Here is a 115,343-nt window from a genome sequence, read left to right as displayed (position 1 = left end):
TAACCGGGAAAATAATCACGAAAAAGAGAGGGGAGAACGAAAGAAGTGGGTAAAACGATGCAGTAGCGTCTCGTCTGGCAACGAGACGCTGCTTCGGAATCAGTAAGTCGTCTGCTGAGACTTCTCTGCCTGAATGCGCTGATAGATTTCTTCACGGTGAACCGAAACCTCTTTGGGGGCGTTCACACCAATACGCACCTGGTTGCCTTTTACCCCTAGCACAGTGACCGTAACCTCATCGCCAATCATGAGGGTTTCACCAACTCGACGAGTCAGAATTAACATTCTTTGCTCCTTGAAAGATTAAAAGAGTCGGGTCTCTCAGTTTCCCCGTCATTATCCATCATATGTGGTGAAAACGTAAGCCGCGCAACCCACAATAAGTGTAAGCAGACTTGGTCCCACCTCAGATAATGGTAAGTTTAGCCGACCTGAAAAACTTTGTTCCCGCAATTGTAACTAAATTGTGTTAGCACAGTATGAAAACGCCATAATCAACAAAGTATTATGGCGTTTGTGCGTGCTATTTATTTATGTTCACAGCTTCGAGGCCACCCAGGCTTCTACGCTGTTTAACGCCGCTGGCAGGGCGTTGATATCCGTCCCCCCCGCCATCGCCATATCAGGGCGACCACCGCCCTTGCCGCCTACCTGCTGCGCCACGTTGCCGATCAACTCGCCGGCTTTCACGCGGTCAGTCAGATCCTTGGTCACGCCTGCAACCAGGCTGACTTTGTCATCAGCCGTCGTTGCCAGCACGATGATGGCCGAACCCAATTGATTTTTCAGGTCATCCACCATGGTGCGCAGCATTTTGGCTTCGACATTGTCCAACTGGCTGACCAACAGCTTCACGCCGTTAACCACTTTTGCCTGGCTGGACAGCGACGCGCTTTCCTGCGCCGCCTGCTGATCTTTCAGCTGCTGCAGTTCTTTTTCCAGCGCGCGGGTGCGATCGAGCACCGAGCGCACTTTATCGGTCAGGGTGTTGCTGTCGCCCTTAACCAACTGCGCAACGTCTTGCAACAAATCGCTTTGCTGGTGCAGCGTGGCGATAGCGCCTGCGCCGGTCACCGCTTCAATACGACGAATGCCCGCCGCGGTGCCCGACTCGCTCAGAATGCGGAACAGGCCAATATCGCCGGTGCGGCTGGCATGAGTACCGCCACACAGCTCGGTGGAGAAGTCGCCCATGGTCAGTACGCGCACGTTGTCATCGTACTTCTCGCCGAACAGCGCCATCGCGCCCTTCTCTTTGGCATCTTCCAACGCCATCAGCTCGGTCTGTACCGGCAGGTTACGACGCACCTGCTGGTTCACCAGATCTTCCACCGCGCGGATTTGCTCCGGCTTCATCGCTTCGAAGTGCGAGAAGTCGAAACGCAGATATTTGTCGTTAACCAGCGAGCCTTTCTGCGCGACGTGGTCGCCCAGCGTTTGGCGCAGCGCGGCGTGCAGCAAGTGAGTCGCGGAGTGGTTCAGACGGATGCTGTTGCGGCGCTCAGCGTCTATCTGCGCATCCACGCGATCGTTCAGCTTCAGCGAGCCCTGCGCCAGTTTGCCCTGGTGGCCGATAGCCTGGCCGTATTTCTGGGTGTCGTTGACCACAAACTCTACGCCGGCGGCTTTCAGCACGCCTTTATCGCCGACCTGGCCGCCGGATTCACCGTAGAACGGCGTCTCATCCAGCACCACCACCGCCTCTTCGCCGGCGTTGATCCGATCGACCGGCTGGCCGTCGCGGAACAGCGCGATGACAGTTGCCTGCTGCTCGTCGTGATCGTAACCGCTGAACTGGCTGCTGCCGTCCACGCGGATCAGGCTGTTGTAATCGGCGCCGAAACCGCTGGATTCGCGCGCACGGCGGCGCTGCGCTTCCATCGCTTCTTCAAAGCCCGCTTCATCGACTTTCAGACCGCGCTCGCGGCAGACGTCAGCGGTCAGATCGACCGGGAAGCCGTAGGTATCGTACAAACGGAAAGCGGTTTCGCCGTCCAGGGTATCGCCCTGCAGCTTGGCCAGCTCTTCGTCCAACAGCGCCAGGCCACGCTCCAGCGTGCGGGCAAACTGCTCCTCTTCGGTTTTCAGCACCTGCTCCACCAACGATTGCTGGCGTTTCAGTTCGTCGGCCGCCGGGCCCATCACTTCGATCAGTGGCGCCACCAGCTTGTAGAAGAAGGTGTCTTTCGCGCCCAGCATGTTGCCATGGCGGATCGCGCGACGAATGATGCGGCGCAGCACGTAGCCGCGGTTTTCGTTAGACGGGATCACGCCATCCGACACCAGGAAGGCGCAGGAACGGATGTGGTCAGCGATAACGCGCAGGGATTTGTTGTCCAGATCGGTCGCGCCGGTCACTTTCGCTACGGCGGCGATCAGGGTACGGAACAGGTCGATCTCATAGTTGGAGTTCACATGCTGCAACACCGCCGCGATGCGCTCCAGACCCATGCCGGTATCCACCGAAGGTTTCGGCAACGGCAGCATGGTGCCGTCGGACTGACGGTTGAACTGCATGAAAACGATGTTCCAGATCTCGATGTAACGGTCGCCGTCTTCTTCCGGGCTGCCTGGAGGGCCGCCCCAGATGTGATCGCCGTGATCGTAGAAAATCTCGGTGCACGGGCCGCATGGGCCGGTGTCGCCCATCTGCCAGAAGTTATCGGAAGCGAAAGGCGCGCCCTTGTTGTCGCCGATGCGAATAATGCGCTCGGCCGGTACGCCGATTTGCTTCTGCCAGATGTCGAACGCTTCGTCATCGGTTTCATACACGGTGACCCACAGTCGCTCTTTCGGCAGGTTGAACCAGTTTTCACCGGTCAGCAGTTCCCACGCGTAGCTGATCGCGTCATGCTTGAAGTAATCGCCGAAGCTGAAGTTGCCCAGCATTTCAAAGAAGGTGTGGTGACGGGCGGTATAGCCGACGTTTTCCAGGTCATTGTGCTTGCCGCCTGCGCGCACGCAGCGCTGCGAGGTGGTGGCACGGGAATAGGCGCGTTTGTCCAGCCCCAGGAAAACATCCTTAAATTGGTTCATGCCGGCATTGGTAAACAGCAATGTCGGATCATTGTTAGGCACCAGGGAGCTGCTCGCTACAACCTGGTGACCCTTACTATGAAAGAAATCGAGAAACGCTTGACGGATCTCAGCGGTGCTCTTGCTCATAATTTTCCTGGAAAGGCTAGAATAACGACACGTGAGCCGGTGACGCGTCATCCCGACGATGACAACCAGCTCACGAACAAAAAGTGGGGATAAGATAAATTTTCTTCAGAGGGAAGTAAAACCCCGTGTGCGCTCATTGCGCAAAATCACGGTAAATTGACTGAATTTCTTCCTGGAAGAAGCCGCGATAGAGCAGATAGCGCTGCACTTTGGCTTTCTCTTTCCAGTCGGTTGGCAACGCATCGCCAAATTTTCGCTGCGCTACCTGTTTCGCCTGTTCGCACCAGTCGATGTCGCATTCCGCCAGCGCGTCCTGCACCAGCGCTTTGTCGACACCCTTTTGCATCAGTTCACTGCGGATACGCTGCGCACCGTAACCTTTGCGGCTGCGGCTGCCGATGTAGCTGTGAGCGAAACGCTTATCGTCTAGCCAATTATGCTGGTAACAGTAGGCAATAACCTGCTCGATCAGCGCAGGATCCACCGGCTCTTCAGCCCCCGGCGATGATGCCGGCGCATGTGGCCCCCTGCCGCCAAAACGGGCTTTCGCCACAAACGGCTGCGCCGCAAGTTTGCGGCGCAGTTCAGCTTCACTATGATCGCGTTGCGACAGCAGGCGCATGGCGCGGCTTAGCAAGTCATTCATCATTCAAGCCTGAATTTATGGGATATGCGCCACACGAACGGCGGCGCATATCTTCAGCGATTAGAACTGCTCGCTGGTTTCCGCTTCGTCGTCTTCGAAGTCGTCACCGGAAGCGGCCACCAGTTCACCGCCGCTGTGCAGCAGCAGGTCACGCAGCTTCTTATCCAGCTCAGCGGCGATAGCCGGGTTTTCTTTCAGGAAGTTACAGGCATTCGCCTTGCCCTGACCGATCTTCTCGCCATTATAGCTGTACCAGGCGCCGGCTTTTTCGATCATCTTGTGCTTCACGCCCAGATCGACCAGCTCGCCACGGCTGTTGATGCCTTCGCCGTACATGATTTGGAACTCAGCCTGCTTGAACGGCGCAGCGATTTTGTTCTTCACCACTTTCACGCGGGTTTCGCTGCCCACCACTTCGTCGCCCTCTTTAATGGCGCCGATGCGGCGGATATCCAGACGCACCGAAGCGTAGAACTTCAGGGCGTTACCGCCGGTCGTGGTTTCCGGGTTGCCGAACATCACACCAATTTTCATACGGATCTGGTTGATGAAGATCAGCAGGGTATTGGCGTTTTTCAGGTTGCCGGCCAGCTTACGCATCGCCTGGCTCATCATGCGTGCCGCCAGGCCCATGTGCGAATCGCCGATTTCACCTTCGATTTCCGCCTTCGGCGTCAGCGCCGCCACGGAGTCGACGATGATGACGTCAACCGCGCCGGAGCGGGTCAGCGCATCACAGATCTCCAGCGCCTGCTCGCCGGTGTCCGGCTGGGAGCACAGCAGGTTGTCGATATCGACGCCCAGCTTTTTCGCATAGACAGGATCCAGCGCGTGCTCGGCATCGATGAACGCACAGGTTTTGCCTTCGCGCTGCGCAGCGGCGATCACCTGCAGCGTCAGGGTAGTTTTACCAGAGGATTCCGGGCCGTAGATTTCAACGATGCGGCCCATCGGCAGGCCGCCGGCGCCCAGAGCGATATCGAGTGACAGTGAGCCGGTGGAGATCGTTTCCACGTCCATGGAGCGGTCTTCACCCAGGCGCATGATGGAGCCTTTGCCGAACTGTTTCTCAATCTGGCCCAGTGCCGCAGCTAACGCCTTTTGCTTGTTCTCATCAATAGCCATTTTTGCTCCTTCGTTTCGCAATGCCGGTGTTACCCCACACTGCCACTGAATGTATGTTGTGCAGGAAATGTCACTAATTATACTGTATGGTCATACAGTATCAAGCCTAATTTACAAAAATTCGTCGATGGCGGTTTGCAGCGCGAAAATCGTCGCCTGCAGCCGCACCGCGTCGCGGTCGCCCTCGAATTGCATCATGCGCGACAGCCCCCGGCCATCGCTGCCGGCGAAGCCGAACCACACGGTACCGACCGGCTTTTCCGCGCTGCCGCCGTCCGGGCCGGCGATGCCGCTCACCGATAGCGCCAGATCGGCCTGCGCCGCCCGCAGCGCCCCTATCGCCATCTCGCGCACCACCTCTTCGCTGACCGCGCCGTGCGCCGCCAACGTGGCTTCGCGCACCCCTAGCAGGTCATGCTTCGCCGCATTGCTGTAGGTGACGAAACCGCGATCGAAATAGGCGGAGCTGCCGGCGATATCGGTAATGGCCTTGGCAATACCGCCGCCGGTGCAGGATTCCGCACAGGTGATCCAGCGGCCCTGTGCCTTCAGTTTTTCCCCCACCAGCACGCTGAGCCGACGCAGTTGGTTTTCACTCATAACCTCTCCCTCGCGAATTCAGGTATATGCGCCCGATAGTAGCATTTATCAAGGCGATGCGGCGGCCGACGCGTGGAAATGCGCAGCGCCTCGCAGGAGGTGCGGTTTTAAGCGCCCAGCCAAGCTGCTAGTATCAAAAGAAGCGCCCCAGCGAGCGGCGGCGCACCAGCACAAGGAACATCACGGAGGCGGCACGCTGCGGCGGCGGCCTCAGGGCGCACCAGAAGAGATTAGGATGATAGCGTGAAAAAAACGTTGGGCGTATTCTTGCCGTTGTACACCACCACCCTGCTGCTGCTGTTGGGCTCGGGCCTGCTCACCACCTACGTCTCGCTGCGGCTGGCCTCCATCCACGTCAGCAGCGCGCTGATCGGCGCCATCATCGCCGCCAACTACATCGGGTTGGTGATCGGTGGCAAGGTCGGCCACTTTCTCATCGCCCGCGTCGGGCATATCCGCGCCTACGTGGCCTGCGCCGGCATCATTACCGCTGCGGTGCTGGGGCACGGCCTAACGGAGTTCATTCCCGCCTGGGTCGCCCTGCGCCTGGTGATCGGGCTGTGCATGATGTGTCAGTACATGGTGCTGGAAAGCTGGCTGAACGACCAGGCGGAATCCAACCAGCGCGGCATGGTGTTCGGCTTCTATATGGCAGCGACCTATCTCGGCATGTCGCTGGGCCAGATCGTGCTGATGCTGCAAAGCAACCTGGGCATCACCACGCTGCTGGTGATCGCGCTGTGCTTCGCGCTCTGTCTGGTGCCCATCGCCCTCACCACCCGCACCAATGCGCGCCACATGTCGCCGGCGCCGATGGAGCTGCGCTACTTTGTCGGCGCCATTCCCAAGGTGCTGGCCACCACGTTGGTGATCGGCATGGTGGTGGGCTCGTTTTACGGGCTGGCGCCGGTCTATGCCAGCCTGCAGTCCTTAACCACTCAACAAACCGGCCTGTTCATGGCACTGGCCATCTTCGCCGGACTGGTGGCGCAGTTCCCACTCAGCTGGCTGTCAGATCGCTATAGCCGCCCGTTGCTGATGCGACTCAACGCTATTTTGCTGATCGTGGCGGCGCTGCCGCTGGCGCTGCTGCCGCACATCGACTTCCCGCTGCTGCTGGCGGTGGGCTTTGTCGTCAGCATGCTGCAGTTTACGCTTTACCCGTTGGTAGTGGCGCTGGCCAACGATCTGATTGAGCCGGAGCGCCGCGTCTCACTGGCCGCCTGCCTGCTGATGGCGTTCGGCGTCGGCGCCAGCATCGGGCCCTTGGCGGTCGGCGCGCTGATCGAACCGCTTGGCGGTAATATCCTGTACGCCTTCTTCGCCCTGTGCGGCGTGCTGCTGGCGGCCCTCAGCCGCACGGCGAAAGCGGAGGAACCTCAGCTGGCGCAGGACGCACCGGTGCCGCATATTCCGCTGCCGGACAGCCTCGCCAGTTCGCCGCTGTCGCCGGCGCTCAATCCGACCTTCGATGAGCAGATCATTCACGACACCATGCCACCACCGGAAGCGGCGCCCGATGTCGACGAGCCGCAGCCCGAGGAACAGGAGGCTGAGCCCCTGCCTCAGGGGGCCGATCCGCAAGAGGATACCGGCCTGAAAAAGGCGCACGCCATGCTGTAAACGGCGGCGGCGCTAAAGATCCTGGAAGGAGCCCAGCATAAAACCGCGTTCGGCGATCGCCGCTTTCAGCGTCGGCGCGGTCAACACATCCAGCTCGACGAGGCGCGGATGACAGTATTTGCTCTGCAGGATCGTCGCGTCGAGGAACGCCGGGTGGCACATCATTTCCAATGACTCGGCGCCCTGCTCGTCGGCGCGCGTCAACCGCTGCAGGAACAAGGCTTCGGAAATCATTTCACCGTAGAATCCCGCGTCAAACGCGTCGGTGCTGCAGGGCGTCTGCAACGTAATATCGCGCCGCTTCGCCTCTTCGCGATCGAGACGCAGCGGCAGACCCTGCGCCTGCGCAAACGCCTCCACCAGCGGGTAAATCTGCGGCTGCATATGCACATGGTGGTGGCTGTCGATGTGCGTCGGCGGCCTGCCGAACAGCGTCACAAACCGCGCGAACTGGCGCTGCAGCTCCTCCTGAACCTCGTCCAACTGCAGCTCGCCGGCCTCGGCGCGGCACCACAGCCATTTACCCAGTTCGCCATGCTCGTTGACCAGCGAAGGCATGGCGCCCAGCGGCCTGCCATGGGTCAAAACGAAATGCAGCCCGATCGGCAGCCCCGGATATTGCCGGCTGAGCGCCGCCGCGTGCTGGGCGCCGCCGCCGTTCACCATCGCCGTGGTAGAAGAAACCACGCCATGCTGATACGCCTCGATGACGCCGTAGTTTTGCCCCTTGCTCAGGCCGAAGTCGTCGGCATTCACGATCAGTAGTTTTTCCATAATGGCTCCCGCGAGATGGATTTTTGGCAAGGGAAGCCCGACCGACCGACCCGGCATTCCCCTTCGCTAAGGTAAAAATCGAATGATTAACCGGCCGGCGGCCTGAAGCTCATCGGCATATCGGCGTTGATACTGATCGGGAGCGGCCCTAAAGAGGGCCGTAGCACTTTTTTCGGTAGTTGCCTGGGGTCACGTCGGTGAGCCGCTTGAAGTTCTTAATGAACAGGCTGACATCGCCATAGCCGGAATCAAAGGCGATATCGGAAACCGAAGAGTTGGTGACCTCCAGCTGCGTCTTGGCGAAATTGATGCGGATCTCATTGATCACCTGCATCGGCGTCTTATGGTAGTAACGCCGCATCGCCCGGGTCAGATACTCCTGAGTCTTCCCCGACAGCGCCACCATGTTCGCCAACGCCCTTTCGCCGAACATCGCCTTGTCATGCATGCCAGCCAGGGTGTTCTTCAGCCACTGCGGGATATCATCGCCGCCGTCGTTTTCTTCCTTATAGTGACGAATGCGGCTGATCACATAGAAAGTCAGCGTTTCGAGAAATTCGGCGAAATCATCCTCGCGAAACTGCGGCGAACTCACCACCGATTCGATATAGGCCAAAAACTCGCTCCTCAGGCTGTAGGCCTGCGAGGCGACGAAGCAGCGCGGCAGCTGCTGCAAATAGTGCTCTTCAAAGAACGCTTTGCTGACCGCCACGTTGAAGATTTTCGTCGCGCCGAACTCGTAAAAGCTCTGGTGGTAGGAGCCGATAGGGATAAAGACGAAATCCCCGCGTTCCAGCAGCACCCGCTTGCCGTTGATCTCCTGGTAGCACTTGCCGCTCAGCACGATGGTGAACTCGTAATAGTCGTGCTGATGCAGCCCGGTGGCGCTTTCCACCTTGTTGTAGATAAACAGGTGAAAATCTTTGCAGTTAAAAAAATCCTGCTCGCGAATCAGCTTCACGTCGTTCGCACTCAGCGAAATTCGGTTGTCGGACACGGCGCCGGCCTCCCGTTAGTCAAATCCGTTGCGTCTGGCCGCCTCGGCAAACCAGTAGCCGCTTTTCTTGATGGTGCGGCGCTGATCCGCCCGATCCAGCCGCACCAGCCCATAACGATTCTTGTAGGCGTTCAGCCAGGACCAGCAGTCGATAAAGGTCCACAGATGATAGCCTTTGCACTGCGAGCCTTCCGCCAGCGCGCGGTGCAGCCATTTCAGGTGCTCGCGAATAAAGTCGATGCGGTAATCGTCCTCCACCCGCCCATCGGCACCGATAAACGCCTCTTCGCCTTCAACGCCCATGCCGTTTTCCGAAATATAACAAGGCAGATTGCCGTAGTTCTCTTTCAGATCCATCAGGATGTCGTACAGCCCCTTTTCGTAGATCTCCCAGCCGCGGTGCGGATTGATTTTGCGGCCCGGCATTGCATAGTAACTGAACAAATCCTCCGGCGATGCGATCGGCCCCTCGGCACGGCGCCCCTCTTTCGCCTGCACCCTGCGCGGTTGGTAATAGTTGACGCCGAGGATGTCCACCACGCCGTCTTCAATCAGCTGCGCATCCTGCGGCTCGCAGTGGGGCATCAGCCCATGCCGCTCCAGCAGCTGCAGCAACGCCGCCGGATAACGCCCTTTGGCGACCGGATCGAGGAAACTGCGGTTGAGCAGCAGATCGGCGTCGTGTGCGGCCTGCCGATCCTCCGACGCATCGGAACGCGGATAGGTCGGGCTCAGGTTCAAAATAATGCCGATATTCCCCGGCAGCTCCCGCGCTCTGAAACGCTGCACCGCCATGGCATGCGCCAGTACGCTGTGATACGCCACGGTGACCGCCCGTTTGAAGTCCACTACGCAAGGATAGTGCAGGTCATTCAGGTAACCGGCCTCCACCGGCACGATCGGCTCGTTGAAGGTGAACCAGTGGGTGACCCGATCGCCAAACAGACCGAAACAGGTATCGGCGTAACGCGCATAGGCTTCGACCACCGCCCTGCTTTCCCAGCCGCCGCGCTGCTGCATGCACAGCGGCATATCGAAGTGGTAGAGATTGATAAACGGGGTGATGCCCTGCGCCAGCAGCTCGTCGATCATCGCGTTATAGAACGCCACCGCCTGCGGGTTCACCTCGCCGTCGCCGTCCGGGATCAGCCGCGACCACGAGATCGACGTTCTGAAGGTATTGTGGCCCAGCGTTTTGAGCAGCCCGATATCGGTGCGGAAATGGTCATAAAAGGTCGAGGCCTCAGCCGGCCCCACCCGATCGTGAAAACGCTCAGGCGCGATCTCGTACCAATAGTCGAAGATGTTGCGGCTCTTGCGGTCCCGCGCGGCCGCCCCTTCAGACTGCGGCGCGGAGGTGGCGCTGCCCCACCAGAACCCGTCGGCAAATTGATATTCCATACTCGCGTCCCTCGCGGGGCGGCCACGCCGCCCCGTTCCACAGTTAGAATTTCAGCGCGTTGGCGATGTCTTCTTCGCTTTCTGTCGCCGCATCGATCTGGCTCTGCGCCTTGTTGGAGATCGCCACGAACGGCAGGTAAATCACGGTGGCGACCGCCAGGTTGAACAGGCTCAGCAACAGGGCCATGATGCTGCCGTTGGTGTTGAAGAACGCCCCCAGGCCGACCGGCATGGTCCAGGGCGCGATGTTGGTGATCGGCGGGATCAGCCCGGAGTAATAAGCCAGCGAGGTGATGATGGTCAGTACCGGCTGCACCAGGATGAACGGAATGAACATCACCGGGTTCATGATCACCGGCAGGCCGAACAGAATCGGTTCGTTGATCTGGAAGATGCCGGACGGCGTCGCCAGCTTGGCGACCTGGCGGTAATCCTCGCGGCGCGAGGCGATGAAGATGGCGATGATCAGGCCCAGCGTCGAGCCGGTGCCGCCGAGGTAGATATAGGAGTCGACGAACGGTTTCGCCCACATGTGGAACTCTTTCCCGGCGGCCACCGCCGCTTCGACAGAACCGTATTTGTTGTACAGCTCCACGTTTTCCAGCGCGAACGGTGTCATGATGCCGCTGTCCAGCGCCGCCAGCGCCATGGAGCCGTGCACCCCAAAGAACCACAGCAGCGAGGAGAACAGCACGTACACCCAGCCCACCACGCTGCCCATCTTGGCCAGCGGCGCCGAAATGCCGTCCATGATGATCTGGTGGAAGTTGGTGCCCCAGTGCGCCAGCGCGAACGCCACCAGCCCCATGATGGAGAGGATGATGAAACCGGGGATCAGCGCCGAGAAGGAGCGCGACACCGAAGCCGGCACGCTGTCCGGCAGGCTGATCACCCAGTTGCGCCGCACGATGAAGGCAAACATCTCGGCCACCACCAGCCCAATCACCATACCGGAAATGATGTTGGCGCCGCCCAACCAGTTGGCTCCCACCGCATAGGCCTCGCCGACATTGAACGGTGTGACGGTCATAAAGGCCGCCACCGCCAGCAGCGCCGAAGCGAGCGGATCGACCTTTCGCTCTTCCGCCAACGCCATGCTGATAAAGAACGGCGTCATCAGGGACATGATCCCCAGCGTGCCGTTATAAACGCTGCCGCCGATGCTCTTCAGACTATTCAGCGTCTCGATGGTAGAGGCATCTAACCTTACGCCCAGCGAATAGAAGAACGATCCTTCGCCGAAGCTCAGGAACACGTTGTTGATCAACACGAACATCGCCCCGGTCAAGGTCAGCGGCATCAGGCGGATAAAGCCGTTTTTGATGGCGTTGACGTGGGGCTGCTTACCGATTTTTACGGCGAAAGGCAGGATAACCTTCTCGAGCGAGGCAATGAGGGTATTCACGGCGGCCTCCTGTTATTGATTGGCTTTCTTGATGGCGGCCACCGCGGCCTTCAGCACGCCCAGCCCATCGACCTTGCCGTACAGCAGCGGGTCGATGACTTCAACAGGTTTGTTGGGCAGCTGTTTTTGCACTTCCGGCAAGGTGTAGGCGATCTGCGGCCCCAGCAGGATCAGATCCGCTTCAATGCCTTTCTCCGCGGCCAGCGCCTCCGGATAGGCGGCGATGATCACCGGTACTTCGTATTTCTCGGCCTGCGCCTTCATTTTTGATACCAACAGGGAAGTGGACATACCGGCAGAACAAAACAGATAGATTTTTTTCTTTTCCATACCAAGCACCTCAGATAATCAAAAAAACCCCGTGTTATTTGTATGCCAGATGCAATCACGATTGCTTCACGCACATTCCTTATGAAAATTTCCGTCACGTTGCCCTGGTTGCAGACAGTATACGGAGCATGAAAAACGGATCGGTAAGCCAGCTAGGATAATAACCGTCTCTCCTTGACCTGCTGGCTTGACCCCCTTCACATTTCACATAAAAAAATAGTGTGACCGGGCTCTCAAATAACCGATAAAAACTCGGAATATTCGCAATAAATACTCAAATAACAATTATAAACAGCCAGTTATAAACTCACCGGGAATTTAAGGGATTATTTGCGCCCGAACAAACGAAGAGGGAATAAAAATAGTTCAAGCTTGATTCACTTACTTGCCATCCGAACGCGATGGCCGGTAAAGAAGATTAGGTGGGCAGACGCAGCAACTCGATCACCGTGGTCAGCGCCACGGAATGATTCCTGCGGTTGGGATAATAGAGGTAAAAACCGGGAAACGGCGCGCACCAGTCGGCCAACACCCGCCGCAGCCGCCCGCTCGCGAGGTGTTCTTCCACTTCCTGTTCGATGGCGAAAGCGATACCGACGTGCGCCAACGCCGCCTGCAGCATCATTCTGCCGTCATCGAGTATCAACGGGCTGTTAACCGCCACGGAAAACCGCTGCTGGCCCTGCTGAAATGCCCATTTGTAGCGCTCGCCCGAAGAGGCCTTGCGCCAACCGATGCAGCGGTGCTGCAGCAAATCCTGTGGATGCGTCGGTTCGCCGTGCCGTTGAAAATAGTCCGGCGTGGCGACGATGGCGAAACGCAGATCCGGCGTCAGACGCACCGCGCGCATATCGTTGTGCAGATCCTCGCCGAGCCTAATACCGGCGTCAAAGCCCTGTTCGACAATGTTGGCAAACCCCTCGTCCGCCACCACTTCCAGCGTAATGCCGGGGTACTCGCAGGCCAACCGCTCCAGATGCGGCACGATGGCAAGATCGATGGCCGAACGCGGCGCGTTGATGCGCACCAGGCCGCGCGGCCCTTCGCGAAACACATTCAGGCTCTCCAGCGCGGCGTCGATGCCGGTAAAAGCGGGCACCAGCTGTGCCAGCAGATGCTCACCGGCCTCCGTCGGCGAGACGTTGCGGGTGGTGCGGTTTAGCAGGCGAATGCCCACCTGCGCTTCCAGTTCGCGCAGGGTGTGGGTCAACGTCGGCGGCGTCACGCCCAGTCGGGCGGCGGCGCGGCGGAAGCTGCGTTCACTGGCGATAGCCACGAAGGCCGCCAGGCCGGACAGTTCGGGTTTCTTCATGCTATTAATATAAATTATCTAATAGTGAGATGAATTTTTAGCGGATAGTTATCCGTCATCTAACAACATAGCATTGCGATCGAACCCATTACCAGGTATCGATGCGATGATTAATACTACAGCCCCAACTCATGAAACGCCGCGCCGTCTGGCTGACAAAGTCGTGCTGGTAAGCGGCGGCGGCACCGGTATCGGCCGCGCAGCCGCGCTGGCCTATGCCCGCGAAGGCGCAAAAGTGGCGCTGGCCGGCCGGCGCGCGGCGGAAATCGAAGCCACGGCGCGCGACATCGCGCTCGCCGGCGGCGACGCCCTGCCCATCGTGGCCGACGTCTCCCAGGAAAACGACATCCGCAGGCTGCTCGCCACGGTGACCGCCCACTACGGCCGGCTCGACGTCGCCTTCAACAACGCCGGCATCATCGGCAACTTCGCCCCCATCACCGAACAGAGCAGCGAGGATTTTGACCGCGTGATCGCCATTAACCTCCGTGGCGTCTGGCTGGCGATGAAATACGAGATTGAAACCTTCCTGGCGCAACATTCAGGCGGCGTGATCGTTAACACCTCCTCCTGGCTGACCCACGGCGCGCTCGCCGGCTCATCCAGCTATTCCGCCAGCAAAGGCGCGCTCGATGCGATGATCCGCGCGGTGGCGCTCGAATACAGCGGCCAGGGCATCCGCGTCAACAACATCAACCCCGGCATCATCGACACGCCGATGGCGCGCGGCAGCGTGGCCGACAGCGCGGCGTTCGCGCCCTTTATCGCCCACACGCCCGCCGGCCGCCTGGGCGAATCGGAAGACATCGGCGATGTGGCGCTGTGGCTGGCGACGGACGAAGCCCGCTTCATCACCGGCCAAAGCCTGCTGGTGGACGGCGGTTACACCATCGCCGGCATGCGCTGAGGGGGCGACGCCATGAATTACGTTCGGCTTGGCGACAGCGGCCTGCAGGTGTCCCGCCTTTGTCTGGGCGGCATGACCTACGGCGATCCGGCCTGGCGGCCCTGGGTGCTGAAAGAAGAGCAAGCGCGCCCCTTTATCCGTGAGGCACTGGAGGCGGGCATCAATTTTTTCGATACCGCCAACATTTACTCCGGCGGAGAAAGCGAGCGCATTCTCGGCCGCGCGCTGAAGGCGTTCGCCCGTCGTGAAGACGTGGTGATCGCCACCAAAGCCTACTTTCCGATGGACGCGCAGCCGAACAGCCGCGGGCTGTCGCGCAAGCACCTGCTGCACAGCGTCGACGCCTCCTTGCAGCGGCTGGGAACGGATTACCTCGATTTGTTCGTCCTGCACCGCTTCGACACCGAAACGCCGATCGAAGAAACTGCCGACACCCTCGACGGCCTGGTGCGGGCGGGCAAGATCCGCTATCTCGGCGCGTCTTCACTGCACGCCTGGCGCCTGATGAAAATGCTGGCCTTTCAACGTCAGCACCGCCTGGCGCCGTTTATTTCGCTGCAGAGCCAATACAACCTGGTGACGCGCGAAGACGAAGAGGAGCTGATCCCGCTGTGTCTGGAAGAGGGGCTCGGCCTGACGCCCTGGTCGCCGCTGGCCCGCGGCGTGCTGGCCGGTTCAGGTACGGCCGGCACGCTGCGCGCCGCCACCGACGAACAGGCGCCCCGTTGGTACGGCGGCAGAAACGAGGTGGAATGCACCGTCGCTGCCGTAGCGGAAGTGGCGGCCGCGCGCGGCGTTCCACCGGCGCAGATCGCGCTGGCCTGGCTGTTGGCCAAACCCGGCGTAGCGTCGCCGCTGGTGGGCATGTCCAAGCCACACCATCTGCAGGATGCGCTGGCGGCGCTCGACCTCAGGCTATCGCCGGAAGACGTGGCCGCGCTGGAGGCGCCAATGGCACACGCTGCCCGCCCCGAGCGCTGGTAGCCCCCTTTCCCTCATTCCCGGAGAGAAACATGTCATACGCTGTTACCGCGCGAGCGGCGTTGTTCACCCTCGCTGCCGCATTCACCCTTAGCGCGCCGGCGCAGGCCGCCGTCAGCGCAGACTGCACAGAAAGCAGCATAACGCTGCCGCCCGGCGCACTTTACCCCAACGGCATCGCCCGCGCGGCGGACGGTACGCTGTATGTCGGGCTGATCACCAGCGGCAACGTGCTGCGCAAACGGCCGGGTCAGGCGTGGGAAACCTTCTTCCCCGGCGCTGACACGGTGTTCGCCTCAAACGCGCTGCGGCTGGACGAACGGCGCGGGCTGCTGTGGGGGAACTCGCCGGACTTTCTCTCCGGCGGCAAAACGCGCGCCAACCGCATCTATGCGCTGAACGTCGTGGATGGCACCCTCAACCGCAGCCTGGCGCTGCCGGCGGGGGAAATGGGCAACGATATCGTGCTCGGCGCAGACGGCACGGTGTACGTGACGGAAACCCGCAGCGGCGGCATCCTGCGCCTGCGGCCGGGCGAAACGGCCTTCAGTACGCTGTATCGGGATCCGCAATTGGCGGCTCCCAGCGGGTTGGGGGCCGCCGGGATCGTGCTGCTCGACGACCGGCTGATGGCAGTCGCCAATTTCGGCACCGGTAAGCTCTACGCCCTCAGCTATAACGATCCAAAGCCGCAGCTGACGGAAATGCAGCTGCCGCGCCTCATCGAAAACCCGGACGGGATGGGATTGGCACCGGACGGCGCGCTGATCGTGCTGGAAAACGGGATCCAGAGCGGCCAGGGGCGGATCCTGCGGATCCCTTCCCCCAAGGCGGCAGGCATGCACCGCATTGAGATCTTGCGCGAAGGCATGGAGTCGCCGGTCAACCTGACTATCACGCCACAAGGCTGCGCCTTCGTCAGCGAATCGCGCATCCGCCACCGCCTGCTGCCCGGCCATGAAACCGAAGTGCCCGACAGCTTCCGCCTCTATCAACTGCCTTTGCCTCTCACCGCCGCGCAATAACCTTTCCACCACCACTGCGGGCGGCGACACTTGCGTTGTTGCCCGCAGGCAAACGACAATCTCGCTGCGTTACAAACCGGCCTTGCGCAGCGCTTCCCATTTTTACCTGTGACAGCCGATTGCCCGCTGGGCTAGTATAAGCGTCTGTGCAAACCTCGGGTTTGAGCGCGCCGTCTGGCGTTTTGATGATTTGATTTGCGCCGCCCGGCAAGCGCTGAATGGGGCGGCGCCTGCTGAAACAATGTGATAGCGAATGACGACAATGAAAATCACAGTTCCCTTTACATTCAATGGATTGGAAAAATAATCGCATGAATAGCACCGATAAACTCGATTCGCACACGCCAATGATGCAGCAGTACCTGCGCCTCAAGGCCCAGCATCCTGAAATCCTGCTGTTCTACCGCATGGGCGACTTCTACGAGCTGTTTTACGACGACGCCAAGCGCGCTTCCCAACTGCTGGATATCTCGCTGACCAAACGCGGCGCCTCGGCGGGTGAACCGATCCCGATGGCCGGCGTGCCGCACCACGCGGTGGAGAACTACCTGGCCAAGCTGGTGCAGCTCGGCGAGTCCGTCGCCATCTGCGAGCAGATCGGCGATCCGGCCACCAGCAAAGGGCCGGTCGAACGCAAAGTGGTGCGTATCGTCACCCCCGGCACCATCACCGACGAAGCGCTGCTGCAAGAGCGTCAGGACAACCTGCTGGCGGCGATCTGGCAGGACGCGCGCGGTTTCGGCTACGCCACGCTGGACGTCAGCTCCGGCCGCTTCCGCGTCGCCGAGCCGCAGGATCTGGAAACCATGGCCGCCGAGCTGCAGCGCACCAATCCGGCCGAGCTGCTCTACCCGGAAACCTTCGAACAAATGGCGCTCATAGAACAGCGCCACGGCCTGCGCCGCCGCCCACTGTGGGAATTCGAGCTTGAGACCGCGCGTCAGCAGCTCAACCTGCAGTTCGGCACCCGCGATCTGACCGGCTTTGGCGTCGAGCAGGCGCACCAGGCGCTGCGCGCCGCCGGCTGCCTGCTGCAGTACGTCAAAGATACCCAGCGCACTTCACTGCCGCACATTCGCGGCCTCACCATGGAGCGCCAGCAGGACGGCATCATCATGGACGCCGCGACCCGCCGCAATCTGGAGCTGACGCAAAGCCTGTCCGGCGGCAGCGACAACACGCTGGCGGCGATCCTCGATCGCACGGTCACGCCGATGGGCAGCCGCATGCTGAAACGCTGGCTGCACATGCCGACCCGCGATATCAAGGTTCTCACCGCCCGCCAACAGGCGATCGGCGCATTGCAGGACCTGTTCACCGATCTGCAGCCTTCTCTGCGTCAGGTGGGCGATCAGGAGCGAATTTTGGCGCGTCTGGCGCTGCGCACCGCGCGGCCGCGCGATCTGGCGCGCATGCGCCATGCTTTCCAGCAACTGCCGGACATCCGCGCGCTGCTGCAAGACGTGGACACCCCGCACGTGCAGCAGCTGCTGTCACAGGTGGGCCAGTTCGACGAGCTGCGTGAGCTGCTGGAACGCGCGGTCATTGAATCGCCGCCGGTGCTGGTGCGCGACGGCGGCGTGATCGCCCCCGGGTACAACAGCGAACTGGACGAGTGGCGCGCACTGGCCGACGGCGCCAGCGACTACCTCGATCGGCTGGAGATCCGCGAGCGTGAAAAACTGGGGCTGGATACGCTCAAGGTCGGTTTTAACGGCGTACACGGCTACTACATTCAGGTCAGTCGTGGCCAAAGCCACCTGGTGCCGATCCACTATGTGCGCCGCCAGACGCTGAAAAACGCCGAGCGCTACATCATCCCGGAATTGAAAGAGTACGAAGACAAAGTGCTCACCTCCAAGGGTAAGGCGCTGGCGATCGAGAAAAGCCTGTACGACGAGCTGTTTGATCTGCTGCTGCCGCACCTGGCGGAACTGCAGCAAAGCGCCGCCGCACTGGCCGAGCTGGACGTGCTGGCCAACCTGGCCGAGCGCGCCGATACCCTGAACTACGCTTGCCCAACCATGAGTGAACAGCCGGGGATCCGCATTACCGAAGGCCGCCACCCGGTGGTAGAGCAGGTGCTGAGTGAGCCGTTTATCTCCAACCCGCTCACCCTGTCGCCACAGCGCCGCATGCTGATCATCACCGGCCCGAACATGGGCGGTAAAAGCACTTATATGCGGCAAACGGCGCTGATCGTGCTGATGGCGCACATCGGCAGTTACGTGCCGGCCACCAAGGCCACCATCGGCCCGGTGGATCGCATCTTCACCCGCGTCGGCGCGGCGGACGATCTGGCTTCCGGCCGCTCTACCTTCATGGTGGAGATGACCGAAACCGCCAACATCCTGCACAACGCCACCGAGCACAGCCTGGTGTTGATGGATGAAATCGGCCGCGGCACCTCCACTTACGACGGCCTGTCGCTGGCCTGGGCCTGCGCCGAGAACCTGGCCAACCGCATCAAGGCGATGACGCTGTTCGCCACCCACTACTTCGAGCTGACGACGCTACCGGAGAAAATGGAAGGCGTGGTCAACGTGCATCTGGACGCGCTCGAACATGGCGATACCATCGCCTTCATGCACAGCGTGCAGGACGGGGCTGCCAGCAAAAGCTATGGCCTGGCGGTCGCCGCGCTGGCCGGCGTGCCGCGCGACGTCATCAAGCGCGCCCGTCAGAAGCTGCGCGAGCTGGAGTCTATCTCCAGCCACACCGCCTCGGGCAGCGTCGATGCCACCCAGATGACGCTGCTGCAGGAAGAGACCTCGCCGGCGGTAGAAGCCCTGGAAGCGCTGGATCCGGATTCCCTGTCGCCACGCCAGGCGCTGGAATGGATCTACCGGCTGAAAAATATGGTGTAGTCTGGTGCCAAACGCGGGCATAAAAAAACGGTGAGCATCATGCTCACCGTTTTTATTTGATGCGGTTCAACAACCGGCGTTATTCGCGGAACAGCGCCTCAATGCTCAGGCCCTGCATCTGCAGAATCTCACGCAGACGACGCAGGCCTTCAACCTGAATCTGACGGACGCGCTCACGCGTCAGGCCAATCTCCCGGCCTACGTCTTCCAGCGTCGCCGCTTCATAGCCCAGCAGGCCGAAACGACGCGCCAACACTTCACGCTGTTTGGCGTTCAGTTCGAACAACCATTTGACGATGCTTTGCTTCATATCGTCGTCTTGCGTGGTGTCTTCAGGCCCGTTGTCCTTCTCGTCGGCCAGAATGTCCAGCAGCGCTTTCTCCGAATCCCCGCCCAGCGGCGTATCCACCGAGGTGATGCGCTCATTCAGACGCAGCATGCGGCTGACGTCATCCACCGGCTTGTCGAGTTGCTCGGCAATCTCTTCAGCGCTCGGTTCATGATCCAGCTTGTGGGAAAGCTCGCGCGCGGTGCGCAGATAGACATTCAGTTCTTTGACGATATGGATAGGCAAACGAATGGTACGGGTTTGGTTCATGATCGCCCGTTCAATCGTCTGACGAATCCACCAGGTTGCGTAAGTGGAGAAGCGGAAACCGCGTTCCGGATCGAATTTTTCCACTGCGCGAATCAGACCGAGGTTACCCTCTTCGATCAGATCCAGCAGCGCCAGACCGCGGTTGCTGTAGCGGCGGGCGATTTTCACCACCAGCCGCAGGTTGCTTTCAATCATGCGGCGGCGGGACGGCACGTCACCGCGCAGAGCACGCCGCGCAAAATAGACTTCTTCCTCTGCGGTCAGCAGAGGTGAATAACCGATCTCACCCAGATAGAGCTGCGTCGCATCCAATACGCGTTGCGTAACGCCTTGAGACAACAGCTCTTCTTCCGCTAAATCGTTCTCGCTGGTCTCTTCTTCTACCAGCGCTTTTTCATCAAACGACTCAGCCTCAGCTCCATTCTCGTCGAAATCCGCATCATCATGTAACTCGTTAACTTTCAGCGTATTTTGGCTCATATGCTGCTCCTACCCGTGATACCGCGAGCAGAATCTCAGCGTATTCTGCCCAATCTATCGCTGCGGAAGATAACGCAGCGGGTTTACGGATTTCCCCTTGTAACGAATTTCAAAATGCAAACGTACTGAACTGGTACCGGTGCTACCCATGGTGGCTATTTTTTGACCCGCCTTCACTTCTTGTTGTTCCCGGACCAGCATTGTGTCGTTATGAGCGTAGGCGCTCAGGTAATCATCATTGTGTTTGATGATGATTAGATTACCGTAACCCCGTAAAGCGTTGCCGGCATACACTACGCGGCCATCGGCGGTAGCGAAGATAGGCTGCCCACGGGAACCGGCGATATCGACGCCCTTATTCCCACCTTCTGATGAGGAAAAGTTATCAATAATCTTACCGTCAGTCGGCCATCTCCAGGTACTGACCGGAGAACTGTTGCTGACGGTGCTGCTCACGGGTGGAGCGGCTTCCGGTGCGGTAACAGGCGCAGTCGCGGTCCCAACCGCTGCGGCACCTGCTGCAGGTAACATCTTACCTACATTCTGTTTACCCGAGTTTTCAGAATACGCGTTAGTTGATTGAGAATCAACCGTTGCCGTCTGGATCTGGGAGCTGGAAGGTGGCTTCGGAACGCCGCCTTTGGTCGCGTCTGTCGTCGCCAGCATGCCGCCGCCGCCGTTGGCAGAACCATTACCAAGCTGAATGGTTTGGCCAACATTCAGGCTGTATGGCTCGGGAATATTGTTGCGCTGCGCCAGGTCGCGGAAATCGTTGCCGGTGATCCAGGCGATATAAAACAGCGTGTCGCCGCGCTTGACCGTGTAGGTTTCACCGCCGCTGTAGCTCCCTTTAGGGATAGCGTTATAACTGCGGTTATAGACAATGCGGCCCTCGGGGCTGACCTGCTGCGCCCCGCCATTATTATTGCCGGATGGAACGGCACCGCCGCCACCCACGCTGCTGATAGGGGCCGACGTCGAGGCATTGTTCGTACAACCCGCCAACCACAAACTTACCATCGTACACACCGCTACCCGGCGTAACGTAATCATTGGGCTTCCCGTGCTCATGCTTCCCCCATGACAGCAATATCAGTGATATATCCAAAATACCCTTTACATCGTAGCCGAGCTTTTGCCACTTCCCAGTCCCTGCGATGTAAAGGCGCCGCCGGCCGATCCCTGAACGCCAGGTCATCTCCCGCCGGAGCATCAAAACGCGCGCCAATGCTAACCACATTGGCGTTGCCGCACCATAAGACAACTACGTAGAAAGGCCAATTCTAGTGAAAATTAGCCTGATTGGAACGAGAAAACCTTATCCGGACGTGATGAAAGTGCAACAGATTTTGCAGACGGTCGAAAAATCAGACAATCGCTAGGCCAATTCGCCTTTCACCAGCGGGACAAAGCGCACCGCTTCCACCGCATCGACAACGAACTCGTTGCCATGGCGTTGAATGCGTTTGAGGGTTTGGGCCTGCTCGCCCACCGGCAGCACCAAAATGCCGCCGTCGTCCAATTGTTCCACCAGCGCCTGCGGGATCTCCGGCGGCGCGGCGGTGACGATGATCGCATCGAACGGACCGCGCGATGCCCAGCCCTGCCAGCCGTCGCCGTGGCGGGTGGATACATTATGAAGATCGAGCTGCTTCAGGCGGCGCTTGGCCTGCCACTGCAGCCCCTTGATGCGCTCGACGGAACAAACGTGTTGCACCAGATGTGCCAGGATAGCGGTCTGATAACCGGAACCGGTGCCGATCTCCAGCACCCGTGAAGTGGGCTTCAAATTCAGCAGCTCGGTCATCCGCGCCACCATATAAGGCTGGGAAATGGTCTGGCCGGAGCCGATCGGCAGCGCGGTGTTTTCGTAGGCCTTATGATCCAGCGCTTCGTCGACAAAACGCTCGCGCGGCACCGCTTCGATCGCCCGCAGCAGCTTTTCGTCCCGGATCCCCTGCTGCCGCAGCTGCGTCAGCAATGTTTGCATACGCTTGTTCACCATTCCCCGCTAACCTCTGCCTTGGTTAACCATGTTTTCACGACTTCCTGCGCCGCGTAGGCGGTCAAATCCACCTGCAGCGGCGTGATCGCCACATAGCCTTGTTCCACCGCCGCAAAGTCGGTATCCGGCCCGACATCAAATTTATCACCAGGCGGCCCGATCCAGTAGAGATTTTGTCCGCGCGGATCCTGCTGGCAGAACACCTTGTCGGCGGGATGGCGGCTGCCACAGCGGGTAACGCGCAGGCCTTTAATCTCCGCCAGGGGCAGATCCGGTACGTTGATATTCAGGATTTTTCCGGTACGCAACGGCTCACGCTGCAACGCGCGCAGGATACGGCAGGTAATGACGGCGGCGGTCGCATAGTGCTGGTGGCCGTTCAACGACACCGCCAACGCGGGCAGCCCCAGATGCCGGCCCTCCATCGCCGCCGCGACGGTGCCGGAATAGATGACGTCGTCGCCCAAATTCGGCCCGGCGTTAATGCCGGAGACCACGATATCCGGTGCCGGGTGCATCAGCGCGTTGACGCCAAGATAGACGCAGTCGGTCGGCGTCCCCTGCAGCACCGCAATATCGCCGTTGGCCAGCGTCTGCGTGCGCAGCGGCGATTCCAGCGTCAGCGCATTGGAAGAGCCGCTGCGGTTACGATCCGGCGCCACGACCTGCACCTCGGCGAATTCCCGCAGCGCCGCCGCCAGCACCTGAATGCCCGGAGCGCTGACGCCGTCATCGTTACTCAACAATATCCGCATTGTAGACTCAACCCCTAGTTGTCATAACAAGCAAACTTAAAACCGCACTCTTGTTATCCGGTTATTGTCCGGTTGCGGATTCATTGGATCACCCTGGTTCACTTTGCCCCGAATTATAACCGAACTTGCTTGTGTTACTAGCGCGTCGAACTCATGCCGACGGCATCCGAACTCGTTGCAGAAACGGCGTCTGTAGCACTGCGGCGATAAAACGCGTCTACATTCGCCAACACCTGCACAACATGAGGGAACCCTGTCGCGCCCAATACAGTCCATAAAGAATAAATAAAATTTAAATAATAACCAAACAAAACAAGGCCCAAAGAACTTTCTTAGCTAGTTTGCTGTTTGCCATCTATATTTTATTGGCTTGAAATTTAATTACTCAAGCCCATTCTTCACTGAGGAAAAAGCCATTATGACCACCTTATCAATGACGGATTATCCGGTTGAACTGACACCGGAAACAGAAAACCTTTCGTTCACCAACATCAACAACACCAATGTAATTATCTCTCCAACATCAGACTTAACCATTTCCAAAGCTCATATAAAGATAGGCAGCGGTTTTAATATGCTGAGCTGGGCCGGTAATTCGACCAACGGCGGACCAAACATTATCAGCGCCAATTTCCGCGCCAATGGCAGCGCTGAGTTCGGCACAAATAACACGACGATTCTATCCGCCAACTTCATCACCAAAGATATCCTGATCGCGACCGCCGCCAATGGCACGAAATCCGCAATCATCAACAGTAACATTGGCAACTTCGACCAATTCAGCTACATCGATCTCGCAGGCTATGTCGGCACCGGCAGCATACATCTTGACGGACAAACCGTAGCGACCGAGGGCGCCCACACCTTTGACGCCGGCATTATCTTCGGCAACGTCATCATCAACAACACCGCTTATGCTGATGTCAGCAACATCGCGCAATCTCCCTACTTCCCCAGCGCGCCACTCGCTTTTTCCCTTAGCGGATTTGCAGACAACGTCCATTTAATTAACGCTAACGCCTCTTACTCGGCCGGGCAATATATTCCCACAACCATTCGTATATTTGATGACGCAACGGCCGCCAGTAAGTTACATGTCGAGCTGGCGAAAGTTCAGGGAAAAAATGTCACGACAGATTTAAATATTGATATTGGTAAAGAGTTTAACCCTTATACCGATACGCCCCCCGCCTATAGCAACCAGAAAATCAACGGTGGCACCTTCGCCGTCACCAGCCATTACACGAACACCCCGGCAAAGGAAATATTAAATATCACCGCAAACTTTACCCATTCTGAATTAACGTTATCCGGTGGAAGCAATCACATCACGGATATCAGCCTCAACGGATTCGCCCTGGGCGGTGCGAATAATTATGTGCTGAAGCTCAATGTCAAAGCGGGCTTTACCGATTCGCTGGCCCGCATCGCCGTGGGCGAACTGAGCAACCCGAACGGCAATCTCGCGCCAATCAGCGTGGACATTCACAGCGAGATCGGCGGCACCGGCGGCGGCGACTTTTATAATACGCTGGGTAGCCTGCAAAATAGCGGGCAGTTCAGCGCCATCATCAACACGTTGGCCGGCAAGCAATTGGAGGTAGAAGGCGCTTCGCAAGACGACAGCTTCAGCGTCATCGGCAACACAACCATCACCGGACACGGTTCGGGTTTCCACGGCGACACGATCAACTTCGCGCACAGCTCCATTTCCAGCCAGGTCAAGATCACCGACTATCATGCGGCCCACGACCGGATCAATGCAGGCGACACCACACAACAATGGACGTTCTCAGCGGCCGGCGGCAAATCACTGGTTTCCTATGGCGACTACGGCAATACGAGCAATTTGAATGCCTTGTTCTCCACATTGGGTGGCGCTGCAGATGCGCAATCCCTGTTCAGCGCAGCGCTCAGTACAGCCACCGGTGGCGCCAGCGAACATGCGCTGGCAGAAGTCGGTGCCATAAAGTTGGGCAATGCGCTGTATATCATCATCGACAGTAATGGCAACCACGGCTTTGACAGCCAGGATATCGTCTTCTCGTTAGGTAACCGCGATCTGCAACAAACGGTGGCGGACATGCACTACAACTCGCCGTCTATCGAGCTGAGCGGCGTGACGCCACCGCAGTTGGAAGCGCTGGCATAAAACGCAAAAGCCCCAGCCTGATTGGCCGGGGCTTTTCGGGCTCCGTCAAAACCCGAACGGCTATTCTCCGTTACTCGCTGATATCCGCATCACTGTCATCCTGCTGCATGATCTCGCGAACTACGCTGGTGGCGAAGCTGCCTGCCGGCAGCCAGAAGCGCAGTTCCACGGTAACGTCATCCCACCAGTTCCACAGCATATTTTGCGGCTGCAGCAGCAGGGCCCGACGAGCGGGTTCGACACGCTCACGCTTTAAAAGCGTAAGCAATTCCGGCTGCTCCGCCAAGCATTGTTGTTCAAATGCCAACGCATCGCCGGCAGTACCCGGCTCGCCGTCGCCCGGCAACGTCGCGGTGACAACCAGCTCGCCGGCATCCAAGCGCTGTTGCAGCGTCTCCAGTTCATCAGCTTTGGCGACAAACCAGCTGCCGCGGCCGCTCAGCTGCAGGGCGTCACCTTCCAGCACGGTGCGCTGCAGGCCGTCGGCCAGGCGCCTGCTCGCGACCTGATTAAACAGCGCGCTGCGGCTGGCGGACAGGTAGAAACTACGCTTGCTGCGCTCTTTGACGCGAATTTCGTCATTCGCCCAGCGGCGCGCCATCACCAGATTGTTGCCGCCACGGCCGAAACGCTGGCTGCCGAAGTAGTTCGGCACGCCCTGCGCGGCGATGGCCTGCAGGCGGCGTTCCACGTCCTGCCGGTCGGAAATCTGGCGCAGCACCAACGTAAAGTGGTTGCCCTTCAGGTTGCCAATGCGCATTTTACGCAGGTGGCGGGCGTACGAGAGCACCTCGCAGCCTTCCAGCGTAAACCGGGAGAAATCCGGCGTGTCCTTACCCGGCATATGCAGGCAGAACCACTGCTCGGTCACCGCGTGGCGATCCTTCAAGCCGGCATAGCTGACGGAACGGGCGTGAATTCCGGCGAAGCGTGCCAGGTAATCGGCCACGAACTGGGTATTGCAGCCGTTTTTACGGATGTTAACCAGCACGTGCTCGCCTTCACCGTCCGGCGCAAAGCCCAGGTCTTCCACCACCACGAAATCTTCCGGATTGGCTTTCAACACCCCGGTGCTCTGCGGCCGGCCATGCAGCCAGGTCAGATTCGCCATATCCATGCGGTTATTCCTTGATCAGCAAGGCGACCGCTTCGCAGGCGATACCCTCGCCGCGCCCGGTGAAACCGAGCTGCTCGGTGGTGGTGGCCTTCACGTTGACGTCATCCATATGGCACTGCAGATCTTCCGCCAGGAAGACGCGCATCTGCGGGATGTGCGGCGCCATTTTCGGCGCCTGAGCGATGATGGTGATATCGAGGTTGCCGAGGCGGTATCCTTTGGCGCGGATGCGTTTCCAGGCTTCGCGCAGCAGCTCGCGGCTGTCGGCGCCTTTGAACGCCGGATCGGTATCGGGGAACAGTTTGCCGATATCGCCCAGTGCCGCCGCGCCCAGCAGGGCGTCGGTCGCGGCGTGCAGCGCGACGTCGCCGTCCGAGTGGGCCAGCAAACCTTTGTCGTAAGGGATGCGAACGCCACCGATCACCAACGGGCCTTCGCCGCCGAATTTATGTACGTCAAAACCGTGACCGATACGCATGATGCGCTCCTTAATTGTCTAACTGAGTCAAATAGAACGCCGCCAGCGCCAAATCCTCCGGCCGCGTTACTTTAATGTTGTCGGCCCGGCCGGCGATCAGCTGCGGATGATAACCGCAATGCTCCAGCGCCGAGGCTTCGTCGGTGACGTTCGCGCCTTCATCCAGCGCGCGCTGCAGGCACTGCTTGAGCAGCGGCAGCGGAAACAGCTGCGGCGTCAGCGCGTGCCACAGATCCTGGCGTTCGACGGTGTGGGCGATGGTTTCGCGGCCGGGTTCGGCGCGTTTCATGGTGTCGCGCACCGGCGCGGCGAGAATGCCGCCGACCTTGCTGTGTGCGGTGATCGCCAGCAGGCGCTCGAGATCGTCGGCGTGCAGGCAGGGGCGTGCAGCGTCGTGCACCAGTACCCAGTCCGCATCGCCCGCCAGCTTCAGCCCGGCCATCACCGAATCGGCGCGCTGCCTGCCGCCCTCGGTGACGATCACCCGCGGATCCTGGGCGATCGGCAACTGTTCGAACTGGCGATCTTCGGGGCCGATCGCCACGATCACCCGCTCAATGCGCGGATGACGCAACAGGGCGTGGATGGCGTGCTCGACGATGCTGTGCCGGCCGATGGTTAAATATTGCTTCGGGCATTCCGCCTGCATGCGGCTGCCGATACCGGCAGCGGGCAGGACGGCAATCACCGAGGGAAAGGTGCCTGCGGAGTGATTCATGCGTTATTTTTGTGCGTTATTTTGCGAGGAAGACGCCGCGTTGCGTCTGGATTGGTCAGGAACCAGACGATAGAAAGTCTCACCGGGCTTGATCATGCCCAGCTCATTACGCGCTCGCTCTTCGATCGCTTCCTGACCGCCGTTCAAATCATCGATTTCGGCAAACAGCTGATCGTTACGCGCTTTCAACTTGGCGTTGTTGCCCTGTTGGACCGCAACGTCTTCATTGACTCGCACGTAATCGTGAATACCATTTTTGCCCAGCCACAGTGAATACTGTAACCAACCGAGCAATGCCAGCAATAGCAGCGTAAGTTTTCCCATCTCCGCCCCCTGAAAAACCGACCAATCATCCCACAACTTTTCGTTGGACTCCACACTGAGAGCGGCATTTCAACGCCAAATTCAGAATACGGATGAAGGGTTCCCGAGTTTATCGCCCAATTCCGCGGCGAAAGCGGCAAAAAAAGCCCCTTACACCCGATGCGCACGACGCGTTTTCCAATGAGGCACACACTGCCCTTCACCCATTATGCAGCAAGAACCACTGCACCGCCGCTTTCTACCCCATCGCTTACTCCGCCGCAACGCAAAAAGTGAATATTTACCACCATAGAAAGAATAATCCTTATGCAGGGGTTGTACTTTCATTCATTGAAGCTTATTTTTATGCACTACTAGTGCATAAATAATTCCAATATATAACCTTTCATTATCGGGGATCGCGATGTTAAAACGTTTAGTTCTGATCGGCGCCTGCCTGGCCGCCACCTTCTCCACCGCCGCGTTGGCGGCTGAACCTACCTACGTCGTCGGTTCCGGCGGCACCTATCGGCCGTTCGAATTTGAAAACAGCCAAAAACAGCTGGAAGGTTTCGACATCGACATCATCAAAGCGGTGGCCAAGGCCGAAGGCTTCCAAATCAAACTGATCAATACACCGTGGGAGGGGATCTTCGCCACGTTGAATTCCGGCGATCGCGACATCATCATTTCCGGCATCACCATCACCGACAAGCGCAAGCAAATGGTTGATTTCTCGGCGCCTTACTTCCCGGCCGAGCAGGCTATCGTGGTGCCGCAAGACTCGACGGTAGACTCCATCGCCGCGCTGAAAGCGCTGAAGGTCGGTGTGGTGAACTCCAGCACCGGCGACATCGTGGTGTCCGACGTACTGGGCAAAAACAGCACCGCCATCAAGCGCTTCGACAATACGCCGCTGATGCTGCAGGAGCTGTATGAAGACGGCATAGGCGCGGCGGTCGGCGACGTCGGCGTGGCCAAGTTCTATATCAAAACCCACCCTGAGAAAGCCTTCAAGCTGGTACCCGACGCCAAGTTCGAGCGCCAGTATTTCGGCATCGCCGTCGCCAAAGGCAACGATGAGCTGCGCAACAAGATCAACGCCGGCCTGAAGAAAATCGTCGCCGACGGCACCTACGCCAAGATTTACCAAACCTGGTTCGACAGCAACGTACCGACGCTGCCGGCGGAATAATACCCTGTCGCCGGCGCCCGCCAGGCCGTCGGCGCACCCCCGTTTCAGCCTACCAAGAAGGAATACCTTTTGAACTTCCGCTGGGAGATCATCCAGGAATACGCTCCGCTGTTTATGGAAGGCGCCTGGATGACCATCAAATGCACCATCATCTGCGTACTGCTCGGCACCACCTGGGGATTGATCCTCGGGCTGGGCCGTTTGGCGCAAGCGCCGCACGGCATCTGGAAACCCATCCTGCATTACGGCGTTCAGTGGCCGGTGCGCATTTACATCAGCGCCTTTCGCGGCACGCCGCTGTTCGTGCAGATCATGGTGGTGCACTTCGCGCTGGTGCCGCTGTTCATCAACCCGCGCGACGGCCTGCTGGTCACCAGCGGCCTGATGAGCGTCGATTTTGCCCGCGCGCTGCGCGCTGACTACGGTGCCTTTCTCTCCTGCGTAGTGGCGATCACGCTCAACGCCGGCGCCTATGTGTCGGAGATCTTCCGCGCCGGGATCCAGTCGATTGACCGCGGCCAGATGGAGGCCTCGCGCTCGCTGGGCATGAGCTACGGCAAGACCATGCGCCAGGTGATCCTGCCGCAGGCCTTCCGCCGCATGCTGCCGCCGCTGGGCAACAACGCCATCGCTATCGTCAAGGATTCGTCGCTGGCCTCCGCCATCGGCCTGGCGGATCTGGCCTATGCCGCCCGCACCGTCTCCGGCGCCTACGCCACCTATTGGGAGCCCTACCTGACCATTTCGCTGGTCTATTGGGTCATCACCTTCCTGCTCTCGCTGCTGGTGCAACACATGGAAAAGAGGTTCGGTAAAAGTGATTCGCGTACATAACCTGCAAAAACAGTTCGGCGAGAGCCACGTGCTGCGCGGCATTTCCTGCCGGATCGCCGCCAACGAAGTGGTGTGCGTCATCGGCCCTTCCGGCTCCGGGAAGAGCACCTTCCTGCGCTGCATCAACGCGCTGGAAACGCTCTCCGGCGGCGAGATCGAGGTCAACGGCTTCGCCGTTCACGATCAAAAAACCGACCTAAACAAGATGCGTGAAAGCGTGGGTATGGTGTTCCAGCGCTTCAACCTGTTCCCGCACATGACGGTGTTGGAAAACATCATCATGGCACCGGTGAGCGTGAAGAAACGGCCGCGCGCCGAAGCCATCGCGCAAGCCGAGCAGCTGCTGCACAAGGTCGGGCTGCTCGACAAGATAGACGCCTACCCCAACAGCCTCTCCGGCGGCCAGCAGCAGCGGGTAGCGATCGCCCGCGCGCTGGCGATGGAGCCGAAGATCATGCTGTTTGACGAACCCACCTCCGCGCTCGATCCGGAGCTGGTGGGCGAAGTGTTGGCGGTGATGAAATCGCTGGCACACGAGGGCATGACCATGGTGGTGGTCACGCATGAGATGGGCTTTGCCCGCGAGGTGGCCGATCGGGTGCTGTTTATCGATCAGGGGATCATTCAGGAGGAAGGTGCGCCGCAGCAGATCTTCAGCCATCCGGCCAATCCGCGCACACAGGCGTTTCTGAGCAAAGTTTTGTAACCTTCGGCACCGCTTTGCAATCCTTCGGGCGCCGGCATCGGCGCCCGCTCTCTCACCACCCGGTCAAGAAGCTGAACACCAGCCAGAACAGGCACAGCACGATGGCGCCGGTCAGCAGCAGCGTCAGGATCAGACGGCCGCGCAACAGCATGCTGAGGGTGATGCCGATCAGCACCGACAGCGGCATCAGCGCCAGGAAGAACGGCCAGGTATAGAGCAGGAAAAACAGCGTGTTGGAACCGTAAACCAGGAACGGCAACGCGAACGCCAGCCAGTAGAAAACAAAGCCGCTGACGCCGCCCAGGAAAGAATAAGAAGGCTCCTCTCTCTCCTGTTTTGACTGCTTGGCGTCGATCAAGATAGGCGTGACATTTTGCATAGTGATCCCTGGTTATTCGGCTCGCTCTGCGGCGGCTTAGAGTAAAAAGCGCATGGCGAAAAACGCCACACGCTTTTTTTGAATTCAGGGTTTGATAATAGCCTGACCACGCAACACGTCTAACAATTGCGCAATCAAATTTGTTACCAATTGTTGGCCATCAAGGTGGATTTCCGGCTGCTGCGGCGCCTCGTAAACCGCGTCGATACCGGTGAAATTGCGCAGTTCGCCGGCGCGCGCTTTTTTATACAATCCCTTCGGATCGCGCGCCTCGCAGATCGCCAACGGCGTGTCGACAAACACTTCGATAAAGCGATCGGCGCCGAGCATTTCGCGCACCATCTGCCGCTCGGCGCGGTGCGGCGAAATGAACGCGGTCAGCACCACCAGCCCGGCATCCACCATCAGTTTGGCCACTTCCCCCACCCGGCGGATGTTCTCGCGCCGATCCTCGTCAGAGAAGCCGAGATCGCGGCACAGGCCGTGGCGCACGTTATCGCCGTCCAGCAGATAGGTGCTGACGCCGAGCCCGTGCAGCGCCTGCTCCAGCGCGCCGGCGACGGTGGATTTGCCCGAGCCGGACAGCCCGGTAAACCACAGCACCACGCCGCGATGGCCGTTGCGCGCTTCGCGATCCGCGCGCGTCACGGCGTGCGGATGCCAAACCACGTTCTCATCGTCCGGCCCGGTCGCCCTCAGTTCGGCGGCCACCTTATCGACCACCGAGCAGATCACGTGCGCCCCAGTGCGGGAAGTGCTTACGCACCAGCGCATTCAGCTCCAGCTCGAAGGCGCTGAACTCGCCGTGCGCCGCCGGGGTGGCCTGCAGCGTTTCGCGCACCAGACCGGCGCCTACCGTGACGTTGCTCATGCGATCGATGAAGATCAGCCCGCCGGTGTCGTGATTGCTCTGATAGCTGTCCAGCACCAGCGGCTCGTCGAAGGTCAGCTCCACCAGACCGATGCCGTTAAGCGGCAACGTGTCTGCCGGGTGCTGCGCCAGCGTATTGATCTCCACCTGATGGCGGATACTCTCCACGCGGGCGCGGGTCTTTTTACCGGCGATCTTGATGTCGTAGCTCTGGCCCGGCACCAGCGGCTGCTCGGCCATCCATACCACGTCCACCAGCGCGCTCTGCGCCGCCTGCAGGCTTTCGCCGGCGTCGACCAGCAGATCGCCGCGGCTGATGTCCACCTCATCCTTCAGCACCAGCGTAATCGCCTCGCCCGGCACCGCCTCTTGCAGATCGCCGTCGAAGGTCACGATACGCGCCACGCTGGACTCCACGCCGGAAGGCAGCACCTTGACCCGTTGCCCCACCCGCACCACGCCGGCGGACAGCGTGCCGGCATAGCCGCGAAAATCGAGGTTCGGGCGGTTGACGTACTGCACCGGGAAGCGCAACGGCTGGTTTTCTCGCTCGCTGACCACGTCCACGCTCTCCAGCACTTCCAGCAGCGTCGGGCCGCTGTACCACGGCATATGGGCGCTTTCGCTCGCCACGTTGTCGCCGTCCAGCGCCGACAGCGGTACGAATTTGATGTCCAGATCGCCTGGCAGCTGCTGAGCAAAGGTCAGGTAATCCTGTTTGAACTGCTCGAACACCGCTTCCTGGTAGTCCACCAGATCCATTTTGTTCACCGCCACCACCAGATGGCGAATGCCCAGCAGGGTTGCGATAAAACTGTGGCGACGAGTCTGGTCCAGCACCCCTTTGCGCGCGTCGATCAACAGGATCGCCAGATCGCAGGTGGAGGCGCCGGTGGCCATGTTGCGGGTGTACTGCTCATGTCCTGGGGTATCGGCGATGATAAATTTGCGTTTTTCGGTCGAGAAATAGCGATAGGCCACGTCGATGGTGATGCCCTGTTCGCGCTCGGCCTGCAGGCCGTCCACCAGCAGCGCCAGATCGAGCTTCTCGCCCTGGGTGCCGATGCGTTTGCTGTCGCTGTGCAGCGTCGACAGCTGATCCTCGTAGATCTGGCGGGTATCGTGCAGCAGGCGACCGATCAGGGTGCTTTTGCCGTCGTCGACGCTGCCGCAGGTCAGAAAGCGCAGCAGGCTCTTGTGTTGCTGCGCGTGCAGGTAGGATTCGACGCCGCCCTGGTCAGCGATTTGTTGTGCGATTGCGTTGTTCATCCGGTGGCTCCTTAGAAATACCCTTGACGCTTTTTCAGCTCCATCGAGCCGGACTGATCGCGGTCGATCATCCGCCCCTGGCGTTCACTGGTGGTGGAGACCAGCATCTCTTCGATGATCTCCGACAGGGTTTGCGCCTGCGAATCCACCGCGCCGGTCAGCGGCCAGCAACCCAGGGTGCGGAAACGCACCATCCGCTGGCTGATCACTTCCCCCGGCTGCAGATCGATGCGATCGTCGTCCACCATCATCAGCATGCCGTCGCGTTCCACCACCGGGCGCGGTTTCGCCAGGTACAGCGGCACGATGTCAATCTTTTCCAGGAAGATGTACTGCCAGATGTCCAGCTCGGTCCAGTTCGACAGCGGGAAGACGCGGATGCTCTCCCCTTTGTTGATCTGGCCGTTGTAGTTGTGCCACAGCTCCGGCCGCTGGTTTTTCGGATCCCAGCGGTGGAAGCGATCGCGGAACGAATAGATGCGCTCTTTGGCGCGCGATTTCTCCTCGTCGCGCCGCGCACCGCCGAAGGCGGCGTCGAAACCGTACTTGTTCAACGCCTGCTTCAGGCCCTCGGTCTTCATGATGTCGGTATGCTTGGCGCTGCCGTGCACGAACGGGTTGATGCCCATCGCCACCCCTTCCGGATTTTTATGCACCAGCAGCTCGAAGCCGTACTCTTTCGCGGTGCGATCGCGGAACTCGTACATTTCGCGGAACTTCCAGCCGGTATCGACGTGCAGCAGCGGGAACGGCAGCGTGCCGGGGAAGAACGCCTTGCGCGCCAAATGCAGCATCACGGAAGAGTCTTTGCCGATGGAATACAGCATCACCGGGTTGGCGAATTCAGCGGCGACTTCACGGATGATATGGATACTCTCCGCCTCCAATTGCCGCAAATGAGTGAGTCGTTTTTCGTCCATAACAGGTCCTTAAAAGCCTTGCCTATGCCAAATTCACGACGGCCGGGCGCACGGCCCCTTCCGTCTGCGATTGATGCCCGAACCAGGCGATTTGATGGTGCAGTTCCACCACTTCGCCAATCACCAGCAGCGCCGGCAGCGGCGCCCGTTGGGCCAGATGTTCCAGTTGATCCAGCGTGCCGATCTGCACCTGCTGATCGGCGCGCGTGCCGCGGCTGATCACCGCCACCGGCGTATCGGCAGCGCGGCCGTGGGCGATCAGGCGTTGGCTGATGTCCGCCGCCTTCATGGTGCCCATGTAGATAGCCAGCGTCTGCCGCGCCCGGGCCAGATCGGCCCAGTCCAGGCCATCGCCGTCGGGGCGGCAGTGGCCGGTGATAAAGGTCACGCTCTGCGCGTGGTCGCGGTGCGTCAGCGGAATGCCGGCGTAGGCGGTCGCCCCCGCGGCGGCCGTGACGCCCGGCACCACCTGGAACGGAATGCCGGCGGCGGCGGCTACCTGCAGCTCTTCGCCGCCCCGGCCAAAGATGAACGGGTCGCCGCCCTTGAGGCGCACCACGCATTTGCCCTGCTGCGCCAGCTCCACCAACAGCCGGTTGGTCTCTTCCTGGATCACCGAGTGCGCGCCGGCGCGCTTGCCCACGCAGATGCGCTCGGCGTCGCGGCGCACCAGATCGAGGATCTCGCCGCTGACCAGATGGTCATACAGCACCACGTCCGCCTGCTGCATCACCTGCAGCCCGCGCAGGGTCAACAGCCCCACGTCGCCCGGCCCGGCGCCCACCAAGGCTATCTCACCCTGCGCGCCTTCATCGCCTGCGGCGAAGCTTTGCAAATCCTGCTCAAGCTGCCGCTCCGCCTGCGCCGTCTGGCCGTTGGCCACCAGCGTGGCGAAACGGCCGCCGAAGGTTTTCTCCCAGAAACGGCGACGCTCGCCGATCGAGGCCAGCCGCTGTTTGACCTGGCCGCGCCAGCGGCCCGCCACCTGCGCCATCTGCCCCAAACTGGCGGGCAGCAGCGCCTCCAGCTTTTCGCGCAGCAACCGCGCCAGCACCGGCGCCTGGCCGCTGGACGATACGGCCACCACCAGCGGCGAGCGATCGATGATCGACGGGAAGATGAACGAGCAGCGCGGCTGGTCGTCCACCACGTTGGCCAACACCCGGCGTTTATCCGCTTCGGCAAACACCGCGGCGTTCAGCGCGTTGTCGTCCGTGGCGGCGATAGCCAGAAACACATCGTCCAGCTGCGGCGGGTCAAAGGTTTTCCCCAGCCAGAGCAGTTGCCCTCGCTGACGTTGTTGTTCCAGTTCCGGTGAGAGCGACTGCGCAACTATCCGTATTTCAGCCCCGGCGCGCTGAAGCAGATCGACTTTGCGCGCAGCCACGTCACCGCCGCCAACGACCAGCACCGGACGTTGTTTCAGATCGGCGAATATTGGTAGATAGTCCACAACAGCCTTTTCATATAACAGAAAGATAGTGTGACTATACGGGCTGAGATTTAGCCTCTGAAATGACGAAAAGGAATGATTAGTTCCTTTATGGAATATAGGCCGCAACGCCAGAGGCAAACGGTGATAACTGCGGCGGCGGTTTGCGCATTCGCGCGAAAATTAAGAGACGGGGAAATTGTGTAATGCCGCCCGGCGTCTCATACTGGGTGCCGCAGAAAAATGATCGGCAGCGCCGATAGCAAAGAAGGATTTTTCGGTATGTTTTCCCGTTTTTACCTGAAGACCAGCCTGCTGGCCCTCGCACTCGGCGGCGTCTTCAGCGTTTGTGCCGCACAGCCCGCAAAAGACGCGCCAATGGGCCGTTTCGCCGCCGAACAGACCCGCCACATCGCCACTTACTTCCCCGGCCGCATGGCGGGCAGCCCGGCCGAATTGCTCACCGCCGACTACCTGAAGCAGCAGTTCGCCAAGATGGGTTACCAAAGCGACATTCGCAGCGTCAACACACGCTACCTCTACACCAGCAAAGACGGCAAGAAGAACTGGAACAACGTCACCGCCAGCTCGGTGATCGCCGCCCGCAACGGCGACAGCCCGAAACAGATAGTGATCGTCGCCCACTTCGACACCTACACGCCGCAGAGCGACGAAGATTTGGATAACAACCTCGGCGGCCTGACGCTGCAGGGCGTCGACGACAACGCCTCCGGCATCGGCGTGATGCTGGAACTGGCGGAGCGCCTGAAAAGCATCCCCACCGCCTACGGCCTGCGCTTCGTCGCCACCAGCGCCGAAGAGCTCGGCTCGCTGGGCGCACAGAACTACCTGCAACGCATGAGCGCGGAAGAGAAAAGCAACACCGTGCTGGTGATCAACCTCGACAGCCTGATCACCGGCGATCGTCTGTACTTCAACGCCGGGCGCAACACGCCGCCGCAGATGGCGAAACGCTCCCGCGATCGCGCGCTGGATATCGCCCATCGCTACGGCATCGCCGCCGCCAGCAATCCGGGCAGCGCACAGCATCCGAAGGGCACCGGCTGCTGCTCCGATCAAGAGGTATTCGACGCCGCAGGCATCCCGGTGCTGTCGGTGGAGGCCACCAACTGGTCGCTGGGCGACAAGGACGGCTACCAGCAGCGCGCCGTCAGCCCACACTTCCCGCAGGGCATCACCTGGCACCGCCCGCAGTATGACAACCTGCAGTACCTGGATCGCTACCTGCCGGGGCGGATCGACAAACGCAGCCGCGACAGCGTGCAGATCCTGCTGCCGCTGATCAAAGAGCTGGCGCAGGCGCACCCGCCGAAAGCACAGAAGAAAAAGTAGCCCGCAAAAAAACAGGGCCCAGCATTGCTGAGCCCTGTCGTGTGATTCGCCTCGTTTAGCCTTCGTGCAGGCCGCACTCGCGCTTCAGCCCGAAGAAACGCGTCTCTTCCTCGCTCATACCCGGTTCCCACTTCTGGGTGGTGTGGGTATCGCCTACCGACAGGTAACCCTGCTCCCACAGCGGGTGATAGTTCAGCCCGTGCTCGGTCAGATACTGGTAAATCTTGCGGTTGTCCCAGTCGATGATCGGCAGGATCTTGAACACCCCGCGCTGCACCGCCAGCACCGGCAGATTGGCGCGGCTGCCGGACTGCTCGCGCCGCAGGCCGGCGAACCAGCTCTGTGCCCCCAGCGTCTCCAGCGCGCGGTTCATCGGTTCGACCTTGTTGATCTGGTTGTACTTTTCAATCCCTTCCACGCCCTGTTCCCACAGCTTGCCGTAGCGCGCCTCTTGCCAGGCGGGAGACTGTTCGGCGCGGAACACCTGCAAATTCAGCTTCAGCTGGTCGGTCAGTTGATCGATAAAGCGGTAGGTTTCCGGGAACAGATAACCGGTGTCGGTCAGGATCACCGGGATATCCGGCCGGATGCGCGTCACCAGGTGCAGACACACCGCCGCCTGAATGCCGAAACTGGACGAGAGTACGAACTCGCCGGGCAGATGCTCCAGCGCCCATGCAACGCGCTGTTCGGCGCTGAGGGTCTCCAGTTGGCCGTTGACCACCGCCAATGCCAGCGCCTGCCCGGATTTGGGCAACGCGTTCAGCGCCACCAGATCGAATTCAGCCATGTTGTCTCTCCTGCTACTTGAAATTACCTGTGCGGCCCCTCTGCCCAGGGGCCGCCCGGCCTCACTCCCAGAAATCTCGCGCCGGATCCAGCACCGGTTTGACGATGCCCGCGCGAACGGTGAAGTCGCCGAAGCCTTCGCCGGCGTTGCGCTCCTTCGCCCAGCGCCCCACCAACAGGTCGATCTCGCTCAGGATCTCGTCTTCGTTGATGTTCTCGCGGTACATGCGCGGAATGCGCGTGCCTTCGCGGTTGCCGCCCAAATGCAGGTTATAGCGGCCGACCGCCTTGCCCACCAGCCCCAGCTCCGCCAGCAGCGCGCGGCCGCAGCCGTTCGGGCAGCCGGTGATGCGCAGCACGATATGCTCGTCGCCCACCCCGTGCCGATGCATGATCCCTTCCACCTTGGTGACGAACTGCGGCAGGAAGCGCTCGGCCTCCGCCATCGCCAACGGGCAGGTCGGGAACGATACGCAGGCCATCGAGTTCTTGCGTTGCTCGCTGATCTCGTCGTCGATCAGGCCATGATCGCGCGCCAGGGCTTCGATCTTTGCCTTCTCGCTTTCCGGCACGCCGGCGATGATCACGTTTTGGTTCGCCGTCAGACGGAAGTCGCCTTTATGGATCTTGGCGATCTCCGCCATGCCGGTCTTCAGCGGGCGCCCCGGATAGTCCAGCAGGCGGCCGTTCTCGATAAACAGCGTCAGGTGCCACTGATCGTCGATGCCCTTCACCCAACCGATGCGATCGCCGCGGCCGGTGAATTCATACGGCCGGATCGGCGCGAAGGTGATGCCGGCGCGCTTTTCCACTTCGGCGCGGAAAACGTCCACCCCGACACGTTCCAGCGTGTATTTGGTTTTGGCGTTCTTGCGATCGGTGCGGTTGCCCCAGTCGCGCTGCGTGGTCACCACGGCCTCCGCGACCGCCAGCGTATGTTCGAGCGGAATGTAGCCGAACTCGCTGGCCTGGCGCGCGTAGGTTTTCTTGTTGCCGTGCTCGATGGACAACCCGCCGCCCACCAGCAGGTTGAAGCCTACCAGCTTGCCGTTTTCGGCGATCGCCACGAAGTTCATGTCGTTGGCGTGCAGATCGACGTCGTTCTGCGGCGGGATCACCACCGTGGTTTTGAACTTACGCGGCAGGTAGGTCGGCCCCAGAATCGGCTCTTCGTCGGTAGTGGCCACCTTCTCCTGATCCAGCCACACCTCGGCGTAGGCGCGGGTGCGCGGCAGCAGGTGTTCGGAGATCTTCTTCGCCCACTCGTAGGCTTCCTGATGCAGCTCGGACTCCACCGGGTTGGAGGTGCACAGCACGTTGCGGTTCACGTCGTTGGCGGTCGCCAGCGCGTCCAGCCCCAGGCGGTTCAGCAGCTGGTGCACCGGTTTGACGTTGCCTTTCAGAATGCCGTGAAACTGGAACGTCTGGCGGTTGGTAATGCGAATGCTGCCGTACAGCGTGCTCTCCTGCGCGAACTTGTCGATGCCCAGCCACTGCTGCGGGCTGATGATGCCGCCCGGCAGGCGGCAGCGCAGCATCATGGCGTGGCGCGGCTCCAGCTTCTGCTCGGCGCGTTCAGCGCGAATATCGCGGTCATCCTGCTGATACATGCCGTGAAAACGGATCAGCAGGAAATTGTCGCCGTTGAAGCCGCCGGTCAGGCCGTCGTTCAAATCTTCGGCGATGGTGCCGCGCAGGAAGTGGCTCTCCTTCTTCATGCGCTCCGCATCGGCCAGTTTGCCTTCGACTACCAAAGGCCCGGGGTGTTTATCACTCATCAGTAAACATCTCGCTGATAACGGCGCTCAAGGCGCAGCTCACTTAAAAATTCATCCGCCTGCTCGGTATCCATGCCACCGTGCTCGGCCACCAGTTCCAGTAATGTGTTTTCCACGTCTTTCGCCATGCGATTGGCATCGCCGCAGACGTAAATGTGCGCGCCTTCCTGAATCCAGCGCCACACTTCCGCGCCCTGTTCGCGCAGTTTGTCTTGTACGTATATTTTATGTTGTTGGTCGCGGGACCAGGCCAGATCGATGCGGGTCAGCAGGCCGTCTTTCACGTAGCGCTGCCATTCGACCTGATACAGGAAATCTTCGGTGAAGTGCGGGTTGCCGAAGAACAGCCAGTTCTTGCCGCCGGCGCCGTCGGCGTCGCGCTGCTGCATAAAGGCGCGGAACGGCGCGATGCCGGTGCCCGGGCCGATCATGATCACCGGCGCTTCCGGATTGGCCGGCAGGCGGAAGTTGTCGTTGTGTTCGATAAACACCCGCACGTCGCCGTCCTCCTCCAGGCGATCCGCCAGGAAGCCGGAGGCGCCGCCGCTGCGGGCGCGCCCGTCGATGTCGTAACGCACCACGCCCACGGTGATGTGCACTTCGCTTTCGTTCTCCGCCTGCGAAGAGGCGATGGAGTACAGGCGCGGCGTCAGCGGGCGCAGCAGACCGACCAGCTGTTCGGCGCTCAGGTCCGCCGGCGCCTGACGCACCATGTCGACGATCGGCGTGTTGTGCGCATAGTGCTGCAGCGCGGCTTTATCCGCCAACAGGCCGATCAGCGTTTCATCGCGCGACAGCGCGGCGTATTTATCGACGATCGGCGTGGTGTTCTGCGTCAGCTCGAAATGGCTGCGCAGCGCCTGCGCCAGCGGCAGGGTTTGCCCTTCCACCTCGACCGGCTCGTCGCCTTTCAGCCACAACAGCTGCACCAGTTCGTCCACCAGCGCCGGATCGTTGTCGAACCATACGCCGAGCGCATCGCCCGGCTGATAGCGCAGGCCGGAGTCGCCCAGATCGATCTCGATATGGCGCACGTCTTTATCCGACGCGCGGCCGGTAATTTTCTGATTGACCGCCAGTTGGGCGGTGAGCGGCTGTTCCTTGCTGTACGGGCTGCTGTCGATCAGATCGACCGCGCCGCTGGCCAACACGCCCGGCGCGGCGCTTTCCGCCGGCGCGCGCGCCTTCAGCACCGATACCACCTGTTTACGCCAGGCGGCGGCCAGTTCCTGGTACTCCACGTCGGCATCCACGCGCTCCACCAGGCGCTCGGCGCCCAGCTCGGCCAGCTTGCCGTCGAAATCCTTACCAGACTGGCAGAAATTCTCATAAGAGGTATCGCCCAGCCCGAACACCGCAAAAGCGGTATCATTCAGCTTCGGCGCCTTCTTCGAGAACAGGAATTTATGCAGCGCCACCGCTTCTTCCGCCGGTTCACCCTCCCCCTGCGTCGAGGCGACGATCACCAGCAGGCGCTCTTGGGCTATCTGCTTGAACTTGTAGTCGCCGGCGCTGATCAGCGTGGCGCTCAGATTGGCGGCCAGCAGATCGTCGCGCAGCTGCTCCGCCAGGCGGCGCGCATTGCCGGTCTGCGAAGCGGAAATGATGGTGATGCCGGCGGCAGCCGCAGGGGCGACAGGCGCAATGGCCACGGCTCCGGGCTGTTGATTGACCATGCCCCAAAAATAGCCGGACAGCCACGCCAGCTGCGTCGGCGAATAGTCGCCGATCGTCGCCTGCAGGCGCGCCAGCTGTTCGGGCGTCAGCGGGAGCAAAGATGTTGGAGGAGCCTGAGTCGTCATTGCTGTACTTATTTCCTATACTTAGCGCCTTTCCTGCCAGGCGCGCGCCAGTGTCAGTCGCTGTCTCTTCGCTGCGTCGGGTGTGCGGAAAAGATCAGGAGAGTTTGTAAGGTTACCGAGCAGAATAGCAACGATTAAATAAGGGATAGCAATAAATCATAACCAAAATGACTAAGCTGTTTTTCTGGTAAGGGATAACGCTTAAACCGTTAAACAAAGTTTTTTATCCAGATGAAATTAAAGCGCTTTTTTTCATCGTTTTTTCACCGTTCAACATTTCGGCTCATTACCCCAGCCGATAGGTGCCGCAAACACCAAACAAAAAAAGTGTTAACCGGGCGCGGCTATCGCGGCGCTAGACCATAACGGTATAAATGGCAAGCAGACGCGCTTTCCGGTACTATGCGGCGGTTTTTGAGTCAATGAGGCCGTAATAATGGCAACCACGCTGTTTAAAGATTTTCAGTTTGAAGCCGCACACCGTTTGCCGCACGTGCCGGAGGGCCATAAATGCGGCCGCCTGCATGGGCATTCGTTTATGGTGCGTCTGGAAGTGACCGGTGAAGTGGACCCCCACACCGGTTGGGTGATGGATTTCGCCGAGCTCAAGGCTGTGTTTTCCCCGATCTGGGAGCGGTTGGATCACCATTATCTGAACGATATTCCAGGATTGGAAAATCCCACCAGCGAAGTGCTCGCCGCCTGGATTTGGCAGCAGCTCAAGCCCCAGTTGCCGGAACTGACTGCGGTGATGGTGAAAGAGACCTGTACTGCGGGATGCGTATATAAAGGTTAAAAGAAAGGGCGCCGCAAAGGCGCCCTGATTTTAGGCGATGTTCAGATACTTGTGGGTCTGCATCGACAACCGCCAGTTGCGCGCGATGCAGGTTTCGATGCACAGGCGGGTCGCCTCTTCTTTCTGGCTGATCGGCTGCAGCGCAATAATCCGTGCCTTGTCGTCCTGCAGCGTCGCCAGCAGCGCGTCCAGCGCCTCGATGTCGCGCTCGCGCGCCACCGGATGCTTCACCTCGTCGGCGCGCCGCAGCGCCTGATCCAACACCTTCATGCCGCCGCGCATATTCACCTTCGGCGAAACCGTCACCCAGGTGTTGGCGGAACAGCGAATGTCGTGGGTGCCGCTGGTCTCAATCTGGCAGCCGTAGCCATGCTGTTCGAACAGCTCGGTCAGCGGCGTCAGATCGTAGATACAGGGTTCACCGCCGGTGATCACCACATGGCGCGCGGTGTAGCCCTGCTGGCGCATTACCGCCAACAGCCGTTCGGCGGTGGCGTTGCCCCAGGCGTCGCTCTCTTCTGTTTTGACCAGGATCCGTTGCAGGTCGACTTCCCGATGGGCTTCCTTTTCCCAGGTATGTTTGGTGTCGCACCAGCTGCACCCTACCGGGCAGCCCTGCAGGCGGATAAAAATGGCCGGCACGCCGGTGAAAAAGCCTTCGCCCTGCAAGGTTTGGAACATCTCATTGATCGGGTACTGCATCGGTTTCTCAATCTGGAAAAGTAAAAAGCGATTATCGCAGATTCCGGCCCGCCGACCAAACGGCCAAAATTGTATTAAATTTTATTCTCCGCGCCGCCGCCAGCATATCCCACCGCCAATGGCGCTCATTTAATTTGTGAGTCGTGCTTTGGCCTTTCATCCGCGGTGCAACCTGCTCCACAGAAAACAACACGCAGTTAACAAATAAGATAATTATATTTGACATAAAGCGCCGACGCGCAGATGTATATACAAGCAAACACAAGCCGAGCGCCAGTTTCGGCCACGTTCCATCCATCACGACTACATCTGCGTTTAGAGGGTGCCATGACTCATTCCACCAGCGAGTTGAACATTCAGCAGGCCATCGACGACAGCAAGTTTTCGCTGTTTCACTGGACCCTGATCATTCTCGGATTCCTGATCCTCGCCATCGACGGTTTTGATACCGCCGCCATGGGCTATATCGCCCCCTCGGTCGCCAAAGACTGGGGCATCGTCAAACAGGATCTGGGGCCGGTGCTGAGCGCCGCGCTGCTGGGGCTGTCGCTCGGCGCGCTGATCGCCGGGCCAATCTCCGACCGCATCGGCCGCAAGCGCGTGCTGGTGTTTTCCTGCCTGTTCTTCGGCCTGTCGAGCCTGGCCACCGCCTACGCCGGCTCGCTCAATAGCCTGACGCTGTGGCGTTTCCTCACCGGCCTCGGGCTGGGAGCGGCGATGCCCAACGCCATCACGCTGATCTCCGAATACGCGCCGCAGCGTTGCCGTTCGCTGGCGATCAATACCATGTACTGCGGCTTTCCGCTGGGCGCGGCCGGCGGCGGTGCCATTTCATCGTGGCTGATCCCGAGCTACGGCTGGCACAGCGTGCTGTTGCTCGGCGCCATTGCGCCGCTGGCGTTGACGGTCTTGCTGATCCTGCTGCTGCCGGAATCGGTCAAATATATGGTCAACCGCGGGCAGGATGCGACGAAGATCAAGCGCATCGCGCAACGCTTCGTCAGTCAGAGCCTTGATGGTGTAACGCGTTTTTACCTGTACGAAGAGAAGCTGACGCAGGCCAAGACCAGCGTCGGCCTGCTGTTCAGCCGCCCTTACCTGCTCGGCACGCTGATGCTGTGGGTGACCTACTTCATGGGGCTGGTGATCTACTACGTGTTGCTGAGCTGGATGCCAATCCTGATGCAGGGGCTGGGCTATCAGCTGGAACAGTCGGCGATGCTCACCTCGCTGTTCACCTTCGGCGGCACGCTCGGCATTTTGGTAGCCGGCTGGCTGATGGATCGCTGGAATGCGCACAAGGTGGTCTCGAGCGGCTTTGTCGTCACCGCCCTGCTGATCGTGGCGATGGCGACCGAAGACAAGCAGATCGTATTGTTGGGCGCCTTCATCTTCCTGATGGGCGTCACCATGAACGGTGCGCAGTCCGGGCTGCAAACGCTGGCGGCCACCTTCTACCCCACCCACAGCCGCGCCACCGGCATCGCCTGGATGCAGGGCATCGGCCGCTTCGGCGGCGTCGCCGGCACCATGATGGGCGCCCAACTGCTGGCGATGCAATGGGAAGTGCAGAGCATCCTGATGTTCCTGTGCGTACCGGCGCTGATCGCCGCCATCGCCACGGTGTGCAAGATGAGCCGCAAACCGATGCTGCAACCGGCCGCCTGAGCCTGGCAAGCCCGCCCACGGCGGGCTTTCTTCCCGCGGTGATAGGGCTTGTTTATCCTCCGCCGTCAACTGTAATCAGTCTGTAAAAATATTGTGACTAGCCGCCCAAAAATGAGTCATTTTTAATTCATTTTTGCCGAACAGCTCACTTTTCTCCGGCTTTCCGTACCTGAGGCCGGCGATGAAAAATCGCATATCAACCTGATATAAAAAGAAAATAACTTTTTCTTATGCCACTTTTCAGCGGCAACTGGTCAGTGTTGCATATGCTTGTACATACAAGTATATGTTAATAAGCCCTACGCATTGTTATGCCGTGGTACTCATCCCCACCGCGGCATGGAATCTGCACCGATACTGTTTGAGGAAACTGCTGTGACTACAAATAACAAAGTTCGCAATGTCGATGTACGCGCGCCACGCGGCACACAATTAAACGCAAAAAGCTGGCTGACCGAAGCGCCGTTACGCATGCTGATGAACAACCTCGATCCTGAAGTTGCGGAGAACCCACACGAGCTGGTGGTGTACGGCGGCATCGGCCGCGCCGCACGCGACTGGGATTGCTACGACAAGATCGTCGAAACCCTGAAAACGCTGGAAGAAGACGAAACCCTGCTGGTGCAGTCCGGCAAGCCGGTCGGCGTCTTCAAAACCCACAGCAACGCCCCGCGCGTGCTGATCGCCAACTCCAACCTGGTGCCGCACTGGGCGACCTGGGAACACTTCAACGAACTGGACGCCAAAGGCCTGGCCATGTATGGCCAGATGACCGCCGGCAGCTGGATCTACATCGGCAGCCAGGGCATCGTTCAGGGCACCTATGAGACCTTCGTCGAAGCGGGCCGCCAGCATTACGACGGCAGCCTGCAGGGCCGCTGGGTACTGACCGCCGGCCTGGGCGGCATGGGCGGCGCGCAGCCGCTGGCCGCGACGCTGGCGGGCGCCTGCTCGCTGAACATCGAATGTCAGCAGAGCCGCATCGATTTCCGCCTGAAAACCCGCTACGTCGATGAGCAGGCCAACGATCTGGATGACGCGCTGGCTCGCATCAAAAAATACACCTCAGAAGGCAAAGCCATCTCCATCGCCCTGTGCGGCAACGCGGCGGAAATTCTGCCTGAGCTGGTTCGCCGCGGCGTGCGCCCGGACATGGTCACCGATCAGACCAGCGCCCACGATCCGCTGAACGGCTACCTGCCGAAGGGCTGGAGCTGGGAAGAGTATCGCCAGCGCGCCCAGACCGAGCCGGCTAAAGTGGTCGCCGCCGCCAAGCAGTCGATGGCCGATCACGTCAAAGCCATGCTGGCCTTCCAGCAGATGGGCGTGCCGACCTTCGACTACGGCAACAACATTCGCCAGATGGCGAAAGAAACCGGCGTCGACAACGCCTTCGACTTCCCGGGCTTCGTGCCGGCCTACATCCGTCCGCTGTTCTGCCGCGGTATCGGGCCGTTCCGCTGGGCGGCGCTGTCCGGCGATCCGCAGGACATCTACAAAACCGACGCCATGGTGAAAGAGCTGATCCCGGATGACGAACACCTGCACCGCTGGCTGGACATGGCGCGCGAGCGCATCAGCTTCCAGGGCCTGCCGGCGCGCATCTGCTGGGTTGGCCTTGGCCAGCGCGCCAAGCTGGGCCTGGCGTTCAACGAGATGGTGCGCCGCGGCGAACTGTCCGCCCCGATCGTCATCGGCCGCGACCACCTGGATTCCGGCTCCGTATCCAGCCCGAACCGTGAAACCGAAGCGATGAAAGACGGTTCCGATGCGGTTTCCGACTGGCCGTTGCTGAACGCCCTGCTGAACACCGCCAGCGGCGCCACCTGGGTTTCCCTGCACCACGGCGGCGGCGTCGGCATGGGCTTCTCCCAACACTCCGGCATGGTGATCGTCTGCGACGGCACCGACGAAGCCGCCGAGCGCATTGCCCGCGTCCTGCACAATGACCCGGCTACCGGGGTCATGCGTCACGCCGACGCCGGTTACGATATCGCTATCGACTGCGCCCGTGAGCAAGGCCTGAACCTGCCGATGGTTGCCGCGACCCAAGGAGAAAAAGCATGAAAGCGCTGACTATTCGCCCAGGCAAACTGACGCTGGCCCAGCTACGCGACGTCTATCAACACCCGGTGACGCTGACGCTGGACGACAACGCCTACGGCCCTATCCAACAGAGCGTGGCCTGCGTGGAACGCATCGTTGAAGAAAACCGCACCACTTACGGCATCAACACCGGATTTGGCCTGCTGGCTTCGACGCGCATCGCCCGCGACGATCTGGAAAACCTGCAGCGTTCGATCGTGCTGTCACACGCCGCCGGCGTGGGCGAGCCGACCGACGACAACCTGGTGCGCCTAATCATGGTGCTGAAGATCAACAGCCTGTCGCGGGGCTTCTCCGGCATTCGTCTGGAAGTCATTCAGGCGCTGATCGCGCTGGTCAACGCCGAAGTTTATCCGCATATTCCGCTGAAAGGCTCCGTCGGCGCCTCCGGCGACCTGGCGCCGCTGGCGCACATGAGCCTGGTGCTGCTGGGCGAAGGCCAGGCGCGCCATCAGGGCCAATGGCTGCCGGCGACCGAAGCGCTGGCCAAAGCCGGCCTGAAACCGCTGACGCTGGCGGCGAAAGAGGGCCTTGCGCTGCTGAACGGCACCCAGGTCTCCGCCGCCTTCGCGCTGCGCGGCCTGTTCGATGCCGAAGATCTGTTCGCCGCCGCGACCGTGGCGGGCAGCCTGACGGTGGAAGCGGCGCTGGGCTCCCGCAGCCCGTTCGATGCGCGTATCCACGAGGTGCGCGGCCAGCGCGGCCAGATCGACGCCGCCCTCGCCTATCGCCACCTGCTCGGCGCGCGCAGCGAAGTCTCCGACTCGCACCGCAACTGTGAAAAAGTGCAGGATCCTTACTCCCTGCGCTGCCAGCCACAGGTAATGGGTGCCTGCCTGACGCAGATCCGCCAGGCCGCCGAGGTGCTGGAAATCGAAGCCAATGCCGTCTCCGATAACCCGCTGGTGTTCGCCGAACAGGGCGACGTGCTGTCCGGCGGCAACTTCCACGCCGAACCGGTAGCGATGGCCGCCGATAACCTGGCGCTGGCGTTTGCCGAAATCGGTTCGCTGTCCGAACGCCGCATCTCGCTGATGATGGACAAGCACATGTCGCAGCTGCCACCGTTCCTGGTGGAGAACGGCGGCGTGAACTCCGGCTTCATGATCGCCCAGGTGACCGCCGCGGCGCTGGCCAGCGAAAACAAAGCGCTGGCGCACCCGTCGAGCGTCGACAGCATTCCGACCTCCGCCAACCAGGAAGACCACGTTTCCATGGCGCCGGCCGCCGGTCGCCGCCTGTGGAGCATGGCGGACAACGTGCGCGGCATTCTGGCGGTCGAATGGCTGGCCGCCTGCCAGGGCCTGGATTTCCGCAACGGCCTGAAGACCTCGGAAGGTCTGGAGCAGGCGCGCCGTCTGCTGCGCGAGCATGTCAGTTTCTACGACAAGGATCGTTTCTTCGCCCCCGACATTGAAGCCGCCAGCCAACTCTTGGCGGCCGGTCACCTGACATCGCTGCTGCCTGCGGCGCTGCTGCCTAGCCAGGCATAATCATCACACTCTGAATCACGCAGTTTGTTCTGCCCCGCCGGGTGCGTTCCACCCGGCGCGGGCAGCGCGTGCCTGTTCGGCAAACACTTAACGGGAAGCAACATGCGTAACGAAACGACACAACTCAGACGCGGACTAAACGCGCGGCACATCCGTTTCATGGCTCTCGGCTCGGCGATCGGCACCGGCCTGTTCTACGGCTCCGCCGGCGCCATCCAGCTGGCCGGCCCGGCCGTGCTGCTGGCCTACCTGGTGGGCGGCGCGGCGGTGTTCATGGTGATGCGCGCGCTGGGTGAAATGGCGGTGCATCAGCCGGTTTCCGGCTCGTTCGGCCACTACGCCAGCCACTATCTCGGCCCGCTGGCCGGGTTCCTCACCGGTTGGACCTACACCTTCGAAATGGTCATCGTCGCCCTGGCGGACGTCACCGCCTTCGGCATTTATATGGGGCTGTGGTTCCCGGAGGTCGCCCAGTGGGTCTGGGTACTCAGCATCATTCTGTTTATCGGCGCGCTCAACCTGTGCAGCGTCAAGGTATTCGGCGAGCTGGAGTTCTGGCTGTCGCTGGTCAAGGTCGCCGCCATCGTGGCGATGATCGTCGGCGGCGCGGCAGTGATGCTGTTCGGCTTCGGCCAAACCCAGCACGCCACCGGTATCAGCAACCTGTGGCAGCACGGCGGCTTTATGCCTAACGGCATCGGCGGCGTGGTCGCGTCATTGGCGGTGGTGATGTTCGCCTTCGGCGGCATCGAGATCATCGGCATTACCGCCAGCGAGGCGAAAGACCCCGCCAAAGTGCTGCCGAAAGCGATCAACGCCGTGCCGGTGCGCATCCTGCTGTTCTACGTGCTGACGCTGACGGTGCTGATGGCGATCTATCCGTGGAACAGCATCGGCCAAAACGGCAGCCCGTTCGTGGAGATCTTCAGCAACCTCGGCATCAGCTCCGCCGCCAACGTGCTGAACGTGGTGGTGATCACCGCCGCCATCTCGGCCATTAACAGCGACATCTTCGGCGCTGGCCGCATGATGTACGGCATGGCGCAGGACGGCCAGGCGCCGCGCAGCTTCACCAAACTGACCGCCAGCGGCGTGCCGTGGATGACGGTGCTGGTGATGTCGATCGCTCTGCTGCTGGCTGTGGTGCTCAACTACCTGATCCCGGAGAAGGTCTTCATGATCATCGCCTCGATCGCCACCTTCGCCACCGTCTGGGTGTGGCTGATGATCCTGCTGTCGCAGATCGTCATGCGCCGCACGCTGTCGCCGGAGGAAACCCGTCAGCTGAGCTTCCCGGTGCCGTGGTGGCCAGTGGCGCCGGCATTGGCGACCGCCTTTATGGCATTTGTCATCGGCCTGCTCGGCTACTTCGAAGAGAGCCGCATCGCGCTGTACGTCGGGCTGGTGTGGATCGCTTTACTCACCGTGGCTTACTGGCTGTGGGTGCGCAAGAAAGGCGGCGGCTCGCCGGTGAGCGCGGCAACGCAGCAGATGTAACGCTCGCTTCTGATAAAACCCGCTGCGGCGGGTTTTTTATTGCGCTTTTGGCCAAACGCCGGCCATAAAAAAACCCGCCGCAGCGGGTTTTTATTTAACAACCGAATCGGTCGAACTTACTGGCCTTTAACTTCTTTCAGGCCGTTGAACGGCGCACGGTCACCCAGCGCTTCTTCGATACGGATCAGTTGGTTGTATTTGGCAACGCGGTCAGAACGGCTCATGGAACCGGTTTTGATCTGGCCAGCCGCAGTCCCTACCGCCAGGTCAGCGATGGTCGCGTCTTCGGTTTCACCGGAACGGTGAGAGATCACCGCGGTGTAGCCAGCGTCTTTCGCCATCTTGATAGCAGCCAGGGTTTCGGTCAGAGAACCGATCTGGTTGAATTTGATCAGGATGGAGTTAGCGATGCCTTTCTCGATGCCTTCTTTCAGGATCTTGGTGTTGGTCACGAACAGATCGTCGCCCACCAGCTGGATTTTGTCGCCCAGAACTTTGGTCTGGTAAGCGAAGCCCGCCCAGTCGGATTCATCCAGGCCGTCTTCGATAGACACGATTGGGTACTGTTTGGTCAGATCTTCCAGGAAGTGAGTGAACTCTTCGGAAGTGAAGGCTTTATTGCCTTCGCCGGCCAGCACGTATTTACCGTCTTTGTAGAATTCGGAAGCCGCACAGTCCATCGCCAGGGTCACGTCTTTGCCCAGCTCGTAGCCCGCCGCTTTTACCGCTTCAGCGATAACCGCCAGCGCTTCGGCGTTGGAACCCAGGTTTGGTGCATAGCCACCTTCGTCGCCCACGGCGGTGTTCATGCCTTTGGCTTTCAGAACTTTCGCCAGGTGGTGGAACACTTCAGAACCGATGCGCACCGCTTCTTTCAGGGTTTTCGCGCCAACCGGCTGAATCATGAATTCCTGAATGTCGACGTTGTTGTCAGCGTGCTCGCCGCCGTTGATGATGTTCATCATCGGCAGTGGCATGGAGAATTTGCCTGGGGTGCCGTTCAGTTCAGCGATGTGCTCGTACAGCGGCATGCCTTTAGAGGCTGCGGCCGCTTTCGCTGCTGCCAGGGAAACCGCCAGAATGGCGTTGGCGCCGAAGTTGGATTTGTTCTCGGTGCCGTCCAGATCGATCATGATCTTGTCGATGTTCGCCTGGTCTTTGGCATCTTTACCCAGTACTGCCTGAGCAATCGGACCGTTTACTGCAGCAACGGCTTTCAGTACGCCTTTACCCAGGAAACGAGACTTGTCACCGTCACGCAGTTCCAGCGCTTCGCGGGAACCGGTAGAAGCACCTGACGGCGCAGCAGCCAGGCCTACGAAACCGCCTTCCAGATGAACTTCGGCTTCAACAGTCGGGTTACCGCGGGAGTCGATGATTTCACGACCGATGACTTTAACGATTTTGGACATTAGGTTTTCCTCAGTACAAGTTAAACTAAAACTCCAGACAAACAGCGCGCGGTTCTCACCGCGCGCCGCCTACCAAATATTTTATTTCACCTGGCGCTTCTGATGCTCGCCTGCGGCTTTCACGAAGCCGGCGAACAGCGGATGCCCATCACGCGGCGTAGACGTAAATTCCGGGTGGAACTGACAGGCTACAAACCACGGGTGATTCGGCAGTTCAATGATCTCTACCAGCTTGTTGTCGGCGGAACGACCGGCGACACGCAGCCCTGCGGCTTCGATCTGCTTCAACAGCATGTTGTTAACTTCGTAACGGTGACGGTGACGCTCGACAATGGTCGGTTCGCCGTACAGCTGACGCACCAGGCTGTTGTCGCTCAGGTGGCACTGTTGGCCACCTACGCGCATCGTGCCGCCCAAATCGCTTTCTTCGCTGCGCACTTCGACGTTGCCGTCTTCGTCGCGCCATTCGGTGATCAACGCCACCACCGGGTACTTACAGTCTGGCATAAACTCGGTGGAGTTGGCGTTTTCCATACCCGCCACGTTGCGAGCGAACTCCATCAACGCCACCTGCATGCCCAGGCAAATGCCCAGGTAAGGAATGTTGTTCTCGCGCGCATAGCGTGCGGTCATCACTTTGCCTTCCACGCCGCGGTAGCCGAAGCCGCCTGGGATCAGGATCGCGTCCAGCCCTTTCAGCACTTCCACGCCGCGGGTTTCCACGTCCTGCGAATCGATCAGCTTGATGTTTACGGTCAGACGGTTTTTCAGCCCGCCGTGCTTCAGCGCTTCGATCACCGACTTGTAGGCGTCCGGCAGCTCAACGTATTTGCCGACCATACCGATGGTCACTTCGCCGCCCGGATTGGCTTCTTCGTAGATCACCTGTTCCCATTCGGCCAGGTTGGCTTCCGGTGCGTTCAAGCTGAATCGTTTACAAATATAATCGTCCAGCCCCTGAGATTTCAATAGGCCTGGGATTTTATAAATAGAATCAACGTCTTTCAGAGAGATAACCGCTTTTTCCGGCACGTTGCAGAAAAGCGCGATTTTAGCGCGTTCGTTAGCAGGAACCGCGCGATCGGAACGGCAAATCAGCACATCCGGCTGAATACCGATGGAAAGCAGCTCTTTTACGGAATGCTGGGTCGGCTTGGTTTTCACTTCACCAGCTGCCGCCATGTACGGCACCAGCGTCAGGTGCATGTACAGAGTGTGCTCGCGGCCCACTTCCACCGCCATCTGACGGATGGCTTCGAGGAACGGCAGCGATTCGATATCGCCGACGGTGCCGCCGATTTCCACCAGCACCACATCGTGGCCTTCGCCACCTTCGATGATGCGCTCTTTGATCGCGTTGGTGATGTGCGGAATGACCTGCACGGTCGCACCCAAATAGTCGCCGCGGCGTTCTTTACGCAGCACGTCGGAGTAGATGCGGCCGGTGGTGAAGTTGTTGCGACGCGACATTTTGGTGCGGATGAAGCGCTCGTAGTGACCCAAATCCAGATCGGTTTCTGCGCCGTCTTCGGTGACGAAAACTTCCCCATGCTGAATCGGGCTCATGGTGCCCGGATCCACGTTGATGTACGGGTCCAGTTTCATGATGGTAACGTTGAGGCCACGGGCTTCAAGAATAGCCGCCAGAGAGGCTGCGGCAATGCCTTTACCCAGAGAGGATACGACCCCGCCGGTCACAAAAATATAATTAGTTGTCATGCTGAACCTGAGAGTTTAGGTTTAAAGACGATGGAAGAACCAGGACGGGAAAGTAGTATACCCGAACCTCTCCTGACCTACAAACGATCGTTTTGCTGTCCATCATCTCGGCCGCCCTCCCGTGTTCATCAGGGTTTACTCCGCCGGCGCCGCCTAAACCCTCCAGGTAAAACAAAGAGTTAGCAGAGAAAATTTCTTTTTACCGCCCCTCAGGATCGATAAAACGCCTTAGATTTCAGTTTGTTGCCCTTTTGCTGTCGCCGGCAGCCATGCGCCTCTAACCTGACCGAAAGCTTAACCGTTTCAGCTTGAGCGAACCTTGTCGGCGATCAACATTGTCGCGGCGATTCAACTTTCCTGACGTTTCACCTGCTGCCAGGCCTCTTCCATCTGCTCCAGCGTGGCGTCTTCAAGCCGCAGCCCGCTTTGCTGGACAATCTCTTCCACCTGGCGGAAGCGGCGCTCGAACTTGCGGTTCGCCGCCTGAAGCGCGTTCTCCGCCTTGTGGCCTAAATGGCGCGACAGGTTCACCGTGGCGAACAGCAGATCGCCGATCTCCTCTTCCAGCTTGCTCTCGTCGACCACCGCCTGGCGGGCTTCGTGCATCACTTCGTCGATCTCTTCGTACACTTTGTCCAGCACCGGGCCCAGGGTATTCCAGTCGAAGCCGACCGAGGCGCAGCGTTTCTGGATCTTGTGCGCTTTCATCAACGCCGGCAGCGCCTGCGGAATATCGTCCAGCACCGAGTGCAGCGCTTTCTCGGCGCGCTCACCGGCCTTCAGCTGCTCCCAGCGCGCCGCCACGGCTTCGCTGTCTCCGCCCTCGGCGTCGCCGAAGATGTGCGGGTGACGGCGCTCCAGCTTGTCGCTGATGGCGGTACACACCTCATCGAAATCGAACAGCCCCTGCTCCTGCCCCATTTGCGCGTAGAACACCACCTGAAACAGCAAATCACCCAGCTCGTCGCGCAGATCGGCGTAGTCCTGCCGCTCGATGGCGTCCAGCACTTCGTAAGTCTCTTCCAACGTATAAGGCGCAATGGTGGCGAAGGTTTGCTTGCGGTCCCACGAGCAACCGATCTGCGGGTCGCGCAGCGTTTTCATGATGTTCAGCAGACGCTGCAGCGGAGTGGATTGGGTCATAAAAAATCTCTGAGAAAGCATGGGGGCGCAGGGGAGCGCCCGCCGAATTCATGGATTTCGGGCCGCATCCGCTATCGATACGGCCCGAAAGGCGATGTGGGCTTAGTTGCCGTGCAGACGCTTGGCGTCTATCACGTCCGGCAGCTGGTTCAGCTTCGCCAGCACCCGGCTCAGCACCTGCTGGTTGTAGATTTCGATATCCATGTCGATGGTGGCCAACTGCTTCTTGGTGTCGCTGCGGCTGGCGACGCCCAGTACGTTGACCTTTTCGTTGGCCAGAATGGTGGTAATGTCGCGCAGCAGCCCGCTGCGATCGTTGGCCATCACGCGCACCACCAGCGAATAACCGCTGGAGTAGCTTTCACCCCATACCGCGTCGACGATGCGCTCCGGCGCGTGCGATTGCAGATCGACCAGCTGATCGCAGTCCGCACGGTGGATCGAAATACCGCGCCCCTGGGTGATAAAGCCGACGATGTCGTCGCCCGGGATCGGCTGGCAGCAGCGGGCGATGTGGTGCATCAGGTTGCCCACGCCCTCCACCACCACCCGGCCATTGTCCTTGTTGCGGGTCGGCGGCGGCGCTTTCTGCTGCACCAGCTGGCGCAGCGCCTCGCGATCCTGCTCTTCGGCGCTCGGCTTGTTGAACTTGCCCTGCAAGTAATTCACCATCTGGTTCAGGCGAATGTCCCCACCGCCGATCGCCGCCAACACCTCGTCCAGCGAGTTCATGTTGTAGCGCGGGATCAACAGCTTCTCGGCCTCTTTCAGGCTGATGCCGAGATGCTCCAGTTCGTTGTCCAGCATCTGACGACCGGCGAGGATGTTCTTGTCGCGATCCTGCTTGCGGAACCAGTTATGGATCTTCGAGCGCCCGCGGCTGGTGGTGACATAGCCCAGGTTCGGGTTCAGCCAGTCGCGGCTCGGGTTCGGCTGCTTCTGGGTGATGATCTCAATCTGATCGCCCATCTTCAGCTGATAGGTAAACGGCACGATGCGGCCGCCGATCTTGGCGCCGATACAGCGGTGACCGACGTCGCTGTGAATGTGGTAAGCGAAATCGAGCGGCGTGGAGCCGGCCGGCAGATCCACCACGTCGCCTTTCGGCGTAAACACATAGACCCGATCGTCGAACACTTGGCTGCGCACTTCGTCGAGCATCTCGCCGGAGTCCGCCATCTCTTCCTGCCAGGCGATGAGCTTACGCAGCCAGGCGATGCGTTCTTCGTAGCCGGAGCGCACGGTCACGCCCGCGCCCTCTTTGTACTTCCAGTGCGCGGCCACGCCCAGCTCGGCGTCTTCATGCATTTGCCGGGTGCGGATCTGAATCTCGACGGTTTTGCCGCGCGGCCCCAGCACCACGGTGTGGATCGACTGGTAGCCGTTGGGTTTCGGGTTGGCGACGTAGTCGTCGAACTCGTCCGGCAGATGGCGGAAATGAGTATGCACGATGCCCAACGCCGCATAGCAATCCTGCAGGCGCTCCGCCACGATGCGCACCGCGCGCACGTCGAACAGTTCGTCGAACGCCAGGTGCTTTTTCTGCATCTTGCGCCAGATGCTGTAGATGTGTTTCGGCCGGCCGTAGATCTCCACCCGAATGCCTTCGCTGGCCATCTCGGTGCGCAGCCCGGCGACGAAATCGTCGATGAACTGTTCGCGATCGATGCGGCGCTCATGCAACAGCTTGGCGATGCGCTTGTATTCTTCCGGATGCAGGTAGCGGAAGCAGAAATCCTCCAGCTCCCACTTCAGCTGGCCGATGCCGAGCCGGTTGGCCAGCGGGGCGTAGATGTTGGAACATTCCTTCGCCGCCAGCACGCGTTCGTCTTCCGGCGCGTCTTTCACCTCGCGCAGATGGGCGATGCGCTCCGCCAGCTTGATGACCACGCAGCGGAAATCCTCCACCATCGCCAACAGCATGCGGCGCACGTTGTCGACCTGTTCGGAGGCCATCGAATCGTTTTGGGTGGCTTTCAGTTGGCGAATGGCGTCCATGTCGCGCACGCCGTGCACCAGCGCGACGATGCCCTTGCCGAACGCTTCGGTCAGGGTCTCTTCCTGCACGATGCCGGCGTCCACCAGCGGGAACAGCAGCGCGGCGCGCATGCTGTCGTTGTCCATGCTCAGCGTCGAGAGGATTTCCACCATCTCCAGACCGCGCCACAGCAGCAGCGAGGCGTCGGGATGGTTTTGGGTCTGCTGCTCACAATAACGCCAGGTTGCGGCCAATCGCTCACATGACTGCGGGTTAGGTAGCCCCAAGCCAGCGATCCACTCATCGAGAGCGAATTCACCCGCCGTATTCAGATGTGCACTTCTTACCGCAACCATAACTTCTCCCTACTTTGCAGCGACCTCTGGCGCGCGCTCGTTGATAAACAGCGCCATTGATTCAAGATGCCCCGTGTGCGGAAACATATCCAACATCCGCACGCGCGCAAGACGATAACCGGCGCTCAACAGCACTTTGCTGTCGCGAGCCAGCGTGGTGGGGTTACAGGAAACATACACCACCCGCGCCGGCGCCAGTTTTACAATGTGTGACATCACCCCGGCCGCACCGGCACGGGCGGGATCCAGCATCACCTTATCAAACCCTTGTGCTGCCCAAGGTTGCCGCGCAACGTCGTCCTCCAGATTCTCGTGGAAGAACGATGCATTATTCAGCTTATTCTTATGTGCATTATATTGCCCATTCGCTACCAGCGTGGCAACACCTTCGATGCCCACCACCGCAGCGGCCCGGCGCGCCAACGGCAGGGTGAAGTTGCCCATGCCGCAGAACAGGTCCAGCACCCGATCATTGGGTTGAATATCGAGCCATTCAAGGGCCTGCGCCACCATTTGTTGGTTTACAGCGTCATTGACCTGAATAAAGTCACGCGGGCTGAAGTCTAAGCGTAGCCCGTCAACCTGATAATACGGCGTGTCACCGCACAGTTTCTCCACGCGATCGCTGTCCGGCGCCAGATAGACGGCGACGTTTTCCCGCTCGCCAAACGCCAACAGCGCCTGCCGATCCGCCTCTTTCAGCGCGTCGAGATGGCGCAGCACCAGCAGCGGGCCGTTGTCCGCCAGCACCAGCTCCACATGCCCCAGCCGCCGCACCGCCTGCAGCCCGCTCAGGCAGGCGCGCACCGGCGCCAGCAGCTGTTCCAGCTCCGGCCGCAGCACCGGGCAGTGCTCCACCGCCACCAGCTCGCTGGAGGCCGCCTGTCGAAAGCCCATCATCAGGCGCTGCTGCTTGGGCTGCCACGTCAGGCTCAGGCGGGCGCGGCGGCGATAGCCGTATTCCGGGCCGGCGATCACCGGTTCCTGCTGCGGGGTCACCCCGGTTTCGCGGGCGATCATGCGCACCAGCGCTGCCGCCTTGCTCTGCTGCTGCAGCGCCTCATCCGCATGCTGCTGCTGGCAGCCGCCGCAGACGCCGAAATGCGGGCAGCGCGGCGCCACCCGCTGCGGGCTGCGGCTCAGCAGGCGTTTGAGCTTGCCTTTGGCGAACTGGCGCTTATCTTCGGTCAGCTGGATTTCCGCCTGCTCGCCCGGCAATACGCCCGGCACGAACACCGCTTTGCCGTCGTGGCGCGCCACGCCCTGGCCGAAAGGATCGAGATCGCTCACCGTCACGGTGAAGATTTGTGAGCTCTGCCGGGTCGTCACGCGGCGTTTGGGAGAGTAGAATTGCGCCATATTTGTCGATTGTGTGCTGGTTCATTAAGCTAGTGTCAGCTGTCAATTCTCCCACATTGGAATCCCATGACCAAATACAGCCTGCGTGCGCGCATGATGATCCTGATTCTGGCCCCGACCTTGCTGATTGGTTTGCTGCTCAGCACCTTCTTCGTGGTGCACCGCTATAACGAGCTGCAGGAGCAATTGGTCGACGCCGGCGCCAGCATCATCGAGCCGCTGGCGGTGGCCAGCGAGTACGGCATGACGTTCCGCAGCCGCGAATCGGTCAGGCAGCTGGTCAGTCTGTTGCACCGCCGCCATTCGGACATCGTGCGTTCGATCACCGTGTTCGATGCGCAGAATAATTTGTTCGTCACCTCCAATTATCATCACAACTTCGCTCAGCTACAGCTGCCGAAAGGCGTGCCGTTGCCCACCGAGCTGATGCTCACCCGACGCGGCGATTCGCTGATCCTGCGCACGCCGATCCTGTCGGAAAGCCAGTATCCGGATGAAACCGCCGACGGCGGCAGCCACCCCGACAACAACCTGGGCTATGTGGCGATCGAGCTGGATCTGCAGTCAGTGCGGCTGCAGCAATACAAAGAGGTCTTCGTCTCCACCCTGCTGCTGTTGCTGTGCATGTGCATCGCCATCCTGTTCGCTTACCGGCTGATGCGCGACGTGACCGGCCCGATCCGCAACATGGTGAACACCGTCGACCGCATCCGCCGCGGCCAGCTCGACAGCCGCGTGGAGGGCTACATGCTCGGCGAACTGCACATGCTGAAGAACGGCATCAACTCGATGGCGATGTCGCTCACCGCCTATCACGAAGAGATGCAGCAGAACATCGATCAGGCCACCTCCGACCTGCGTGAAACCCTGGAGCAGATGGAGATCCAGAACGTCGAGCTGGATCTGGCGAAAAAACGCGCGCAGGAGGCGGCGCGTATCAAGTCCGAATTCCTGGCCAACATGTCGCACGAGCTGCGTACACCGCTCAACGGCGTGATCGGCTTCACCCGCCAGATGCTGAAAACCGATCTGAGCGCGACCCAGACCGATTATTTGCAGACCATCGAACGCTCGGCCAACAACCTGCTGACCATCATCAACGACGTGCTGGACTTCTCCAAGCTGGAAGCCGGCAAGCTGGTGCTGGAGCATATTCCTTTCGCCCTGCGTGAAACGCTGGACGAAGTGGTGGTGTTGCTGGCGCCCAGCGCCCACGACAAGGGGCTGGAGCTGACGCTGGATGTGCACAACGACGTGCCGGAGCAGGTGATCGGCGACTCGCTGCGCCTACAGCAAATCATCACCAACCTGCTGGGCAACGCCATCAAGTTCACCGAAACCGGCAATATCGACATTCGCGTCGAGCTACGCAAACAGCTGGATCGCCGGGTGGAAGTGGAGGTGCAGATCCACGACACCGGCATCGGCATCTCCGAACGCCAGCAGTCGCAGCTGTTCCAGGCGTTCCGTCAGGCGGACGCCAGCATCTCCCGCCGCCACGGCGGTACCGGGCTGGGGCTGGTGATCACGCAAAAACTGGTGAAAGAAATGGGGGGCGATATCTGCTTCCACAGCCAGTTGAACCGCGGCTCGACCTTCTGGTTCCATATCACGCTGGATCTGAACGAGGGCATGCTGTCGCTGGCGCCGAGCCTGCCGGATCTGAGCGGCAAAACGCTCGCCTATATCGAGTCCAACCCGACGGCGGCGCAGGCGACGCTCAACATGCTCAGCATCACGCAGCTGGTGATCACCCACTCGCTGACGCTGGGCCAGTTGCCGCCAGGCCACTATGACTTCCTGCTGGCCGGCGTGCCCATCCCGTTCCGCGACAACATGGCGCAGCACGAGGACAAATTGCTGGCCTCGCTGAAGCTGGCCGATCGGGTGATTCTGGCGCTGCCGTGCCAGGCGCAGATCGACGCCGAACTGCTTAAACAACAAGGCGCGCTCGGCTGTCTGATCAAGCCGATCACCAGCACCCGACTGTTCCCTCTGCTCCGGATGGAAGCGCCGGCACGCCTCACCGCGCAGCCTGAGCGTAAACGCCTGCCGCTGACGGTGATGGCGGTTGACGACAACCCGGCCAACCTGAAGCTGATCGGCACGCTGCTGGGGGAACAGGTAGAAAAAACCCTGCTGTGCGAGAGCGGTGAGGAAGCGCTGGCGCTGGCGCGCGACAACGTGCTGGATTTGATCCTGATGGACATTCAGATGCCGAAGATGGACGGCATTCACGCCAGCGAGCTGATCCGCCAGCTGCCGCATCACAACTCCACGCCGATCGTCGCCGTTACCGCCCATGCCGCCAGCGGCGAGCGCGAGCACCTGCTGCAGGCCGGGATGGACGACTATCTGGCCAAACCGATCGACGAGAAAATGCTGACCCGCGTGCTGTCGCGCTACCACAGCGGCGACGTGGAAAACGCCATCGCCGACGACGCACCGCTGTCGCTCGACTGGCCGCTGGCGCTGCGTCAGGCGGCCAACAAACCGGACCTGGCGCGCGATCTGCTGCAAATGCTGCTCGATTTCCTGCCGCAGGTGCGCGAACGGGTACAGGCGCTGCTCGACGGCCAGCATGACGACGAGATCCTCGATCTGGTCCATAAGCTGCACGGCAGCTGCAGCTACAGCGGCGTGCCGCGCCTCAAGCAGCTGTGTTTCTACCTCGAGCGGCAGCTGCGTCAGGGCATCACCAACGACGAACTGGAGCCGGAGTGGCTGGAGCTGTTGGATGAGATTGAACTGGTGATCCACGCGGCGCGCGCGCATCTGGCGCAACCCGCCTGAATCCTCAGGCCATAACGCAAAAAGGCACGCCGCAGCGTGCCTTTGTTTTTAACGCCTGACGCCTATCACTGCGCCAGCAGGTACAGCTGGCTCTCGCCGCGCTGAATATTCAACGCCAGCACCGACGGCTTGCTGTCGAGGATTTTACGCAGCTCACCCAGGTTCTGGATCGGCTGCTGGTTCACGCCCAGGATCACGTCGCCCTTTTTCAGGCCGATGCGCGCCGCGGCGCTGCCGGCTTTCACGCTGTCGACCTTGACACCCTTCACGTTGCCGACCTGGGTATTGCTCAGCTCGGCGCCTTCGATGCCGGTGTAGATATTGCCCGAGGCCACCTGGGTCTGCGCGCTTTGCTCCAGCGTGACGTCAATCGTCACCGGCTTGCCGTCGCGAATAATGCCCAGCGACATCTTGCTGCCGACCGGCAGCGTGCCGATCTCCGCCCGGAACGAGGCGAAGCTGGAGATGGCCTTGCCGTTCATGGTGACGATCACGTCGCCGGCCTTGATGCCCGCCTTCGCCGCGGAAGACTTCGGCATCACCTGGCTGACGAAGGCCCCGCGCTGCGCGTCGACCTTCATCGCCTTGGCCAGCTCAGAGTTCAGCTCGGTACCCATGATGCCCAGCTCGCCGCGTTTCACCTGGCCATATTCGACCATTTGCGCCGTCAGGTTTTTCACCATGTTGCTCGGAATGGCGAAGCCGATACCGATGTTACCGCCGTCCGGCGCCAGGATCGCGGTGTTGATGCCGATCAGCTCACCGTTCAGGTTAACCAGCGCACCGCCGGAGTTACCGCGGTTGATCGCCGCATCGGTCTGGATAAAGTTTTCGTAGTTTTCGATGTTCAGGCCGCTGCGCCCCAGGGCGGATACGATACCCGAGGTGGCGGTTTCACCCAGCCCGTACGGGTTGCCGATCGCCACGGTGTAATCGCCAACGCGCAGCTGATCGGAATCCGCCATCTTGATCGCCGTCAGATTCTTGAAGTCTTTCAGCTGGATCAGCGCAATATCGGAACGCGAATCCTTGCCGATCACCTTGGCGTCGAAACGGCGGCCGTCGCTCAGCTGCACCTGGATCTTGTTGGCGTTGTCCACCACGTGGTTATTGGTCACCACGTAGCCCTTGGCGGCATCGATGACCACCCCGGCGCCCAGCGCCTGGAATTTCTGCTGCGTGCCCTGCGGCTGGCCATCCGGCCCAGGCTGTTCGCCGCCCTGACACATCGGCGAGCCCTGGAACGGCGAGCCGTCTTGGCAGAACGGTGAATCTTCGCCGAAGAACTGTTGGAACTGCTGCGGCATGCGCGGCGTATTGACCGTGGTGCTGCCCTCAACGTTAATGCTCACCACGGAAGGCATTACCTTTTCCAGCATCGGCGCCAGGCTCGGCAGCTGTTGGGTGCTGGAAGAGGCGGTTTCAGCGGCGCTGGCCGTGACCGGGCCCATCGCCATACCGATACTGAATGCCAGTGCGCTCAGAACTAATGCGGTTTTTTTCATCTGTGTGTCTCTTATAAAGTCGTTCAAAAAGAATGGCTGTCTTGCGTGCTTATTCAGAGTTAATTAATAGCCCGAAGTTCCGGCACAGATGATTGGCAATAGTAAACAAATATTGTCCGTCTTTACAAAACTCGAGACAGCCAACCGATTGGAATTGCTAAAATTATTCTTCAGCGTAATTATTCCGCCGCCATCAATCGACGATATTCGTCATAGGCGTAAAGGTCGGTCATTCCGCTGATATAGTCCTGCAATAAACGCGCGCGGAAATAATATTCCCGAATGGCTTGCTGCTCCGGCGATAAATGCTGCAGCCCCTCTACCGCCTCCGCATACGCCAGCCGATGCTTGGTGGACAGCTTGTGGAACAGGCGCGTTTCGATCGGGTAAGCGCGATGGCTGTCCTCGCGCACCAGCTGGCTGAAGTCCGCCAGCGACATCGCCAACAGCGGGCTGTAAATGTCCAGCAGGCCGCTGATCACCCGGTAGCCTTGCAGCTCGAGTTGCTCGACCTCCGGGTGGTTGAACACGTGCTTGAACGCCACATTTTTAAATATTTTCAGCAGCCGGTACGCCGGGCTGGAGTCCTCCAGCAGCGCCTGATTGAAACTGCCCTGATAGACCGCATCCAGATTGTCGATAAAGCGCTGCGCCGCGTGCGGCACCAGCCGCGCCACGGTAAACACCCGCAGATACATGAAGAACTGATCTTCCGCGCTGCGCCGCGCGCCGCCGCGATCGATCTTGCGAAACGCGCTGGCGACGGTCTTGTCGAACAGATCGCCCGGCACCACCTCGCCCCACTCCTGAATCAGGTGCTGATACAGCTGCTCGACGGTGAAAATGCTCTTCTCCACCGCGTCTTCCAGATCGGCCACGCAGTACGAGATATCGTCGGCGGCCTCCATGATATAGGTCAGCGGGAAACGATCGAACTCGCCCATGTGCAGCTCGCGCCGCAGCCGATCGACGAAGGCCTCTTCCGCCAGATAGTAGCCGGGCTTTTTCATCAGGTAACTGTGGCTGGCGGGGATGTCGCTCGCCCAGTAGGCCGGGCGGGTGTATTTCAAAATGCATCCGACCTGCGCGTAGGTCAGGTTGAGCTTGAGCAGGCTGTACACCATGCGGATCGCTTGGGCATTGCCCTCGAAGTGGCTGAGATCCTGACGGATCCGGCTGCGCAGCCGGTTCAGATCGCTCTCCCCCTCATGCAGGCGCAGCGTCGCCACCTGGCAGCGATCGTGGCTGCCCGGCTCGCTGCCGCAGCTGGCGGGATCGAGCCGTTGGGCAAACCAGTCGTTGATCGCCGACTCGCCGAAGTGACCGAACGGCGGATTGCCGATGTCGTGCATCAGGCAGGCCATTTCCACGATGCTTTCAAACGGATCGAGCAGCCGGGTCAGGCCGAGCTCATCAATTCTCCCCGCCTGTTTGAAGCGGTTGAGGATCTCTTTGGCGATGTGGCGCCCAACCTGCTGCACCTCCATCGAGTGCGTCAGGCGGCTGCGCACCGCCGCGTTGCGCTCCAGCGGAAACACCTGGGTTTTTTGCTGCAGACGGCGAATGGCGGCCGAGTTGACGATGCGCCCGCGATCGCTCTCGAATTGCCGCACGATGTCGTACTCTTCCTCGGCCTCGATCGGTTTGCTGAAAGGCCGTTGGAAGCTGATTTTTTGCTTGAAGTCGATCCCGGACATCTGTTTCTCCGCCGTTGCGCCCTGCCCCCGTGATAACAATTCCCGGCAGCGGATGCAACGCATTATCTCTCATACACAGCCATGATAGACTATGCCGCAATTCTCACGGCCAATCAGCGAGTGTTATTTATGAAAGTAGGCATCATCGGCGCAATGGAGCAGGAAGTCACCCTGCTGCGCGATCAAATCGAAAACCGTCAAACCATCCAGCGTGCGGGCTGCGAAATCTACACCGGCCAGATCGGCGGCGTTGACGTGGCTCTGCTGAAATCCGGCATCGGTAAAGTCTCGGCGGCCATGGGCACCACCCTGCTGCTGGAACACTGCAGCCCGGATCTGGTGATCAACACCGGTTCCGCCGGCGGCCTGGCCAGCACCCTGCGCGTGGGCGATATCGTGGTGTCGGAAGAAGTGCGCTACCACGACGCCGACGTCACCGCCTTCGGCTACGAGCCGGGCCAGATGGCCGGCTGCCCGGCGGCGTTCGTCGCCGACGACGCGCTGATCGCGCTGGCGGAAAGCTGCATCAAACAGCTGGATCTGCACGCGGTGCGCGGCCTGATCTGCAGCGGTGACGCCTTCATCAACGGCGCCGAGCCGCTGGCGCGCATTCGCGCCACCTTCCCGCGCGTCGCCGCCGTGGAAATGGAAGCCGCAGCGATCGCCCACGTCTGCCATCTGTTCGGCACGCCGTTCGTGGTGGTGCGCGCCATTTCCGACGTCGCCGACAGCGAATCGCACATGAGCTTTGACGAGTTCCTGGTGGTAGCGGCCAAGCAGTCTACGCTGATGGTCAACGCCATGCTGCAAACCCTGGCCAAGCGCGGTTGATGTGAGGCTGCGCTTCACCTCGATGCTCTGTCTGTTGGCGCTCTGGCTGGCCATGCCGGCCGGCGCCGCTCAGCGGGTGATCAGCCTGGCGCCCAACGCGACCGAACTCGCCTATGCCGCCGGCATGGGCGATGTGCTGGTGGCGGCGAGCGCCTATTCCGATTATCCGCCGCAGGCCGCCAAGCTGGAGCAGGTAGCCTCCTGGCAGGGCATCAATCTGGAGCGGGTGCTGGCGCTCAAGCCGGACCTGATCCTCGCCTGGCGCGGCGGCAATCCGCAGCGCGTGCTGGATCAGCTCGCCGCGTTCGGCATCCCGATTTTCTATGCGGACGCCGACACCCTCGAAGGGATCGCCGGTTTGCTGGACCAGCTGGCGCAATACAGCCCGCACCCGGAGCAGGCGCATCAGGCGGCGGAGGGCCTTCGCCGCCAGTTCGCCGCTCTCAAACAACAGTATGCCGCTAACCCATCGCGGCGCGTGCTGCTGCAGTTCGGCACCCAGCCACTGTTCACCAGCGCCGGCGCCACATTGCAAAGCCAGGTGCTGGCGCTGTGCGGCGGGCAGAACGTCTTCGCCGACAGCCGCACCCCTTGGCCGCAGATCAGCCGCGAGCAGGTGTTGGCGCGCCAGCCGCAGGCCATCGTCATCACCGGGGGCGCGAAAGAAGCCGCCAGTGTGAAAGCCTTCTGGGCCCCGCAGCTGCAGGTGCCGGTGATCGCGCTGAACGAAGACTGGTTCAACCGCGGCGGGCCGCGCATTGCGTTGGCGGCGCAGCAGCTGTGCCGCCAGCTGGCGGAGATCCGCTGATGCTGGTGTTCTGGTTGGATATTCTCGGCACCGCGGTGTTCGCCGTCTCCGGCGTGCTGTTGGCCGGCAAGCTGCGCATGGATCCGTTCGGCGTGCTGGTCTTGGGTGTGGTCACCGCGGTCGGCGGCGGCACCATCCGCGACATGGCGCTGGCCAACGGCCCGGTGTTCTGGGTCAAGGATCCCACCGATTTGGTGGTGGCGATGATCACCTGCGTCTTGACGCTGCTGCTGGTGCGCCAGCCGCGCCGGCTGCCGAAGTGGGTGCTGCCGGTGCTGGACGCCGTCGGGCTGGCGGTGTTCGTCGGCATCGGCGTCAACAAGGCCTTCGCAGCCGGCACCGGCCCGCTGGTGGCAATCTGCATGGGGGTGATCACCGGCGTCGGCGGCGGCATTATCCGCGACGTGCTGGCGCGCGAGATCCCGATGATCCTGCGCACCGAAATTTACGCCACCGCCTGCATCATCGGCGGCATCGTGCACGCCACGGCGTTTTACACCTTCCACATGCCGCTGCAACAGGCCATGATGCTGGGCATGATCATCACCCTGGCCATTCGCCTCGCAGCCATCCGCTGGCACCTCAAACTGCCCGCCTTTATTCTCGAACGCTGAGCCGTCGCCCTGCGGGGCGACGCTTTGCAACGCCGCACCTGGTGATTTATTAGACTATTAACGGGGTTGATGGTATTATTTTCGACCAAAAAATAGCGTAGTGACGATGTAAAATTCTGTTATCCGCAGGTTAATTCCTTTCCCGCGCTGTTAAAACTTTTTAACTTTTTGCCGATAAGTCATCACAAGATGGCTTACGGATGACTATTCCCGCAATGATGAAAAAAATTCTGCTTGCCTGCTGTGGCACCCTGCTGAGTGGCGCCGCGTATGCCGATGCCGTCAGCGGCCAGATCGGCGTTACCCTGACCATTGAACCGCAATGCGCCGTGCGCCTCGAGGCCGCCGCCCCACAGGCCGAATGCAGCCACGCAACGGCGCAGCCGAACATCATCCACAGCCCACCGGCACAGGAGAATGGTGCAGAAGTGATCCTCGTGGAATGGTAGGCATAAAAAAACCCGCCGGCCGTAAGGCGAGCGGGTTGCTATTCTGACAGGCAAACTCAGATGCTGAACGACGAACCGCAACCGCAGGTGGTTTTGGCATTCGGGTTGGTCACCACGAAGCGCGACCCTTCCAGCCCTTCGGTGTAGTCCACCGAGCCGCCGACCAGATACTGCAGGCTCATCGGATCGACCACCAGCGCCACGCCCTGCTTCTCGATGGTCATGTCGCCATCGTTGACCTTGTCGTCAAAAGTGAAGCCGTACTGGAATCCGCTGCAGCCGCCGCCGGTAATGTAAACCCGCAACTTCAGGTTCGGATTTTCTTCGTCAGCAATCAGGAACTTAACCTTGCTTGCTGCTGCCTCGGTAAATTGCAGGGGCAGTGCCGTTTGATCACTCATACTCTTTACTCCCAACATTGTTCAGCATCAGATCGCGACTATGGCTGCCTGATTAATATTAACGATTATCCGATACCTGAGTGTTGCGTTCAAGTATTCACCGCATTTGTTGTATTTTCCTTACCTGTTTTCTCCGCCGCTTCCCGCGCCAGCTGCGCCTCCTGCCTTTGCAGCGTGCGGGCCAGGATCGACGAATACAGCGGCTTGCCGCCGAGCAGCTGCGCCACCACCGTGGCGCCGAGGCAGGTGATGATCATCGGTAAAATGAGTTGGTAGTTGTCGGTCATTTCCAGTACCAGCACGATGCCGGTCAGCGGGGCGCGCACCGTAGCGGCGAACAGCGCCCCCATGCCGGCGATGGCGAAGGTGCCCGCCTCGATGCCGTACTGCGGGAACAGATGCGCCCCCGCCAGCCCAAAGGCGGTGCCGAACAGCGTGCCCAGCGCCAGCATCGGCGCAAAGATGCCGCCCGGCGCGCCGGAGCCGAAGCACAGCAGCGTAGTGAAGATGCGGGTAATAAAGATGAACATCAACATGCCGACGCTGTAATTGCCCGCCGCGGCGATCGGGATCAACCCAAAGCCGCCGCCCGCCGCCTCCGGCTGGATCAGCCCCAGAATGCCGCACACGCCGCCGAGCAGCCCGCCCATCAGCAAAATATTGCGCATTCTGCCGCCGTGCAGGCGCGCAAACATGTCTTGAGTGCGGAAAATCAGCGCGTTGAACCCCACGCCCACCGCACCGAATATCGCCCCCAGCACCAGATAGAGCCACAGGGTATTGATGGGCGCCGAAGAAAGTTTGTCGACCGCGATCACCGAACCCTGGCCGTTAAACAGCTGGAATACCACGCTCGACATGATCACGCCGATAAACACCGCTTTAATCGAGATCAGGTTGTAGCGGAACTGCGGCCGCATCTCTTCGATGATGAACAAGATGCCGGCTAGCGGCGCGTTGAACGCGGCGGACAACCCGGCGGCGGCCCCGGTCGCCAGCAGCGTATGACGCGCCTCGGCGCCGCGAATGCGCAGCACGTCCAATACCATGCGCCCGACGTTGCCGCCCATTTGCACCGTGGGGCCTTCGCGCCCCAGCACCATGCCCGCCCCCAGCGTGCCCATGCCGCCGATGAATTTCACCGGGATCACGCGCCACCAGCGCACCGGCCGCAGCTCCTCCAGCGCGCCTTCGATCTCCGGAATGCCCGAGCCGCTCGCCTCAGGCGCAAAGCGCCGCACCAGGTAATAGCCCAGCGCCGCCAGCGCGGCGGACAGGATAAACGCCAGCGGCCACACCAGGATCCAGGAGTCGGCGACCTGCGCCAGCGAAGCCAGCCGCTGCTGCTGCACCCACTCCACCGCCTTATCGAAGGCCACGCCGAGCAAACCGGCCAGCGTCCCCACCAGCGCGGCCATTACCAGGATCGCCACCGGGGTCTTATCGCGGCGAATAAACTGACGCACCGCATCGCTGCGGCTAAGACGCGGGCTCAACGTCCCGACTGGCTGTGATTGTGATTCCGTCATCGCGAGTAATTCGTCAGGTAATTTGTAATACAAATAGGCAAGGCGGTTATTCTACCCCAACCCGGTGGCGGGCGCTGCCGTTAATGGTATCTGACTGTGATCGTTTCATAACGCGGCGCTCTCCTCTAGAATAGCGCGGTCAAATCATTCAAAAGAGAATCCAGGAGCCGATTTATGAGCCTACACAGCAAGTCCGAAAGTCTGTACGCCCAGGCGCAACAGTTGATCCCCGGTGGGGTGAACTCTCCGGTGCGTGCATTCACCGGCGTAGGCGGTGTGCCGCTGTTTATCGAGCGGGCTGACGGGGCTTACCTGTTCGATGCCGACGGCAAGGCCTATATCGACTATGTCGGTTCCTGGGGGCCGATGGTGCTGGGGCACAACCACCCGGCGATCCGCGACGCGGTGATCGAAGCGGCGCAGCGCGGCCTGAGCTTCGGCGCGCCGACCGAGATGGAAGTCAAAATGGCGCAGCTGGTCACCGAACTGGTGCCTACCATGGATATGGTGCGTATGGTGAACTCGGGCACCGAAGCCACCATGAGCGCCATCCGTCTGGCGCGCGGCTACACCAACCGCGACAAAATCATCAAGTTCGAAGGCTGCTACCACGGCCACGCCGACTGCCTGCTGGTGAAAGCCGGTTCCGGTGCGCTGACCCTCGGCCAGCCGAACTCACCGGGCGTGCCGGCCGACTTCGCCAAGCACACCCTGACCTGCACCTATAACGACCTGGATTCGGTGCGGGCCGCCTTCGAGCAGTACCCGTCCGAGATCGCCTGTATCATCGTCGAGCCGGTTGCCGGCAACATGAACTGCGTGCCGCCGCTGCCGGAATTCCTGCCGGGCCTGCGCGCCCTGTGCGACAAGTACGGCGCGCTCTTGATCATCGATGAAGTGATGACCGGTTTCCGCGTGGCGCTGGCCGGCGCACAGTCCTATTACGGCGTCGAGCCGGATCTGACCTGCCTCGGCAAAATCATCGGCGGCGGCATGCCGGTGGGCGCCTTCGGCGGCCGCCGCGACGTGATGGACGCGCTGGCGCCGACCGGCCCGGTCTACCAGGCGGGCACCCTGTCCGGCAACCCGATCGCCATGGCGGCGGGCTATGCCTGCCTGACCGAAGTATCACAGGTAGGCGTGCACCAGACGCTGACCGAACTGACTGAAATGCTGGCCGCAGGCCTGCTGCATGCGGCGCAGGAAGAGAATATCCCGCTGGTAGTCAACAACGTCGGCGGCATGTTCGGCCTGTTCTTCACCGACGCGCCGACAGTGACCAGCTATCAGGACGTGATGCAGTGCGATGTGGAACGCTTCAAACGCTTCTTCCACCTGATGCTGGAGGAAGGGGTGTATCTGGCGCCGTCCGCCTTCGAAGCGGGCTTCATGTCCGTGGCGCACAGCAAGGAAGACATTCAGCGCACCATCGACGCCGCACGTCGCTGCTTCGCCAAGCTGTAATCCCGGCCGGATGGCCAAAAAAACGGGCGCCTCGGCGCCCGTTTTGTTTTTCGCTGACGCTTAAAGCAGCGTGCCGTAAATGGTCAACAGCGCCACTACCACCACGATGATCATCGTCACCTTGCGAGCCAGCGTCACCGCCGCCCGCGGCGTTTGCACCGGATCCATATGCGGATCGCGCGCCAGCGAGAACTGCGCCAGCCGCGTCAACACCTGATACGACGACGAATGCCGATCCCCCAGCGAGGCGAACCAGGCCGGCAGCGCACGCTCGCCGTGGCCGAACAGCGCGTAGGCCACCCCGGCCAAACGCACCGGGATCCAGTCCAGCCAGTTCAGCAGATGATCGATACCCGACTGCGAACGCTCCAGCGGCGTATTGTGGCGCGCCAGCCAGGTTTGATAGGCGCGCAGGAAGGCATACCCCGCCAACGCGATCGGCCCGTAAGGCCCAAAGACCACGAACCAGAACAGCGGCGCCAGGTAATAGCGGAAGTTGATCCACAGCAGCGCGTTTTGCAGCTCGCGCAGGCGCAGCTCTTCGCTGCAGTCCACCGGCAAACCGTGGATCAACGCCAGCTCTTCCGCCATCTGATCGCTGGCGTGGGTATCGCCCTGCCGCGCCGCTTTGAGGTAGGCGCGGTAGTGTTTGCGCTTGATGCCGGCGCCGACGCACAGCAGATCGATGACGATCCACAGCAGCAGCGTCACCACGCCGAAGAACAATCCGTGAGACAGCCACAGAACGCCCCAGACGATCACCATCCAGGCGGCAGTCATCGCCAGCGTCTGCGCTAGCGAAACCCGATGCAGCCGCTGAAACACCACTTCGAGACGGTGATCCAACTGCCAGTGTTCTCCCAGCTTAAACAGGCGCTCCCAGGCCAAAACCAGCAACAGCGTAAACAGCGTCATTAGCGATTCCTCTCCCTTTTTCTTGCCTCAAGCATAGCGTCGACGGACGCGTCGCGTTGTTCCAGAGATGCCAGATAGCGATCCCAATCGAACGCCGGCCCGGGATCGGTCTTGCGGCCGGGGGCGATATCGCAATGCCCGGCGATATTGGCCACCAGCGGCGGATAATGTTCGGCCAGCAGCGCGGTGACAACCTGCAGCGTGCGGTATTGCGCCTCGGTGTAAGGCAACAGATCGGTGCCTTCCAGCTCGATGCCGATGGAGAAATCGTTGCACCGATCGCGCCCCTGATACAGGGAAACGCCCGCGTGCCAGGCGCGCTGGTCGAAGGGCACATACTGCACGATCTCCCCGTCGCGGCGGATCAGACAGTGCGCAGACACCCGCAGCTGATGGATCTCGGCGAAATAGGGGTGCTGCGCGGGATCGAGCGTGCCGGTGAACAGCTGGTCGATATAGGGGCCGCCGAATTCGCCGGGCGGCAGGCTGATGTTGTGGATGACCAGCAGCGAGGGGGGCTCGTCATCCGGACGCCGATCGCAGTGCGGCGAGACCACTCGCGTCACCCCGACAATCCAGCCATTTTCCAACTGCATCAGACACCTCTCTGCGGTGGTACTTATTCCTGCAACAGAGTAGCATGTTCCCCTACGATCTAACCGTCCATTTCGGAGTTTTCCATGCCGACACGCCGCTACAGTGCCGACCGTCGCCGCACCGAGCTTCTTGAACGAATTGAAAGTGATATTCCCTATGCCGTCGCCCAGGCGCTGCGCGAAGACCTGGGGGGTGAAGTCGACGCCGGGCGCGATATTACCGCGCAATTGTTACCGGCGGACAAGCAGGCCGAAGCCACCGTCATCACCCGCGAAGCCGGCGTATTCTGTGGCCGCCGCTGGCTGAATGAGGTCTTTATTCAATTGGGCAACCAGGTGCAGGTGGAGTGGCTGGTGGCGGACGGCGACCGTCTGACGCCGAACCAACCGCTTTGCCGGCTGCGCGGCCCCGCGCGGGTGATGCTGACCGGCGAGCGCACCGCGCTGAACTTCGTGCAGACGCTCTCCGGCGTGGCGACCGAAGTCAGCCGCTACGTGGCCCTGCTGGAAGGCACCCGGACTCGCCTGCTCGATACCCGCAAGACCCTGCCCGGCCTGCGCACCGCGCTGAAATACGCCGTACTGTGCGGGGGCGGCAGCAACCATCGGCTGGGGCTGTCCGACGCCTTCCTGATCAAGGAAAACCACATCATCGCCTCCGGCTCTATCAAGAACGCGGTGGAAAAAGCCTTCTGGCTGCACGCCGACGTGCCGGTGGAAGTGGAAGTCGAATCGCTCGATGAGCTGCAGCAGGCGCTGGATGCCGGTGCCGATATCATCATGCTGGACAACTTCAGCGTCGAGATGATGCGTCAGGCGGTCGCTCAAACCCAGGGCCGCGCCCAGCTGGAGGTGTCCGGCAACGTCACCAGCGAGACGCTGCGCACCTTTGCCGAGACCGGCGTGGATTACATTTCGGTCGGTGCGCTGACCAAGCACATCACTGCACTCGATCTGTCGATGCGCTTCAAATGATCCCCCTCGCCCCCGGCCGCTGTCGGGGGCGTTACCGTAAAATTGCGAACCTCCTCTCACCGTTTTTTTCACCGCTGCAAACGACATCATTACTGATGGAAGCGCGCCGAGAAACGCGCAAAAGCCCCTCGCCGAGCCCCCGAGCAAGCCGCTACCGTTGTCTTCCACACCCCAATGGAGAAAACAACGTATGGAAACGCAACGCGGCTTTACCCTGATAGAACTGATGGTGGTGATCGCCATCATCGCCATCCTCAGCGCCATCGGCATCCCTGCCTACCAACGCTACATCCAGAAAGCGGCAATGACCGACATGCTGCAAACCATGGCGCCGTATAAACTGGCGGTCGAGCTGTGCGTGCTGGACGAAGGCGCCCCCACCGGCTGTGAGGCCGGCAGCAAAGGCATTCCCACCGACGGCACGTCGCGTTACGTCAGTGGGGTGAAAGTCGCCAAAGGCGTGATCACGCTGACCGGCACCCAAACGCTGCAGGGGCTGGCGGTGGCATTAACCCCCAAAGCGAACGCCGATGGGCTGACCCGCTGGAGCCGGCTGTGCAGCAGCGAAAACGCAACGCTGGTTGAGGTGTGCCAGGAAGTCTTCCGCTTCGACAACGCGGCGGAGTAACGGCGATGAACGCGCAAATCAGCGAAGAGGTTCACGCCCTGTGCCGGCGCTATCAGGCGTTGGCGCTGAACGAAGACCCGACCACTCTCACGATCGCGCTCAACGAAGAAGCGCCGCAGGGGCTGCTGGCGGCGCTGCGTTTCGCCACCGGCAAGCGCATCCATCTGGAACACTGGCCGGCGGCCAGGCTGGAGCAGGCGCTGAACCAACGCCACGAATCGCTGCCGGCGCCGCTGGCAGCCGAAGAAGACACCGCCGACATCGCCTACCCCGACGACGGCGATGCGCCGGTGGTGCAGTTCATCAACCAGACGCTGCGTCTGGCCATCCAGCGCCGCGCCTCGGATATCCACTTCGAGCCCTTTCGGCAGCATTTTCGCATTCGCCTGCGCATCGACGGCGTGCTGCAAACCCTCGCCTCACCGCCGCCGCAGCTGACCGCGCGCCTCATCGCCCGGCTGAAGATCCTCGGTCAGTTGGATATCGCCGAGCGCCGTCAGCCTCAGGACGGGCAACTCAGCCTGACGCTGGACAGCGCGCGCTATGCCATGCGTATCGCCACCCTGCCGACGCTGCACGGCGAAAAGGTGGTGCTGCGCGTTCAGCAAGGTGAGCAGCAGGAGCTGCCGCTGGATCAACTGGGCATGGGCCGGGCGGATCTGGCGCGCTACGCGACGGCGCTGGCCTGCCCGCAAGGTTTGATCCTGGTGACCGGCCCAACCGGCAGCGGCAAGACGGTCACGCTGTACAGCGGTCTGCGACAGTTGAACGATGCGCAAAGCAACCTGTGCAGCGTCGAGGATCCGATCGAGATACCGCTGTTCGGCGTCAATCAAACCCAGATCAACGCCAAAACCGAGCTGAGTTTCGCCCGGGTGCTGCGCGCCCTGCTGCGCCAGGATCCGGATGTCATCATGATCGGCGAGATCCGCGATGCGGAAACCGCCGAGATCGCAGTCAAGGCCGCGCAAACCGGCCACCTGGTGCTGTCGACGCTGCATACCAACTCCACCGGCGAAACCCTGACGCGGCTAATGCACATGGGTATCCCCGGCTACCTGCTCGCCGGCTGCCTGAAGCTGGTCATCGCACAGCGGCTGGTGCGCAGGCTGTGTCGCCACTGCCGCTACCCGCACAGCCAGCCGACGCATTTTCCTACCTCGGTCTGGCCGGAGCCGCTGACCGCCTGGCGCGCCGACGGCTGCGAGCATTGCTTCGGCGGCTACTATGGGCGCATCGGCGTGTATGAGCTGTTGGCCATTACGCCGGAAATACAGGCGGCGTTGCTGGCGAACGCCGCGCCCAGCCTGCTGGCGGATGTCGCCCGCGAGCAGGGGCAGCTTTCGCTGCTGCAGGCCGGGCTGGCGCTGGCCAGCGAAGGCACGACCTCGCTGGAAGAACTGTACCGCGTGATCGACGTCGTCCAACTCGGCGTAACCGCGCCATGAAAGCGCGCCGGCTGTTTCTTTGGCAGGCATTCGACGCCCAGGGCGCCTTGCGCCGCGGCGAACTGATGAGCGATGAAAAACGGCAGGTGAGCCGGTTGCTGATCGAACAAGGCCTGCAGCCTTGGCGGATTGGGCACGGCAAACGCATCACGCCCGGCCAGTGGCGCGGAGAACCCTTAATCCACTTCACCCGCCAACTCGCCACCCTGTTGCAGGCCGGGTTGCCGCTGGTCAATACGTTGCAGCTGCTGGCGGCAGAGCACCCTTCGGCAGCCTGGCGTTGCCTGTTGCGCCAGTTGGCAGAACAGGTGCGCGAAGGGCAGCCGCTCTCCGAAACCCTTGCCGCGCAGCCAGGCGTTTTTCCACTTATCTATCGCCAACTGATCGCCATCGGCGAACTGACCGGCAACCTCGATCGCTGCTGCCTGCAGCTGGCACAACAACAGGAAGCCCAGCTGATGCTGCGCCGCAAAGTGACCAAAGCGCTGCGGTATCCCCTCTTCATCTGTGCGGTGGCGCTGCTGGTCAGCGTGCTGATGCTGGTGATGGTGCTGCCGGAATTCGCCAAGGTTTATCAGTCATTCGATGCGCCGCTGCCCTGGTTTACCCAAGGGTTATTGAGGGTGTCCGCGCTGCTGATCGCCGTTGGCCCCTATTTGGCGCTGCTGCTCGGCGCATTGCTGCTCGGCTATTGCCGCTGGCTGCATCCACGCCCGCCATGGCGCCGACGTGAACAGGCCGCCTTGCTGCGCCTGCCGCTGATCGCCCGGCTGGTGAGCGGCGGCGCGCTGAGCCAAACCTTTCGTATTCTGACCATGACCCAACGCGCGGGGCTGACGCTGGTGGAAGGGTTGAACGCGGCGGCGCTGGCGGCGGATCATCTGCTGTACCGACAGGCGCTGGAGCAGGTGCAGCGGCAGATCGCCGACGGCGAGGCGTTTCATCATGCCCTGGGCCTGCAACCGCTGTTTCCGCCGCTGTGCCGGCAGCTGGTGCGGGTGGGCGAAGAATCCGGTTCGCTGGACGCCTTGCTGGATAAATTGGCGCAGTGGTACGAACGGCAGACGCACGAGCTGGCCGATACGCTGGCGCAAACGCTGGAGCCGCTGCTGATGCTGGTGGTGGGCGGGATTGTCGGTGCTTTGGTGATCGCCATGTACCTGCCTATTTTTCAACTGGGCAGCGTGCTGGGATAAAGAAGAGGATAGCGGGCGCCGCTGTGCGCTGCGCCCGATGCAAGGTGCGGCTTATTTGCTGCCGAAGACGCGGTTTTCCTGCTCTGCCACGCGGATAAAGGTGGTGCGCTTGGTCAACTCTTTCAGGCGCTCAGCACCGACGTAGGTGCAGGCGGAGCGCAGGCCGCCGAGGATATCGCGCACGGTAAACTCCACCTCGCCACGCAGCGGCAGCTTGACGGTTTTGCCTTCGGCCGCACGATACTCCGCCACGCCGCCGACGTGGCGTTTCATCGCCGACTCGGAGCTCATACCGTAGAACAGCATGAACTTCTCGCCGTTCTCTTCCACCACGGTGCCTTCGCACTCGTCGTGGCCGGCCAGCATGCCGCCCAGCATCACGAAGTCAGCACCGCCGCCGAAGGCTTTGGCAACGTCGCCCGGCACCGAGCAGCCGCCGTCGCTGACGATTTGGCCGCCCAGCCCGTGGGCCGCATCGGCGCATTCGATCACCGCCGACAGCTGCGGGTAGCCCACGCCGGTCTTCACGCGGGTGGTACAGACTGAACCCGGGCCGATGCCGACCTTAACGATGTCGGCGCCGGAGAGGATAAGCTCCTCCACCATCTCGCCGGTCACTACGTTGCCGGCGCAGATCACGTGATTCGGACAGGCTTCGCGCGCTTTCTGCAGGAAGGCGACGAAATGTTCAGAGTAGCCGTTGGCCACGTCGATGCAGATGAATTTGAGCGCCGGAGACAGGGCCAGGATCTGCTGCATTTTGGCGAAGTCGGCTTCGGAAGTACCGGTGGACACCATGACGTGGCGCAGCACCGATTCCGGCATGCGCTGCACGAAGTCAGCCCATTGCTCGACGCTGTAATGTTTGTGTACGGCGGTGAGAACGTCGAAAGAAGCCAGGGCCTCGGCCATGCGGAAGGTGCCCACCGTGTCCATGTTGGCGGCGATAATCGGCACGCCGGACCAGCTGCAACCTGAATGCTTGAAGGTAAACTGACGTTCCAGTTCAACCTCGGAGCGGCTTTTCAGCGTGGAGCGCTTAGGGCGGATCAACACGTCTTTAAAGCCCAACTTCAAATCTTCTTCAATACGCATGACTTATGATTTCCTGGTTAATGGCGACGGATCGCAAGGAGGATATTCGAACCTCTGCCCGACGACTTTCCAGTGGCGCAAAAAGACGGCGGCGAGATTAATGCCAGTTCCAGTGACGTTATAATACGCGCTAATAATTGCCGAACAAGACTGCGAATTCGCCTTTATTTACGCTACAATCCGACAAATTTACCTGCATAACCGCAGTGTGATTGCCCGCTCATTTTTGCCGTGCCGCTGCGCTTTTTCTCGCCGTCCGATCGGTGCCGACGCGCAAGCGCCGCCTGCCGACTTGCACTTCTGCGCGATCGCTTTATGATTCGACTATTATTTTTTTATGAACATCGGATGCACCTAACACCATGGCCTACATTGTTGCGTTGACCGGGGGCATAGGCAGCGGCAAGACGACCATCGCGAACGCCTTTGCGCGCCACGGCGCAACCCTCGTCGATGCCGACGTGATCGCCCGTCAGGTCGTCGAGCAGGGTACCCCTGCTTTGGCCGCGATCGCCGAGCGATTTGGTAATGAAATGTTGCTGCCGGACGGCGCATTGAACCGCGCTGCGCTGCGTCAGCGCATCTTTAGCCATCCCGATGACAAAACCTGGCTGAACCAGCTGCTGCATCCGCTGATACACCGTGAAACCCAGCGCCAACTGGCGCAGGCCACCAGCCCGTACGCGCTGTGGGTGGTGCCGCTGCTGGTGGAAAACAGTCTGCAGGATCGCGCCGATCGGGTGCTGGTGATCGACGTCGACGCCGAAACTCAGCTGGCTCGCACCATCGCGCGCGACGGCGTCAGCCGTGAGCAAGCGCAGAGCATTCTCGCCGCCCAGGCCACGCGCCGGCAGCGCCTCGCCGTGGCGGATGACATTATTGACAACAGCGGCGCCGCTCAGGGGATAGAGCCACAGGTCGCCGCACTGCATCGTCGCTACCTTGAACTGGCGGCAACAGCGCCCCAACAGGATTAAACTGCATGAGTGATGTTTCCCCAACCGTTCTCTTTGAACACCCGCTGAACGAAAAAATGCGTACCTGGCTACGCATCGAATTTCTGCTGCAACAGCTGCACGGCCAACGCGCCCTGAGTGAAACCGCCATCGCCCTCACCTTCTTTCGCACCGTCTCCGACTTGCTGGACGTGCTGGAGCGCGGCGAAGTGCGCACCGAACTCCTCAAAGAGCTGGAGCGCCAGCAGCAGAAACTGTTGGCCTGGGCCGATGTGCCGGGCGTGGATATGGCGCTGATCGACCAGCTGCGCGGCCAGTTGAAGTCGCGCTCATCGGCGCTGATGGCGGCGCCGCGCCTCGGCCAGGCGCTGCGCGAAGATCGGCTGATCGGCCTGGTGCGCCAGCGGCTGAATATTCCCGGCGGCTGCTGCAGCTTCGATCTGCCGACCCTGCACATGTGGATGCACGCGCCGCAGCAGGATCGCGATGCCGACGTCGCCACCTGGCTGCAGTCGCTGGATCCGCTGAACCAGGCGCTGATCATGGTGTTGGATCTGATCCGCCAATCCGGGCCGTTCCGCAATCAGATCAGCCTGAACGGCTTTTTCCAGGACAACGCCGAAGGGGCGGATCTGCTGCGCCTGCGCCTCCATCTGGCACCGCAGCTTTATCCGCAGATTTCCGGCCACAAGACCCGCTATGCCATTCGTTTCCTGCCGCTGGATAGCGAAAATGGCGTGGTGCCTGAACGCCTGACGTTCGAACTGGCCTGTTGTTGAACTTGTGCAAGAAAGCCTTCTCAGCACTGATAGAAGGCGTAAGGAACCGTTATGACGACCGTAGTAAAATGCCCAACCTGTGGCACCGGCGTGGTTTGGGGTGAAGTTAGCCCCTTCCGGCCGTTTTGCAGCAAGCGCTGCCAGCTGATCGATCTCGGCGAGTGGGCCGATGAAGAGAAGCGTATTCCGAGCAACAGCGATCTGTCGGAAAGCGAAGACTGGAGTGAAATGGACGATCGTTGATCGTCCGCAATTGGCCTGGCGCCCGCCAGGCCAACCTTGTTATTGCGCGGCGTTCGCCTGCGCCACCAGCAGCTGAATAATGCCGGCGTTGGCTTCCGGGAACTCGTCTTCACGCAGCTCCGCCTGTTTAACCCAGCGCATCGGTTGCCCCTCACGGCCGAACGGCTCGCCCGCCCAGGCTTCCACCAGATAAAAATTCAGCGTCACGATGCGATCGCTGAAGCGATGTTCCACCACCTCCAACAGTTCGGCACGTTCGGCTTCGATACCGGTCTCTTCCCGCAGCTCGCGACTTAGCGCCTGTTCCGGCGTTTCACCCTGTTCGATCTTGCCGCCGGGAAACTCCCAGAATCCGGCCATGTGCGCGTCGGCGGCGCGGCGGGTAATAAAGATCTCCCGTTGAGCATTGCGGATGATGCCCACGGCGATATTCAGATGTTTCATCTCACCCTCCTGATGGGTGCCAAAAAACAGGGGCTCAGCAAGCTGAACCCCTGGGTGTTATCGGTTAACCGCGGCCGGCATTACTGCAGGCGGCCGTGACACTGCTTGTATTTCTTGCCGGAGCCGCATGGGCAAGGATCGTTGCGGCCCACTTTACGCTCGGCGGTGGCCGGCGCGTTCGGATCTTCAGTCACCAGCGCGTTCTCGTCGTGATGGCTCAGCTGTTGGTGCTGCGCCAGGCGCTCGGCCTCTTCACGGCGCTGCTGTTCCAGCGCTTCCACCTCTTCCGGCATCCGCACCTGCACCTTGCTCAGCACGCTGATCACTTCATATTTCAGCGATTCCAGCATGGTGGCGAACATGTTGAAGGATTCGCGCTTGTACTCCTGCTTAGGATCCTTCTGCGCATAGCCGCGCAGGTGGATACCCTGACGCAGGTAGTCCATCGCCGCCAGGTGCTCTTTCCACAGGGAATCCAGCGTCTGCAGCATCACGCCCTTCTCGAAATTGCGCATCATTTCGCTGCCGACCACATCTTCCTTACGCAGGTACTGGTCTTTGGCGTTCTCCAGAATACGTTCGCGCAGCGTCTCTTCGTGCAGCTCCGGCTCTTTGTCCAGCCATTGTGCGATCGGCATCTCCAGATCGAAGTCGTTCTTCAGGCGCTCTTCCAGCCCCTGAATATCCCACTCTTCTTCCAGCGACTGCGGCGTGATGTAGTTGTCGATGGTGCTCTTGAACACGTCCTCACGGATGCTGGCGATGGTTTCGCTCACGTCGGACACGTCCAGCAATTCGTTACGCTGGCTGTAGATGGCGCGGCGCTGATCGTTGGCGACGTCGTCGTATTCCAGCAGTTGCTTACGGATGTCGAAGTTGCGGCTCTCCACCTTGCGCTGAGCGTTGGCAATCGCCTTGGTCACCCACGGGTGCTCAATCGCCTCGCCTTCTTTCATACCCAGTTTACGCATCATGCCGGACACGCGATCCGAGGCGAAGATACGCATCAGGGCATCTTCCATCGACAGGTAGAAGCGGGATGAACCGGCGTCGCCCTGACGACCGGAACGGCCGCGCAGCTGGTTATCGATACGGCGCGATTCATGGCGCTCGGTGCCGATGATATGCAGGCCGCCCGCCGCCAGCACCGCGTCGTGGCGCACTTTCCAGGCCGCTTTGATGGCTTCAATTTGCTCTTCGGTCGGCTCTTCCAACAGCGCCACTTCGGCCTGCCAGCTGCCGCCCAGCACGATGTCGGTACCACGGCCCGCCATGTTGGTGGCGATGGTTACCGCACCGCTCTGGCCGGCCTGGGCGACGATGTCCGCTTCCATGGCGTGGAATTTGGCGTTCAGCACCTTGTGCTCGATACCCGCTTTGGTCAGCTCATGGGAAACCACTTCGGATTTCTCGATTGAGATGGTACCCACCAGCACCGGCTGGCCTTTGGCGGTACGCTCGCGGATGTCTTCGATGATGGCGCCGATCTTCTCTTTCTCGGTCATGTACACCAGATCCGGCATATCCTTACGGATCATCGGACGGTTGGTTGGCACCACGATGGTATCCAGCTTGTAGATCGAGCTAAATTCGAAGGCTTCGGTATCGGCGGTACCGGTCATCCCGGCCAGCTTCTCGTACAGACGGAAGTAGTTCTGGAAGGTAATCGAAGCCAGCGTCTGGTTCTCGTTCTGGATCTCCACGCCTTCTTTGGCTTCCACCGCCTGGTGCAAACCGTCGGACCAGCGGCGGCCCTGCATGGTACGGCCGGTGTGCTCATCGACGATGATCACTTCGCCGTCTTTCACGATGTAGTCCACGTCGCGGGTAAACAGCACGTGGGCGCGCAGCGCGGCGGTAACGTGGTGCATCAGCATGATGTTGGTCGGCGAGTACAGCGATTCGCCCTCATCCATGATGCCGGCTTCTACCAGCATCTCTTCGATCAGGATCAGGCCGCGTTCGGTCAGGTGGACCTGACGCGCCTTCTCATCCACCGAGAAGTGCCCTTCACCCTTGAAGGTGTCGGAGTCTTCTTTTTCCTGGCGAATCAGTTTAGGGATCAGCTTGTTGACCTTGATGTACATCTCGGAGCTGTCTTCGGCCGGGCCGGAGATGATCAGCGGCGTACGCGCTTCATCGATCAGGATGGAGTCCACCTCATCCACCAGCGCATAGTGCAGTTTGCGCTGCACGCGCTCTTCCGGGCTGAACGCCATGTTGTCGCGCAGGTAGTCGAAACCGTATTCGTTGTTGGTGCCGTAGGTGATGTCAGCGGCGTAAGCTTCACGCTTGGCCGGCGCCGGCATGCCCGGCAGGTTGATGCCGATGCTCAGCCCGAGGAACTCGAACAGCGGACGGTTGTTTTCGGCGTCACGCTGCGCCAGATAGTCGTTGACGGTCACGACGTGCACGCCGCGACCGCTCAGGGCGTTCAGGTAGGCCGGCAGCGTCGCGGTCAGGGTTTTACCTTCACCGGTGCGCATCTCGGCGATGCAGCGGTCGTTCAGCACCATGCCGCCCAGCAGCTGCACGTCGAAGTGACGCATGCCGAACACGCGCTTGCTCGCCTCACGCACTACGGCGAAGGCTTCCGGGATCAGGCTTTCCAGCGACTCACCTTTCTCCAGGCGCGCACGGAACTCGTTGGTTTTCGCTTTCAGTTCGTCATCGGACAGTTTTTCCATGTCCGGTTCCATGCGGTTGATCTGCTCAACCACTTTGCGCATGCGGCGCAGGGTACGATCGTTACGGCTGCCAAAAACTTTGGTTAATAATTTCACTAACATGATGTTTGATATCTCTGTCATGACGGCCGAATACGGCAGTCAACTTGCTATTATTTATGGTTTTTGTGCCCTGAGGGCGGAGTCAGACGAGCGCGGCAGGCCCGGCGCGAATGCCCTGTACCTGCGCCACCCACAGGCCGGTCTGGTGCCGTGCTAGCGTTGGCAGCACCTCAAGGTGGGTATGGCGAATGATGGTCGGCGGCTTCGGCTCGTGCGTCAGCAGCGCGTTGAGGGTAGAAAGCAGCGCCAGTTGCGCTACCTGCAAAGGCGGTTCGGCTTCGGCTTCGCTCTCCTGCACCCGCGCATAAACCGCCTGCGGCGCCAGCGCGAAAGAGAGGTGACGAATGACGGTGCGCAGCGCATGTTGCTGCCAGTAATCTACGCTGAAGGTAGGGCGACGGTGCGCGTCCTGCAGCAGGGCCAGGCTGTTGAAGGTGCCGTTGGCTGAATTTTGCCGGTTAAGGCTGGACGACGTATTCGGCAGTGCGGCCTGATCGGGGGCGCCGGGCAAATTGGAAGACGCGCCAAGCGTGGCCGCAACCATCCCTAACAGGAGATGGGGCCAGAAATAACGTCTGCCAAATTGTCGCCAACGATTTAGAATACCGATCACGAGTTTATAATCCGCCGGAGCCCATTATGCGCGATAGCCGTCCACAATTATTAGATGTCCTGTTCGACGACGCGTCTGCCGGCAGCAAAGGGCCGCTGCATAACGTCCAGCAACGCGCGGTGGCGCTGCTCAAGCTTAACCGTGCAGTGAAGGGCCTGTTGCCTGCTCCCCTGCATCCCTGGTGCCGCGTCGCGAATTTCCGACAGGGTATTTTAGTGCTCGAAACGGCAAATGCCAGTTGGATGATGCGCTTGCGCTACGAACAACCCGCTTTGCTGTCTGCACTACGAGCGCAAATTCTACCATCATTGTCGTCGATCGACATCAGGATTAATCCGGCCTTGATGGCGAAAGGCAGCCACCAGGTGCAAAACGCAGAGAAAGCGCCGGAAAAACCCGTGCCGATGCGGCATTTGAGTCTGGAAAGTGCGGAAGAACTGAGAGGATTGGCGAGCCGTAGCCCGGAGAAACTGCGCAAGATATTGGAACGGCTGGCTGCATTGGCCGGAGAGGGTACCAACACAACCAGTCGTGATAAGTAATCAGCGACACAGCTGCAAAACATCAGACGGCATCACGAGCCTGAATTCTCAGGCTCTCAGAGGATGCGCCTGCCGTTATTCGCAGCAGGCGAGGAATTCAGACCTTACGCCAATACGGTGGACGGTGCCTTGAATGCCAGCGGCATTTCGGCTTCGTCCTGGAAGGTCACGTATTCCCACGCTTCCTGCTTGGCCAGCACGGCCTGCAGCAGTTTGTTGTTCAGCGCGTGGCCAGACTTGAACGCGGTGAACGCGCCAATGATGTTGTGGCCGCACATGAATAGGTCGCCGATGGCGTCCAGCATTTTGTGACGTACGAACTCGTCTTCGAAACGCAGGCCGTCTTCGTTCAGCACGCGGTAGTCATCCACCACGATAGCGCAATCGAAGCTGCCGCCCAGGGCCAGGCCACGGGACTGCAGGTATTCGATGTCGCGCATAAACCCGAAGGTGCGCGCGCGGCTGATTTGACGCACGAACGACTCAGCCGAGAAATCGAGACGATAGCGCTGAGAGCTGGCGTCGATAGCCGGGTGGTTGAAGTCGATGGTGAAGTCCAGGCGGAACCCGTTATGCGGGGACAGCTCGGCCCATTTGTCGCCATCTTCAACACGCACGGTCTCTTTCAGACGCAGGAATTTCTTCGCCGAGTTCAGTTCTTCGATGCCGGCATCCAGCAGCAAGAACACGAACGGACTGGCGCTGCCGTCCATGATTGGGATTTCAGCGGCGTCGACTTCGATGACGATGTTGTCGATGCCCAACCCAGCCAGCGCGGCGTTGAGGTGCTCAACGGTCGAAATACGCACGTCATGCTCATTCACCAGGCAAGTACAGAGCATGGTATCACGCACGGATTTTGCATCAGCCGGAAAATCAACCGGTGGATTCAAGTCAGTGCGACGATAGATGACCCCGGTATTAGCCGGCGCTGGGCGCATTGTCAGCGTGACTTTCTTGCCGGTATGCAAACCGACGCCAGTCGCCTGAACAATACGTTTTAATGTCCTTTGTTTGATCATCGTTTTATCTCGCAATGTTATCCATCCTACCAGCCAAGCATACAGCATGGCCGGCGGGACAGTTTAGCACAAAGAGCGGAGATTCCAAATTCTCAGGATATTCTTAGTCTGCCTGTTTACGCAGGAAGGCTGGAATATCAAGATAGTCGGGCTCTTTATTCGGCTGCGCAGCTTGGTCGTTGACCACCTTGGCGGCAGGTTTCACTTCCTGCGGCAGAGGCGACATGCCGTGCTGCTGATAACGGTGATCCATCACCGGCTGGCTGGCCTGCTTATTGGTCACCAGGGTGATTTCAGGACGTTTGTCCATACCGATACCGGTTGCAACCACGGTTACGCGCAGTTCGTCGTTCATTTCCGGATCCAGCGAGGTACCGATAACCACGGTAGCGTTGTCGGACGCGAACGCACGGATGGTGTTACCCACGGTTTCGAACTCATCCAGACGCAGGTCGAAGCCGGCGGTGATGTTGACCAGCACGCCGCGCGCGCCGGACAGGTCGATGTCTTCCAGCAGTGGGCTGGAGATCGCCATTTCGGCCGCTTCTTCGGCACGGTCTTCACCGCAAGCCACGCCGGAACCCATCATCGCGTAGCCCATTTCGGACATCACGGTGCGCACGTCGGCGAAGTCGACGTTCATCAGGCCCGGACGGGTGATCAGCTCGGCGATACCCTGCACCGCGCCTTTCAGCACGTCGTTGGCCGCGCCGAATGCGTCCAGCAGAGAGATGCCGCGACCCAGAACTTTCAGCAATTTATCGTTCGGGATGGTGATCAGCGAGTCCACGTGTTTGGACAGCTCAGCGATACCCTGCTCCGCGAATGCCATGCGCTTCTTGCCTTCGAAGTTGAAAGGCTTGGTCACCACGGCCACGGTCAGAATACCCAAATCTTTAGCCACTTCAGCCACCACTGGTGCCGCACCGGTACCGGTACCGCCGCCCATGCCGGCCGCGATGAAGACCATGTCTGCGCCGTCCAGCGCTGCGCGCAGGGCTTCGCGGTCTTCTTCCGCTGAATTGCGACCCACTTCCGGGTTCGCGCCCGCACCCAGACCTTTGGTAATACCGCTACCGATCTGGATGGTTTGGCCAACCGCCGTTTTGCGGAGCGCCTGGGCGTCCGTGTTCACAGCGAAGAATTCAACACCTTCGATGCGCTCGCGCACCATGTGTTCAACGGCATTGCCACCGCCGCCGCCGACGCCGATGACTTTAATCACCGCGTCATTGGTTAGTTCCATTGGTTCAAACATAGTTTCTCTCCGTTTTGTGCCTGTCGCTGCGAGATCATAAAAAGATTACTCAGCATGATCTCTTTGTTGAAACATTAAAACTCTTTTCTCAGCCAGCTATTGATGCGTTTAAACCAATTGCCCACCGAGGCGCGTTTTTCTACTTCCGTCTCACCGCTCAGGTGAGACTCTTTTCCATAGTGCAGCAGACCTACCGCTGTCGAGTAGTAAGGCTCCTGCGCATAATCCGTCAGACCCGTGATGTTCAAGGGTTGGCCGATGCGTACCTGGGTGTGGAACACCCGTTGCGCACAGGCTGCCAGGCCATCAATCTGGGCGGCGCCACCGGTCAGCACGATACCGGCTGCCAGATGATGCTTCACCCCTTGCTGACGCAGTTGCTCCTGCAATTGCAAAATTTCATCGTTAACCAGATTCAACAGTTCGGTGTAGCGTGGCTCAATGACTTCAGCCAGCGTCTGTCTTTGCAGACTGCGCGGAGGACGTCCCCCGACGCTAGGCACCTCTACATTCTCATCCTTGCTAACAATCGACCCAAGCGCACAGCCGTGTCGAACTTTAATCGCTTCCGCGTCGGTCGGCGGCGTGCCGAAGGCGTAGGCGATATCGCTGGTGACCACGTTCCCGGCATAAGGGATCACTTTGGTGTGGCGCAGCGCACCGCCGGTGTACACCGCCATATCCATGGTGCCGCCGCCGATATCCACCACGCAAACGCCGAGTTCGCGTTCATCTTCAGTCAGCACCGCGTAGCTCGCGGCCAGACCGGCGAAAATAAGTTGGTCAACTTTCAGGCCGCAACGTTCCACGGCCTTGACGATGTTCTTCGCCATATCGTTATGGCAGGTAATCAGATGCACCTTGGCCTGCATACGCACGCCGGACAGCCCAACCGGGTTTTTGATGCCTTCCTGATAATCGATGGCGTATTCCTGAGGAATCACGTGCAGAATGCGGTGTTCGTCGCGCACGCGCACCGATTTGGCGGTGTGCACCACGTTCTCCACGTCGTCCTGCGTCACTTCCTCTTCCGAGATCGGCACCATGCCGATTTCGTTCTGGCAGCTGATGTGTTTGCCCGACAGCGCCAGATACACCGAGGAGATCTGGCAGTCCGCCATCAGCTCGGCCTGATCGATGGCGCGCTGTACGCACTTCACCACCGACTCCAGGTCGTTTACGCCACCCTTATCCATGCCGCGAGACGGGCAGCTGCCCACCCCGATAATGTTGACCATGCCATCGGGCAGAACTTCCCCTACCAACGCGGAGACTTTTGCAGTACCGATCTCCAGTCCAACTACCAGTTTTCTGTCCGTCGACTTGATCATTGTTGTTTTGCCTGTGCCTGATTCTGTTGCTGATTACTGTTTTGCTGACCGCCAAGCGCCTGCGGATCGACCAACACCGGAGCCCACCCTACCGAAGCGCCGGACTCGTAGCGCAGATCGACATAGCTGACACGCTTGCTCTCCGCCTGGCCCTGCTGCTGCAATACCGGGTAAAGCTCGATAAACCGCTGCAAACGCCCGTTGCGGTCATCGCGCCCCAGCTCAAGCCGGACATCGTTGTCCAGCGCCAGCTGCCAGGAATGGCGCGCGGTCATCGCCGCCATTTTCAGCGTATATTTGCTGGCCGCCAACGTGGCGCTCATCGCCCGATAGCCTTCCAGCACATCCTGCTCGCTCCCTTCCGGCCCGTAGAGCAGCGGCAACTTCTGTTTGCCCGCCCGCTCCGCCGGCACGCTGAACGCTTTGCCTTCGGCGTCCACCATGTGCAAATCGTTCCAGCGCGCCACCGGGACGTACTCCACCAGATGGATCTTCAGCTCATCCGGCCATTGTTTGCGCACGCTGGCCTGCTTGATCCACGGCAGACGTTCGATCTGCTGCTGGATGACGTCCACATCCTGCGTCATAAAGGTGCCGGGCGCGCCCAGCGCCAGGATCGCCTGACGAATATCATCGTTGGTGGTGTAGTGGCGTTCGCCGGTCACCACCAGCCTTGAGAGCGGCAGGCGACTGGCGTCTTTCATCCAGCCAAGCACCGCCCAACCGCTCCACACGACCGTTCCCAACACCATCAGCAGGAAAATCATTCCCGCCAACTGGGTTCCATTGCTGCGGCGCGGGCCGTTATCCACCTCGCGATCGCGCGCATTCAGGGCAGCTTGCGACATATCAGTCGGCCAACTCCAAAATTCTCGCCACCAACTGCGAGAAGCTTAATCCAAACTGGCGCGCCGCCATCGGCACCAGGCTATGACTGGTCATGCCCGGAGAGGTGTTCACCTCAAGCAGATAGAAGCTGCCATCGCTGTCTTGCATCACGTCGACGCGGCCCCAGCCGCTGCAGTCCAGGCCGCGATAGGCGCGCAGCGCCAACGCCGCCATCTCGGCTTCCTGCTCGGCGCTCAAACCACTCGGGCAGAAGTACTGCGTGTCGTCCGAAATGTACTTGGCCTGGTAGTCGTAAAACACGCCGGCCGGCTGGATGCGGATCGACGGCAGAACCTGGTCGCCCAGCATCGCCACGGTATATTCCGGGCCGCTCAGCCACTTCTCCACCAATACGTCGTCATCATGGCGGAAGGCCTCTTCCAACGCGGCTTCCAACGCGGCGCTTTCAGTGACCTTGCTCATGCCGACGCTGGAACCTTCACGGCTCGGCTTGACGATCAGCGGCAGGCCGAGCTCCGCCACGCGTGCCAGCAGCGCCGCTTTTTCGCCGCCGAGGTACAGCTGGCGATTCAGCGCCACGTAAGGCGCCACCGGCAAACCCATCGACTGCCACACCATTTTGGTGCGCCATTTGTCCATGGTCAGCGCCGAGGCCATCACACCGCTGCCGGTATAAGGCAGTTCGAGGAACTCCAGCAGCCCCTGCAGGGTGCCGTCCTCGCCGCCGCGGCCATGCAGCGCGATAAACACTTTGGTGAACCCCTGCTCTTTCAGCTGGGTCACCGGGAAATCGCGGGTATCGACGCCGTGCGCATCGATACCGGCTTCGCGCAACCCGGCCAGCACCGCGGCACCGGATTGCAGAGAGACTTCACGTTCAGCGGAGGTGCCGCCCAGCAGAACTGCAACTTTATCAGCCATGGTGCTCCTCCTCTTTCTTCGGCGGCTGCAGCTTCAGCTCGGCCAGTTTACGGGCGATTTTGCCCACGTTGCCGGCGCCTTGCACCAGCACCAAGTCTTCATCCTGCAGCAGCTGCGCCAGGGTTTCCGGCACGGTATCGGCATCGGAAACCAGGATCGGATCCAGCTTGCCGCGGCTGCGGATGGTGCGGCACAGCGAACGGCTGTCCGCGCCCGGGATCGGCGCTTCGCCAGCGGCGTACACGTCGAGCATCAGCAGCACATCCACCTGCGACAGCACGTTGGCGAAATCGTCGTACAGATCGCGGGTGCGCGTATAACGGTGCGGCTGGAAGATCATCACCAAACGCTTGTCTGGCCAGCCGGCGCGCGCCGCTTTCAGCGTGGCGTCCACCTCGGTCGGATGGTGGCCGTAGTCGTCCACCAGCATCGCGCTGCCCGCTTTGCCGTTGACCGGCTCCAGCGGGAACTCGCCGAGGAAATCGAAGCGACGCCCGGTGCCCTGGAAGCCCGCCAGCGCGCGCAGGATATCTTCGTCGTCGATGCCTTCTTCGGTTGCCACCGCCACCGCCGCCGCCGCGTTCAACGCATTGTGGCGACCCGGCGCGTTCAGCGTCACCGTCAGCAACGGTTTGTCCTGACGGCTCAGGGTAAAGTGCCCCTGCGGCCCAATCTGCCGGTAGTCTTCGATGCGCACATCGGCATCTTCACTGAAGCCGTAGGTGGTAATGTGGCGACCCACGCGCGGCAACAGCTCGCGCACGACCGGATCGTCGATGCACATCACCGCACGGCCGTAGAACGGCAGGTTGTGCAAGAAATTGATAAACGTCTGCTTCAGGTTCTCGAAGTCGCCCTGGTAAGTGTCCATATGGTCGGCTTCGATGTTGGTGACCACGGCCACCATCGGCTGCAGATGTAGGAACGACGCATCGCTCTCATCCGCTTCCGCGATCAGATAACGGCTGGACCCCAGTCGCGCGTGGGTGCCCGCCGCCTTCACCAGCCCGCCGTTGACGAAGGTCGGGTCCAGGCGGGCTTCGGCGTAAATGCTCGAAACCATCGCCGTGGTGGTGGTTTTGCCGTGCGTGCCGGCGATAGCGATGCCGTGGCGAAAACGCATCAGCTCCGCCAGCATTTCTGCGCGGCGGATCACCGGGATGCGCGCTTCACGGGCGGCGACGATCTCCGGGTTGTCGGCGGAGATGGCGGTAGACACCACCACTACGCTCGCATCCAGCACGTTTTCCGGACGGTGATTGAAATAAATCGTCGCTCCGAGCGCGCTCAACTGTTGGGTGACCGGATTCGGCGCCAGGTCGGAGCCGCTGATCTGATACCCTTCGTTTGCCAACACTTCGGCGATACCACCCATGCCGGCGCCACCGATGCCGACAAAGTGAATGTGCCGGACGCGACGCATCTCGGGCACGATAGTACGTAGTTTCGCCAGTTGTTGTGTATTCATCACTCTCTCTAATCCGGATCCGGTACCCCGGCCCTACATCACATTGCTTTTATTCAGGTTCGGCGCACCGAACCCCTGCACTCGTTACTTGGCGAGCCGCACCAGCTCCGCCGCCACGCGCTCGGTGGCGTCCGGAATGGCGACCGCGCGCGCTTTCTCGGCCATGGCCAGCAGCGTCTTGCGATCCCAGCTCGCCAGCAGTTCAGCCACCACATCGGCGTTGAACTGCGGCTGTTCGATAATCTTCGCCGCGCCGGCTTCTTCCAGCGGACGCGCGTTCCAGTACTGCTGACGGTCCTTGTGCATGAATGGCACGAAGATCGCCGGCAGCCCCGCCGCCGCGATTTCGCTGACGGTCAACGCGCCGGAGCGGCAGACCACCACGTCGGCCCAAGCGTAGGCGGCGGCCATGTCGTCGATGAACTCGGTCACCTTGTGCTGCGTCTGCCCTACCCTTTCGTAGTCGCTCAGCACCGTTTCCAGCGCGCCCTTGCCAACCTGATGCCAGAGCGTAATTCTATCGCCCAAACGCGCCGCGACTTCAGGAACTGTCTGATTCAGCACGCGCGCGCCCTGACTTCCGCCAATCACCAGCACGCGGATCGGGCCTTCGCGCCCCTGCAACCGCTCCGCCGGCAACGGCAGCGCCAACACGTCGGTACGTACCGGGTTGCCCACCACCTCGGCGTTCGGGAATGCGCCGGGGAAGGCCTGCATCACTTTGGCGGCGATGCGCGCCAGCCAGCGGTTGGTCAAGCCGGCAATGCCGTTCTGCTCGTGCAGCACCACCGGGATGCCGCACTGCCAGGCCGCCAGGCCGCCGGGGCCGGACACGTAACCGCCCATCCCCAGCACCACGTCCGGCTGATAGCTGCGCATGATGGCTTTCGCCTGGCGCACCGCCTGCCAGATCCGCAGCGGCGCAGTCAGCTGGGCCTTCAGGCCTTTGCCGCGCAGGCCGGAGATGCGGATAAAATCAATCTCGATCCCGTGCTTCGGCACCAGATCGGCTTCCATTCGGTCTGCGGTTCCGAGCCAGCGCACCTGCCAGCCCTGCGCCATCAGATGATGCGCGACCGCCAGCCCCGGGAACACGTGCCCGCCGGTACCGCCTGCCATCACCATTAAACGCTTAGGTTTCCCGCTCATCCCTTACCTCTTCACAAACGCCTGAGCCTTGGTCAGGCGCGTTTCATAATCAATTCGCAGCAACAGCACGATGGCCGTCGACATAATCAGCAAGCTCGAACCGCCGTAACTGATCAGCGGCAGCGTCAGACCTTTGGTCGGCAGCATGCCCGCGGCGGCGCCGACGTTAACCAGCGCCTGGAAGCTGAACCATACGCCGATCGCGCAGGCCAGGAAGCCGGAGAAGCGTTGGTCGATCTCCAGCGCGCGGCGCCCGATGGACATCGCGCGAAAAGCGACGAAGAATACCATTAACAGGGCTAAAACCACACCGATATAGCCCAGTTCTTCACCCAAAATGGAGAAGATGAAGTCGGTGTGTGCTTCCGGCAAATACTCCAGTTTCTGCACCGAGTTGCCGAGCCCCTGTCCCCAGAACTCGCCGCGGCCGAACGCCATCAGCGACTGGGTCAGCTGGTAGCCGCTGCCGAACGGATCGGCCCACGGGTTCCAGAACGACGTCACGCGGCGCATACGGTACGGTTCCGCGATGATCAGCAGCACCACGGCGAACACGCCGGAGCCGATGATCGCCAGGAACTGCCACATTTTCGCGCCGGCCAGGAACAGCATCGCTAGCGTGGTGATGAACAGCACCACCACGGTACCGAGGTCCGGCTGCGCCAGCAGCAGCACCGCCAGCACCACCATCACGCCCATCGGCTTGCAGAAGCCCCAGAAGTTGCTGCGTACCTCTTCCACCTTGCGCACCAGATAGCTCGCCAGGTAGCAGAACAGCGACAGCTTGGACAGCTCCGCCGGCTGAATGCGCAGCGGGCCGAGCGCGATCCAGCGCGAGGCCCCGTTCACCGAACTCCCCACCACCAGCACGATCAGCAGCATCACGATCGACATCAGCAACATCACGTTGCTGTAGCGCTGCCAAATCTCCATCGGGACGCGCAGCGTCACCAGCGACAGGCCGAACGCCAGGCCGAGGTACAGCGCGTCGCGTTTGGCGAACAGGAACGGATCGTCCGCCAGGCGTTGGCCGATCGGCATCGACGCCGAGGTCACCATCACGAAGCCGATGATCGCCAACCCGAAGGTCAGCCACAGCAGGGTGCGATCGTACAGCACCATGTTGACCGCGTCGTTGTCGCGCGCGCCGGTCACCCAGTCTTTCAGCCGTTCTGTCAGCCCGAAGTTCGGCAAGCGTAGTTTCATCCGCCAAGCTCCTGCGCCAGGCGGGCGAACTCATCGCCGCGCACTTCAAAATTACGGAATTGATCGAGGCTGGCACAGGCCGGCGACAGCAATACCATGTCGCCAGGCTGTACGCGGCCGGCGATGGTGCGCATCGCCTGCTCCATGGTCTCAGTCAGCGTCGCCACCTCCGGCCGCAGCTGTGCCAGCTGGGCGCCGTCGCGGCCAAAGCAGTACAGACGCACGTTGTCGCCCTGCAGGTAGCGCGCCAGCGGCGAGAAATCGGCGGACTTGCCGTCGCCGCCCAGCAGCAGATGCAGCGTGCCGTCTACCTGCAGGCCGTTCAGCGCCGCTTCGGTGCTGCCGACGTTGGTGGCTTTGGAATCGTTGATCCAACGCACGCCGTTGTTCTCCCAGGCCAGCTGGAAGCGGTGCGCCAGGCCGGTGAAGGTGGTCAGCGCCTTCAGGCTGGACGCGCGCGGGATATTGACCGCATCCGCCAACGCCAACGCCGCCAGGGCGTTGGTGTAGTTGTGGCGGCCGGTCAGTTTCATCTCGCGCGTATTCAGCACTTTCTCACCGCGCACCCGCAGCCAGGTTTCCCCCTGCTGGCGGTTCAGGTGATAATCGCCGACGTCCGCACCGAAGCTGACGCAGCGCTCGTCGGCGCCGCGCACCGGCATGGTCAGTGCATCGTCTGCGTTCACAACGCACACGGCGGCGTTTTCATACACGCGCAGCTTGGCGCCGCGATACTGCTGCAGGCCGAACGGATAGCGATCCATATGATCTTCGGTCACGTTCAGGATGGTCGCCGCCGCCGCCCGCAGGCTATACGTCGTTTCCAGCTGGAAGCTGGACAGCTCCAGCACGTAAAGCTGGCATTCCTGACGCAGCAGGCTCAGCGCCGGCAGGCCGATATTGCCGCCCACGCCCACCGCCCAACCGGCGGCTTTCGCCATCTCGCCCACCAGGGTGGTGACGGTGCTTTTGCCGTTGGAGCCGGTGATCGCCACGATCGGCGCCTGCGCTTCACGGCAGAACAGTTCGACGTCGCCGACGATTTCCACGCCGGCATCCGCCGCAGCGCTCAATGCCGGGGTCGCCAGCGCGACGCCCGGGCTGGCAACGATCAGATCCGCCGCCAGCAGCCAGTCCTGATTCAGATCGCCCAGATGACGCTCCATGCTCTCAGGCAGTTTGTCCAAGCCTGGCGGCGCGATACGGGTATCCATCACGCGCGGCGTCACGCCGCGCGCCATGAAGAAATCGACGCAGGACAGGCCGGTGAGGCCCAACCCGATGATGACGACTTTTCTACCCTGATAGTCTGCCATGATTAACGCACCTTCAGCGTTGCCAGGCCAATCAGCACCAGCATCAGCGAAATGATCCAGAAGCGCACGATAACGCGCGGCTCAGGCCAGCCTTTCAATTCATAGTGGTGGTGAATCGGCGCCATGCGGAAAATGCGTTGCCCGCGCAGCTTGAACGATCCCACCTGCAGGATCACCGACAGCGTCTCTACCACGAATACGCCGCCCATGATCACCAACAAGAACTCCTGACGCAGCAGCACCGCGATGGTGCCCAGCGCGCCGCCCAGCGCCAACGAACCGACGTCGCCCATAAACACCTGGGCCGGGTAAGTGTTGAACCACAGGAACCCGAGGCCGGCGCCGACGATGGCAGTACACACGATCACCAACTCACCGGCATGACGCAGATACGGAATATGCAGGTAGTTGGCGAAGTTCATGTTACCGGTCGCCCAGGCCACCAGCGCGAAGCCGGCCGCCACGAATACCGTCGGCATGATAGCCAGGCCGTCCAGGCCGTCGGTCAGGTTGACCGCGTTGCTGGTGCCGACGATCACGAAATAGGCCAGCAGGATGTACAGCAGGCCCAGCTGCGGCATCACGTCCTTAAAGAACGGCACAACCAGCTCGGTGGCTGGCGTGTCTTTTCCTACGGCGTACATGGCGAATGCGACAATCAGCGCAATCACCGACTGCCAGAAATACTTCCAGCGGGCGATCAGCCCTTTGGTGTCCTTACGCACCACCTTGCGGTAGTCGTCGACGAAGCCGACGATGCCGTAACCCACCAGCACGAACAGCACGCACCAGACATACGGGTTGGACGGGTAAGCCCACATCAGCACCGAAATGGTGATGGAGGTCAGGATCATGATGCCGCCCATGGTCGGCGTGCCGCGCTTGCTGAAGTGCGACTCGGGGCCGTCGTTACGCACCACCTGGCCGAAGGACATTTCTTGCAGGCGCTTGATCACCCGCGGGCCCATCCACAGCGACAGGAACAGTGCGGTCAGCAGGCTGACAATGGCTCGGAACGTCAGATAAGAAAAGACGTTGAAGCCTGAGTAATACTTGACCAAATGCTCGGCCAGCCAAACTAACATGGTGCTTTCTCCTGTAACGCGCGTACTACCTGCTCCATTGCGGCACTACGTGAACCTTTGATTAACACGGTAATGACCGCATGTTCCGACAGTAATTCCGCCACGCGCGCGATCACTGCTGTCTTGTCTTGATAATGTTCGCCGTTGTCGGACGCTTCGCTCAGCACGCGGCTCAAACCGCCGACGCTGATCACCTTGTCGACGCCGGCCAGACGGGCGGCTTCGCCCACCTGACGGTGGCACTCTTCCGCTTCCGCGCCCAGCTCGGCCATATCGCCGACCACCATCACGCGGTAGCCCGGCATCTCTGCCAGCACCTGCGCCGCCGCGATCATCGACCCGACGTTGGCGTTATAGCTGTCGTCCAGCAGCAGCTTGCCTTCGGCCAGCGCCACCGGGAACAGACGCCCCGGCACCGCCTGCAGCTGTTTCAGCCCCTGACGCACCGCTTCGAGGGTGGCGCCTACCGACGTCGCCAGCGCGGTCGCCGCCAGCGCATTGGCCACGTTGTGGCGCCCCGGCAGCGGCAGCGCGATCTCGGCGGTGCCGAACGGGCTGTGCAGCGTGAACTGCGTGCCTGCACCGTTCACCCGCACGTTATCCGCGAAGAAGTCCACGCCTGCGGCAGCCTGTGGCGAGAAGCGCCAGACGGTTTTGCCGCCCAGCATGCTCTGCCAGTGCGGCCAGTCGTTGTTATCGGCGTTGATGATCGCCACGCCGTCGGCCGGCAGGCCGGTAAAGATTTCACCTTTCGCCTGGGCGACGCCGGCCAGCGAGCCGAAGCCTTCCAGGTGCGCCGCCGCCAGGTTGTTCACCAAAGCGGTCTGCGGACGCGTCAATGCGGTGGTGTAAGCGATTTCGCCAATATGGTTAGCGCCCAGCTCTATCACGGCAAAATCATGCTGCGGTTCCAGACGCAACAGCGTCAGCGGCACGCCGATGTCGTTATTGAAGTTGCCGGCGGTATACAGCACTTCGCCGCATTCGCGCAGAATGGCGGCGGTCATTTCTTTCACCGAGGTCTTGCCCGAGGAACCGGTCAGCGCCACCACGCGCGCCGACACCTGCTGACGCACCCAGGCGCCAAGCTGCCCCAGCGCCAGACGGGTGTCTTGTACCACCAGCTGCGGCACGTCCACCAATAAGCGCTTACTGACCAGCAGCGCCCCGGCACCTGCGGCTACGGCATCCGCCGCAAAGTCGTGAGCGTCGAAACGCTCGCCTTTCAGCGCCACAAACAGGCAACCGGCGGTCACCTTGCGGGTGTCTGTCGTCACCTCGACAATTTGGCAATCGGCGCCGATCAATTCAGCGCCCAATACCTCAGCCAGTGTCTGAAGAGAGACAGGGATCATGCCAGCACCCCCAGCAGTCGGGCGACCGTCGTGCGGTCGGAGTAATCCAGGCGGCGGTTGCCCACCAGCTGATAATCTTCGTGGCCTTTGCCTGCCACCAACACCACATCCTGTTCTTGCGCCTGCATGATGGCGCTGGTCACCGCTTCGGCGCGGCCGTGGATCACCAACGCCTGCCCGGCGTCTAGCAATCCGGTCAGGATATCGTTGATAATCGCGCGCGGCTCTTCGGTACGCGGGTTGTCATCGGTGATCACCACGCGATCGGCGAACTGCTCGGCGATGCCGCCCATCAGCGGACGCTTGCCCTTGTCGCGATCGCCGCCGCAGCCGAACACGCACCACAGCTGCCCCTGGCAGTGCAGGCGCGCGGCTTCCAACGCTTTCTCCAGCGCATCCGGAGTGTGGGCGTAATCCACCACTACCGTCGGTTTGCCCGGCGCGTTAAACACTTCCATGCGGCCACAGACCGGCTGCAGGCGGCTGCCGGTTTCCACCAGCGCCTCCAGCGGATAGCCCAGCGACAGCAGCGTCGCCAAGGCCAGCAGCAGGTTGCTGACGTTGAAAGCGCCCATCAGGCGGCTTTCGATCTCGCCTTCGCCCCAGCTGGAGCTGAAACGAACGGTGGCGCCGTTGTCGTGATAATCGACCGCCGTGGTTTTCAGCCAGCGGCCGTGGCCGCCCGGCTGCAGGTTGCCCTGCATCGTCACCGCCACCGCATCCGGCAGCTTGCTCAGCCAGCGCAGACCGACTTCATCGTCGGCGTTGATGATCGCCTGCCCCACGCTGTGGGCGGCGAACAGCGACCATTTGGCCGCCTCGTAATTGGCCATGTCACCGTGGTAATCCAGGTGATCGCGGCTCAGGTTGGTGAAGACCGCCGCGGCGAACGGCAGCGCCGCCACCCGGTGTTGCACCAGACCGTGGGACGAGACTTCCATGGCGGCGAAGGTCGCGCCCTGTTCCGCCAAATCGTTTAATACGTGTTGAACATCCACCGCAGAACCGGTGGTATTCTCGGTCGGGCACACCTGGCCCAGCAGGCCGTTGCCGACGGTGCCCATCACCGCGCTGGTTTCGCCCAGCAGTTGGCTCCACTGCGCCAGCAGTTGGGTGGTGGTGGTTTTGCCGTTGGTACCGGTCACGCCGACCAGACGCAGACGCTCGCCCGGCTGGTGGTAAAAACGCCCGGCCAGCGCGGAAAGGCGCTGGTTCAGTTGGCTCAGGTAGATCACCGGCACGCCGTGCATTTCAATGATGGCGCCGTCTTCGGCCTGACCGTCAGCTTCGGCGATCACGGCGGAGACGCCCTGCGCGATGGCCTGCGGAATATAGCGGCGTCCATCCGTTTGATGGCCGACAACGGCGACAAACAGATCCCCGGCAGCCGCCACACGGCTGTCTAATGTCATTTCCCGCAGCGCGCGCCCGGGTGCCGTCGGCACCCACGGGGCGAGTAAGTCGCGCAAATTACGATCTGCCACCTGAACCCTCTTTCTTGTTAATCACTAATTCGCTTTTGTCACCGGTAGGCAACGCGTCAGGCTCGACGTTCATGGTGCGCAATACGCCGCCCATGATGGCACCGAACACCGGCGCGGAGATTGCGCCACCATAGTATTTCCCACCCTGCGGGTCGTTGATGACGACCACCAGGGCAAAACGGGGGTTACTTGCCGGCGCGACGCCGGCGGTATAAGCGATGTATCGGTTGACGTATTTGCCGTCCGGGCCCACTTTTTTCGCGGTACCGGTTTTGATGGCGATACGGTATCCCTTGATGGCGGCTTTCACGCCGCCGCCGCCCGGCAAGGCCACGCTTTCCATCATGTGCACCACGGTGCGCACCAGAGGTTCAGGGAAAACGCGTTCGCCGGCGACCGGAGGGTCAACCTTGGTGATCGACAATGGGCGATATACGCCCAGGCTGCCGATCGTTGCATAGACTCGCGCCAACTGTAACGGAGTTACCATCAGCCCGTAGCCGAAAGAGAAGGTGGCCCTCTCTATGTCAGACCACCGTTGTTTTTTTGGGTATATGCCACTGCTTTCTCCGACCAGCCCCAAATTGGTCGCTTTTCCCAGCCCAAAACGAGAGTAAGTATCTACTAACGCTGAGGACGGCATCGCTAACGCCAGCTTTGAAACACCGACGTTACTCGACTTCTGCAAGATCCCGGTCAATGACAGCTCCGAGTACCGCGCCACGTCTTTGATCTCGTGGCCCTGAATGCGGTACGGGATGGTGTTCAACACACTGTTTTCTCTCACCACGCCGTTTTGCAGCGCGGTCATCACCACCATCGGCTTCACGGTTGAACCGGGTTCAAAAATATCGGTGATAGCACGGTTACGCATGGTCTCTTTCGGCGTACCGGCCATGTTGTTCGGGTTGTAAGACGGGCTGTTGGCCATCGCCAGCACTTCGCCGGTGTTCACGTCGATCAGCACCGCAGTGCCCGACTCGGCCTTGTTGAACGCCACCGCGTTGTTCAGCTCGCGATACACCAGCGCCTGCAGGCGTTCATCGACGCTCAGCACCAGGTTGTGCGCCGCCTGGCTGTCTACGGAGGAAATATCTTCGATGACCCGGCCGAAGCGGTCCTTACGCACCGTTCTCTCGCCCGGTTGCCCGGTCAGCCAGCGGTCGAAGCTCTTCTCAACGCCTTCAATGCCTTGTCCGTCGATGTTGGTCACGCCGATGATGTGCGACGTCACCTGCCCCGCCGGGTAGTACCGGCGCGACTCCTGCCGCAGGTAGATCCCCGGCAGCTTGAGCTTGTGGATGTAGTCGCCGATCGCCGGGTTCACCTGGCGCGCCAGATAAACGAAGCGCCCTTTCGGGTTGGCGTTGATGCGGTTGGAGAGTTGGTCCAGCGGGATGTTCAGCGCATCAGAAAGCGCTTTCCAACGGCTGTCCAGCGTGATACCGCCGCGCTCGTTCAGCTCTTTCGGATCCGCCCACACCGCATTGACCGGCACGCTGACCGCCAACGGACGGCCGGCGCGATCGCTGATCATGCCGCGCGCGGTCGGCACTTCCTGCACGCGCAGCGAACGCATGTCGCCTTCTTTCACCAGACGATCGGGATTGATGACCTGCAGGTACGCGACGCGCAGCATCAGACCGACCATCGCCAGCAAAATACAGCCGCACAGCAACGCAAAACGCCAGCTGACAAAGCTGGCCTGATCTTCCTGGCGTCTCATCTTACCGGGGCGCGCTGCTTTCATGCGTTTCCTTTCTACTCCGTGTCATTATTCCGGTTAAACCATTCATTGTTTAACGATGATATTTTCCTGCGATGGATCAACGTGTTGCATCTGCAGTTTTTCTGTCGCGATACGTTCAACCCGGCTGTGATCGCCGAGGGCGTTCTCTTCTAAAATCAGGTTGCGCCACTCGATATCCAGCGCATCGCGCTCCAGAACCAGCTGTTCGCGCTCGGCGGTCAGCAGGCGGGTGCGGTGCGCGGTGGTCACCACGAAAATCGCGGAGACCAGTGACGCAATCAGTAAAATCATGGGGATCTTGGCGTTGCGCAGCAGGTCGCCGCCAATGACCCCGACCAAACCGTGACGTTCGTTGCCGATCACGCGGGCATCCTCTCAGCAATACGCAGCACCGAGCTGCGCGCACGCGGGTTGTCCGCCACTTCCGCTTCCGACGGCATCATTTTGCCCAGCGCTTTCAGCGTTCGCCCGCCCATGCTGCGCAGTTGCTCTTCGGTCAACGGAATGCCCGCCGGCACCTGAGCGCCGCGGCTATGGTGACGCATAAAGCGTTTGACGATGCGGTCTTCCAGCGAGTGGAAGCTAATGATCGACAAACGGCCCTGTGGGGCCAGCACTTCCAGCGCGCCGTCGAGCGCACGCTCGATCTCTTCCAGCTCGCTGTTGATATAGATACGAATCGCCTGGAAGCTGCGCGTCGCCGGATGTTTGTGCTTTTCACGGAACGGGCTGGCATCGGCAATCAGATCCGCCAACTCTTTGGTGCGCGTCATCGGCTCCACGCGGTTTCTTTCCACGATGGCGCGCGCGATGCGCTTGGCGAAACGCTCTTCGCCAAAGGTTTTCAGCACCCAGGCGATGTCGTCCGCCTCGGCCTTCATCAGCCATTCCGCGGCAGACAGGCCGGTGGACGGATCCATGCGCATGTCCAGCGGACCATCGCGCATAAAGGAGAATCCGCGCTCTGCGTCGTCAAGCTGCGGCGAAGAAACGCCCAGATCGAGCAGAACGCCGTCGATCTTGCCCACCAATTCACGTTCCCGCACGTAGTGCGACAACTCGGAGAATGGGCCGTGTACGATGGTAAAACGAGGATCTTCAATAGATTTGGCGGCTGCAATCGCCTGAGGGTCACGGTCAATCGCCAGCAAGCGCCCTTCCGGCCCCAGCTGGGACAGAATCAGACGAGAATGGCCACCGCGACCAAAAGTACCGTCGATATATATGCCGTTGCTGCGGATGTTGAGGCCGTTGACGGCTTCGTCCAGCAGGACGGTGGTGTGTTTATAGTTTTCCAACATGCTTATAGCGACAAGTCCTGTAGCCGCTCAGACAACGGTTCCTGAGTCGACTGTTCAGCGTCAATATCATCCTTGACTTGTTGATACCAGGTCTGTTCATCCCACAGTTCAAACTTGTTGAACTGACCGACCAGCATCACTTCTTTCGTGAGCCCGGCGTGTTGCCGCAGCGTATTGGCTAACAGCAAACGACCGGCACTATCCATCTGACACTCACTGGCATGCCCCAGCAGCAGGCGCTGAACGCGGCGCTCGGCGGGATTCATGCTCGACAGACGTGATAATTTTTGTTCAATAATTTCCCATTCGGGCAAAGGATAAAGCAGCAGGCAGGGCTGATGGAGGTCAATGGTACAGACCATTTGGCCTTGCGATTCCTCGTTGAGCAATTCCCGATATCGGGTAGGTACGGCAAGCCGCCCTTTGCTGTCGAGGTTGACCATCGTCGCTCCACGGAACATTCCTGAGCTACCCCTTAGTGACCGTTTTCACCACTTTACCCCACAAATTCCCACACAATGGAGTTTACGGAGGGTATGAAAACCTTGTCAAGCCAGAGCGCCAGCGCTTTGGCAATATTTCTCTGGTCATTTTGGGAGCTGACTCGCGAAAGAAACTCTGATTATTCGACGATTAAAAATTAACACCATGATAAACGGAGAGAATTTTCTAAGCGGAAAGAATCTGATTAAAAACCTGACGAACTGGCGATTAATTAACTCATTACTTCCTTCTGCAAGCCATGTCTCATTTTTCAGCTCGGCAATCTCAGTGCGGTAACCGCTGGCGAGCCGCGCCCGCCAAGGCTCGGCGTTGGGCGAACCGATCGCGGAATAAGGCCATAACTCCTTGAGTTAATAACGCTCAATCGTTATTCACCGTAAAACCGGGCGCTATTTTACTTCAATTTGCATGGCCGTGATGCGGCCGCGATAAAAATAAATGGTTCGGATATTACGAGCAGAAGTAATTTCGATTTAAATCAATTTGGTAAGATTATTCCCAAAATACCTGTTTACAATTATGGTTTCATTTTCTTACACCTTTATTTCCACAATTTTTGCCGGAAAAAATCCCCATTCGACGCCAAAAATCGCAACCGTATGTTTTTAATGAATTTATTTTAAATTGCCGATTTTAATCTCTCTACCCTCTCCTATCGCCCGGTTCTGCGGGACAAAAACCGAACAAATGTTAAAAATAAAAATATAAATCTATTTAAAAAACACAATGCAGATTAGTACACTATATAAAAAGCAAAAAAGCAGCTTTAACAGCCAACAATTAATAAATTAACAGAATTTTAACCAAAGGGAGATAACACATGCTTTCGCCCGCCGCTCACTGGCGTAGCGCCGCTGCCGATACGTTCGCACTGGTGGTGTACTGCTTTATCGCCGGCATGGCGATAGAAGTGTTGATCTCCGGCATGAGCTTCCAGCAATCCCTCTCTTCGCGCCTGCTGTCGATCCCGGTCAACATCCTGATCGCCTGGCCTTACGGTCACTATCGCGATCTGTTTATCCGCACGGCGCGCCGCTGTCCACGCGGCCAGTTCGTGCTGCGCAACCTCGCCGACCTGCTGGCCTACGTCAGCTTCCAATCGCCGGTTTATGCCGCCATTCTGTGGAGCGTAGGCGCCGACGGCCAACAAATGCTGGCGGCGGTCACCAGCAATGCGCTGGTCTCCATGGCGATGGGCGTGGTGTATGGCTATTTCCTGGAATATTGCCGGCGGCTGTTCCGGGTGGCGGGCTACGTCTAAACCAGGAGCCCGACATAGCGGGCTCCTGTAGAGCGGACTATTTGCGGCTCAGGCTGCCGCGGCGGAACAGATTGCGGCGGATACGCGTCAAACCCGGTTTGGGTTTACGCGGTTCGTCCAGGCTGGCCAACACCAGCTCCAGCACGCGTTCGGCTACGTCACGATGGCGCTGAGCCACCGCGAGCACCGGACACTCGAGGAAATCCAACAGTTCATGGTCGCCGAAGGTGGCAATCGCCAGATCGGTCGGCAAACGGCCACGTTGCTTCAGCGTCACGTCCATCACGCCCTGCAACAACGAGAACGAGGTGGTGAACAGCGCCTGCGGCATCGGGTGCGTTTTCAGCCATTCGGCAAACAGCGCGCCGGCGGCTTCACGTTCATAGCTGTTGGCGTACAGATAATCGACGTGGCGGGGATCCTCTTGCCAGGCCTGACGGAAGCCCTGCTCACGCAGGAAGCTCACCGAAAGCTCCGGCAAGGCGCCCAGATACAGCACCGATTCAGCCGGGAAGGTGCGCAGCTCCTGCGCCAGCGCAAAGGCGTCTTCCTGATCGGCCCCGACGACGCTGATGAAATGCTCGCGATCCAGCGCGCGGTCCAGCGCGATGATCGGCAGCGGATCGTTGGCCCAGCGTTGATAGAAAGGATGCTCCGGCGGCAAGGCGGTGGAGACGATGATGGCGTCCACCTGGCGCTGCAGCAGGTGCTCGATACAGCGCATTTCGTTGTCCGGTTGATCTTCGGAACAGGCGATCAGCAATTGGTAACCACGCTGGCGCGCCTGGCGTTCCAGGTAGTTGGCGATGCGGGTATAGCTGGTATTTTCCAGATCCGGGATCACCAGACCGATAGAACGGGTGCGCCCGGCGCGCAGCCCCGCCGCGACGGCATTCGGGTGATAGTTATGCTCCCTGACCACGGCCATCACTTTCTCGACGGTTTTATCGCTGACACGATACTGCTTCGCCTTGCCGTTGATGACGTAACTGGCCGTCGTGCGCGAAACGCCCGCGAGACGCGCGATTTCATCCAGTTTCACATTAACCCCTTAATGACGCTGAAAATAGAAGTGAAGGCTGTGCTCGGATTAACCATGACATCCCGTACGGTTATTCAATCCAGCCTCTGCGATCTAACAGCAGAAAACACTGCCTAGCAACCGCTTTTGCCGAAAGGTGCCAGCAATCGGGCAAAAAATACCGAAAAACAAAGGGCGCAGCCACGCCGCGCCCCCGATTATTCGCCGCCAGACCGCGCTCAGCGCATGATTTTGTCGCCGCGCGACACGCCAACCACGCCGGAACGGGCCACTTCCACGATCTCCGCCACTTCACGCACCGCGCTCAGGAAGGCGTCGAGCTTGTCGCTGGTGCCGGCCAGCTGTACCGTGTACAGCGTCGCCGTCACATCGACGATCTGGCCGCGGAAAATGTCGGCGCAGCGCTTCACCTCTTCACGGCCGTAGCCGCTGGCCTGCAGCTTCACCAGCATGATCTCGCGCTCGACGTGGGCGCCCTGCACCAGCTCGCTGACGCGCAGCACATCCACCAGCTTGTGCAGCTGTTTCTCAATCTGCTCCAGCACTTTCTCGTCGCCGACGGTCTGGATAGTCATGCGCGACAGCGTCGGATCGTCGGTCGGTGCCACCGTCAGGCTCTCGATGTTATAACCGCGCTGGGAAAACAGCCCGACCACGCGCGACAAAGCGCCGGATTCGTTTTCCAGCAAGACAGATAAAATACGGCGCATGATCAGGTCCTCTCCGTTTTGCTAAGCCACATTTCGTCCATGCTTCCACCGCGGATCTGCATCGGGTAAACATGTTCGGTTTCATCGACGGTCACGTCGACGAACACCAGCCGCTCTTTTTCCGCCAGCGCCTGCGCCAGCTTGCTTTCCAGCTCATCCGGCGCGCGGATGGCGATACCGACATGGCCGTAAGCCTCGGCCAGCTTGACGAAGTCCGGCAGAGAATCCATGTAGGACTGCGAGTGACGGCCGGAATAAATCATGTCCTGCCACTGCTTCACCATGCCCAGATAGCGGTTGTTGAGGTTCACCACCACCACCGGCAGGTTATATTGCAGCGCGGTGGACAGCTCCTGAATGTTCATCTGAATGCTGCCGTCGCCGGTCACGCACACCACGGTTTCCTCAGGCAGCGCCAGCTTGACGCCCAATGCCGCCGGCAAACCGAAGCCCATGGTGCCGAGGCCACCGGAGTTGATCCAGCGGCGCGGTTTGTCGAACGGATAATAGAGCGCGGCGAACATCTGGTGCTGGCCCACGTCCGAGGTGACATAGGCGTCGCCTTTAGTCAGGCGGTGCAGGGTTTCGATCACCGCCTGCGGTTTGATGGTGCCGCTGTGCTTGTCGTAACCCAGACAGTCGCGCGCACGCCACTGCTCGATAGACTGCCACCAATCACGCAGCGCGTCGTGATCCTGCGCTTTCTCGTCCTGCGCCAGCAGCTCCAGCATCTGAACCAACACCTGCCTGGCATCGCCGACGATCGGAATATCGGCGTCCACCGTTTTGGAGATCGAAGTCGGATCGATATCGATGTGCAGCACGGTGGCGTCCGGGCAGTATTTAGCGAGGTTATTGGTGGTGCGATCATCGAAGCGCACGCCGACGGCGAAGATCACGTCGGCATGGTGCATGGTTTTGTTGGCTTCATAGGTGCCGTGCATGCCGAGCATGCCGACGCTCTGGCGATGGGTGCCGGGGAAAGCGCCCAATCCCATCAGGCTGCTGGTCACCGGCAGGTTCAGCTGCTCCGCCAACGCCAACAGTTCTGCCTCGCAACCGGCGTTGATCGCGCCGCCGCCGACGTACATCACCGGCTTTTTGGCCGCCAGAATGGTTTGCAACGCGCGTTTGATCTGCCCGCGGTGGCCCTGCACCGTCGGGTTATAAGAACGCATGCTCACGTCCTGCGGGTAGGCATAAGGCATCCGCACCGCCGGGCCGACGATATCTTTCGGCAGATCGATCACCACCGGGCCGGGGCGGCCGCTGGAAGCCAGGTAGAACGCCTTCTTCAACACCGCCGGGATGTCTTCAGTGCGTTTTACCAGGAAGCTGTGCTTCACCACCGGGCGAGAAATCCCCACCATATCGCACTCCTGGAAGGCGTCGTAGCCGATCAGCGAGCTGGGCACCTGCCCCGACAGCACCACCATCGGGATCGAGTCCATGTAGGCGGTGGCGATGCCGGTAATGGCGTTGGTGGCGCCGGGGCCGGAGGTCACCAGCACCACGCCCACTTCACCGGTGGCGCGCGCGTAGCCGTCGGCCATGTGCACCGCCCCCTGCTCGTGGCGCACCAGAATATGATCGATCCCTCCTACCGTATGCAGGGCGTCGTAGATATCGAGCACCGCCCCGCCGGGGTAGCCGAATACATGCTTAACGCCCTGGTCGATCAACGATCGGACGACCATCTCGGCTCCTGACAACATCTCCATGGGTTTGCCTCCAGGCTTGCTTATTCTTCTCTGGCGCCGGAACGTAGCGCCTGCTGCGGGGCAATGCCCCAAAGTTTTTATGGGTTGTCGCTATCGAATTAACATAACGTCAGAATATGGGGCAGGCAAACGGCAAAATGGCTTAACGGTAGCGGGGTTATTGCCAAGCAGCTGGAGATCGCGGCTTTATAAAAACAATGCGCTAGCCTCGAGGTTGTCAGGCTAGGCATTGTTTCGAACAGGGGGGAAATTACAGAACTAAATCAGGTGAAAGATATGCCGCTTTTTTGGCCGGGTGCATGGCCCGGCGGCGGCGTCAGGCCTGTTCCTGGTACATCGAGTCGATTTCACGCCGATAGCGCTGCAGGATCACTTTACGGCGCAGCTTCAGCGTTGGCGTCAACTCCCCCAGCTCCATCGAAAAGGCCGCCGGCAGCAGCGTGAACTTCTTCACCTGTTCGAAGCGCGCCAGCTCCTTTTGCATCTCGCGCAGGCGCTTTTCGAACATCTCGAGGATTTCGCCGTTGCGCAGCAGTTCCAGGCGATCCTGGTATTTCAGGTTCACTGACTTCGCGTACTCTTCCAACGACTCAAAGCACGGCACGATCAGCGCGGAAACGAATTTACGCGCATCGGCGATGATCGCCACCTGCTCGATAAAGCGATCCTGCGCCAGCGTGCCTTCCAGCATCTGCGGCGCGATATATTTGCCGCCGGAGGTTTTCATCAAATCCTTCAGGCGTTCGGTGATGAACAGGTTGCCCTCTTCATCGATCGCCCCGGCGTCGCCGGTTTTCAGCCAGCCGTCCTCGGTAAAGGTCGCGGCGGTTTCCAAAGGTTTGTTGAAATAGCCGCGCATCACGATCGGCCCGCGCACCTGGATTTCATTTTCCTCGCCAATGCGCACCTCGACCTCCGGCAGCGGTTTGCCGATGGAGCCGAAGCGGAAATGCCCCTCTTCCCAGCAGGAGACGGTCGCACAGGTTTCGGTCATGCCGTAACCGTACTTGATGTTGACGCCCATCGCCTGGAAAAACAGGATCACATTGTCGTCCAGCTTGGCGCCCGCCGCCGGCAAAAAGCGCACCCGGCCGCCGAGGATACCGCGCAGCTTGCTCAACACCAGCTTATCGGCCCAGCGGTGGGTGAAGTCGAACACTTTGCCCAACGGTTTGCCGGCACGCTCCTGCAGGAATTTGCGCTCGCCGCAGACGATCGCCCAGTGGAACAACGCACGGCGCAGCCAAGGGGCGCGCGCCACTTTTTCGTGCACCGCGCTGAAAATCTTCTCGTAGAAACGCGGCACCGCACACATCAGCGTCGGGCGGACCTGCCCCATCGCTTCCCGCACCCAGTCGGTGTTCGGCAGGAAAACGTTCTGCGCGCCGGAATGCATCACAAAGAAGCTCCAGGCCCGCTCAAAAACGTGCGACAGCGGCAGGAAGCTGAGCGACACATCTTCTTCGCCGACCGTCAGCCTTTCATCATGCAGGTAGAGCTGCGCCGCCAGGTTGCGGTAGTCCAGCATCACCCCTTTCGGCTCGCCGGTAGTGCCCGAGGTATAGATCAGGGTGAAGAGATCCTGCAGGTCGCACTCTTCAATACGCTGCTGGCGTTGAGCGGCAAAAGCCGCCGGATCGGCAGCGCGCTCGAAGGCGCTCAGATGCTGTGCGATCTCGCAGCCGCGCAGATCGGCCCCCTCGTCGAAGACAACAATATGGCGCAGCTGCGGGCAGACGCCGCGCAGCGCGATGGCGGCGTCAAGCTGCGCCTGCTCGCCGACGAACAGTATACGGATGTCGGCGTCGTTGGTGACGAACGCCGCCTGTGCCGGCGTGTTGGTGGAATAAAGCGGAACGCTGATGCCGCGCAGGTGAAGGATAGCGAGATCGGTCAACGCCCAGGCCATCGTGTTATTGGCGAAAATACCGATGCGTTCTTGTACTTCGACGCCCAGCCCCAGCAGCCCGGCGGCAATGCGGTCAATACGAGTGGCGGCCTCTCCCCAGGTCAGCTGCAACTCGCCGTTGGGCGACCATTGGCGAAAAGCTGTGCGATCGGCTCGGTGGATGATTTGATGCTGTATACGATGGATCAAATGGTATTGCAGCAGATTAGTGATCATAGTGCTCTAAGCCTGAAATGAATCAAACAGTTAAGCCGGAACGACGCCTTACGGCCCTCATCTCAGCTTACACGTGTTTACTTTTTTCTGCGCAGTCTACCTAGTCTCAGACAGGGGGAAAAGCGATTTCAGCGTAGAAGTGTGAGCCAAAACTCAGTCCGGCTTCCGCACTTTCATTGGTTGGACAAAACGGGGAGGAAAAGGTTTACTGATGGCAATAAAACGCGGCCCATCCGGGCCGCCACATCGAGTTAGTTTAAAATACCAGCCGGAAAGTAAAAATCAGAATATTAATTTATATTAATTATTTTTGCTGAACGAACAAACTCACTCTGAAAATAAGTTATTTTATCGCCGTAAAACCAAGAAACATCTTAATAAAAACACAGATAGTTCTTAGTTTTTATCATGAGAAAAAAACGCTCAGTTGAATATTATCTTTATGTGGCTCCCATTCTTTATCGCTTTACTTTGGGTTACCTGCCTCAATCAGGACGGATTTCATCCACTGGTGGCCTTTATCCCGCTCGGAGGATTCATGCCAGGAGAGATAGCAGGTGGCTTTATTCTCGTTGCCACATAAAGGAACCGCCTTTATTTTCAACGCTTCCGTCTGCTGTCGCACCAACCAAGCGGGCGCAATCGCCACCATTTCCGTTTGCGACACCATATTCAACACGCTGTAGAGATCCGTGCACTGTTGCGTCACGGCGCGCAGCATCGGCTCCTCTAAATAAAAAGGTTTACTGAACGATCCAAAACTCTCCAGGGAAACCGCAGCGTGCTGCTCGGCCAGCATGTGCTCCGGCGTCACTTCCTCGCCTATTCTCGGATGCGCCTGCGCAACCGCCAGCACTAATTCGTCGTCGAACATCGCCAGGCTGCGAAACTCCGCCGATTCGAAACGGCTGTAGCCGATGACAAACTCGACGTCCTGATAACGCAATTGATGCTCAATATTATTGTTGATGTACGACTTTATTTGCAGGTTAAGCTGCGGCGCGATCTGTTTGACGTGATTGATTATCCCGGCGCCCAGACGCAAATCGAGCGGGCTGCACAGCGACAGGGAGAACGCTCGCGTGCTGGTCAGCGGTTCGAACTCGGCGCCCGGCAACTCATTTTGCACCAGCTGCAGCGCTTGCCGCACCGGCCCAAAAAGCTGCCTGGCCCGCATGGTGGGCTGGATCCCGCGCCCGCAACGCACGAAAAGCTCATCGTTGAACATCACCTTCAGGCGCGCCACCGCGTTGCTCACCGCCGGCTGCGACATCCCTAACGAATTAGCGGCTCGCGTAATATTTTGCATTTGCATCACGGCGTCAAACACCGTCAGCAAATTAAGATCGACGCTGCGCAAATGAATCTCCGCCGGCTCTTTGACCATGGCGATTTCTGAATCATATTCAGCCATATTTCACTCCACTAAATCCTGTGTAGATAATCTAATCCTTGTGCTCGACAAACAATGAAACGCCGCATTGTCTTATCTTTGCACGACAAATCCTGCCATTACCGCCATCAGCCGATAAAAAACCTCGTGTTATCGTCACGATATAAGTCGTATGTGGAATACATGTCAGCAGCTTCTCCCGTCAGCGGGAAGAATGCCACCTGGGTGGTACTAATAATTAGGTATCAACAATGATTAAGACAATTAAACAACCTAACCGCACAGTATGAGACAAACTATAGAAACACATCATAAGCAATCAAACCATCTAAAAACACCGCTCACTTTGTGTAAAAACGCATTATTTTGTTATATTATGACTAAAACAATCAATTAATCATATGAATTTAATTTAAATCATTTGTATTAAAAATGTTATTTTATTGCCCCCCGTGATTAATTCCTCTTATTTTTTCATCACAAATCTTAACGCAACGAAATCCAGAAGCAATTAGCGCAGTATATATTCGATTCGTTTATGCTAAGCAGCACGCAAACTGGCCCCGTTTTTTCTCTAGGGCGTCGCTTTTTTGCCGCATGATCCTCTGTTCGGCCGATTCGCCGATGCATTGTCCCCGCATTCAATCAGGTGTTGACATCGCCAGGGCAATCACGTATCAAATTAGGCAGACACCCCATTTAAGAGAAGCTGAACCCTTATGATCCGTACTCACCGTCTACTAGGCCTACTACTTAACGCATCTTGTTTGCGCGGTATGCCTGTGGGCGAAGTTCGGAGCTGACTCAGCCGATCACCCATAAGAAACCCGCGCTACTGCGCGGGTTTTTTTTTGCCCGCTTAGCGTGAAATCAACACGATAAGGAATGCACCGATGAGCCAACAAGTCATTATTTTCGATACCACGCTGCGTGATGGCGAACAGGCATTGCAGGCCAGCCTGAGCGTAAAAGAGAAGATTCAGATTGCGCTGGCGCTGGAGAGAATGGGCGTCGACGTGATGGAGGTCGGCTTCCCGGTCTCTTCGCCGGGCGACTTCGAATCGGTGCAAACCATCGCGCGCCAGATCAAGAACAGCCGCGTCTGCGGCCTGGCCCGCTGCGTAGACAAAGACATCGACGTGGCCGCAGAAGCGTTGCGCGTCGCCGAAGCGTTCCGCATCCACGTGTTCCTGGCCACCTCGACCCTGCACATTGAATCGAAGCTGAAACGCTCGTTCGACGAAGTGTTGGAGATGGCGGTGCGCTCGGTCAAACGTGCCCGCAACTACACCGACGACGTAGAGTTCTCCTGTGAAGACGCCGGCCGCACACCGATCGACAATCTGTGCCGCGTGGTCGAAGCCGCCATCAATGCCGGTGCCACCACCATCAATATCCCGGACACCGTCGGCTACACCACGCCGAACCAGTTCGGCGGCATCATCACCACCTTGTATGACCGCGTGCCGAACATCGACAAAGCCATCATCTCCGTGCACTGCCACGACGATTTGGGCATGGCGGTCGGCAACTCCATCGCCGCGGTACAGGCCGGCGCCCGTCAGGTGGAAGGCACCCTGAACGGCATCGGTGAACGCGCCGGCAACTGTTCGCTGGAAGAGGTGATCATGGCGATTAAAGTGCGCCAGGACATCATGAACGTGCACACCAACATCAATCATCAGGAAATTTTCCGCACCAGCCAGATCGTCAGCCAGCTGTGCAACATGCCGATCCCGGCCAACAAGGCGATCGTCGGCTCCAACGCCTTCGCCCACTCCTCCGGCATTCACCAGGACGGCGTGCTGAAGAACCGCGAAAACTACGAAATCATGACCCCGCAGTCGATCGGCCTGAAGGACGTGCAGTTGAACCTGACTTCCCGCTCCGGCCGTGCGGCGGTGAAACACCGCATGGAAGAGATGGGCTACCAGGAGCAGGACTACAACCTGGATACCCTGTACGCCGCCTTCCTGAAGCTGGCCGACAAAAAAGGCCAGGTGTTCGACTATGACCTGGAGGCGCTGGCCTTCATCAATAAACAGCAGGAAGAGCCGGAGCACTTCAGCCTGGGCTACTTCAGCGTGCAGTCCGGCAGCAGCATCATGGCTACCGCCTCGGTGAAACTGATCTGCGGCGGCGAAGAGAAAGCCGAGGCCGCCACCGGCAATGGCCCGGTCGATGCGGTTTATCAGGCAATCAACCGCATCACCGACTACCCGATCGAGCTGGTGAAATACCAGCTGACCGCCAAGGGCCATGGCCGCGACGCGCTGGGCCAGGTGGATATCGTGGTCTCATACAACGGCCGCCGCTTCCACGGCGTAGGTCTGGCGACCGACATCGTCGAATCCTCCGCCAAGGCGATGGTGCACGTGTTGAACAATATTTGGCGCTCACAGCAGGTAGAAAAAGAAAAGCAGCGCCTGCAGCAAAACAAACATCAAAATAATCAGGAAACGGTGTGAACATGACGAAGACTTATCACATTGCCGTCTTGCCCGGAGACGGCATCGGCCCGGAAGTAATGGCTCAGGCGCGCAAAGTGTTGGACGCGGTGCGTCAACGCTTTGACATTCGCATCACCACCGCCGAGTACGACGTCGGCGGCATCGCCATCGATCGCCACGGCAGCCCGCTGCCGCCGGCGACCGTCGCCGGCTGCGAGCAGGCCGACGCCATCCTGTTCGGATCGGTAGGCGGCCCGAAATGGGAACACCTGCCGCCGGCCGAGCAGCCGGAACGCGGCGCGCTGTTGCCGCTGCGCAAGCACTTCAAGCTGTTCAGCAACCTGCGCCCGGCACGCCTGTATCAAGGGCTGGAGGCATTCTGCCCGCTGCGCGCCGACATCGCCGCCCGCGGCTTCGACATTCTGTGCGTGCGCGAACTGACCGGCGGCATCTACTTCGGCCAGCCGAAGGGCCGCGAAGGCCAGGGCATGCAGGAGCGCGCTTTCGATACCGAGGTGTATCACCGTTTCGAGATTGAACGCATCGCACGCATCGCCTTCGAATCCGCCCGCAAGCGCCGCCACAAGGTGACGTCGATCGACAAGGCCAACGTGCTGCAGAGTTCTATCCTGTGGCGTGAGGTGGTCAATCAGGTCGCCAAGGATTACCCGGACGTGTCGCTGTCGCACATGTATATCGACAACGCCACCATGCAGCTGATCAAGGATCCGTCCCAGTTCGACGTGCTGCTGTGCTCCAATCTGTTCGGCGACATCCTGTCCGACGAATGCGCGATGATCACCGGCTCGATGGGTATGTTGCCGTCCGCCAGCCTGAACGAGCAAGGCTTCGGCCTGTACGAACCGGCGGGCGGTTCCGCGCCGGATATCGCCGGCAAAGGCATCGCCAACCCGATTGCGCAGATCCTGTCCGCCACCCTGCTGCTGCGTTACAGCCTGGGCGCCGATGAAGCGGCCGACGCCGTGGAGCGCGCCATCAACCAGGCGTTGGAACAGGGCTACCGCACCGCCGATCTGGCCGGTGACGGCAAAGCCGTCAGCACCGATGAAATGGGCGACATCATCGCTCGCTTTGTAGCTCAGGGGGCATAACATGGCCAAGACCTTATACCAGAAGCTGTACGACGCCCACGTGGTGCACGAAGCGCCGAACGAAACGCCGTTGCTGTATATCGACCGTCACCTGGTGCACGAAGTCACTTCGCCGCAGGCGTTCGACGGCCTGCGCGCCATGGGCCGCAAGGTGCGCCAACCCGGCAAAACCTTCGCCACCATGGACCACAACGTGTCGACCCAGACCAAAGACATCAACGCCAGCGGCGAAATGGCGCGCATCCAGATGCAGGAGCTGATCAAGAACTGCGCGGAATTCGGCGTTTCGCTGTATGACCTGAACCACCCGTTCCAGGGCATCGTACACGTGATCGGGCCTGAGCAAGGCATGACGCTGCCGGGCATGACCATCGTCTGCGGCGACTCGCACACCGCCACCCACGGCGCTTTCGGCTCGCTGGCGTTCGGCATCGGCACCTCCGAGGTGGAACACGTGCTGGCGACCCAGACCCTGAAGCAGGGCCGCGCCAAGACCATGAAGATTGAAGTCACCGGCGACGCCGCCGTGGGCATCACCGCCAAAGACATCGTGCTGGCGGTGATCGGCAAAACCGGCAGCGCCGGCGGCACCGGCCACGTGGTGGAGTTCTGCGGCAAGGCAATCGAAGCGTTGAGCATGGAAGGCCGCATGACCCTGTGCAACATGGCGATCGAAATGGGCGCCAAGGCCGGGTTGGTCGCACCGGACGACACCACCTTCGCCTACCTGAAAGGGCGCCAGTTCGCACCAACCGGCGAAAACTGGGAGCAGGCGGTCGCCTATTGGCGCACGCTGAAGTCCGATGCCGACGCCCAATTCGATACCGTGGTGACGCTGCACGCCGAAGAGATCGCGCCGCAGGTCACCTGGGGCACCAACCCCGGCCAGGTGATCGCCGTCAATCAGGCGATCCCGGCGCCGGAATCGTTCAGCGATCCGGTCGAGCGCGCCTCTGCGGAAAAAGCCTTGGCCTACATGGATTTGAAACCGGGCATCAAATTGACCGACGTGCCGATCGATAAAGTGTTCATCGGCTCCTGCACCAACTCACGCATCGAAGATCTGCGCGCGGCGGCGGCGATCGCCAAGGGGCGCAAGGTCGCCAGCGGCGTGCAGGCCATCGTGGTGCCGGGCTCCGGCCCGGTGAAGGCCCAGGCGGAAGCCGAAGGGTTGGACAAAATCTTTATCGAAGCCGGTTTCGAATGGCGTTTACCGGGTTGTTCGATGTGCCTGGCGATGAACAACGACCGCCTGAATCCGGGCGAGCGCTGCGCATCCACCAGCAACCGTAACTTCGAAGGGCGTCAGGGCCGCGGTGGGCGTACCCACCTGGTCAGCCCGGCGATGGCCGCCGCGGCCGCCGTCGCCGGTCACTTCGCCGACATCCGTGATATTCACTAAGGGGCTAACGTGGCTAAATTTACTCAACATACCGGCTTAGTGGTGCCTTTGGATGCGGCCAACGTCGACACCGACGCCATTATTCCCAAGCAGTTTTTGCAGAAGGTGACCCGTACCGGCTTCGGCCAGCACCTGTTCAACGATTGGCGCTTCCTCGACGACGCCGGCCAACAGCCGAACCCGGAGTTCGTGCTGAATAAACCGCGCTATAAAGGCGCGAGCATCCTGCTGGCGCGCGAGAACTTCGGCTGCGGTTCCTCGCGCGAACACGCGCCCTGGGCGCTGACCGATTACGGGTTCAAAGTGGTGATCGCGCCGAGCTTCGCCGATATCTTCTACGGCAACTCGTTCAATAACCAGCTGTTGCCGGTGACGCTGAGCGAGCAGCAGGTGGATGAGCTGTTCAACCTGGTCGGCGCTAACGAGGGGACGGAGTTCGTGGTGGATCTGGAGAACCAGACGGTCAACGCCGGCGGAAAAAGCTATCCGTTCGAAATCGACAGCTTCCGCCGCCACTGCATGATCAACGGGCTGGACAGCATCGGCCTGACGCTGCAGCACGAAGCGGACATCTCCCGCTACGAAGCGCAGCAGCCGGCGTTTCTGAATTAATCCCCTTCACCCGCCGCCCGGCGGGTGAATTTTTTCCTCACCAGTAGCCCAGCAGCTTCCACCACGCCCCACCGATCAGCATCCAAATCAGCAGGTTAACCACGCTCATCACCAGCCCCGCTTTCCACCATTCCCCCAGCGTCACGTAGCCGGAGCCGAAGATGATCGGCGCGGTGCCGGTGCCGTAATGCGTCAGCGACATCATCAGCGAGGAAGAGAACGCCAGGATCAGGCCCAGCAGCGCCGGTGGCGCGCCGAGCGCGATGCCGGCGGCGAAGAAGGCGGCGAACATCGCCGTCACGTGCGCGGTGGTGCTGGCGAAGAAATAGTGAGAATACAAATAGATGAGAGTCAGCAAGATCGTGCCGCCCACCCAGCTCATGCCCATATGGTCGATGCCGTTGCCCACGGTTTGCGACAGCCAGCTAATCAGCCCCAGCTTGCCGAGGAAGCTGGCCATCATCACCAGCGCCGAGAACCACACCACGGTGTCCCAGGCACCTTTATGCTTGAGCACATCCTCCCAACTCAGCACGCCGGTGGCCAACAGCACCGCCAGGCCGATCAGCGCCGCGGTGGTGGGATTGACCGCCAGCGCCGGGCCGAAGATCATCGCCGGGATGCCGGCCCACAGCACCAACAGCAGCGCGAACACCCCGAGGGTGATTTTCTCCGGCAGCGTCACTGGCCCCAGCGCCTGCAGTTTTTCGCGCGCGAAGCGCGGCGCGTCCGGGGTACTTTTGACCTCCGGCGGATACAGCAGATAGATGACCAACGGCATCACGATCAGCGAGCACAGCCCCGGCACCAGCGCGGCGACTGCCCACATCGACCAGGACAGTTCGAAGCTGCCGTGGGTGCCTTTGGCAATCAGGCTGACGATCA

100 protein-coding genes (1 of these 100 running past the window's edge) are annotated in these 115,343 nt (G+C 60.3%); 35 read left to right on the top strand and 65 right to left on the bottom strand.

Annotation, left to right across the window (positions count from 1 at the left end; genetic code table 11):
- Positions 1-99: 99 nt before the first annotated feature.
- Entirely contained in the window at positions 100-285 is a 186-nt protein-coding gene (gene csrA / locus ACJ8QI_RS16900) for a carbon storage regulator CsrA (RefSeq protein WP_004091602.1), read from the bottom strand.
- A 252-nt stretch (positions 286-537) separates the two neighbouring features.
- On the bottom strand, positions 538-3,165 hold the full coding sequence (gene alaS / locus ACJ8QI_RS16895) for an alanine--tRNA ligase (RefSeq protein ID WP_060425322.1): 2,628 nt from the start codon (positions 3,163-3,165) through the stop codon (positions 538-540).
- Here alaS and ACJ8QI_RS16890 point away from each other — a divergent pair.
- Positions 3,115-3,258 (top strand): hypothetical protein, encoded by a 144-nt coding sequence (locus tag ACJ8QI_RS16890; protein WP_162091232.1) that lies wholly within the window; start codon positions 3,115-3,117, stop codon positions 3,256-3,258. The two genes, alaS and ACJ8QI_RS16890, sit on opposite strands and share 51 nt — an antisense overlap.
- 40 nt (positions 3,259-3,298) lie before the next feature.
- On the opposite strand, the gene recX is transcribed toward ACJ8QI_RS16890, so the two are convergent.
- From recX to pncC, 3 genes are all read right to left on the bottom strand, one after another.
- Complete coding sequence (gene recX / locus ACJ8QI_RS16885; protein ID WP_060440746.1) at positions 3,299-3,811, bottom strand: recombination regulator RecX; 513 nt, start codon at positions 3,809-3,811, stop codon at positions 3,299-3,301.
- Positions 3,812-3,871: 60 nt separating this feature from the next.
- A complete protein-coding gene (gene recA, locus ACJ8QI_RS16880; RefSeq protein WP_060425321.1) occupies positions 3,872-4,936 on the bottom strand; it encodes a recombinase RecA in 1,065 nt (354 codons plus the stop codon).
- Between the two features lie 111 nt (positions 4,937-5,047).
- Positions 5,048-5,536, bottom strand: coding sequence for a nicotinamide-nucleotide amidase (pncC, locus tag ACJ8QI_RS16875; protein WP_060425320.1), 489 nt, complete (start codon positions 5,534-5,536; stop codon positions 5,048-5,050).
- A gap of 243 nt (positions 5,537-5,779) precedes the next feature.
- Here pncC and ACJ8QI_RS16870 point away from each other — a divergent pair, with 243 nt between their 5' ends.
- Positions 5,780-7,159, top strand: coding sequence for an MFS transporter (locus ACJ8QI_RS16870; protein ID WP_087762912.1), 1,380 nt, complete (start codon positions 5,780-5,782; stop codon positions 7,157-7,159).
- 12 nt (positions 7,160-7,171) lie between these two features.
- On the opposite strand, the gene chbG is transcribed toward ACJ8QI_RS16870, so the two are convergent.
- The 6 genes from chbG to ACJ8QI_RS16840 form a co-directional block, all read right to left on the bottom strand.
- Positions 7,172-7,933, bottom strand: a complete 762-nt coding sequence (gene chbG / locus ACJ8QI_RS16865) for a chitin disaccharide deacetylase (protein ID WP_442532847.1) — start codon at positions 7,931-7,933, stop codon at positions 7,172-7,174.
- Positions 7,934-8,081: 148 nt separating this feature from the next.
- Positions 8,082-8,930, bottom strand: a complete 849-nt coding sequence (gene chbR, locus ACJ8QI_RS16860) for a transcriptional regulator ChbR (protein WP_060425318.1) — start codon at positions 8,928-8,930, stop codon at positions 8,082-8,084.
- 15 nt (positions 8,931-8,945) lie between these two features.
- Complete coding sequence (locus ACJ8QI_RS16855) at positions 8,946-10,331, bottom strand: glycoside hydrolase family 1 protein (protein WP_442532846.1); 1,386 nt, start codon at positions 10,329-10,331, stop codon at positions 8,946-8,948.
- Between the two features lie 43 nt (positions 10,332-10,374).
- Positions 10,375-11,736: a PTS N,N'-diacetylchitobiose transporter subunit IIC gene (gene chbC / locus ACJ8QI_RS16850; protein ID WP_442532845.1), complete on the bottom strand. Its 1,362-nt coding sequence runs from the start codon at positions 11,734-11,736 to the stop codon at positions 10,375-10,377.
- Positions 11,737-11,748: 12 nt separating this feature from the next.
- A complete protein-coding gene (locus ACJ8QI_RS16845) occupies positions 11,749-12,066 on the bottom strand; it encodes a PTS sugar transporter subunit IIB (protein ID WP_033641898.1) in 318 nt (105 codons plus the stop codon).
- Positions 12,067-12,484: 418 nt separating this feature from the next.
- Entirely contained in the window at positions 12,485-13,378 is an 894-nt protein-coding gene (locus tag ACJ8QI_RS16840) for a LysR family transcriptional regulator (RefSeq protein WP_442532844.1), read from the bottom strand.
- Positions 13,379-13,484: 106 nt separating this feature from the next.
- Here ACJ8QI_RS16840 and ACJ8QI_RS16835 point away from each other — a divergent pair, with 106 nt between their 5' ends.
- The 4 genes from ACJ8QI_RS16835 to mutS all read left to right on the top strand — a co-directional run bounded on the left by ACJ8QI_RS16835 (position 13,485) and on the right by mutS (position 19,158).
- On the top strand, positions 13,485-14,285 hold the full coding sequence (locus tag ACJ8QI_RS16835) for an SDR family NAD(P)-dependent oxidoreductase (protein WP_049200335.1): 801 nt from the start codon (positions 13,485-13,487) through the stop codon (positions 14,283-14,285).
- A gap of 12 nt (positions 14,286-14,297) precedes the next feature.
- Positions 14,298-15,269, top strand: a complete 972-nt coding sequence (locus ACJ8QI_RS16830) for an aldo/keto reductase (RefSeq protein WP_442532843.1) — start codon at positions 14,298-14,300, stop codon at positions 15,267-15,269.
- A 29-nt stretch (positions 15,270-15,298) separates the two neighbouring features.
- Positions 15,299-16,291, top strand: coding sequence for a Vgb family protein (locus ACJ8QI_RS16825; protein ID WP_442532842.1), 993 nt, complete (start codon positions 15,299-15,301; stop codon positions 16,289-16,291).
- Positions 16,292-16,602: 311 nt separating this feature from the next.
- The gene (mutS, locus tag ACJ8QI_RS16820; RefSeq protein ID WP_060425333.1) at positions 16,603-19,158 is read left to right on the top strand and encodes a DNA mismatch repair protein MutS; all 2,556 of its coding nucleotides are present in this window, start codon (positions 16,603-16,605) and stop codon (positions 19,156-19,158) included.
- A 79-nt stretch (positions 19,159-19,237) separates the two neighbouring features.
- Here the strand turns inward: mutS and rpoS are convergent, their stop codons facing one another.
- The 4 genes from rpoS to surE all read right to left on the bottom strand — a co-directional run bounded on the left by rpoS (position 19,238) and on the right by surE (position 22,996).
- Complete coding sequence (gene rpoS, locus ACJ8QI_RS16815; protein WP_004932578.1) at positions 19,238-20,236, bottom strand: RNA polymerase sigma factor RpoS; 999 nt, start codon at positions 20,234-20,236, stop codon at positions 19,238-19,240.
- A gap of 54 nt (positions 20,237-20,290) precedes the next feature.
- The gene (gene nlpD / locus ACJ8QI_RS16810) at positions 20,291-21,289 is read right to left on the bottom strand and encodes a murein hydrolase activator NlpD (protein WP_038871876.1); all 999 of its coding nucleotides are present in this window, start codon (positions 21,287-21,289) and stop codon (positions 20,291-20,293) included.
- A 325-nt stretch (positions 21,290-21,614) separates the two neighbouring features.
- Complete coding sequence (locus tag ACJ8QI_RS16805; protein ID WP_047728898.1) at positions 21,615-22,241, bottom strand: protein-L-isoaspartate(D-aspartate) O-methyltransferase; 627 nt, start codon at positions 22,239-22,241, stop codon at positions 21,615-21,617.
- A complete protein-coding gene (gene surE / locus ACJ8QI_RS16800) occupies positions 22,235-22,996 on the bottom strand; it encodes a 5'/3'-nucleotidase SurE (protein ID WP_087762916.1) in 762 nt (253 codons plus the stop codon). The genes ACJ8QI_RS16805 and surE overlap by 7 nt, the downstream gene beginning before the upstream one ends.
- Positions 22,997-23,414: 418 nt before the next feature.
- Between surE and ACJ8QI_RS16795 the strand changes: the two genes are divergently transcribed.
- Positions 23,415-25,148, top strand: a complete 1,734-nt coding sequence (locus ACJ8QI_RS16795; protein WP_442532841.1) for a hypothetical protein — start codon at positions 23,415-23,417, stop codon at positions 25,146-25,148.
- A gap of 70 nt (positions 25,149-25,218) precedes the next feature.
- Here the strand turns inward: ACJ8QI_RS16795 and truD are convergent, their stop codons facing one another.
- From truD to ftsB, 4 genes are read right to left on the bottom strand one after another with little or no spacing between them, the layout of a single operon-like run.
- Entirely contained in the window at positions 25,219-26,265 is a 1,047-nt protein-coding gene (gene truD / locus ACJ8QI_RS16790) for a tRNA pseudouridine(13) synthase TruD (RefSeq protein ID WP_159317655.1), read from the bottom strand.
- 4 nt (positions 26,266-26,269) lie between these two features.
- The gene (ispF, locus tag ACJ8QI_RS16785; protein WP_004932594.1) at positions 26,270-26,743 is read right to left on the bottom strand and encodes a 2-C-methyl-D-erythritol 2,4-cyclodiphosphate synthase; all 474 of its coding nucleotides are present in this window, start codon (positions 26,741-26,743) and stop codon (positions 26,270-26,272) included.
- 10 nt (positions 26,744-26,753) lie between these two features.
- Positions 26,754-27,461: a 2-C-methyl-D-erythritol 4-phosphate cytidylyltransferase gene (gene ispD, locus ACJ8QI_RS16780; RefSeq protein ID WP_060422529.1), complete on the bottom strand. Its 708-nt coding sequence runs from the start codon at positions 27,459-27,461 to the stop codon at positions 26,754-26,756.
- Between the two features lie 3 nt (positions 27,462-27,464).
- Entirely contained in the window at positions 27,465-27,785 is a 321-nt protein-coding gene (gene ftsB, locus ACJ8QI_RS16775) for a cell division protein FtsB (protein WP_016929043.1), read from the bottom strand.
- A 403-nt stretch (positions 27,786-28,188) separates the two neighbouring features.
- On the opposite strand from ftsB, the gene ACJ8QI_RS16770 reads away from it, so the two are divergent.
- From ACJ8QI_RS16770 to ACJ8QI_RS16760, 3 genes are all read left to right on the top strand, one after another.
- Positions 28,189-28,959: a basic amino acid ABC transporter substrate-binding protein gene (locus tag ACJ8QI_RS16770; RefSeq protein WP_039568898.1), complete on the top strand. Its 771-nt coding sequence runs from the start codon at positions 28,189-28,191 to the stop codon at positions 28,957-28,959.
- Positions 28,960-29,073: 114 nt separating this feature from the next.
- Positions 29,074-29,793 carry an amino acid ABC transporter permease gene (locus ACJ8QI_RS16765; protein WP_042706788.1) on the top strand — a complete coding sequence of 240 codons (720 nt, stop codon included), beginning with the start codon at positions 29,074-29,076 and terminating at the stop codon, positions 29,791-29,793.
- Positions 29,777-30,499: an amino acid ABC transporter ATP-binding protein gene (locus ACJ8QI_RS16760; protein ID WP_038871895.1), complete on the top strand. Its 723-nt coding sequence runs from the start codon at positions 29,777-29,779 to the stop codon at positions 30,497-30,499. The genes ACJ8QI_RS16765 and ACJ8QI_RS16760 overlap by 17 nt, the downstream gene beginning before the upstream one ends.
- A 52-nt stretch (positions 30,500-30,551) precedes the next feature.
- Here the strand turns inward: ACJ8QI_RS16760 and ACJ8QI_RS16755 are convergent, their stop codons facing one another.
- The 5 genes from ACJ8QI_RS16755 to cysG form a co-directional block, all read right to left on the bottom strand.
- Positions 30,552-30,878 (bottom strand): DUF3561 family protein, encoded by a 327-nt coding sequence (locus tag ACJ8QI_RS16755; RefSeq protein WP_442532839.1) that lies wholly within the window; start codon positions 30,876-30,878, stop codon positions 30,552-30,554.
- 84 nt (positions 30,879-30,962) lie between these two features.
- A complete protein-coding gene (cysC, locus tag ACJ8QI_RS16750; protein WP_080440255.1) occupies positions 30,963-31,652 on the bottom strand; it encodes an adenylyl-sulfate kinase in 690 nt (229 codons plus the stop codon).
- The gene (gene cysN, locus ACJ8QI_RS16745) at positions 31,591-33,018 is read right to left on the bottom strand and encodes a sulfate adenylyltransferase subunit CysN (RefSeq protein WP_102985440.1); all 1,428 of its coding nucleotides are present in this window, start codon (positions 33,016-33,018) and stop codon (positions 31,591-31,593) included. The genes cysC and cysN overlap by 62 nt, the downstream gene beginning before the upstream one ends.
- Positions 33,019-33,029: 11 nt before the next feature.
- Positions 33,030-33,938, bottom strand: a complete 909-nt coding sequence (gene cysD, locus ACJ8QI_RS16740; RefSeq protein ID WP_442532837.1) for a sulfate adenylyltransferase subunit CysD — start codon at positions 33,936-33,938, stop codon at positions 33,030-33,032.
- A 22-nt stretch (positions 33,939-33,960) separates the two neighbouring features.
- Positions 33,961-35,391: a siroheme synthase CysG gene (cysG, locus tag ACJ8QI_RS16735; protein WP_442532836.1), complete on the bottom strand. Its 1,431-nt coding sequence runs from the start codon at positions 35,389-35,391 to the stop codon at positions 33,961-33,963.
- Between the two features lie 261 nt (positions 35,392-35,652).
- Here cysG and ACJ8QI_RS16730 point away from each other — a divergent pair, with 261 nt between their 5' ends.
- Complete coding sequence (locus tag ACJ8QI_RS16730) at positions 35,653-36,723, top strand: aminopeptidase (protein WP_060422571.1); 1,071 nt, start codon at positions 35,653-35,655, stop codon at positions 36,721-36,723.
- Between the two features lie 55 nt (positions 36,724-36,778).
- On the opposite strand, the gene ACJ8QI_RS16725 is transcribed toward ACJ8QI_RS16730, so the two are convergent.
- The 3 genes from ACJ8QI_RS16725 to cysJ all read right to left on the bottom strand — a co-directional run bounded on the left by ACJ8QI_RS16725 (position 36,779) and on the right by cysJ (position 41,092).
- Positions 36,779-37,513, bottom strand: a complete 735-nt coding sequence (locus ACJ8QI_RS16725; protein ID WP_442532835.1) for a phosphoadenylyl-sulfate reductase — start codon at positions 37,511-37,513, stop codon at positions 36,779-36,781.
- Positions 37,514-37,574: 61 nt separating this feature from the next.
- Positions 37,575-39,290: an assimilatory sulfite reductase (NADPH) hemoprotein subunit gene (gene cysI, locus ACJ8QI_RS16720; protein ID WP_038871907.1), complete on the bottom strand. Its 1,716-nt coding sequence runs from the start codon at positions 39,288-39,290 to the stop codon at positions 37,575-37,577.
- Entirely contained in the window at positions 39,290-41,092 is a 1,803-nt protein-coding gene (cysJ, locus tag ACJ8QI_RS16715) for an NADPH-dependent assimilatory sulfite reductase flavoprotein subunit (protein ID WP_060422522.1), read from the bottom strand. The genes cysI and cysJ overlap by 1 nt, the downstream gene beginning before the upstream one ends.
- A gap of 436 nt (positions 41,093-41,528) precedes the next feature.
- On the opposite strand from cysJ, the gene queD reads away from it, so the two are divergent.
- The gene (gene queD / locus ACJ8QI_RS16710) at positions 41,529-41,888 is read left to right on the top strand and encodes a 6-carboxytetrahydropterin synthase QueD (protein WP_004932638.1); all 360 of its coding nucleotides are present in this window, start codon (positions 41,529-41,531) and stop codon (positions 41,886-41,888) included.
- 30 nt (positions 41,889-41,918) lie between these two features.
- Here the strand turns inward: queD and queE are convergent, their stop codons facing one another.
- Positions 41,919-42,590: a 7-carboxy-7-deazaguanine synthase QueE gene (gene queE, locus ACJ8QI_RS16705; protein WP_336843627.1), complete on the bottom strand. Its 672-nt coding sequence runs from the start codon at positions 42,588-42,590 to the stop codon at positions 41,919-41,921.
- Between the two features lie 327 nt (positions 42,591-42,917).
- Between queE and ACJ8QI_RS16700 the strand changes: the two genes are divergently transcribed.
- The 4 genes from ACJ8QI_RS16700 to ACJ8QI_RS16685 all read left to right on the top strand — a co-directional run bounded on the left by ACJ8QI_RS16700 (position 42,918) and on the right by ACJ8QI_RS16685 (position 49,354).
- Complete coding sequence (locus ACJ8QI_RS16700; RefSeq protein WP_442532834.1) at positions 42,918-44,258, top strand: MFS transporter; 1,341 nt, start codon at positions 42,918-42,920, stop codon at positions 44,256-44,258.
- 375 nt (positions 44,259-44,633) lie between these two features.
- Positions 44,634-46,325, top strand: a complete 1,692-nt coding sequence (gene hutU / locus ACJ8QI_RS16695) for a urocanate hydratase (protein ID WP_041033306.1) — start codon at positions 44,634-44,636, stop codon at positions 46,323-46,325.
- Entirely contained in the window at positions 46,322-47,857 is a 1,536-nt protein-coding gene (gene hutH / locus ACJ8QI_RS16690; protein WP_025301604.1) for a histidine ammonia-lyase, read from the top strand. Before hutU ends, hutH begins: the two co-directional genes overlap by 4 nt.
- Before the next feature lie 102 nt (positions 47,858-47,959).
- A complete protein-coding gene (locus ACJ8QI_RS16685; RefSeq protein WP_087762922.1) occupies positions 47,960-49,354 on the top strand; it encodes an amino acid permease in 1,395 nt (464 codons plus the stop codon).
- 116 nt (positions 49,355-49,470) lie between these two features.
- Here the strand turns inward: ACJ8QI_RS16685 and eno are convergent, their stop codons facing one another.
- The 5 genes from eno to rlmD form a co-directional block, all read right to left on the bottom strand.
- Positions 49,471-50,766 (bottom strand): phosphopyruvate hydratase, encoded by a 1,296-nt coding sequence (eno, locus tag ACJ8QI_RS16680; protein ID WP_038873548.1) that lies wholly within the window; start codon positions 50,764-50,766, stop codon positions 49,471-49,473.
- A gap of 81 nt (positions 50,767-50,847) precedes the next feature.
- The gene (gene pyrG / locus ACJ8QI_RS16675; RefSeq protein ID WP_225529081.1) at positions 50,848-52,485 is read right to left on the bottom strand and encodes a glutamine hydrolyzing CTP synthase; all 1,638 of its coding nucleotides are present in this window, start codon (positions 52,483-52,485) and stop codon (positions 50,848-50,850) included.
- Positions 52,486-52,833: 348 nt separating this feature from the next.
- Positions 52,834-53,628 (bottom strand): nucleoside triphosphate pyrophosphohydrolase, encoded by a 795-nt coding sequence (gene mazG / locus ACJ8QI_RS16670; protein WP_033649234.1) that lies wholly within the window; start codon positions 53,626-53,628, stop codon positions 52,834-52,836.
- A 102-nt stretch (positions 53,629-53,730) separates the two neighbouring features.
- Positions 53,731-55,962 (bottom strand): GTP diphosphokinase, encoded by a 2,232-nt coding sequence (relA, locus tag ACJ8QI_RS16665; protein WP_060422513.1) that lies wholly within the window; start codon positions 55,960-55,962, stop codon positions 53,731-53,733.
- A gap of 9 nt (positions 55,963-55,971) precedes the next feature.
- Complete coding sequence (rlmD, locus tag ACJ8QI_RS16660; protein ID WP_049200310.1) at positions 55,972-57,321, bottom strand: 23S rRNA (uracil(1939)-C(5))-methyltransferase RlmD; 1,350 nt, start codon at positions 57,319-57,321, stop codon at positions 55,972-55,974.
- Between the two features lie 66 nt (positions 57,322-57,387).
- On the opposite strand from rlmD, the gene barA reads away from it, so the two are divergent.
- Entirely contained in the window at positions 57,388-60,114 is a 2,727-nt protein-coding gene (barA, locus tag ACJ8QI_RS16655) for a two-component sensor histidine kinase BarA (protein ID WP_421115330.1), read from the top strand.
- A 65-nt stretch (positions 60,115-60,179) separates the two neighbouring features.
- Here the strand turns inward: barA and degP are convergent, their stop codons facing one another.
- Together degP and dgt are read right to left on the bottom strand one after the other, a co-directional pair.
- A complete protein-coding gene (degP, locus tag ACJ8QI_RS16650; RefSeq protein WP_442532833.1) occupies positions 60,180-61,619 on the bottom strand; it encodes a serine endoprotease DegP in 1,440 nt (479 codons plus the stop codon).
- 179 nt (positions 61,620-61,798) lie between these two features.
- Positions 61,799-63,316 (bottom strand): dGTPase, encoded by a 1,518-nt coding sequence (gene dgt / locus ACJ8QI_RS16645; RefSeq protein WP_025301593.1) that lies wholly within the window; start codon positions 63,314-63,316, stop codon positions 61,799-61,801.
- A gap of 129 nt (positions 63,317-63,445) precedes the next feature.
- On the opposite strand from dgt, the gene mtnN reads away from it, so the two are divergent.
- From mtnN to ACJ8QI_RS16625, 4 genes are all read left to right on the top strand, one after another.
- Positions 63,446-64,147: a 5'-methylthioadenosine/S-adenosylhomocysteine nucleosidase gene (mtnN, locus tag ACJ8QI_RS16640; protein WP_049200308.1), complete on the top strand. Its 702-nt coding sequence runs from the start codon at positions 63,446-63,448 to the stop codon at positions 64,145-64,147.
- A gap of 22 nt (positions 64,148-64,169) precedes the next feature.
- Positions 64,170-64,955 carry a vitamin B12 ABC transporter substrate-binding protein BtuF gene (gene btuF / locus ACJ8QI_RS16635; protein WP_064290783.1) on the top strand — a complete coding sequence of 262 codons (786 nt, stop codon included), beginning with the start codon at positions 64,170-64,172 and terminating at the stop codon, positions 64,953-64,955.
- Entirely contained in the window at positions 64,955-65,569 is a 615-nt protein-coding gene (locus tag ACJ8QI_RS16630; protein WP_038873529.1) for a TRIC cation channel family protein, read from the top strand. The genes btuF and ACJ8QI_RS16630 overlap by 1 nt, the downstream gene beginning before the upstream one ends.
- 200 nt (positions 65,570-65,769) lie before the next feature.
- Positions 65,770-66,018 (top strand): hypothetical protein, encoded by a 249-nt coding sequence (locus tag ACJ8QI_RS16625; RefSeq protein ID WP_139159353.1) that lies wholly within the window; start codon positions 65,770-65,772, stop codon positions 66,016-66,018.
- A gap of 56 nt (positions 66,019-66,074) precedes the next feature.
- Here the strand turns inward: ACJ8QI_RS16625 and erpA are convergent, their stop codons facing one another.
- Together erpA and clcA are read right to left on the bottom strand one after the other, a co-directional pair.
- Positions 66,075-66,419 (bottom strand): iron-sulfur cluster insertion protein ErpA, encoded by a 345-nt coding sequence (erpA, locus tag ACJ8QI_RS16620; protein WP_033649222.1) that lies wholly within the window; start codon positions 66,417-66,419, stop codon positions 66,075-66,077.
- Between the two features lie 89 nt (positions 66,420-66,508).
- Positions 66,509-67,948 (bottom strand): H(+)/Cl(-) exchange transporter ClcA, encoded by a 1,440-nt coding sequence (gene clcA / locus ACJ8QI_RS16615; RefSeq protein WP_442532832.1) that lies wholly within the window; start codon positions 67,946-67,948, stop codon positions 66,509-66,511.
- 174 nt (positions 67,949-68,122) lie between these two features.
- Between clcA and hemL the strand changes: the two genes are divergently transcribed.
- Positions 68,123-69,412, top strand: a complete 1,290-nt coding sequence (hemL, locus tag ACJ8QI_RS16610) for a glutamate-1-semialdehyde 2,1-aminomutase (protein ID WP_100396057.1) — start codon at positions 68,123-68,125, stop codon at positions 69,410-69,412.
- A 60-nt stretch (positions 69,413-69,472) separates the two neighbouring features.
- On the opposite strand, the gene ampE is transcribed toward hemL, so the two are convergent.
- Positions 69,473-70,327, bottom strand: coding sequence for a beta-lactamase regulator AmpE (gene ampE, locus ACJ8QI_RS16605; RefSeq protein ID WP_033631795.1), 855 nt, complete (start codon positions 70,325-70,327; stop codon positions 69,473-69,475).
- Positions 70,327-70,923 carry a 1,6-anhydro-N-acetylmuramyl-L-alanine amidase AmpD gene (ampD, locus tag ACJ8QI_RS16600; protein ID WP_147839739.1) on the bottom strand — a complete coding sequence of 199 codons (597 nt, stop codon included), beginning with the start codon at positions 70,921-70,923 and terminating at the stop codon, positions 70,327-70,329. The genes ampE and ampD overlap by 1 nt, the downstream gene beginning before the upstream one ends.
- Before the next feature lie 84 nt (positions 70,924-71,007).
- Here ampD and nadC point away from each other — a divergent pair, with 84 nt between their 5' ends.
- From nadC to hofC, 4 genes are all read left to right on the top strand, one after another.
- Entirely contained in the window at positions 71,008-71,898 is an 891-nt protein-coding gene (gene nadC, locus ACJ8QI_RS16595) for a carboxylating nicotinate-nucleotide diphosphorylase (protein ID WP_060422499.1), read from the top strand.
- 190 nt (positions 71,899-72,088) lie between these two features.
- On the top strand, positions 72,089-72,526 hold the full coding sequence (gene ppdD, locus ACJ8QI_RS16590) for a prepilin peptidase-dependent pilin (RefSeq protein ID WP_060440768.1): 438 nt from the start codon (positions 72,089-72,091) through the stop codon (positions 72,524-72,526).
- A gap of 5 nt (positions 72,527-72,531) precedes the next feature.
- Complete coding sequence (gspE, locus tag ACJ8QI_RS16585) at positions 72,532-73,974, top strand: type II secretion system protein GspE (RefSeq protein WP_060422493.1); 1,443 nt, start codon at positions 72,532-72,534, stop codon at positions 73,972-73,974.
- The gene (hofC, locus tag ACJ8QI_RS16580) at positions 73,971-75,170 is read left to right on the top strand and encodes a protein transport protein HofC (protein WP_336843640.1); all 1,200 of its coding nucleotides are present in this window, start codon (positions 73,971-73,973) and stop codon (positions 75,168-75,170) included. Before gspE ends, hofC begins: the two co-directional genes overlap by 4 nt.
- A gap of 51 nt (positions 75,171-75,221) precedes the next feature.
- Here hofC and ACJ8QI_RS16575 read toward each other — a convergent pair whose 3' ends face one another.
- A complete protein-coding gene (locus tag ACJ8QI_RS16575) occupies positions 75,222-76,265 on the bottom strand; it encodes a GMP reductase (RefSeq protein ID WP_015376656.1) in 1,044 nt (347 codons plus the stop codon).
- 362 nt (positions 76,266-76,627) lie between these two features.
- On the opposite strand from ACJ8QI_RS16575, the gene coaE reads away from it, so the two are divergent.
- The 3 genes from coaE to yacG are packed head-to-tail and all read left to right on the top strand — an operon-like array spanning position 76,628 to position 78,243.
- Positions 76,628-77,242 (top strand): dephospho-CoA kinase, encoded by a 615-nt coding sequence (coaE, locus tag ACJ8QI_RS16570; RefSeq protein WP_442532831.1) that lies wholly within the window; start codon positions 76,628-76,630, stop codon positions 77,240-77,242.
- A gap of 5 nt (positions 77,243-77,247) precedes the next feature.
- Positions 77,248-78,000: a cell division protein ZapD gene (zapD, locus tag ACJ8QI_RS16565; RefSeq protein WP_038873498.1), complete on the top strand. Its 753-nt coding sequence runs from the start codon at positions 77,248-77,250 to the stop codon at positions 77,998-78,000.
- A gap of 51 nt (positions 78,001-78,051) precedes the next feature.
- Positions 78,052-78,243, top strand: coding sequence for a DNA gyrase inhibitor YacG (gene yacG, locus ACJ8QI_RS16560; protein WP_004932737.1), 192 nt, complete (start codon positions 78,052-78,054; stop codon positions 78,241-78,243).
- A 39-nt stretch (positions 78,244-78,282) separates the two neighbouring features.
- On the opposite strand, the gene mutT is transcribed toward yacG, so the two are convergent.
- From mutT to secM, 3 genes are all read right to left on the bottom strand, one after another.
- The gene (gene mutT / locus ACJ8QI_RS16555) at positions 78,283-78,687 is read right to left on the bottom strand and encodes an 8-oxo-dGTP diphosphatase MutT (RefSeq protein ID WP_102985455.1); all 405 of its coding nucleotides are present in this window, start codon (positions 78,685-78,687) and stop codon (positions 78,283-78,285) included.
- A gap of 80 nt (positions 78,688-78,767) precedes the next feature.
- Positions 78,768-81,476: a preprotein translocase subunit SecA gene (gene secA, locus ACJ8QI_RS16550; protein WP_442532830.1), complete on the bottom strand. Its 2,709-nt coding sequence runs from the start codon at positions 81,474-81,476 to the stop codon at positions 78,768-78,770.
- 82 nt (positions 81,477-81,558) lie between these two features.
- On the bottom strand, positions 81,559-82,089 hold the full coding sequence (gene secM / locus ACJ8QI_RS16545; protein ID WP_038873490.1) for a secA translation cis-regulator SecM: 531 nt from the start codon (positions 82,087-82,089) through the stop codon (positions 81,559-81,561).
- 26 nt (positions 82,090-82,115) lie between these two features.
- On the opposite strand from secM, the gene ACJ8QI_RS16540 reads away from it, so the two are divergent.
- Positions 82,116-82,631 carry a DUF721 domain-containing protein gene (locus ACJ8QI_RS16540; protein ID WP_033637110.1) on the top strand — a complete coding sequence of 172 codons (516 nt, stop codon included), beginning with the start codon at positions 82,116-82,118 and terminating at the stop codon, positions 82,629-82,631.
- A gap of 104 nt (positions 82,632-82,735) precedes the next feature.
- On the opposite strand, the gene lpxC is transcribed toward ACJ8QI_RS16540, so the two are convergent.
- The 16 genes from lpxC to mraZ form a co-directional block, all read right to left on the bottom strand.
- Positions 82,736-83,653 carry a UDP-3-O-acyl-N-acetylglucosamine deacetylase gene (gene lpxC / locus ACJ8QI_RS16535; RefSeq protein WP_004932754.1) on the bottom strand — a complete coding sequence of 306 codons (918 nt, stop codon included), beginning with the start codon at positions 83,651-83,653 and terminating at the stop codon, positions 82,736-82,738.
- 103 nt (positions 83,654-83,756) lie between these two features.
- Positions 83,757-84,911: a cell division protein FtsZ gene (gene ftsZ, locus ACJ8QI_RS16530; RefSeq protein WP_004932757.1), complete on the bottom strand. Its 1,155-nt coding sequence runs from the start codon at positions 84,909-84,911 to the stop codon at positions 83,757-83,759.
- A gap of 74 nt (positions 84,912-84,985) precedes the next feature.
- Positions 84,986-86,242, bottom strand: coding sequence for a cell division protein FtsA (ftsA, locus tag ACJ8QI_RS16525; RefSeq protein ID WP_004932758.1), 1,257 nt, complete (start codon positions 86,240-86,242; stop codon positions 84,986-84,988).
- Entirely contained in the window at positions 86,239-87,090 is an 852-nt protein-coding gene (ftsQ, locus tag ACJ8QI_RS16520; RefSeq protein WP_004932761.1) for a cell division protein FtsQ, read from the bottom strand. The genes ftsA and ftsQ overlap by 4 nt, the downstream gene beginning before the upstream one ends.
- Before the next feature lies 1 nt (position 87,091).
- Positions 87,092-88,012: a D-alanine--D-alanine ligase gene (locus ACJ8QI_RS16515; protein ID WP_060422478.1), complete on the bottom strand. Its 921-nt coding sequence runs from the start codon at positions 88,010-88,012 to the stop codon at positions 87,092-87,094.
- A complete protein-coding gene (gene murC / locus ACJ8QI_RS16510; RefSeq protein ID WP_025301571.1) occupies positions 88,005-89,480 on the bottom strand; it encodes a UDP-N-acetylmuramate--L-alanine ligase in 1,476 nt (491 codons plus the stop codon). The genes ACJ8QI_RS16515 and murC overlap by 8 nt, the downstream gene beginning before the upstream one ends.
- An 84-nt stretch (positions 89,481-89,564) precedes the next feature.
- Positions 89,565-90,629 carry an undecaprenyldiphospho-muramoylpentapeptide beta-N-acetylglucosaminyltransferase gene (gene murG, locus ACJ8QI_RS16505; RefSeq protein WP_060422475.1) on the bottom strand — a complete coding sequence of 355 codons (1,065 nt, stop codon included), beginning with the start codon at positions 90,627-90,629 and terminating at the stop codon, positions 89,565-89,567.
- Between the two features lie 3 nt (positions 90,630-90,632).
- Positions 90,633-91,835: a cell division protein FtsW gene (gene ftsW, locus ACJ8QI_RS16500; protein WP_038873480.1), complete on the bottom strand. Its 1,203-nt coding sequence runs from the start codon at positions 91,833-91,835 to the stop codon at positions 90,633-90,635.
- Positions 91,832-93,151 carry a UDP-N-acetylmuramoyl-L-alanine--D-glutamate ligase gene (gene murD, locus ACJ8QI_RS16495; protein ID WP_442532829.1) on the bottom strand — a complete coding sequence of 440 codons (1,320 nt, stop codon included), beginning with the start codon at positions 93,149-93,151 and terminating at the stop codon, positions 91,832-91,834. Before murD ends, ftsW begins: the two co-directional genes overlap by 4 nt.
- 2 nt (positions 93,152-93,153) lie before the next feature.
- The gene (gene mraY / locus ACJ8QI_RS16490; protein WP_004932782.1) at positions 93,154-94,236 is read right to left on the bottom strand and encodes a phospho-N-acetylmuramoyl-pentapeptide-transferase; all 1,083 of its coding nucleotides are present in this window, start codon (positions 94,234-94,236) and stop codon (positions 93,154-93,156) included.
- The gene (gene murF, locus ACJ8QI_RS16485; protein ID WP_442532828.1) at positions 94,230-95,591 is read right to left on the bottom strand and encodes a UDP-N-acetylmuramoyl-tripeptide--D-alanyl-D-alanine ligase; all 1,362 of its coding nucleotides are present in this window, start codon (positions 95,589-95,591) and stop codon (positions 94,230-94,232) included. Before murF ends, mraY begins: the two co-directional genes overlap by 7 nt.
- The gene (gene murE / locus ACJ8QI_RS16480) at positions 95,588-97,075 is read right to left on the bottom strand and encodes a UDP-N-acetylmuramoyl-L-alanyl-D-glutamate--2,6-diaminopimelate ligase (RefSeq protein WP_401426945.1); all 1,488 of its coding nucleotides are present in this window, start codon (positions 97,073-97,075) and stop codon (positions 95,588-95,590) included. The genes murF and murE overlap by 4 nt, the downstream gene beginning before the upstream one ends.
- Positions 97,062-98,825 (bottom strand): peptidoglycan glycosyltransferase FtsI, encoded by a 1,764-nt coding sequence (locus tag ACJ8QI_RS16475; RefSeq protein WP_019455066.1) that lies wholly within the window; start codon positions 98,823-98,825, stop codon positions 97,062-97,064. Before ACJ8QI_RS16475 ends, murE begins: the two co-directional genes overlap by 14 nt.
- A gap of 42 nt (positions 98,826-98,867) precedes the next feature.
- Positions 98,868-99,188, bottom strand: coding sequence for a cell division protein FtsL (gene ftsL / locus ACJ8QI_RS16470; protein ID WP_033651674.1), 321 nt, complete (start codon positions 99,186-99,188; stop codon positions 98,868-98,870).
- The gene (gene rsmH, locus ACJ8QI_RS16465; protein ID WP_049200285.1) at positions 99,185-100,126 is read right to left on the bottom strand and encodes a 16S rRNA (cytosine(1402)-N(4))-methyltransferase RsmH; all 942 of its coding nucleotides are present in this window, start codon (positions 100,124-100,126) and stop codon (positions 99,185-99,187) included. Before rsmH ends, ftsL begins: the two co-directional genes overlap by 4 nt.
- A 2-nt stretch (positions 100,127-100,128) precedes the next feature.
- Entirely contained in the window at positions 100,129-100,587 is a 459-nt protein-coding gene (gene mraZ / locus ACJ8QI_RS16460; RefSeq protein ID WP_025159638.1) for a division/cell wall cluster transcriptional repressor MraZ, read from the bottom strand.
- 863 nt (positions 100,588-101,450) lie between these two features.
- Between mraZ and ACJ8QI_RS16455 the strand changes: the two genes are divergently transcribed.
- On the top strand, positions 101,451-101,891 hold the full coding sequence (locus ACJ8QI_RS16455) for an L-alanine exporter AlaE (RefSeq protein ID WP_308344950.1): 441 nt from the start codon (positions 101,451-101,453) through the stop codon (positions 101,889-101,891).
- 37 nt (positions 101,892-101,928) lie between these two features.
- On the opposite strand, the gene cra is transcribed toward ACJ8QI_RS16455, so the two are convergent.
- From cra to leuO, 5 genes are all read right to left on the bottom strand, one after another.
- Complete coding sequence (gene cra, locus ACJ8QI_RS16450; RefSeq protein WP_004932801.1) at positions 101,929-102,933, bottom strand: catabolite repressor/activator; 1,005 nt, start codon at positions 102,931-102,933, stop codon at positions 101,929-101,931.
- A 218-nt stretch (positions 102,934-103,151) separates the two neighbouring features.
- On the bottom strand, positions 103,152-103,643 hold the full coding sequence (gene ilvN, locus ACJ8QI_RS16445; RefSeq protein WP_004932806.1) for an acetolactate synthase small subunit: 492 nt from the start codon (positions 103,641-103,643) through the stop codon (positions 103,152-103,154).
- Positions 103,644-103,645: 2 nt separating this feature from the next.
- Positions 103,646-105,364, bottom strand: coding sequence for an acetolactate synthase 3 large subunit (ilvI, locus tag ACJ8QI_RS16440; protein WP_442532827.1), 1,719 nt, complete (start codon positions 105,362-105,364; stop codon positions 103,646-103,648).
- Between the two features lie 316 nt (positions 105,365-105,680).
- The gene (locus ACJ8QI_RS16435; protein WP_342168998.1) at positions 105,681-107,489 is read right to left on the bottom strand and encodes an AMP-dependent synthetase/ligase; all 1,809 of its coding nucleotides are present in this window, start codon (positions 107,487-107,489) and stop codon (positions 105,681-105,683) included.
- Between the two features lie 466 nt (positions 107,490-107,955).
- Complete coding sequence (leuO, locus tag ACJ8QI_RS16430; RefSeq protein ID WP_060440779.1) at positions 107,956-108,903, bottom strand: transcriptional regulator LeuO; 948 nt, start codon at positions 108,901-108,903, stop codon at positions 107,956-107,958.
- Between the two features lie 872 nt (positions 108,904-109,775).
- Between leuO and leuA the strand changes: the two genes are divergently transcribed.
- From leuA to leuD, 4 genes are read left to right on the top strand one after another with little or no spacing between them, the layout of a single operon-like run.
- Positions 109,776-111,350: a 2-isopropylmalate synthase gene (leuA, locus tag ACJ8QI_RS16425; RefSeq protein WP_004932820.1), complete on the top strand. Its 1,575-nt coding sequence runs from the start codon at positions 109,776-109,778 to the stop codon at positions 111,348-111,350.
- A gap of 2 nt (positions 111,351-111,352) precedes the next feature.
- Complete coding sequence (leuB, locus tag ACJ8QI_RS16420) at positions 111,353-112,444, top strand: 3-isopropylmalate dehydrogenase (RefSeq protein WP_033649192.1); 1,092 nt, start codon at positions 111,353-111,355, stop codon at positions 112,442-112,444.
- 1 nt (position 112,445) lies between these two features.
- Positions 112,446-113,846, top strand: a complete 1,401-nt coding sequence (leuC, locus tag ACJ8QI_RS16415; protein ID WP_084826856.1) for a 3-isopropylmalate dehydratase large subunit — start codon at positions 112,446-112,448, stop codon at positions 113,844-113,846.
- A 9-nt stretch (positions 113,847-113,855) separates the two neighbouring features.
- Entirely contained in the window at positions 113,856-114,458 is a 603-nt protein-coding gene (gene leuD, locus ACJ8QI_RS16410; protein WP_060422456.1) for a 3-isopropylmalate dehydratase small subunit, read from the top strand.
- Positions 114,459-114,495: 37 nt separating this feature from the next.
- Here the strand turns inward: leuD and ACJ8QI_RS16405 are convergent, their stop codons facing one another.
- Positions 114,496-115,343: the 3' portion of a DASS family sodium-coupled anion symporter gene (locus ACJ8QI_RS16405; RefSeq protein ID WP_442532826.1), read on the bottom strand. 625 nt of this gene lie beyond the right edge of the window; 848 of the gene's 1,473 nt are visible here — the last part of the coding sequence; its start codon lies beyond the right edge, outside the window — the gene reads right to left on this strand; it ends in the stop codon at positions 114,496-114,498.

This window comes from Serratia sp. CY84636, from assembly GCF_052166245.1.
GTDB classification, from domain to species: domain Bacteria; phylum Pseudomonadota; class Gammaproteobacteria; order Enterobacterales; family Enterobacteriaceae; genus Serratia; species Serratia nevei.
The sequence above is the reverse complement of the archived record's forward strand: the minus strand, read 5'-3'. Positions and strand labels throughout refer to the sequence as shown.

Coding starts and splice junctions, on each gene's coding strand:
- leuC (WP_084826856.1), top strand. CDS start 112,446: ATGGCCAAGACCTTATACCAGAAGCTGTACGACGCCCACGTGGTGCAC.
- ftsZ (WP_004932757.1), bottom strand. CDS start 84,911: ATGTTTGAACCAATGGAACTAACCAATGACGCGGTGATTAAAGTCATC.
- dgt (WP_025301593.1), bottom strand. CDS start 63,316: ATGTCCGGGATCGACTTCAAGCAAAAAATCAGCTTCCAACGGCCTTTC.
- ppdD (WP_060440768.1), top strand. CDS start 72,089: ATGGAAACGCAACGCGGCTTTACCCTGATAGAACTGATGGTGGTGATC.
- murF (WP_442532828.1), bottom strand. CDS start 95,591: ATGATCCCTGTCTCTCTTCAGACACTGGCTGAGGTATTGGGCGCTGAA.
- ACJ8QI_RS16575 (WP_015376656.1), bottom strand. CDS start 76,265: ATGCGTATTGAAGAAGATTTGAAGTTGGGCTTTAAAGACGTGTTGATC.
- ACJ8QI_RS16700 (WP_442532834.1), top strand. CDS start 42,918: ATGACTCATTCCACCAGCGAGTTGAACATTCAGCAGGCCATCGACGAC.
- ACJ8QI_RS16435 (WP_342168998.1), bottom strand. CDS start 107,489: ATGATCACTAATCTGCTGCAATACCATTTGATCCATCGTATACAGCAT.
- cysD (WP_442532837.1), bottom strand. CDS start 33,938: ATGGACGAAAAACGACTCACTCATTTGCGGCAATTGGAGGCGGAGAGT.
- nlpD (WP_038871876.1), bottom strand. CDS start 21,289: ATGATTACGTTACGCCGGGTAGCGGTGTGTACGATGGTAAGTTTGTGG.
- ampE (WP_033631795.1), bottom strand. CDS start 70,327: ATGACGCTGTTTACGCTGTTGCTGGTTTTGGCCTGGGAGCGCCTGTTT.
- ampD (WP_147839739.1), bottom strand. CDS start 70,923: ATGCAGTTGGAAAATGGCTGGATTGTCGGGGTGACGCGAGTGGTCTCG.
- alaS (WP_060425322.1), bottom strand. CDS start 3,165: ATGAGCAAGAGCACCGCTGAGATCCGTCAAGCGTTTCTCGATTTCTTT.
- relA (WP_060422513.1), bottom strand. CDS start 55,962: ATGGTTGCGGTAAGAAGTGCACATCTGAATACGGCGGGTGAATTCGCT.
- cysJ (WP_060422522.1), bottom strand. CDS start 41,092: ATGACGACTCAGGCTCCTCCAACATCTTTGCTCCCGCTGACGCCCGAA.
- leuB (WP_033649192.1), top strand. CDS start 111,353: ATGACGAAGACTTATCACATTGCCGTCTTGCCCGGAGACGGCATCGGC.
- yacG (WP_004932737.1), top strand. CDS start 78,052: ATGACGACCGTAGTAAAATGCCCAACCTGTGGCACCGGCGTGGTTTGG.
- ACJ8QI_RS16765 (WP_042706788.1), top strand. CDS start 29,074: ATGGAAGGCGCCTGGATGACCATCAAATGCACCATCATCTGCGTACTG.
- rsmH (WP_049200285.1), bottom strand. CDS start 100,126: ATGTTGGAAAACTATAAACACACCACCGTCCTGCTGGACGAAGCCGTC.
- queE (WP_336843627.1), bottom strand. CDS start 42,590: ATGCAGTACCCGATCAATGAGATGTTCCAAACCTTGCAGGGCGAAGGC.
- ftsQ (WP_004932761.1), bottom strand. CDS start 87,090: ATGTCGCAAGCTGCCCTGAATGCGCGCGATCGCGAGGTGGATAACGGC.
- cysN (WP_102985440.1), bottom strand. CDS start 33,018: ATGAACAACGCAATCGCACAACAAATCGCTGACCAGGGCGGCGTCGAA.
- ACJ8QI_RS16840 (WP_442532844.1), bottom strand. CDS start 13,378: ATGAAGAAACCCGAACTGTCCGGCCTGGCGGCCTTCGTGGCTATCGCC.
- recX (WP_060440746.1), bottom strand. CDS start 3,811: ATGAATGACTTGCTAAGCCGCGCCATGCGCCTGCTGTCGCAACGCGAT.
- ftsW (WP_038873480.1), bottom strand. CDS start 91,835: ATGAAACTACGCTTGCCGAACTTCGGGCTGACAGAACGGCTGAAAGAC.
- cysC (WP_080440255.1), bottom strand. CDS start 31,652: ATGCGCTGGTGCGTAAGCACTTCCCGCACTGGGGCGCACGTGATCTGC.
- ACJ8QI_RS16455 (WP_308344950.1), top strand. CDS start 101,451: ATGCTTTCGCCCGCCGCTCACTGGCGTAGCGCCGCTGCCGATACGTTC.
- erpA (WP_033649222.1), bottom strand. CDS start 66,419: ATGAGTGATCAAACGGCACTGCCCCTGCAATTTACCGAGGCAGCAGCA.
- ACJ8QI_RS16835 (WP_049200335.1), top strand. CDS start 13,485: ATGATTAATACTACAGCCCCAACTCATGAAACGCCGCGCCGTCTGGCT.
- mraY (WP_004932782.1), bottom strand. CDS start 94,236: ATGTTAGTTTGGCTGGCCGAGCATTTGGTCAAGTATTACTCAGGCTTC.
- pncC (WP_060425320.1), bottom strand. CDS start 5,536: ATGAGTGAAAACCAACTGCGTCGGCTCAGCGTGCTGGTGGGGGAAAAA.
- cysI (WP_038871907.1), bottom strand. CDS start 39,290: ATGAGTGATAAACACCCCGGGCCTTTGGTAGTCGAAGGCAAACTGGCC.
- ilvI (WP_442532827.1), bottom strand. CDS start 105,364: ATGGAGATGTTGTCAGGAGCCGAGATGGTCGTCCGATCGTTGATCGAC.
- ACJ8QI_RS16805 (WP_047728898.1), bottom strand. CDS start 22,241: ATGGTGAACAAGCGTATGCAAACATTGCTGACGCAGCTGCGGCAGCAG.
- hofC (WP_336843640.1), top strand. CDS start 73,971: ATGAAAGCGCGCCGGCTGTTTCTTTGGCAGGCATTCGACGCCCAGGGC.
- ACJ8QI_RS16625 (WP_139159353.1), top strand. CDS start 65,770: ATGACTATTCCCGCAATGATGAAAAAAATTCTGCTTGCCTGCTGTGGC.
- ACJ8QI_RS16685 (WP_087762922.1), top strand. CDS start 47,960: ATGCGTAACGAAACGACACAACTCAGACGCGGACTAAACGCGCGGCAC.
- ilvN (WP_004932806.1), bottom strand. CDS start 103,643: ATGCGCCGTATTTTATCTGTCTTGCTGGAAAACGAATCCGGCGCTTTG.
- ACJ8QI_RS16475 (WP_019455066.1), bottom strand. CDS start 98,825: ATGAAAGCAGCGCGCCCCGGTAAGATGAGACGCCAGGAAGATCAGGCC.
- btuF (WP_064290783.1), top strand. CDS start 64,170: ATGCTCTGTCTGTTGGCGCTCTGGCTGGCCATGCCGGCCGGCGCCGCT.
- ftsB (WP_016929043.1), bottom strand. CDS start 27,785: ATGGGAAAACTTACGCTGCTATTGCTGGCATTGCTCGGTTGGTTACAG.
- gspE (WP_060422493.1), top strand. CDS start 72,532: ATGAACGCGCAAATCAGCGAAGAGGTTCACGCCCTGTGCCGGCGCTAT.
- surE (WP_087762916.1), bottom strand. CDS start 22,996: ATGCGGATATTGTTGAGTAACGATGACGGCGTCAGCGCTCCGGGCATT.
- chbG (WP_442532847.1), bottom strand. CDS start 7,933: ATGGAAAAACTACTGATCGTGAATGCCGACGACTTCGGCCTGAGCAAG.
- leuA (WP_004932820.1), top strand. CDS start 109,776: ATGAGCCAACAAGTCATTATTTTCGATACCACGCTGCGTGATGGCGAA.
- coaE (WP_442532831.1), top strand. CDS start 76,628: ATGGCCTACATTGTTGCGTTGACCGGGGGCATAGGCAGCGGCAAGACG.
- pyrG (WP_225529081.1), bottom strand. CDS start 52,485: ATGACAACTAATTATATTTTTGTGACCGGCGGGGTCGTATCCTCTCTG.
- zapD (WP_038873498.1), top strand. CDS start 77,248: ATGAGTGATGTTTCCCCAACCGTTCTCTTTGAACACCCGCTGAACGAA.
- truD (WP_159317655.1), bottom strand. CDS start 26,265: ATGGATATGGCGAATCTGACCTGGCTGCATGGCCGGCCGCAGAGCACC.
- ACJ8QI_RS16755 (WP_442532839.1), bottom strand. CDS start 30,878: ATGCAAAATGTCACGCCTATCTTGATCGACGCCAAGCAGTCAAAACAG.
- hutH (WP_025301604.1), top strand. CDS start 46,322: ATGAAAGCGCTGACTATTCGCCCAGGCAAACTGACGCTGGCCCAGCTA.
- leuO (WP_060440779.1), bottom strand. CDS start 108,903: ATGGCTGAATATGATTCAGAAATCGCCATGGTCAAAGAGCCGGCGGAG.
- nadC (WP_060422499.1), top strand. CDS start 71,008: ATGCCGACACGCCGCTACAGTGCCGACCGTCGCCGCACCGAGCTTCTT.
- eno (WP_038873548.1), bottom strand. CDS start 50,766: ATGTCCAAAATCGTTAAAGTCATCGGTCGTGAAATCATCGACTCCCGC.
- rpoS (WP_004932578.1), bottom strand. CDS start 20,236: ATGAGCCAAAATACGCTGAAAGTTAACGAGTTACATGATGATGCGGAT.
- ACJ8QI_RS16890 (WP_162091232.1), top strand. CDS start 3,115: ATGAAAGAAATCGAGAAACGCTTGACGGATCTCAGCGGTGCTCTTGCT.
- recA (WP_060425321.1), bottom strand. CDS start 4,936: ATGGCTATTGATGAGAACAAGCAAAAGGCGTTAGCTGCGGCACTGGGC.
- ACJ8QI_RS16630 (WP_038873529.1), top strand. CDS start 64,955: ATGCTGGTGTTCTGGTTGGATATTCTCGGCACCGCGGTGTTCGCCGTC.
- ACJ8QI_RS16855 (WP_442532846.1), bottom strand. CDS start 10,331: ATGGAATATCAATTTGCCGACGGGTTCTGGTGGGGCAGCGCCACCTCC.
- barA (WP_421115330.1), top strand. CDS start 57,388: ATGACCAAATACAGCCTGCGTGCGCGCATGATGATCCTGATTCTGGCC.
- ACJ8QI_RS16830 (WP_442532843.1), top strand. CDS start 14,298: ATGAATTACGTTCGGCTTGGCGACAGCGGCCTGCAGGTGTCCCGCCTT.
- ACJ8QI_RS16725 (WP_442532835.1), bottom strand. CDS start 37,513: ATGGCTGAATTCGATCTGGTGGCGCTGAACGCGTTGCCCAAATCCGGG.
- ispF (WP_004932594.1), bottom strand. CDS start 26,743: ATGCGTATCGGTCACGGTTTTGACGTACATAAATTCGGCGGCGAAGGC.
- rlmD (WP_049200310.1), bottom strand. CDS start 57,321: ATGGCGCAATTCTACTCTCCCAAACGCCGCGTGACGACCCGGCAGAGC.
- ispD (WP_060422529.1), bottom strand. CDS start 27,461: ATGAATCACTCCGCAGGCACCTTTCCCTCGGTGATTGCCGTCCTGCCC.
- mutT (WP_102985455.1), bottom strand. CDS start 78,687: ATGAAACATCTGAATATCGCCGTGGGCATCATCCGCAATGCTCAACGG.
- ACJ8QI_RS16825 (WP_442532842.1), top strand. CDS start 15,299: ATGTCATACGCTGTTACCGCGCGAGCGGCGTTGTTCACCCTCGCTGCC.
- ftsA (WP_004932758.1), bottom strand. CDS start 86,242: ATGATCAAGTCGACGGACAGAAAACTGGTAGTTGGACTGGAGATCGGT.
- csrA (WP_004091602.1), bottom strand. CDS start 285: ATGTTAATTCTGACTCGTCGAGTTGGTGAAACCCTCATGATTGGCGAT.
- mtnN (WP_049200308.1), top strand. CDS start 63,446: ATGAAAGTAGGCATCATCGGCGCAATGGAGCAGGAAGTCACCCTGCTG.
- clcA (WP_442532832.1), bottom strand. CDS start 67,948: ATGACGGAATCACAATCACAGCCAGTCGGGACGTTGAGCCCGCGTCTT.
- mutS (WP_060425333.1), top strand. CDS start 16,603: ATGAATAGCACCGATAAACTCGATTCGCACACGCCAATGATGCAGCAG.
- ACJ8QI_RS16540 (WP_033637110.1), top strand. CDS start 82,116: ATGCGCGATAGCCGTCCACAATTATTAGATGTCCTGTTCGACGACGCG.
- degP (WP_442532833.1), bottom strand. CDS start 61,619: ATGAAAAAAACCGCATTAGTTCTGAGCGCACTGGCATTCAGTATCGGT.
- murD (WP_442532829.1), bottom strand. CDS start 93,151: ATGGCAGACTATCAGGGTAGAAAAGTCGTCATCATCGGGTTGGGCCTC.
- ACJ8QI_RS16795 (WP_442532841.1), top strand. CDS start 23,415: ATGACCACCTTATCAATGACGGATTATCCGGTTGAACTGACACCGGAA.
- murG (WP_060422475.1), bottom strand. CDS start 90,629: ATGAGCGGGAAACCTAAGCGTTTAATGGTGATGGCAGGCGGTACCGGC.
- queD (WP_004932638.1), top strand. CDS start 41,529: ATGGCAACCACGCTGTTTAAAGATTTTCAGTTTGAAGCCGCACACCGT.
- lpxC (WP_004932754.1), bottom strand. CDS start 83,653: ATGATCAAACAAAGGACATTAAAACGTATTGTTCAGGCGACTGGCGTC.
- ACJ8QI_RS16730 (WP_060422571.1), top strand. CDS start 35,653: ATGTTTTCCCGTTTTTACCTGAAGACCAGCCTGCTGGCCCTCGCACTC.
- mazG (WP_033649234.1), bottom strand. CDS start 53,628: ATGACCCAATCCACTCCGCTGCAGCGTCTGCTGAACATCATGAAAACG.
- ACJ8QI_RS16845 (WP_033641898.1), bottom strand. CDS start 12,066: ATGGAAAAGAAAAAAATCTATCTGTTTTGTTCTGCCGGTATGTCCACT.
- murC (WP_025301571.1), bottom strand. CDS start 89,480: ATGAATACACAACAACTGGCGAAACTACGTACTATCGTGCCCGAGATG.
- secA (WP_442532830.1), bottom strand. CDS start 81,476: ATGTTAGTGAAATTATTAACCAAAGTTTTTGGCAGCCGTAACGATCGT.
- ACJ8QI_RS16515 (WP_060422478.1), bottom strand. CDS start 88,012: ATGGCTGATAAAGTTGCAGTTCTGCTGGGCGGCACCTCCGCTGAACGT.
- hemL (WP_100396057.1), top strand. CDS start 68,123: ATGAGCCTACACAGCAAGTCCGAAAGTCTGTACGCCCAGGCGCAACAG.
- mraZ (WP_025159638.1), bottom strand. CDS start 100,587: ATGTTCCGTGGAGCGACGATGGTCAACCTCGACAGCAAAGGGCGGCTT.
- ACJ8QI_RS16770 (WP_039568898.1), top strand. CDS start 28,189: ATGTTAAAACGTTTAGTTCTGATCGGCGCCTGCCTGGCCGCCACCTTC.